Raw genomic sequence first — 107,500 nt, forward strand, 5'->3', positions numbered from 1 at the left:
GTTAATTGATGGGGTTATCCCTTTGGGGAGAAGCTCTTGATCGAAGCCCCGGTAAACGGCGGCCGTAACTATAACGGTCCTAAGGTAGCGAAATTCCTTGTCGGGTAAGTTCCGACCTGCACGAATGGCGTAACGATGGCCACACTGTCTCCACCCGAGACTCAGTGAAATTGAAATCGCTGTGAAGATGCAGTGTACCCGCGGCTAGACGGAAAGACCCCGTGAACCTTTACTACAGTTTTGCACTGGACTTTGATGATGACTGTGTAGGATAGGTGGGAGGCTAAGAAGTGGCAACGCCAGTTGCCATGGAGCCGACCTTGAAATACCACCCTGTTATCATTGAGGTTCTAACTTAAGCCAGTCATCCTGGCTGAGGACCGTGTATGATGGGTAGTTTGACTGGGGCGGTCTCCTCCCAAAGAGTAACGGAGGAGCACAAAGGTACCCTCGGTACGGTCGGACATCGTACCAAGAGTGTAAAGGCAAAAGGGTGCTTGACTGCGAGACCGACGGGTCGAGCAGGTACGAAAGTAGGTCTTAGTGATCCGGTGGTTCTGTATGGAAGGGCCATCGCTCAACGGATAAAAGGTACTCCGGGGATAACAGGCTGATACCGCCCAAGAGTTCATATCGACGGCGGTGTTTGGCACCTCGATGTCGGCTCATCACATCCTGGGGCTGAAGCAGGTCCCAAGGGTATGGCTGTTCGCCATTTAAAGTGGTACGCGAGCTGGGTTTAGAACGTCGTGAGACAGTTCGGTCCCTATCTGCCGTGGGCGTAGGAAAATTGAGAGGAGCTGCTCCTAGTACGAGAGGACCGGAGTGGACGAACCTCTGGTGTACCGGTTGTGACGCCAGTTGCATCGCCGGGTAGCTAAGTTCGGACGGGATAACCGCTGAAAGCATCTAAGCGGGAAGCCTCCCTCAAGATGAGTTTTCCCATGAAGCCCGTTGAAGACGACGACGTTGATAGGCAAGGTGTGGAAGCACAGTAATGTGTGAAGCTAACTTGTACTAATTGGCTGATTGTCTTGACCATATAACCTGAAGTGCTGTAAGTGCTTAAGGTGAGCGCTTGTAACCATTTAATCTTTACCCACCGGCTAACTTACATGTAAGTTAACCGGTACCCAGTTTTCCTGGCGACCATAGCCGTTTGGAACCACCTGATCCATCTCGAACTCAGAAGTGAAACAGACGTACGCCGATGATAGTGTGGGGCTTCCCCATGTGAAAGTAGGTCATCGCCAGGGCTTTAATTGTTGTAATTACAGAAATAACATATATAATGTTTGCTCTGTTTAGAGGAAAATTGCTGGCGTAGCTCAGTTGGTAGAGCAACTGACTTGTAATCAGTAGGTCCTGGGTTCGATTCCTAGTGCCAGCACCATATGATGAAAAGTAAGCGTGCATTAGTTTTAGCACGCTTTTTTTATGGCTGTTGCCTAAGTAGTATTTACTTCCAAAAGCAATAAGATCATGAAAATACTGTGGATTTTTAAAAGCAGTCAGTGATCAAACCACAACTGTTTTTTTAGTTTAAGCTAGTCCTCATATAATCGTACTTGACAATAGTCTTTTCGTGAAAGAAAATGGCGTTCATTTTGGAGGGGTTCCCGAGCGGTCAAAGGGATCAGACTGTAAATCTGACGGCTCAGCCTTCGAAGGTTCGAATCCTTCCCCCTCCACCAGTTACGAAGAAGTAATAGACAAGCGGGTGTAGTTCAATGGTAGAACTTCAGCCTTCCAAGCTGATAGCGTGGGTTCGATTCCCATCACCCGCTCCAAGCGTGTGTCAAAACTTCAAAACCGGTCTGTGCTTGAAGGCCCACATAGCTCAGGCGGTAGAGCACTTCCTTGGTAAGGAAGAGGTCACTGGTTCGAGTCCAGTTGTGGGCACCATAAATTATGAACTTTCTAGGGGGAGATTTTCCAATGGCGAAGGAAAAGTTTGAACGTAAAAAGCCACACGTGAATGTGGGAACAATTGGTCACGTTGACCATGGAAAAACTACGCTGACTGCAGCGATTACAACCATTATGGCAAAGAAATTTGGTGGGACAGCAAAAGCTTATGACCAAATTGATGCTGCACCTGAAGAACGTGAGCGTGGTATTACCATATCTACAGCGCATGTTGAATATGAATCATCGAACCGCCACTATGCGCATGTGGATTGCCCAGGCCATGCCGATTATGTGAAAAACATGATTACTGGGGCTGCGCAAATGGATGGTGCGATACTTGTGGTGTCAGCAGCAGATGGCCCAATGCCTCAAACGCGTGAGCACATTCTTTTATCTCGCCAAGTCGGTGTACCTTATATTGTCGTGTTCTTAAACAAAGCAGACATGGTCGATGACCCAGAGCTCTTAGAATTAGTAGAAATGGAAGTTCGTGACTTGTTAAGTAGTTATGAATTCCCTGGTGATGATATTCCAATCGTGGTTGGTTCTGCCTTAAAAGCACTTGAAGGCGAAACAAGTGACATCGGTGTTGCTGCGATTGAAAAACTGGTCGACACGATGGACTCTTACATTCCTGAGCCTGTTCGTAATATCGATAAAAGCTTCTTACTCCCTATCGAAGACGTATTCTCAATCTCTGGTCGTGGTACAGTGGTTACCGGTCGTATCGAGAGTGGTATTGTCAAAGTCGGTGAAGAAGTCGAAATCGTCGGTATTCGTGATACGCAGAAAACAACATGTACTGGCGTTGAAATGTTCCGTAAACTCCTTGATGAAGGGCGTGCCGGTGATAACGTGGGTATCTTATTGCGTGGTACAAAACGAGATGAAGTTGAGCGCGGTCAAGTATTAGCTAAACCAGGTACCATTAAACCTCATACCAAATTCGAAGCAGAAGTGTATGTGTTATCGAAAGATGAAGGCGGTCGCCATACACCTTTCTTCAATGGCTATCGTCCGCAGTTCTATTTCAGAACCACAGACGTAACCGGCTCTTGTGATTTACCAGAAGGCATCGAAATGGTTATGCCAGGTGATAACGTACAATTAACTGTACACCTCCATTCCCCAATCGCTATGGATGAAGGTTTACGCTTTGCGATACGTGAAGGTGGCCGCACCGTTGGTGCAGGCGTTGTTGCAAAAATAATCGAGTAATATAGATGGATGTGAGTTGGTACCATCTCACATCCAATTGTGTTGTTAAGTTAGGCCAGTAGCTCAATTGGCAGAGCGGCGGTCTCCAAAACCGCAGGTTGGGGGTTCGATTCCCTCCTGGCCTGCCAAAAACCATAAAAGTATGAAAAATTCAATAAACTCAAAAAGTAATTTTAAAGACATTGGTTTGTGGGCAGGCGTAGTGATAATTACTGTTGCTGCGTTTCTGTGTACTTATCATTTTAACTTTTCAGCACCTATTAAGGCTATTATCTGGATCGTTTGGTTTGTATTAGCTATCTTTTTAGCTTACTTTACTACCACAGGTCGCCAAGTTTTTGCCTTTGTTGGCGAGGCAAAGATTGAGCTACTAAAAGTAGTATGGCCTACACGCCAGGAGACTATTCAGACCACATCAATTGTTATGGTTATGGTGGCTGTAACAGGCTTTGTCCTTTGGGCCATTGATTCTGGAATGATGTGGGTCATTGCTAAAATAACTCATTTAGGTTGATAAACGTGGACGAGCAGAAAACAAAACAGTGGTATGTAGTTCATGCGTATTCAGGATACGAAAATTTCGTTATGCGTGAAATTAAATCACGCGCAGAGCAGTACGATATGCAAGATAAAATCGGCGAAGTTGTTGTTCCTGCGGAAGAAGTAGTTGAAATGCGTGCTGGACAAAAACGAAAGAGTACACGTAAATTTTATCCTGGCTATGTTTTAGTTAATATGGTTATGGATGATAAAACATGGCACATGATCCGCAAAATTCCTCGCGTCTTAGGTTTTATTGGTGGCACGGGGCAAACGCCTACACCCATTTCAGATAAAGAAGCACACGACATATTGCAACGTATAGAAGACGGTGTAACTAAGCCAAGACCTAAAATTCTATTTGAACCTGGTGAAGTCGTCCGCGTCAAAGAAGGTCCCTTTGTTGACTTTAATGGTGTGGTTGAAGAGGTTAACTATGAGAAGAGTAGGCTACGCGTTGCTGTTCTTATTTTTGGTCGCTCAACGCCAGTAGAATTAGAGTTCAGTCAAGTAGAAAAAACATAATTGTATTTTTCATTGTATTTAGGCCTATTTATTATAATCACCTATTTTCAGCAAATTATTTAAGCTATTCTAAATAGGCACAAATAAAAAATTATGATATAATATTTAGCTTTTGTAACTGGGGAGCTTGTTGATTTGCCTAGCATTCATCAATAAGCGTTATTGAACCCACTAAGGAGTCCTAAATGGCTAAAAAAGTAGACGCATACATTAAATTGCAAATCCCTGCAGGTAAAGCAAATCCGAGTCCACCAGTTGGTCCTGCCTTAGGGCAGCGCGGCGTGAACATTATGGAGTTTTGTAAAGCTTTTAATGCTACCACGCAAAATTTAGAACCAGGTTTGCCTACACCTGTTGTAATTACAGTCTATAATGATAAGAGCTTCACCTTTGTAACTAAAACTCCACCCGCTTCTGTTTTAATTAAGAAGGCTGCAGGCATTCAAAGTGGTAGTGGTAATCCCAATACTAAGAAGGTTGGCAAAATTACTCGCGCACAAGCTGAAGAAATTGCTAAAACTAAAGAACCAGACCTAACAGCAGCTTCACTAGAGGCCGCAGTTCAATGTGTTATTGGAACTGCAAGAAGCATGGGTGTTGAAGTTGAAGGCGTGGAGTAAGACGATCATGGCTAAATTAAGTAAAAAACAGCAAAAATTACGCGAAAAAATTAAACCAAACTATCTTTATCCAGCTACGGAAGCAATTGACATTCTAAAGGAGTTTACTAGTACTAAGTTTGAAGAAAGTGTAGATATTAGTGTTAATTTGGGTGTTGATCCTCGTAAATCGGATCAAGTTGTTCGTACTTCAACTAATTTACCTAAAGGAACAGGTAAAAAAGTTCGAGTTGCAGTATTTGCTCAAGGTGATAATGCTACTAAAGCTAAAAATGCTGGCGCAGATGTTGTCGGCTTTGACGATTTAGCAGAGCAAATTAAAGCTGGCGATCTTAATTTTGATGTTGTTATTGCAACACCAGATGCTATGCGATTAGTTGGTCAGTTAGGGCAAATTTTAGGTCCTAGAGGTTTAATGCCTAACCCGAAAGTTGGTACTGTAACGATGAATGTTGAAGCCGCAGTAGTAGATGCTAAAGCTGGACAAGTTCGTTATCGTACAGATAAAAATGGTATAATTCATTGTACAGTAGGTAAAGTTCATTTTTCCGCAGAAGATTTAATAGAAAATATTGCCGCCTTACTTGTTGACCTAAAAAAAGCAAAACCTTCATCATCTAAAGGTGTTTATCTTAAGAAAATTACACTTTCATCTACTATGGGGCCTGGGTTACCTATTGATCTTGCGTCAATACCTGTGTAATATACATCGCCCTTAAATCCGCTTTCACGGCATAGACATGGTTCGATGCCGTCGAAGACCGCAGGTGCCAATAGGCTTAATCTCCTGCGCAGACGGTGAACCGGCTTCGGTATTTACCTTAGACGGCCACCATAACTGTCAAATCTATCTGATTTGAACAACTAAGGAGGTCATTAACGTGACGATAACTTTAGCTACAAAAAAGGCCGTTGTAGAAGAGGTAACAAATGTTGCTTCTAAAGCTGTATCGGCTGTAGTTGCTGATTATCGCGGTTTGACTGTAAATCAAATGACTCAATTGCGAAGCGAAGCGCGAAAATCAGGTGTTTATTTACGGGTAGTTCGTAATACACTGACTCGTCGTGCTTTTGAGAATACTCAGTTTGCTTGCTTAAGCGAGAAATTAGTCGGTCCTTTATTTATAGCGCTTTCACTCGAAGCGCCTAGTGATGCGGCTCGCCTACTGAAAGACTTCGTAAAGACATTTGACAAGCTTGAAATCAAAGCATTATCTGTAGGTGGTCAAGTTTATGACTCTAGCCAGCTTGAAGCAGTTGCTAGCTTACCTACACGTGATGAAGCATTAGCTAAGCTAATGTATGTGATGAAAGCACCAGTGGAGAAATTTGTTCGTACACTTGCAGAACCTCATGCCAAATTGGTAAGAACGATTGCTGCAGTAAAAGAGCAAAAAGAGCAAACCGCATAATCTAATATAAATTTTTAATTAGGAGCTAGAAATGGCTGTTTCAAAAAATGAGATTCTCGAAACAATCTCTAACATGACTGTTATGGAAGTGGTAGAGCTTATCGAAGCAATGGAAGAAAAATTTAATGTTTCTGCAGCTGCTGCGGCGGTTGCTGTTGCAGGTCCTGCAGCTGCTAACACTGCTGCTGCTGAAGAAAAAACTGAGTTTAACGTAGTTATGACTAGCTTTGGTGCAAACAAAGTAGGCGTAATTAAGGTTATTCGTACTATTACAGGTCTTGGCTTAAAAGAAGCTAAAGATTTGGTTGAAGGTGCTCCATCCACTGTTAAGGAAGGGGTATCAAAAGACGAAGCGGCTGATATCAAAAAACAACTCGAAGAAGCTGGCGCTGCTGTCGAAATCAAGTAATATTGTTATAATTTTTGAAACCCGGCCATGTTTACATGGCTGGGTTTATGTGTTTGATATTATCGATAATTTACAGAGGAATCACCATGACCATGGCCACTGCAGAAGCTCAATCTCAACACTATTCCCATGCTGAGCAAAAACGATTTCGCAAAAGCTTTGGTAGGCAGGCTGATAAAATGGCTATTCCTAACCTGCTTGATATCCAGCTGAAATCTTATGCAGATTTTTTAAGAGCTGATTCGAATTCGAATTTATACCAAAATACAGGTCTTCATGCTGCCTTTTTGTCAGTTTTTCCTATACATAGTTTTTCTGGTAACGCAAGACTTGAATATGTTAGTTATAAATTAGGTGAGCCTGCATTTGATGTTCGTGAATGTAAATTGCGTGGCTTAACTTATTCTGCACCTTTACGTGTTAAAATTAGACTCGTCGTTTTAGATAAAGATGCTCCAGGCGAGCCAAAACCAATTAAAGATATCCGCGAGCAAGATGTATTTATGGGTGAAATCCCCTTAATGACAGATGTTGGTACTTTTGTGATTAATGGTACCGAACGCGTTGTTGTATCACAATTACATCGATCCCCTGGCGTTATATTTGAACATGATCGTGGTAAAACCCATTCATCAGGTAAATTATTATACTCAGCAAGAATAATTCCTTACCGTGGTTCATGGTTAGATTTTGAATTTGATCCTAAAGACTGCGTCTTTGTTAGAATTGATCGTCGACGCAAGTTACCCGTTACAATTTTACTACGGGCTTTAGGTTATGAAGTTGAAGATATACTTGGCGAGTTTTTCGAAACCACTGCATGTACCTTAAGAAATGGTGAGTTTCACATAAATTTAATTCCTTCGCGCTTGCGAGGAGAGATTGCTTCTTTCAATATCCAGGTTCCTGGCTCAAATGAATTAATTGTTGAGCAAGGTCGTCGTATTACAGCTCGACATATTAGATTGATGGAAAAAAGCAATATGCAAGACCTTGTGGTGCCGCGTGATTATCTAATCGGCAAAGTGCTTGCAAAACACGTTATTAATACAGAGACAGGTGAAGTACTAGCCCAAGCTAATGAAGAAGTATCGGCAGAGTTACTTGATCAATTAGCAGAGCAGGGCATTTTGAACTTTGACATGATTTATACAAATGATCTCGATCACGGCTCTTATATATCAGATACCCTTAAAATCGATCCTACCACTAGCCAGCTTGAAGCGCTTGTTGAAATTTATCGAATGATGCGCCCTGGTGAACCACCAACGAAAGAAGCTGCAGAGGCGCTATTTAAAAATTTATTTTTTGCTGAGGATCGTTACGATCTATCTGCCGTTGGTCGCATGAAATTTAATCGACGCGTAGGCCGTAAAGACGACACAGGCCCTGGTACATTAACCAAAGAGGATATTCTTGCCGTAATTAAAACACTTATCGATATTCGCAATGGTATTGGCTTAGTTGATGATATTGATCACTTAGGTAATCGCCGTGTACGAAGTGTTGGGGAAATGGCTGAAAATCAATTCAGAGTTGGTTTAGTGCGAGTAGAGCGTGCTGTTAAAGAACGCTTAAGCCTTGTTGAATCAGAAAATTTAATGCCGCAAGACCTAATTAATGCGAAGCCAGTTTCTGCTGCTATTAAAGAGTTTTTTGGCTCAAGCCAATTATCTCAATTTATGGATCAGGTTAATCCACTTTCTGGCGTGACTCATAAACGCCGTGTCTCAGCATTAGGCCCAGGCGGCTTAACTCGAGAGCGTGCTGGTTTTGAGGTTCGCGACGTTCATACTACCCATTATGGGCGTGTATGTCCTATTGAAACACCTGAAGGTCCAAACATCGGATTAATTAATTCACTGTCAGTTTATGCACGTACTAACGATTATGGTTTTATTGAAACACCCTGCCGTAAGGTAGTTGATGGCCGCGTTACTGATGAAATAGAGTATTTATCAGCTATTGAAGAGGTTGATCAATATATTGCCCAATCCAATGTTGCTGTTGATGAAAAAGGTAATATTATTGCTGATTTAGTGCCTTGCAGGCATCAGAATGAGTTTTCACTTACAACGCCTGATAAGATTAACTATATGGATGTTTCACCTAAGCAAATCGTATCAGTAGCTGCCTCATTAATTCCTTTCTTGGAGCATGATGATGCTAACCGCGCCTTAATGGGTTCAAACATGCAGCGTCAAGCGGTACCAACTTTGCGGTCCGAGAAGCCATTAGTTGGAACAGGCATGGAACGTACAGTCGCATCAGACTCAGGCGTATCGGTTGTAGCCAAACGCGGTGGGATTATTGATTTAGTAGATGCTTCAAGAATAGTGGTTCGAGTTAATGATGATGAGACCAGCGCTGGCGAAACTGGCGTAGACATCTATAATTTAACTAAGTACTTCCGTTCTAATCAAGACACATGTATTAATCAGCGACCAATTGTTGCGAAAGGAGACAGGATTCGTCGCGGTGATGTATTAGCGGATGGCCCTTGTACTGATATGGGTGAACTGGCTTTAGGGCAAAATTTGTTAGTAGCCTTTATGCCTTGGAATGGTTACAACTTTGAGGACTCTATATTAATTTCAGAAAGAATTGTTCAAGAAGAGCGGTTTACAACTATTCATATTGAAGAATTAACCTGTATAGCTCGTGATACAAAATTAGGAACTGAAGAAATTACAGCAGACATCCCTAATGTGGGTGAATCTGCATTAGCAAGCCTTGATGAGTCAGGTGTTGTCTATATTGGCGCAGAAGTTAGTGCTGGTGACATCTTAGTTGGTAAAGTAACACCAAAAGGTGAAACACAGTTAACACCTGAAGAAAAATTATTACGCGCTATCTTCGGTGAAAAAGCATCGGATGTGAAAGATTCTTCATTACGAGTTCCATCTGGTATGAATGGTACTGTCATTGATGTACAGGTATTTACACGTGATGGGCTTGAAAAAGATGAGCGAGCAAAAAGTATTGAGGAAGAGCATCTAGCACGGGTACGTAAGGATTTAATTGATGAGCGTCGTATTCGTGAAGAAGATATTTATCATCGTGTCTCTAATTTGCTATTAGATAAGCCAGCTACAGGTGGCCCAGGCAATATTAAAGCAGGTAAGGTTATTTCTGATGATTACCTAAGCTCAATTGACAGAGAAAAATGGTTTGACATTCGTGTTGACGATGAGGCCATTAGCCAGCAATTAGAGCAGCTTTCTAAGCAGCTTGAATTACTTAGTAAAGAAATGGAAAAACGCTTTAATGATAGCCGTAAAAAAATAGTTCAAGGTGATGATTTAGCACCAGGCGTATTGAAAATTGTTAAAGTGTATCTTGCTGTAAAACGTCGCGTTCAGCCTGGTGATAAGATGGCAGGTCGACATGGAAATAAAGGGGTCATTTCAATCGTTGTGCCTGTTGAAGATATGCCTTATATGGAAGATGGCACAGCAGTAGATATTGTTTTAAACCCATTAGGTGTACCTTCTCGTATGAATATTGGGCAGGTTTTAGAGACTCATTTAGGTTTAGCTGCGAAAGGACTAGGTAATAGGATTGCTAATTTAATTGATACAGAGCAACCCGTTGACGAAATACGCGCTTTTGTAAACAAGATTTATAACCATGATGACATGCAACGAGTTAATTTAGATTTATTAGATGACAATCAATTTAAACTATTGGCTGATAATCTCCGTAATGGAGTGCCTATGGCAACGCCAGTGTTTGATGGGGCATCAGAAGCTGAAATTAAATCAATGTTGGAGCTTGCTGGATTACCAGCTGATGGAAAAACAACATTAGTTGATGGAAGAACTGGCCGTAAATTTGATAATCCGGTCACAGTTGGTTATATGTACATGCTAAAACTCAACCATTTAGTTGATGATAAAATGCATGCTCGATCTACAGGTTCTTATAGCCTTGTAACTCAGCAGCCATTAGGTGGTAAAGCGCAGTTTGGTGGACAACGATTTGGAGAAATGGAAGTTTGGGCACTTGAAGCATATGGTGCTGCTTATACGCTGCAAGAAATGTTAACAGTTAAATCAGATGATGTCGGAGGACGAACTAAGATCTATAAAAATATAGTTGATGGTGATCATCGTATGGATCCTGGAATGCCTGAATCATTTAATGTATTGCTAAAAGAGATTCGTGCGCTAGGTATTGATATTGAATTAGACCATGACTAATTACTCAGTGATGTATTCTGACAACTAATTTTTGGAGGCATAGATTTGGCTACTCTAAGCGGTAATCCCATGAGAAAAGCGCCGGTAATGAGTGACTTACTAGGTATTCTTAAACAACAAGGTCAAAGTGAAGAATTTGATGCGATTAAAATCGCGCTGGCTTCTCCTGATTTAATACGTTCTTGGTCTTATGGCGAGGTAAAAAAACCAGAAACGATCAATTATCGGACCTTTAAACCTGAGCGTGACGGTTTATTTTGTGCAAAGACTTTTGGGCCTATTAAAGACTACGAATGCTTATGTGGTAAGTATAAACGCTTAAAGCATCGTGGCGTTATTTGTGAAAAATGCGGCGTTGAGCTTGCTTTAGCAAAAGTAAGACGTGAACGTATGGGGCATATTGAATTAGCTAGCCCCGTTGCCCATATTTGGTTCTTAAAATCATTACCTTCTCGAATCGGCTTACTGTTAGATATGACTTTAAGGGATATAGAAAGGGTACTTTACTTTGAAGCATTTGTTGTTGTTGATCCAGGCATGACAGAGCTTGAGCGTAGGCAATTATTAAATGATGAAGCCTATCTTGAAGCCATGGAAGAATATGGTGATGAATTTGACGCACGTATGGGGGCTGAAGCCATACGCGAATTACTACGCCAGATTGATTTAGAAGAAGAGATAAAAACGTTACGAGAAGAATTACCTTTAACTAATTCAGAAACAAAAATTAAAAAAATCACTAAGCGCTTAAAATTATTAGAAGCTTTTTATGAATCTGGTAATAAGCCTGAGTGGATGATTATGGACGTACTCCCTGTATTACCACCAGATTTACGACCATTAGTACCTCTTGATGGCGGCCGTTTCGCCACCTCTGACTTAAATGATTTATATCGCCGTGTGATTAATCGAAATAACCGTTTAAAACGCTTATTAGATCTTAATGCACCTGATATTATTGTTCGTAATGAAAAGCGTATGCTGCAAGAATCAGTTGACGCTTTATTAGATAATGGCCGCCGTGGCCGAGCCATTACTGGCACTAATAAGCGCCCATTAAAATCTTTAGCAGATATGATTAAAGGAAAGCAAGGTCGATTCCGTCAGAACCTATTAGGAAAACGAGTAGATTACTCTGGCCGTTCAGTGATCGTGGTTGGGCCTACTTTACGCTTACATCAATGCGGATTACCTAAGAAAATGGCATTGGAACTCTTTAAGCCATTTATTTTTAGTAAGTTAGAATTTAGAGGACTAGCAACTACCATTAAAGCAGCTAAGAAAATGGTAGAAAGAGAAGAGCCTGTGGTTTGGGACATCTTGGAAGATGTGATTCGCGAGCACCCGATTTTATTAAACCGTGCGCCTACATTACACCGTCTTGGGATACAAGCATTTGAACCTGTGTTAATTGAAGGTAAAGCCATTCAGCTGCATCCATTGGTGTGTACTGCTTATAATGCGGACTTCGATGGTGACCAAATGGCTGTTCATATTCCTCTTACTTTGGAAGCACAGCTTGAAGCTCGTTCACTGATGATGTCTACTAACAATATTTTGTCACCTGCAAGTGGTGAGCCAATTATTGTGCCAAGTCAGGACGTCGTCTTAGGTCTTTACTATCTAACGCGCGAGCGCCTTAATGCTAAGGGTGAAGGTAAATATTTTGCTAGCGCTCAAGAGGCACAAAATTTTTATGAAGCTGGCCTTCTTGATTTGCATGCCAAAGTTAAAATTCGTATGCCAATAGCGTTGGATAATGAAGAAGATGAGGGTGGTGAAACGGGAAGTGGTGAAGCAAGAGTAAAATATCAATTGGTAGAAACAACCGTAGGTCGAGGTATTTTATCTGATATCCTTCCTAAAGGTATGCCCTTTGAGCAAATTAATCGCCCAATGACTAAGAAAGCAATTTCTAAAGTAGTAGATAGTTGCTATCGAAAATTTGGTCTAAAAGAAACAGTTATTTTCGCTGACCAATTGATGTATATGGGCTTTAAATTTGCAACTCGTGCAGGTGCTTCTATTGGTATTGAGGATATGGAAATACCTGAAGATAAAGCCACAATTATTGAGCAGGCAGACAATGAAGTTCGTGAAATTGAATCGCAATATCGTTCAGGTCTAGTTACAAACGGTGAGCGCTACAATAAAGTAATCGATATATGGTCACGTACCAATGAAATGGTTGCCAAATCCATGATGACTCGGATTGCAACTGAAGAAGTAACTGATAAAGAAGGTAATGCCGTTAGGCAGGCCTCGTTTAACCCTATCTTCATGATGGCTGACTCAGGTGCGCGGGGTTCGGCAGCTCAGATAAGACAGCTAGCTGGTATGCGGGGTTTAATGGCTGCTCCAGACGGCTCCATTATTGAAACACCTATTACAGCGAATTTCCGCGAAGGGTTAAATGTATTCCAATACTTTATTTCTACTCACGGAGCTCGTAAAGGTTTGGCAGATACAGCTTTAAAAACAGCTAACTCAGGTTACCTAACGCGGCGATTAGTTGACGTGGCACAAGACGTTGTTATTACTGAGGACGATTGCGGTACTGAGCAAGGTATACTCATGCAGCCTTTAATCGAGGGTGGTGATATTGTTGAGCCATTGCATGAACGCGTTTTAGGCCGAGTTGTTGCGAAAGATGTTTATATTCCTAACCACAGTGAACCAATTGTGGCTGCTGGCACCTTACTAGATGAAGAGCTAGTTGAGAAATTAGAACGATATAGTGTCGATCAGGTGCTCGTCCGCTCACCTATAGAATGCCAAACTCGCTTTGGGTTGTGTGCTAAGTGCTATGGCCGAGATTTGGCAAGAGGCCATTTAGTTAACACGGGTGAAGCTGTAGGTATCATTGCTGCTCAATCAATCGGAGAGCCTGGTACACAGTTGACGATGAGAACATTCCATATTGGTGGAGCAGCCTCACGAGCAACTGCAGCAAATAATATTCAAATTAAAAATAAAGGGGTTATCCGTTTGCATAACATTAAAACTGTAACCCATGCAAATGGTAATCTTGTGGCGGTTTCTCGCTCAGGGGAAGTGTCCATCGTAGATGATTTTGGTAGAGAAAGAGAGCGTTATAAGCTACCTTATGGTGCTGTGCTCACTGTTCAAGATAATACAGCTGTTGAAGCAGGCCAAATCATTGCAAGCTGGGATCCTCATACTCATCCAGTTATTTCTGAAGTAAGTGGCCGATTAAAATTCATTGACCTTATTGAAGGGTTAACAATGAATCGGCAAACTGATGAAATTACAGGTTTAAGTAATATTGTAGTTACTGATGCTAAACAGCGTAGTGCTATAGGCCGCGACATGCGTCCTATGGTTAAATTAGTATCAGATGATGGGGAAGATATTTACTTAGCAGGCACTAATGTTGCTGCTCAATATTATTTACCTGTCGATGCAATTATTAACTTTGAAGATGGCAGTGAAGTGGGTATTGGGGATGTTATCGCTCGTATTCCTCAAGAACGGTCAAAAACGCGTGATATTACCGGTGGTCTACCACGTGTAGCTGATTTGTTTGAAGCACGTAAACCGAAAGACGCTGCTGTCATGGCTGAAGTTTCTGGGGTAGTGAATTTTGGTAAAGAAACCAAAGGTAAGCGTCGCTTAATTATTACAGAATCTGAGCATAAGGCACATGAAGAACTCATTCCTAAATGGCGTCATATTTCCGTGTTTGAGGGAGAGCATGTTGAGCGAGGTGAAATAATTGCTGAAGGCCCATTAAACCCACATGATATCTTGCGATTATTAGGCGTTGGTGCACTAGCAAATTACATCGTCAATGAAGTTCAAGACGTTTATCGTTTACAAGGCGTAAAAATCAATGATAAACACATTGAAACTATTGTACGGCAAATGCTGCGTAAACGAGTAATTACTTATGCTGGTGACTCTAAATTCTTAGCTGGAGAGCAAGTTGAGGAAAGTGTAATGTTGCAGGAAAATGATAAACTTGCTGCAGCAAACAAAGAATTGGCAAGAGGAACGCCAATTTTATTGGGTATTACTAAAGCTTCTTTAGCAACAGAGTCTTTTATATCTGCTGCGTCATTCCAAGAAACTACTCGCGTACTTACAGAAGCAGCGGTGAGTGGTAAAGTGGATGATTTGCGCGGATTGAAGGAGAACGTTATGGTTGGTCGTTTGATTCCAGCAGGAACAGGCTATACCTACCATCAAAAACGTAAATCAAAGCGTGCAAAAGCAGTAGGAAATGAACATACTACGCATACAGTGACTGCAAGTGATGTTGAACATGCACTAAGCGAAGCACTCAATGCGGACAATCATGATCATTAATTCGGATTAAACAATAGCAGATTTGCTTGACAAATCTGCTATCCCTATATAGAATCCGGCCTCCTTATGCATTCGAAATATGACAAAAAAGTTCGGAGTTAAGAATAAATATGGCTACTATTAACCAATTAGTAAGAAAGCCACGGGTACACGCGAAAAAGAAAAGTAATGTCCCTGCGCTAGAATCTTGCCCTCAACGTCGTGGTGTATGCACGCGTGTTTATACAACTACACCAAAAAAACCTAACTCAGCAATGCGTAAGGTAACTCGGGTTAGGCTCACAAATGGTTTTGAGGTAACTTCCTACATTGGTGGTGAAGGTCACAATCTACAAGAGCACTCTGTAGTATTAATCCGGGGTGGTCGTGTTAAAGACTTACCTGGTGTGCGTTATCATACTGTCCGTGGAAGTTTAGACACTTCGGGTGTAAATGATCGTAAGCAAGGACGTTCTAAATACGGAACCAAGAAACCTAAAGACAAGAAATAATTTGATGGTAGGAATGTGAAATGCCAAGAAGAAGAGAAGTACCCAAACGCGAAATTTTGCCTGATCCAAAATACCATAGCGAACTATTGGCAAAATTTATTAACGTACTAATGGTTAGCGGAAAAAAATCAACCGCTGAAAAAATCATATATGGTGCTTTAGCTGTGTTAGCTGATCGTGCTAAAAAAGCCAAAAAGCATGATGAGGAAGGTAGTGAAGGCAGCACAGGTTCAGGTGCTAACCTTGTATTACGTTACTTTGAGCAAGCGCTCGATAATGTACGTCCTACAGTAGAAGTTCGTTCAAGACGTGTAGGCGGTGCAACTTATCAGGTGCCCGTAGAAGTACGCACTGATCGTAGTATTGCATTAGGAATGCGCTGGATTGTGCAAGCTGCGCGCTCACGTGGTGAGAAAGGCATGATGCTACGTTTAGCGGGTGAGCTAATGGATGCTTATGAAAATAAAGGTTCAGCTGCGAAGAAACGTGAAGATACGCATAAAATGGCTAAAGCTAACCAGGCTTTTGCTCATTTTAGATGGAATTAAGAGAGGTAATCCGTGTCTACTCCATTAGAACTTTACAGAAATATCGGAATTGCGGCTCACGTTGACGCTGGGAAAACGACAACGACTGAGCGCGTCTTATTTTATACGGGCATGTCTCATAAAATAGGCGAAGTGCACGATGGGGCTGCAACCATGGATTGGATGGTTCAGGAGCAAGAGCGAGGTATTACAATCACGTCCGCAGCAACAACTTGTTACTGGGAAGGCATGGATAAGCAGTATGCTCGTCATCGTATCAACATTATTGATACCCCAGGGCACGTAGACTTTATGATTGAAGTTGAACGCTCCTTACGCGTTCTTGATGGTGCTATTGTTGTATTTGATGCTGTCTCTGGTGTTGAACCGCAGTCTGAAACAGTATGGCGCCAAGCTGATAAATATGGCGTGCCTAGACTTGTTTTTGTGAATAAGATGGACCGCATGGGTGCTAATTTTTTACGTGTGGTAAATCAAATTAAGCAAAGACTGGGTTCAAATCCTGTTGTTGTACAATTACCTATTGGATCAGAAGATGCCTTCATTGGTGTTATTGATCTCATAAAAATGAAAGCTATTCATTGGGATGAAGAAAGCAAAGGCATGTCGTTTGAATATAAAGACATTCCTTCAGAAATGTTACCTCACTGTGAAGAATATAGAGCTAAAATTATTGAGGCTGCTGCTGAAGCCACAGAAGAGCTCATGGAAAAATATTTGGAAGGTAACGAGTTTAGTGAAAAAGAAATTAAAGAGGCTTTGCGTCAACTCACTGTGACTAATAAAATTGTACCTGTATTTTGTGGTTCAGCGTTTAAGAATAAAGGTGTCCAAGCGGTACTTGATGGGGTAGTTGATTATCTACCTTCACCAATTGATATTCCAGCTATTAAAGGACATGATGAAGACGGTAATGAAATTAAGCGAAAAACATCCTATGATGAGCCGTTCGCAGCATTAGCCTTTAAAATAGCTACCGATCCCTTTGTTGGTACGTTAACTTATTTCCGCGTTTACTCAGGTATCCTTAAAAGTGGCGATACCGTTTATAACTCAGTAAAAGGGAAGAAAGAGCGTATCGGCCGACTGTTACAAATGCATGCTAATTCTCGTGAAGAAATTAAAGAGGTAAAAGCGGGAGACATTGCCGCAGCCGTAGGTCTTAAAACAGTTACTACTGGGGATACCCTTTGTGACATTAATGGGTCGCCAGTTATACTTGAGCGCATGGATTTTCCTGATCCGGTAATCGCCGTAGCTGTAGAGCCTAGAACAAAAGCTGATCAAGAGAAAATGTCTATTGCTTTAGGCAAGTTAGCCCAAGAAGACCCATCATTCCGTGTCCATACAGACGAGGAGTCCGGTCAAACCATTATCCAAGGCATGGGTGAGCTTCATCTAGAGATTATTGTTGACCGAATGAAGCGTGAATTTAGCGTTGAAGCAAACGTTGGTAAACCACAAGTGGCATATCGAGAAACAATAAAGCAGTCTGTTGAGCAAGAAGGAAAGTTCGTACGGCAGTCAGGTGGTCGTGGTCAATATGGTCATGTATGGCTTAAAATTGAGCCGCAAGAGCCTGGCAAAGGGTATGAATTTATTAATGCTATTGTGGGTGGGGTTATACCTAAAGAGTATATTCCAGCAGTAGATAAAGGTGTGCAAGAGCAGTTACTAAATGGCGTTATCGCTGGTTATCCTGTTGTAGATGTAAAAGTAACACTATTTGATGGTTCTTATCATGAAGTGGACTCAAGTGAAATGGCATTTAAAATTGCAGGCTCACAATGCTTCAAGCAAGGTGCTCTTAAGGCAAAACCTGTTCTTCTTGAACCTATAATGAGTGTTGAAGTTGTAACTCCTGAAGATTATATGGGCGACGTAATGGGAGACCTAAATCGCCGCAGGGGTATGGTACAAGGTATGGAAGATTCTCCGGCTGGAAAAGTAATTCGTGCAGAAGTGCCTTTAGCTGAAATGTTTGGCTATGCGACAGATGTTCGTTCTATCAGTCAAGGCCGTGGAACATTTTCTATGGAATTTGCACGATACGCTGAAGCACCTTCGAATATTGCTGAAGCGATAATTAAGAAACAATAAGTTAATGAGGTATTGAGAAATGGCGAAGGAAAAGTTTGAGCGTAAAAAGCCACACGTGAATGTGGGAACAATTGGTCACGTTGACCATGGAAAAACTACGCTGACTGCAGCGATTACAACCATTATGGCAAAGAAATTTGGTGGGACAGCAAAAGCTTATGACCAAATTGATGCTGCACCTGAAGAACGTGAGCGTGGTATTACCATATCTACAGCGCATGTTGAATATGAATCATCGAACCGCCACTATGCGCATGTGGATTGCCCAGGCCATGCCGATTATGTGAAAAACATGATTACTGGGGCTGCGCAAATGGATGGTGCGATACTTGTGGTGTCAGCAGCAGATGGCCCAATGCCTCAAACGCGTGAGCACATTCTTTTATCTCGCCAAGTCGGTGTACCTTATATTGTCGTGTTCTTAAACAAAGCAGACATGGTCGATGACCCAGAGCTCTTAGAATTAGTAGAAATGGAAGTTCGTGACTTGTTAAGTAGTTATGAATTCCCTGGTGATGATATTCCAATCGTGGTTGGTTCTGCCTTAAAAGCACTTGAAGGCGAAACAAGTGACATCGGTGTTGCTGCGATTGAAAAACTGGTCGACACGATGGACTCTTACATTCCTGAGCCTGTTCGTAATATCGATAAAAGCTTCTTACTCCCTATCGAAGACGTATTCTCAATCTCTGGTCGTGGTACAGTGGTTACCGGTCGTATCGAGAGTGGTATTGTCAAAGTCGGTGAAGAAGTCGAAATCGTCGGTATTCGTGATACGCAGAAAACAACATGTACTGGCGTTGAAATGTTCCGTAAACTCCTTGATGAAGGGCGTGCCGGTGATAACGTGGGTATCTTATTGCGTGGTACAAAACGAGATGAAGTTGAGCGCGGTCAAGTATTAGCTAAACCAGGTACCATTAAACCTCATACCAAATTCGAAGCAGAAGTGTATGTGTTATCGAAAGATGAAGGCGGTCGCCATACACCTTTCTTCAATGGCTATCGTCCGCAGTTCTATTTCAGAACCACAGACGTAACCGGCTCTTGTGATTTACCAGAAGGCATCGAAATGGTTATGCCAGGTGATAACGTACAATTAACTGTACACCTCCATTCCCCAATCGCTATGGATGAAGGTTTACGCTTTGCGATACGTGAAGGTGGCCGCACCGTTGGTGCAGGCGTTGTTGCAAAAATAATCGAGTGAGTGAGATGAGTAACAATCAAAATATTAAAATTCGCTTAAAGTCGTTTGATCATCGCTTAATCGATACATCGACTCGCGAAATCGTAGAAACAGCAAAGCGTACAGGGGCTCAAATAAGAGGCCCTATTCCACTTCCTGTTAAAAAGGAAAAATTTACAGTATTGATTTCGCCTCATGTTAATAAAGATGCGCGCGATCAATATGAATTACGAACCCACAAACGTCTAGTAGTAATCGTACATCCAACTGAAAAAACTGTGGATGCCTTAATGAAGCTAGACCTGGCTGCCGGGGTTGATGTTCAGATAAGCCTAGATGATGAATAATTCATTTAAGGCAATGGATACTAAAGAGGTATTACTATGACGACATTAGGGTTAATTGGCAGAAAGGTAGGTATGACACGCATCTTTACTGATGATGGTGTATCTATACCTGTATCTGTAGTAGAGGTATTGCCTAACCGAGTTTCACAAATAAAAACGTTAGAAAAGGATGGTTATATTGCTGTCCAGATAACTGCAGGCGAGAAAAAATCAAGCCGAGTAAGCAAGCCACTTGCCGGACATTTTGCTAAAGCACAAATTGAAGCAGGTGATATGATTGGTGAGTTCGTTATGGATTCAACCGATGCATATCAGGCAGGTCAAGAGATTAATGTAGCTGATGTGTTTACTAATGGCCAGTATGTTGATGTATGTGGAACATCTAAAGGAAAAGGTTTTGCAGGCACTGTAAAGCGTTATAATTTCCGCACACAAGATGCTACACATGGTAATTCTAGATCACATAGAGTACCAGGTTCAATTGGACAAAACCAAACACCTGGTAAGGTCTTTAAAGGTAAGAAAATGGCAGGCCATATGGGTAATGCGAGATGCACTACTCAAAATTTAGAGTTAGTGCGCATTGATGCTGAGCGCAATTTACTACTCATTAAAGGCGCCATTCCTGGCTGCCCAGGTGCTAAGGTGCGAGTAACACCAGCTGTTAAAAAGAAAGCAAGGGGAGAATAATGGAACTTAAAACTAAAGACACCAATACCTCCTTGAAGGTGAATGAACAAATTTTTGGTTACGATTATAACGAAGGCTTAATACATCAAGCTGTTGTAGCTTTTATGAATAATGCCCGTAGTGGTAATAGCGCTCAAAAAACACGCTCTGAAGTAAGAGGCGGTGGAAAAAAGCCTTGGAACCAAAAAGGAACTGGTAGAGCACGCGCTGGAACTATCCGAAGCCCACTCTGGCGTGGGGGCGGTATTACATTCGCTTCTAAAAAAAGAGATTATAGTCAAAAAATAAATAAAAAAATGTACAAAAGGGCTTTACGTAGTATAATCTCTGAACTTTATCGTAATGACAATCTTATTGTTGTTAGTGAATTTCAATGTAATTCACATAAAACAAAAGATTTTATAGCTAAAGTTAAAGAATTCGAACTTACAAATGCATTAATAGTTATGGATGAAATTAGTGAGCAAGAATATTTAGGCTCACGTAATTTAGTTGAGTTTGATGTTTGTGATGTTATGTCTGTAGATCCGGTAAATTTACTACAATTTGAAAAAGTAGTCATAACTAGTAGTGCTATTAAGCGACTTGAGGAGTTGTTACAATGAATGCTGAACACATAATTATGGTTCTGCGTGAGCCCCATACCTCTGAAAAGTCTACTGTTATGGCTGAAAAATTTAAGCAGTTTACATTTAAAGTATTGCCAACAGCTACTAAGCCAGAAATTAAAAAAGCAGTAGAACAGATGTTTAACGTCAAAGTAAAAAGTGTATCTGTAATAAATGTTCCTGGCAAACAAAAGCGTTTTAAACAATTGCAAGGTAAAAGAAGCGATTGGAAAAAAGCGTATGTGTCATTACAGGAAAATTATGATATTGACTTTAGCTTGGCAGAATAAGGCAGATTAAGATGGCTCTTTTAAAATCTAAACCCACCTCACCGGGTAAGCGTGGTGAGCTAAAGGTTGTACATCATAATATTCATAAGGGACAACCACATGCCGCTTTAGTTGAAAAATTAAATAAAACAGGCGGTCGTAATAATTATGGTCGTATCACTGTCCGTCATATTGGTGGCGGAGCAAGATGCAAATATAGAGTAATTGACTTTAAACGCAATAAAGATGGCATTGAAGGCAAAGTTGAGCGTTTAGAGTATGATCCTAATCGTTCAGCTCTCATTGCTCTTATTGCTTATAAAGATGGTGAGCGCCGTTATATCATTGCTCCAACTAATTTAGAAGTTGGTAGCATTATAGTTAGTGGTGAAGATTCTCCCATCAGTATAGGTAATTGCCTGCCACTAAGAAATATTCCTGTTGGAACAACTATTCATTGTGTAGAGCTAAAGCCTGGTAAGGGTGCTCAATTGCTACGCAGTGCAGGGTGCGGCGGCCAGATTGTCGCAAAAGAAGGTTCTTATGCAACATTGAAGCTTCGTTCTGGTGAAATGCGTAAAGTATTAACTTCATGTCGTGCCGTAATTGGCGAAGTTAGCAACAGTGAGCATAGCTTACGCAAATTAGGAAAAGCTGGTGCTAAGCGTTGGCGAGGCATTAGACCTACTGTACGTGGTGTTGCTATGAACCCAGTTGATCATCCACATGGAGGAGGTGAGGGAAGAACTTCAGGCGGTCGTCATCCTGTAACACCTTGGGGTGTGCCTACAAAAGGATATAAGACAAGGAGCAATAAACGTACTGATCGCTTTATTGTAAGACGACGCAAAAAGAAATAATTAGTTAAGAGGATATTAAGGTGCCACGTTCCATAAGAAAAGGTCCATTCATTGATCGACACTTATTAAAGAAGATAGAATTGGCGAATCAGACAAAGTCTAAAAAACCAATTAAAACTTGGTCCAGACGTTCGACAATAATTCCTGAAATGATTGAGCATACTATTGCCGTACATAACGGTAAGGTTCATGTTCCTGTCTACATTACTGATAATATGGTCGGTCACAAATTAGGCGAGTTTGCTACGACTCGAACATTTAAAGCGCATTCTGGTGACAGAAAGGCTAAAGGTAAATAAGAGGTCATGATGCAAGTTACAGCTAAATTAAGTAATGCACGTCTGTCCGCACAGAAAGCTAGATTAATCGCGAATTTGATTCGCGGTTTAAGCGTCTCAAAGGCACTTGACGTATTGCGCTTTACTCCCAAAAAAGGAGCAGCGCTCATGCTAAAATTATTAGAATCAGCCATTGCTAATGCTGAAAATAATAATGGTGCTGATATTGATGAGTTAAAAGTTGGAACTGTCTGCGTGGATGAAGCTGCTACTTTGAAAAGAATTAGTCCGCGTGCTAAAGGAAGGGCCAATCGCATTTGCAAGCGCAATTGCCATATTTTAATTAAAGTATCTGACGGGGTATAGCATAATGGGACAAAAAGTAAACCCAATAGGTATTCGTTTAGGTATAACAAAAGACTGGGATTCAAAATGGTATGCCAGTAAAACTTATGCCAAATTATTAAACGAAGACATTAACTTAAGAAAAGAACTTAAGAAAAAATACGCGAGTGCTGCCGTTAGCCGAATTAAAATTGAAAGGCCAGCAAGCAATGCAGTCGTGACTATCGAGTGTGCTAGACCAGGCGTCTTAATTGGTAAAAAAGGTGGCAGTATTGAAGGCATTCGCAGTGAAATTGCAGCTAAATTAAACGTGCCTGTTCATTTAAACATTGAAGAAGTTCGTAAACCAGAACTTGATTCTATCCTGGTTGCTGAAAGTATTGCTCAACAATTAGAGCAACGAGTAATGTTTAGAAGGGCTATGAAGCGAGCTGTGACTTCAGCTATGAAGGCTGGCGCGAAAGGAATTAAAATTTGCGTGAGTGGACGTCTTGGTGGAGCTGAGATTGCTCGTAGCGAATGGTATCGTGAAGGCCGTGTCCCATTGCATACATTCCGAGCAGATGTTGATTATGGTACTGCAGAAGCAAAAACAACATACGGTATTATTGGCGTTAAGGTATGGATCTTTAAAGGTGAAATACTGCCACAAAAAAATCGTGCTGTTGAAAGCAGTAAATGAATGAGGATTGGTGATCATGTTACAGCCTAAACGTACTAAATATAGAAAACAAATGAAAGGTCGTAACCGTGGCCTGGCATTGACAGGCAATAAGGTTAGTTTTGGTGAGTTTGGATTAAAGGCGCTAGAGCGAGGACGTTTAACTGCGCGCCAAATCGAAGCTGCTCGAAGAGCAATGACTCGTCACATTAAGCGGGGCGGAAAAATCTGGATTCGCGTTTTTCCTGATAAGCCAATTACCCAAAAGCCTTTGGAAGTTCGACAAGGTAAAGGTAAAGGTAGTGTTGAATACTGGGTTGCGCAAATTCAACCTGGCAAAGTATTATTTGAAATGGAAGGTGTGACTAGAGAACTTGCTATGGAAGCTTTTAATCTAGCAAAAGCAAAATTACCTTTCAAAGTGATCTTTGAAGAGCGGAAGGTGATGTAATGAAAAACATTAGTGAGTTAAGAGAGCTTTCTTTAGATCAATTAAACGAAGAGTTGATTGATATAAGAAAGTTACAATTTAAGTTAAGAATGAAAAAAGCAAATGGTTTGTTAGATAAAACTCATCCTATTAAGGAAGCAAGAAAAGCCATTGCTAGAGTAAAAACAATTATGACGGAAAAGGTTGGAAAGACTTATGTCGAAGAATAGTGAATCTAATGCCAGAACGCTGGTTGGAAAAATCGTTAGCGATAAGATGCAAAAAACTATTGTAGTCATGGTCGAACGCACGGTAAAGCATCCCAAGTACGGCAAAATTATGAAGAGAAGAACGAAGCTACATGCCCATGATGAAAATGAAGTAGGTAAGATTGGTAACACGGTTAAAATTCGTGAATCGCGCCCTCTCTCAAAAACAAAAAGTTGGGTTCTTGTTGAAGTTATTTCTTAATATGTAGTAATCGACTTTTAAAATATTAAAAGGGCTGATATAATCAGCCACCTTTTTCTGGTCGTATTAGGAACTGGAGTTTATTATGATACAAATGCAGACGGTGCTTGATGTTGCTGATAATAGCGGCGCACGCAAAGTGATGTGTATCAAAGTGTTAGGCGGCTCTCATCGACGCTACGCACGAGTTGGGGATGTCATCAAAGTAAGTATAAAAGATGCTATTCCTAGAAGTAAGGTAAAAAAGGGTGCAGTTATGAAGGCTGTAGTGGTTAGAACTAGCCAGGGCGTACGCCGTGATGATGGCTCGCTAATTCGTTTTGATGGAAACGCTGCTGTTCTTTTAAATAACCAAAATGAGCCTATTGGTACCCGTATATTTGGTCCGGTAGTACGCGAGTTAAGAGAAAAATTTATGAAGATTATCTCTTTAGCAGCAGAAGTATTGTAAAAGGATAAAATTATGAAACGTATCCGTTCTGGCGATACAGTCATTGTTATCACTGGTAAAAGCAAAGGGCATATTGGCAAAGTAACCCGTGTATTTGGTGATTCCGTGGTTGTTGAAGGCGCCAATTTATTAAAAAAGCATGTTAAGCCTAATCCTCAAATTAATGATAAAGGCGGCATTCGCTCTATTGAAGCACCGTTACATATTTCTAATGTTGCGTTGTACAACCCTGCTTCTAAGAAAGCAGATAAAGTAGGTTTTAAAATCTTAGAAAAAGATGGTAAAACACACAAGGTTAGATACTTCAAATCTAATAATGAAGTAGTTGACTTAATCTAGTTAGGTGACGGGAAATGGCAAGAGCAAGACTTAAAGAATATTATAGAAGCGAAGTAGTGGACTTGATGATGAAGAAGTTCGGCTACAAAAGCATAATGCAAGTCCCTAAAATTGTTAAAATTACTTTAAATATGGGCGTTGGTGAAGCCGTAGGCGATAAAAAAGTTATGAATCATGCTGTTGAAGACATGACTTTAATTGCTGGTCAAAAACCAGTCGTGACTAAAGCGCGTAAATCTTTAGCTGGATTTAAAATTCGTGAAGGTTGGCCAATTGGGTGTAAAGTCACTTTGAGAAAGGACAACATGTATGAGTTTCTGGATAGGTTAATCAGTATTGCTCTACCACGAGTTCGTGACTTTAGAGGTTTGAGCCCTAAGTCATTTGATGGTACTGGAAACTATAGTATGGGATTAAGCGAACAGATCGTTTTCCCAGAAATTGACTTTGATAAAACCGATGGCATTAGAGGTTTAGATATCTGTATAACTACTAGTGCTAAAACTAACGAAGAGGCAAAAGCTTTATTAGAAGCATTTAACCTGCCTTTAAAAGACAGAGACAAACATTAAAGAAGGGTATTACCGTGGCTAAAAAATCAATGCTTGAACGAGAAAAAAAGCGTGCAAAGCTAGTTGAAAAGTATAGAAAAAGACGAACTGAATTAAAAGTCTTAATCAAATCTTCCAAAGATTTTGATGCAGTGATGGATGCGCAAGCACAGTTAGCAAAGCTACCTGTTAATTCTAATCCCGTCCGTCATAGCACTCGATGCCAACAATGTGGCCGACCTCACGCCGTATATAGAAAGTTTGGGCTTTGTAGAATTTGCTTACGGCAACAATTAATGAATGGCAATGTTACTGGTGGTCGTAAATCGAGCTGGTAATGTTTAGACTATTGGAGAAAAAGTGTGAGTATGCATGACCCCGTAGCTGATATGCTGACCCGAATTAGAAACGGCCAGCAAGCGAAACATCGAAGCGTTTCTCTTCATTCATCAAAACTGAAAGAGGAAATTGCTCGCGTATTAAAAGAGGAAGGCTACATACTAGATTATAGTGTTGAGTCTACTAAGAATAATATTAAAAGCATGACTATCGATTTAAAATATTATCACGGTAGGCCTGTTATTGAGCGGATTGATCGCATAAGTCGACCTGGCTTAAGAGTTTATAAACCATTTAACGAATTATCAGCTATACCTGGATTTGGAATTGCCATTTTATCTACCTCAAAAGGGGTCATGACTCATATTATGGCGAAATCTAAGCGTGTTGGTGGTGAAATACTTTGTGAAGTAGCTTAAAAGTTGCGAGGAATGATATGTCAAGAGTAGCAAAGGCCCCAATATCCCTACCCGCAAATGTAGGGTTAACTGTAACAAAAAGTACTATGACCGTTAAAGGGCCAAAAGGAGAGTTATCCCAGTCTTTTAATAAATTGGTTGACATCTCCACTGACGGTTCAAATGTAGTAACATTCAAGCCTGCGTCAAAAGACCCGAATGCATGGGCACATGCAGGCACAGCTCGAGCGTTGCTCAATAATATGGTTAGAGGTGTAACTGAAGGATTTACAATTACACTGGAGCTAGTTGGAGTAGGATATCGGGCGCAAGCGAGTGGGAAAAATCTAAATTTATCTTTAGGTTTCTCTCATCCTGTTGAATATAAGTTGCCAGAAGGTGTAACAGCCGAAACCCCCAATAATACCACTATAAATTTACGTGGTATTGACAGGCAATTATTAGGCCAAGTTGCTGCTGAAATTCGCGCAATAAGAAAGCCAGAGCCTTATAAAGGTAAAGGGGTCAAATATGCTGGCGAACATATAGCTCGTAAAGAAGCTAAGAAGAAATAGGGTTTAAAAATGAGTATACGAACTTCACGCATTCGACGCGGCATGAAAGCTAAAGCTATTCAGAGAAATTCTGACAGGCCCCGTCTTGTTGTTTATCGTAGTGCATGCAACATCTATTCTCAGATAGTTGTTGGGGGAGAGAATGGAGACATCGTTTTAGTTTCTTGTTCAACCCTTGATACTGAATTAAAGTCTTCTTTAAGCGGCACTAAAGTTGAGCAATCACATCAAGTTGGAAAATTACTTGGTGAAAGGGCTAAGGCTAAGAAAATTAGTGATGTGGCATTTGACCGCTCTGGCTATAAGTATCATGGTCGCGTTAAAGCATTAGCTGATGGCGCGCGTGCAGCTGGTTTGAATTTTTAAAGGAAAAGTGATGGTATTTGATGATTCTAAAGTAAACGAAGGCTACCAAGAAAAATTAGTTGCCGTTACTCGTACAGCAAAAGTTGTAAAAGGCGGTCGTGTTTTTGGTTTTGCTGTTTTAGTTGTAATTGGTGATGGCAAAGGCAAAGTTGGCTTTGGCCGTGGTAAAGCACGTGAAGTTCCTATAGCTATTCAAAAGGCAATGGAGCAAGCGAGAAAGAACATGACTTATATTTCTCTAGCCGGAAATACTATTCATCATGAAATTACTTGGAATTATGGTGCTTCAAAAGTATTCATGAAGCCAGCTAGCGAAGGAACAGGTATTATTGCCGGTGGTGCTATGCGGGCAGTATTAGAAGTTCTAGGCGTGCAAAATATATTAGCTAAAAGCATTGGTTCTACAAACCCTAGTAATATTGTAAGAGCTACAATTGGCGCTTTAACTAATATTGGCACACCTGATTACGTTGCAGCGAAGCGCGGTAAAACTATTGAACAAATAACGGCAGATCAGCATGAGTAAAAATATTAAAATTACTTTGATTAAAAGCACTATTGGTCGTAAGCCAAAGCATGTTCACATTGTTAAACAGCTTGGTTTAGGTAAATTGAACAGCTCTGTTATTCATGCAGACAATCCTGCAATTCGTGGTTTAGTGAATGCAGTTGATTACTTATTAAAAGTCGAGGAGTGTGCTTAAATGAACTTAAATTCACTTTCCCCAGAATTTGGCTCACGCACTGCTAAGCGCCGTGTTGGTCGTGGCATTGGTTCCGGCCTAGGTAAGACCTGTGGAAAAGGCCATAAAGGACAAAAAGCACGTGCTGGTGGGTTTCATAAAATTAACTTTGAAGGCGGTCAAATGCCCATTCAGAGACGTTTACCAAAAATGGGCTTTAAATCAAAGGCTGCAAAGCTAGTTGATGAAATTACATTATCTGAATTAGCAAAATTAGCTACTGATACTGTAGATATTAATGTATTAAAACAACATGGCCTAATCAATAAATCAATTAAAGAGGTAAAAGTTATTCTTTCTGGTGAGATAACAACCGCTCTTAAAATTAAAGGTCTTCGTGTAACAAAAGGAGCCCGCTCTGCGATCGAACAAGCAGGTGGAAGTATAGAAGATTAATATGAATAGCAAAAAACAATTAACTAGCCAATCTAAAGGTGGATTGGCAGAATTAAAAGCTCGGCTTTTGTTCGTAGTTCTCGGTATTCTGGTGTATCGATTAGGTGCCCATATTCCTGTGCCTGGCCTTGATCCCCAAAAATTAGCTAATTTCTTTGGCGAGCAACAGAATACAATATTTGGCTTGTTTAATATGTTTTCTGGTGGTGCGCTATCGCGTGTCACAGTGTTTGCTATTGGTATAATGCCTTATATTTCTGCGTCAATTATTATTCAGCTTTTTTCAGTTGTTTCGCCAAAACTAGAACAATTAAAGAAAGAGGGTGAATCAGGGCGCCGGAAAATTAATCAATATACACGCTATTTGACCTTAATTTTATCTGTTTTTCAGTCGTTAGGTATGGCACGCTGGTTAGCAGGTCAGAATATCGCTTTGCATGCAGATATATTTTTCTATTTTACTGCAGTGATTACCTTAGTAACCGGCACAATGTTTTTAATGTGGTTAGGTGAGCAAATTACCGAGAAAGGTGTTGGCAATGGTATATCTCTCATTATATTTTCAGGGATTGTTTCTAGTATGCCGCATGCTCTCGCATCTGTTTTTCAACAGGTTAGAGAAGGACAAATGCAAGCCTTAACATTAATTATTATTGCTGTTGTTGTAGTTGTTGTAACAGGATTTGTTGTCTTTATGGAGCGGGCACAGCGACGTATTCGAGTTAATTATGCCCAACGTACTCATGGTCGTAAGGTTTATGCAGCTCAAACAAGTCATTTGCCTTTAAAAATAAATATGTCTGGAGTAATCCCGCCTATTTTTGCTTCAAGCATTATTTTATTACCGGCTACTTTGGCTCAGTTTTTTGCTAAAGGTAAAGGCATGGATTGGCTAGCAGATATTGGTATGGCTCTTTCCCCGGGTCAACCCCTTTATTTAATCGTATATGCTGCGGCTATTTTATTCTTTGCATTTTTTTATGCGGCTTTAGTTTTTAACCCTAAAGATACCGCTGATAATTTAAAGAAGTCTGGCGCTTATATTCCTGGTATTCGTCCCGGTGAGCAAACTACTCGATACATTGATTCAGTTATGACACGATTAACATTAATAGGTGCTATCTATTTAGTATTAGTCTGTTTGTTACCACAAATTTTGATGTATACCTGGCATGTTCCTTTTTATTTTGGCGGGACTTCACTTTTAATCATTGTCGTCGTAATCATGGACTTTGTAGCTCAAGTACAAGCCCATTTAATGACTCAGCAATATGATTCTTTGATGAAAAAGGCCAATTTTAGAGGCACCAAGCTGCCTGGTCTTTTATAATATTTATTTGGAGTTATGAATGAAAGTTAGAGCATCAGTCAAGCGCCTATGCCGAAATTGTAAAATTATTAAAAGAAATGGAACAATTCGTGTTATTTGTAAGGATGCAAGGCATAAGCAAAAGCAGGGCTAATTATTGCTTGATTTTGTATCAATATAATAGTATTCTTCTGTCCCTTTCTGGCAGAGCAAAATAACGTACGGAGAGATTAATGGCTCGTATTGCAGGTGTAAATATACCGGATAACAAACATATTGTAATTGCGTTAACGTCAATATATGGCATTGGTAAAACAACTTCTCAAGAATTATGTAAAACTGTAGGAGTTGATCCCGCCACTAAAGTTTCACAAGTTTCTGAAGAGTTACTTGAGGCGTTACGGACTGAAATTGCAAAAATGACAGTCGAAGGAGATTTGCGCCGCGTTGTTACGATGAATATTAAGCGTCTAATGGACCTAGGTTGTTATCGTGGCTTACGCCATCGTCGTGGTTTACCCTTACGTGGACAACGCACTAAAACGAATGCCCGTACCCGTAAAGGTCGTCGCAAAGGCGTAAGTAAATAATTATTTTAGGAAATTAAGATGGCTACACCAAAAGCTAAACAACAAAAGACCAGAAAAAAAGTTAAACGCGTGGTTTCAGACGGCATCGTGCATGTGCATGCGTCATTTAACAACACAATTGTTACTTTCACAGACAGGCAAGGTAACGCACTTTGTTGGGCTACTTCAGGCGGCTCTGGTTTCCGCGGCTCTAGAAAAAGTACGCCATATGCTGCCCAAGTTGCTACTGAACGTGCTTCTACAGTTGCTAAAGAATATGGTATGAAATCTGTGGCTGTATTTGTCCATGGCCCTGGACCAGGACGCGAATCGACAATTCGTGAGTTAATATCACAAGATTTCAAAATTGTTGAAATTACCGATGTTACGGGCATACCACATAATGGTTGCAAGCCACCTAAAAAACGTCGCGTTTAAGACTCAGGAGTAATAATGGCTAGATATCTAGGTCCCAAATGTAAACTATCGCGTAGAGAAGGCGTGGATCTTCTTACTAAAAGTGCGGTGCGTGATTTAAAGTCAAAATGTAAATTAGATAAATTACCAGGCCAGCATGGTGGCGTGAAGCCTCGCTTAAGTGATTATGGTCTTCAATTACGTGAAAAACAAAAATTACGCCGTTACTACGGGGTATTGGAAAAACAATTCCGTAATTATTATAAAGCAGCTGCACGTAAAAAAGGATCTACGGGTGAAAACCTAATGATTTTGCTAGAAAGCCGTCTAGATAACATTGTTTATCGGATGGGTTTTGCAAGTACCCGTGCTGAAGCAAGACAACTTGTTAGTCATAAAGCGATTTTAGTAAATGATAAAGTAGTGAATATTCCAGCGTATATCGTTAATCCTGGGGATGTTATTGCTGTCCGTCAGAGAGCTAAAGAGCAAGGCCGTATTAAAGCAGCTATTGCTTTATCCGAGCAAAGAGCACCATGTGATTGGTTGACAGTAGACTCTAACTTGTTAAAAGGTACATTTGTTTCTGCTCCTAGTATCAATGACTTGTCATCTGATTTTAACGTCAATTTAGTTGTAGAACTTTACTCTAAGTAAGATCTGGAGACATTGTCTAATGTATGAAATTAATGAAATGCTGACACCTACTGTACTTAAGGTACAGGCGAATTCAAAATATCATTCTCGTATTGTACTTGAGCCTTTAGAGCGTGGGTATGGTCATACTTTAGGAAATGCAATACGCAGAATTCTTTTATCTTCTATGCCTGGTTGGGCAATTACTGAAGTATCGATTGCAGGTGTTTTGCATGAATATAGTACGATTGAAGGTGTTCGCGAAGATGTCGTTGATATTCTTTTAAATTTAAAGGAAGTTGCTATTAAGATTGGTTCTGGTAGAGAAGCAACGTTAACTTTAAATAAAGTTGGGCCCTGTGTAGTTACTGCCGGGGATATCGAGTTGTCGACTGATCAAGAAATTATTAATCCTGAGCTTGTGATTGCTACCTTAAATGAAAATGGCACGTTAAATATGACCATGAAAGTTGAGCGTGGAATTGGCTTTCATTCTGCTGAAAATTTTAATACTGTTTTTGAAGAAGAAGTTGCTCAGAAATCTGTTGGCAAATTGAAGTTAGACAATAGTTTTTCTCCTGTTATAAAAGTTGCTTACTTTGTAGACAGTGCTCGTGTTGAGAATCGTACTGACTTAGATAAATTGACTATCGATCTATACACTAATGGTACGCTAGATCCCGAAGAAGCTATTCGGATTTCTGCTTCCATATTACAACGTCAGCTACATGCTTTTGTTGATATGAAGTTTGAAGAATCCCGTGCTGATCAAAAAGAACGTAATGATTTTGATCCTATTCTATTAAGACCTGTGGATGATTTGGAACTTACTGTACGTTCTGCCAATTGCTTAAAAGCTGAGAACATTTACTATATTGGTGATTTAGTACAGAAAACTGAAAATGAATTGTTAAAGACGCCTAACTTAGGTAAAAAGTCACTTACTGAAATTAAAGACGTGCTTGCTTCACGATCACTGTCTTTAGGAATGAAACTTGAAAATTGGCCTCCAGCTAATCTAGGCGATTAATATTAGGAGTTTAAGATGCGTCACCGTAATGCCGGCCGAAATTTTAGCCGAACTAGCAGCCATCGTAAGGCAATGTTTTCAAACATGTGCTGCTCTTTAATTGAACATGAATTAATCAAAACCACGCTTCCTAAAGCGAAAGAGTTACGCCGTTATATAGAGCCTCTGATTACTGTCAGTAAAAAGGACTCTGTGGCTTCTAGAAGGCATGTATTTGATAAGCTACGCTCAAAAAGTGCTGTTGGTAAGCTTTTTGCTACTTTAGGACCTCGTTTCGCTGAGCGCCCAGGCGGTTATATACGTATTTTAAAATGCGGTTTCCGTCCTGGTGATAATGCGCCTATGGCTGTAGTTGAACTTGTTGACCGTCCTATTCAAACGGATGATGAGTCTGAAAACGAATAAAGCATATTGAGAAAACCCACCGCTGGTGGGTTTTTTTATGCCTTCAAATTCTCTAATAATCTATTTAGATATATTTTATTCAAAAAGTATTAAACTGTTAATCTCCTAAAATCAGATCAAATTATATAGATAACTACGATGCTTCTATCCTATTAAGAAGTTTTAATCGTAATACTTTCTTCATCCAATTTAGGTGCTTTCTTTTATTAAAAAAATTATACTGAGTGCTCGTTTATTTTATCTAATGAGGGTGGAGTAACATGCAACCTAGCTTTAGATGGGCCTTAGTAGATATTGAAACAACAGGCTTGCATATTATTCGAGATAAAATTACAGAAATTGCTGTCATTATATTAACTGAAAAAGGTATAGAAGCAACTTGGCATAGCTTAATTAAGCCTGAGCGTACTATTCCTGAGCCAATCAGTCAATTAACAGGAATTAGTAATGGCCTAGTTAATAATGCCCCAAAATTTAATATAATTGCAGAAGAATTAATTTTGCTACTACAAGGATGTGTTTTAGTCGCCCATAATGCTCGCTTTGATTTCGGATTTCTAAAAAACGCCTTTAAGCGAATAGGCATAAATTTTCACCCTCCTATATTATGTACGATTAAATTATTTCGGGCGCTATATCCAGGTCTTAAGCATTATAACTTAGCCTCTTTAGCCCAGGCCTTTGGCCTGCAATCTGGCACGCTACATCGCGCGCAAAGCGACGTTAATTTATTACAGAAATTAGTAAGCCAGATTTTTAATAATTTTTCCATGTTAGACGTATTAGACCAAGCTAAAAAAATTTATCAACAACCAAGTGTGCCGGCTACCCTTATAACCAACCTTAATACGTTTCCGGAATCACCTGGAGTTTACATTTTTTATGGTGATGAAAGGTTATTACCTTTATATATTGGTAAGAGTATTTCATTGCGACAGCGAATATTATCTCATTTTCAATCTGATCATACGCATGCAAAAGAGTTTGCTTTATCGCAACAAGTTAAGCATATTGAAATTATTCCTACTGCAGGCGAATTAAGCGCCTTACTATTAGAGTCTGCTCTAATTAAAGAAAAAATGCCTTTGTATAATCGAAGGTTGCGAAAAAAGAAAAATATAGTCGCTATAAAAGTTACCCAAACACAAGGTTATTTACATTTAACTGCTACGCAGGCAACAGTTGATGAGGAATGCGAACTTGCAGTAAGCGAGTTATTTGGTGCGTTTAGAAGTATGAGTGCTGCTAAGAAAAAGCTTTTGCAATGGGTGAAGGAGTTTGGACTTTGTCCGAAATTATGTGGTTTAGAGCAAGCAAATCAGGCTTGTTTTTCTTATCAATTAAAAAGATGCCAAGGTGCTTGTATACAAAGCGAAGTGCATGAGGCTTATAATCAGCGTGTTTCGGCTGCATTACAACAGTTTAAGCGAGAAGATTGGCCATTTAATGGGGCAATTGCTATAAAGGAAGAAAATAAAATTAATAAGATGACTCAGTATTCAGTTTTTCAACATTGGCGTCACATAGGCACTGTGAACAATAAACATGAGCTGCCCTTATTAATGCATAAAGCTACCCAAACTCCTGAAAACTATGACACCTATAAAATATTAACTACCTTCCTTAAAAAGGAGAAAGGCTTAAATATAGTTGAGCTAGATAAGCAGTTGCTCAATAGTTCAGGCTGATTGCAAGCATGTTGAAAAAATGAGTAGTGTTACTACATGAGCAGGTTAAAGGATTGTCTTCGCTTAAAATGAACGAATAGGTAGCACTTAGAGCAATCCATTAACGAGGTCGTAACGTTATTTATGCTAACTTTTAAAACGGAATGTCATCATCTAATTCAGCGAATGCATCTTCCGATGGATTTTTACGATTGGTTGGCTGATAAGATGGTTGCTGCTGATTTTGAGGGGGCGCTAGCTGGCTATCGTCATAATTAACAGAGCTTCCTCCTTTAGTATCAAGCATTTGTACATCTGTTGCGATAATCTCAGTGGTATACCGATCTTGGCCTTGTTGATCCTGCCATTTACGCGTACGTAAGCTGCCTTCAATATATAATTTAGAGCCTTTACGTACATATTCGCCAGCAATTTCTCCTAAGCGATTAAAGCAGACGACACGATGCCATTCGGTACGCTCTTGCTTATCGCCACTTTGCTTATCTTTCCACGTTTCACTGGTTGCTATTGATAAAGTAGTAACAGCATTTCCGTTAGGCATGTATCTGACTTCCGGATCGCTACCAACATTACCTATGAGAATGACTTTATTAATTCCACGAGCCATTAAATTCTCCTAAATGCGAGATAGTTAGAACAAATATTATAGCCAATCTTAGCTCATTTTCGAAGTTTTATCAGTGATAATCTACTCAGTGTATTAATCAATAGGAAAGTTGTAGATTATCACTTGAAAATTCTAAAAACTGTTGTAGATTTTTTTCAGCACTTCCAGGTACATAAGATGCTTTATCTACTTTTAAATAAATAGTATTTTCTTTTTCCAGAACACTTACATTAATTACACCCGATAAAGTTTGGAGGATTTTGATTAATTCTATTTCTTTTGCTTGATTGATCTTAGGTTTTGTAAGAATAACAGTCACTTGGTATAAATAGGCATTCATAGGTAAAGCGATAATCAGCCATGCTAATCCTAGCAAAGCATTCGTAATAAAAATAGCCTTAACGGTTAAATACTGATATAAAATGCCTGCCATAAAACCACCAATAAAGATACCTAAAAACTGGCAGCTTGAATAAACTCCCATGGCAGTACCTTTACTGTTTGCACTCGCTTGTTTGGATATCAGTGAAGGCAAGCTCGCTTCAAGGATATTAAAAGCGGTAAAATATAAAAGCATTAATAAACATAAGCTCAGGAAGTGATTATAGGTAAAGGCTAAGAAAAATTGAGCGCTTAGTGTTAGAAAAACAGCTAATAAGAAAATAGGCTTAATTAATCTTTTTTTCTCAGCAAAATAAATAAGCGGTACCATCAAGATAAAGGAGAGCACCATTAAAGGTAGATAAAAATGCCATTGGTGAGTTAAATGACCTACGTTAAGTTGCTGCTGTAGCAATAATGGTAAGGCAAAAAACGTGGCAGTAAGAATAAAATGCTGCAAGAAGATGCCTAAGTTTAAGCGTAGCAAGTGGCGATTGGTGATTGTGGTTTTTAATAAGGAAACATTTGCTTCACTGTCTGTATGAAAACGCTGCTGCTCAGGATTAGGAATAACGCCATAAAGCATTACTAAGCCTGCAAGGGCTAACGCCGCTGTTAAATAAAAAATACCTGCTAAGCCATAATAATGTGCAACAGCAGGACTTAATACCATAGCCACGCTAAAGGAAATACCAATGGTCATGCCAATAACCGCCATTGCTTTAGTTCGCTCTTCATCAGCAGTTAAATCGGCAACTAATGCAATCAATACACTGCCTATAGCGCCCATGCCTTGCAATATGCGAGCTACAATCATGCCATAAATAGAATCTGTTAATGCGCCTACTAAACTACCTATCGCGAATAAAATTAAGCCAGTAGCAATAACTCTCTTTCTACCATAGTAATCTGACAACATACCAAAAGGCATTTGTAACAGCCCTTGACTTAAACCATAGCTACCTAAAGCTATACCAATTAAAGTAGGCGTTGCATGATGTAGTCCTGTAGCAAACACTGTAAATACTGGAATGAGCATGAACAGGCCTAACATGCGAAATGAAAAAATAGCGGCAATGGGAAAGACACTTTTTGACCAGGAATATTTCATGTAAATTAAAAATACTAGACCGATCGTGAAATAGTACAAAGTTGAGCTTCTCTGTACAAGCTGTTTTTCCGTATGCGAGAAATTTAAGCCTATTTTGAGAGCTTCGGCATGACTTCTGAAATTAATTAAACACTTTTCTTTTGTACCAAGATGGGGATGAAATTTGCAAATTAACCCGGATCACCTATCCAACATTCAATAGCCTAAATAAATGATTTAGAAGAAATATGTTTCAGAAATTCCTCTGTTGTTTAATTAAAGTTGTATTAGCTCGTTATATAAAATGTTTGATCCCTATTTGATCAAATGTTATATTTCAAGCCCTAAAAAGTAGCTTAAATTTTGTGAGTAATAAAAATATGTGGGGAAGAACACGAAATCTCGATCTAATCAGAGCGCGCTTGTATGACGTTGTAGGCCCAGAAAACATATGGGAAGCTGATGAAAATAAAGCTAAATATGGCCAATTATATGTTGATTTGCGAGTTGATAGTGCTTGGCGAGCTGAGGATGAGGAGCGGGCTTTAGAACGGTCTGATTTTTGGCAAGCGCGCAAACTACGACATAAAGAAGAATATAAACTTCGCATTGATCAGTCGCACCAATATTGGGCCTCTCGTAAAGAGGAGCATGCTCAGGAAGATAAGACGAGAATCGAAGAGCGGCAGAAATTCTGGGAAAACCGAGCAACGAGACACCATCAAGAAGATGCTGCGCGCCCCGAAGAGCGTGCTAAGTTTTGGCAACAACGTCAAACACAGCATGAAAGAGAAGATGCAGAGAGAAAACGCGAGCGCGAACAATATTGGGCTAATCGTAAAGAGCAACATAGTCAGGAAGATAAGACAAGAAGCCAAGAGCAGAAAGACTTCTGGCAAGCACGCACGGAAAGGCATGAGAAAGAAGATGCTGCGCGCCCCGAAGAGCGCGCTAAGTTTTGGCAACAACGTCAAGCACAGCATGAAAGAGAAGATGCAGAGAGAGAACGCAAGCGCGAACAATATTGGGTTGATCGTAAAGAGCAACATAGTCAGGAAGATAAGACAAGAAGCCAAGAGCGGAAAGACTTTTGGCAAGCACGCACGGAAAGGCATGAGAAAGAAGATGCTGCGCGCCCCGAAGAGCGTGCTAAGTTTTGGCAACAACGTCAAACACAGCATGAAAGAGAAGATGCAGAGAGAGAACGCGAGCGCGAACAATATTGGGCTAATCGTAAAGAGCAACATAGTCAGGAAGATAAGACAAGAAACCAAGAGCGGAAAGACTTTTGGCAAGCACGCACGGAAAGGCATGAGAAAGAAGATGCTGCGCGCCCCGAAGAGCGTGCTAAGTTTTGGCAACAACGTCAAACACAGCATGAAAGAGAAGATGCAGAGAGAGAACGCGAGCGCGAACAATATTGGGCTAATCGTAAAGAGCAACATAGTCAGGAAGATAAGACAAGAAGCCAAGAGCGGAAAGACTTCTGGCAAGCACGCACAGAAAGGCATGAGAAAGAAGATGCTGCGCGCCCCGAAGAGCGTGCTAAGTTTTGGCAACAACGTCAAGCACAGCATGAAAGAGAAGATGCAGAGAGAGAACGCGAGCGCGAACAATATTGGGCTAATCGTAAAGAGCAACATAGTCAGGAAGATAAGACAAGAAGCCAAGAGCGGAAAGACTTTTGGCAAGCACGCACGAAAAGGCATGAGAAAGAAGATGCTGCGCGCCCCGAAGAGCGTGCTAAGTTTTGGCAACAACGTCAAACACAGCATGAAAGAGAAGATGCAGAGAGAGAACGCGAGCGCGAACAATATTGGGCTAATCGTAAAGAGCAACATAGTCAGGAAGATAAGACAAGAAGCCAAGAGCGGAAAGACTTTTGGCAAGCACGCACGGAAAGGCATGAGAAAGAAGATGCTGCGCGCCCCGAAGAGCGTGCTAAGTTTTGGCAACAACGTCAAGCACAGCATGAAAAAGAAGATGCAGAGAGAAAACGCGAGCGTGAACAATATTGGCAAAAGCGAGAAGAACGTCATGCTGATGAGGATAAAATTAGATTAGAAACATGGGCACAATTTTGGCATGATCTACAAACTGAAAGAAACGCTGAAGATAGACAGTTTGATTTAAGACAGGCAAGAATCAGGTCTAATGTTGCAAAATTTATAGCAAACACGATATACGGTTCTACAGCTTACGTTTACCGTCCTTTTCAAACACTGTGGTATGGTTTAGAAGAGGGTATGCAAGCAGCTACTCGCAAAATATATCGTGCTAGTACCTGGGTAGGAATACATGCTTTAGAAAGCTTAACTACCATTGGGCGCACGCTTTATCGGGCCGCCGGGTGGTTAAAACATCACGTTAGGGAAAGCCTAGACACCTTAAGCAGACCAATTATCAATATATTAAGCTTTACCGGCCATCATCTTAAAGAAGGTTTGCAGACAACAGGCCGCAGTATTTATCGAGTAGCCACTTGGGCAGGTAAGCATACTTTAGAAACTATTGAGACTCTTGGACGCACACTTTATCGAGCTGTCGGTTGGTTAAAGCATCAAGCGAGAGAATGTTTAGAAACCGCACTAACACCACCAGCACGAGCCTTAGGCTTCATGGGTCATCATTTTAAAGAAGGTTTGCAGACCGCAGGACGTAGTATTCATCGAGCAGCTACTTGGGTCGGTAGGCACATATTCGAAACTATTGAGTCCCTAGGGCGCACACTTTATCGGGCGGCTAGTTGGTTAAAACACCAAGCTAGAGAATGCTTAGAAACCATCGCCAGGCCAATAGCAAGAGCATTAAGCTTTATTGGTCATCATCTAAAAGAAGGCTTACAGACAGCAGGCCGCAGCATTCGTCGAGCAGCTACTTGGGCCTGCAAGCACACTTTAGAAGGTGTTGAAACTATAGGCCGCACATTTTATCGGGCGGCTGGTTGGTTAAAACACCAAGCTAAGGAATGCTTAGAAACTATCGTCAGGCCAATAGCTAGGGGATTAAGCTTTATTGGTCATCATCTTAAAGAAAGCTTCCAAACCATAGGGCGCAGCATTTACCGAGCAGTCACTTGGACTGGTAGGCACACTTTGGAAGTTATGGAGACCATAGGACGCGCACTTTATCGGTCAGCCGGTTGGTTCAAGCACCAAGCTAGAGAATGTTTAGAAACCATCGCCAGGCCAATAGCCAGGGGATTAAGTTTTATTGGTCATCACCTTAAAGAAAGCTTCCAAACCACAGGACGCAGTATTTATCGAGCAGCAACCTGGGTTGGCACACACAGTTTAGAAAGCTTAGCTAACCTAGGGCGTACACTTCATCGGGCTGCCGGTTGGTTAAAACATCAAGCGAGAGAATGTTTAGAGACTGTCATAACACCGCCAGCAAGAGCCTTGAGCTTTATTGGCCATCATCTTAAAGAAGTGTTGCAGACGACAGGCCGTAGTATTTATCGAGCAGCAACCTGGGTTGGCAGACACAGCTTAGAAAGCTTAGCAACTGTAGGACGTGCATTACATCGGGCAGTCGGTTGGTTTGCGCACCAAGCGAGGGAATGTTTAGAAACTTTAATAACACCACCAGCAAGAGCCTTGAGCTTTATTGGTCATCATCTTAAAGAAAGTTTGCAGACCGCAGGACGTAGTATTTATCGAGCAACCACTTGGGCTGGTAAGCACGCTTTAGAAAGCTTAACAGTAGTAGGCCGCTCAATCTCACATAAGACATCTTGGGTTGGGCATCACATACGAGAGGTTTCAGAGGATTGCACGCGTTCTGCTAGTCGTTTTATTGAAGGGCTAAATCCTATTCATGCTTTTTGGCGCTCGCAAGAAGAGACTGCGTTATTTGATGATAATTCCAGCGATTTTGCAGCGATACCTGTTGTTACAACAAATCCAGGCCGTTATCGCCAAGGATTTTTTGCTGATCACAAAAAGCTAGAAGAAGTTTGTCAAGAGCTTAATTACAGTCCATATCCTGCTACAACGTAGTAATTATTATGAGTTTTGATAGGGGTAAACGATGAATAGTAGTTATAAAGATAAAATGTTTGATGGTATTTCAAAATATATTGAAGAAACAGGAAGTCATGATGAGCATTATACGAATGAAGCCAAAGCACGGGATATTTTAGAAGTGCTTGAAGCGTTACTAGCTTATACGATTTACACAACGTGTGTATCTAAAGAGACGGTTAGAGATTCTTGCGAGGAGTCATATTTTAATATAAAAAGACAGGCATTAGCATTAATGGAAAAAGAGCTGCAAGAAACAAAAAATAACGGATAGCCCTATTTAAATCATCAATAACTAAGCGTGGTTGTGCACATACATAAGATTTTAAAGAAATAGAGCTATTAGGCAAAGTTGGGCTCAAAGCCTAAAAATAACATAACATTGACAGCTGGGAACATTCCCTGTAGTTTTCCCTTATTTAAATTAGGGCAAGTGTATGAGTCTGGTTTTTACCAATAAAGTTGCATTAATTACTGGCGGGGCTCGCGGCATAGGTCGTGCTACAGCAATCAAACTAGCTAAGGCAGGTTGTGATGTTGCTGTTGTTTACTACAATAGCTCTGATGAAGCACAACAATTGCTTGCTGATATTAAAAATCTTGGCCGTAAAGCCATAGCAATTCAAGCAAATGTTGCTGATCAGCAATCAGTTAAAGACTTGTTTGCCCAGTTTCGTAACACCTTTAATGAACTCCATTTTTTGGTCAGTAATGCTGCTAGTGGCGTTCTTAAGCCGGCATTAAAAATGTCAACTAAGCACTGGCGTTGGTGTTTAGAAACCAATGCCTTAGCGTTAAATCATTTAGTGCAAGAAGGCAAAGATTTAATGCCTAAAGGCAGTTCAGTCATTGCTCTATCTAGTCTAGGTGCTCATCGAGCTATTCCTAATTATGCGTTTATTGGTGCGTCCAAAGCAGCATTAGAAGCATTGGTTCGTGCACTAAGCCTTGAATTAGCGCCTTTTGATATTCGGGTTAATACTGTTTCTGCAGGCGTTGTCGATACAGATGCGTTAAAGCATTTTCCAAATCGTGAACAATTGCTTGATGAAGCACAATCTCGTTCATTATCATCTCGGCCATTAACGCCAGACGATGTGGCTGATGCTATCTATCTTTTATGCTTGCCAGAAGCTAAAATGATTAATGCACATACGCTGGTTGTTGATGCAGGTTATAGTCAAGTAGGTTGAATGATTTAGCCAGGCGTTTCTGCTATAAATCTTCTATTCTAACTGCGCTATAACGCATAGCTCGGCGTTATATCTTTATGATATACTCCTGAAATTTACCATCTAGCAGAATTCTGAGGATATAAAATGAATGTTGAAAGCGTTTACCCGAAGGTAAGGGAAATTATCGCTGATGTACTTGTTATTGATGAAGATGAGATAAATCTTAATAGTCGTTTAATTACCGATTTAGGTGCTGAATCAATCGATTTTCTTGACCTTGTGTTTCAGTTAGAAAAAGAATTTGGCATTAAAATTCCACGTGGGCAGCTTGAAAAAAATGCACGTGGCACGCTTGCTGAAGATGAGTTTGAAAAGGGTGGCGTATTAACTGCACAAGGAATGGATGCGCTTAAAAAATACCTCACTGAAGTACCAGAGCAACATTTCAAACCGAATTTAAAAGTAAATGAAATACCCATGCTTTTTACAGTAGAAACATTTTGTAAGTTGGTAGTTAATGCTGTAAGTACACAAAAGTCTTGTGAATCTATTGCCTGATGCGTTTTTTATTTGTTGATCGAATAGTACAATTAGTTCCTGGTAGCATGATACGCGGTATTAAACATATTACTCAGGATGATGGCTACTTATATAAAGATGAGCAGGGGCATGGTTATTTTGCTTCTTCTCTGATTGGTGAGACATTAGGGCAGCTTGCTGCCTGGAATGTGATGTTTACTAATGAGTTTACCAAGCGTCCTGTGGCAGGCATTGTTAGTTCTGCGCGTCTATATCGTCAAGCCTATGTAGGCGAAACGCTATTACTTGAATCGATAATCGATTCCCTCGATGAGCATGCGGTAGAGTACCATAGTGTTGCTCGTGTTGGCGATGACGTTGTTTTTACAGTAGAAGGCGCGCTAGGGCCCTTATTGCCCATGGAAAATTTTATTAATAAAGAAGAGGTTCGCCAACAATTTAATGAAATTCATCGTCCAGGTGAGTGGTCTGACTACTTAGAGTTATCTTTTGTGGATGGCAAGGCGCTTACTAACCAGGTTGCGTTAAAGCCTCTTACTATGGCATTTGATAAATTGATTCAGTGTGAGCCTGACGTATCGATGACTGCTGTGAAGCACATTAGTCGCAGCGCTCCTTATTTCCCTGATCATTTTCCTGATAATCCTGTTTTGCCTATGACAGTATTATTAGAATGTAAATTACATTTAGCTCAAGTATTTTTGCAACAATCAAGTTTTAAAGGTCAGTATCAAGTCTCGGAACTCCGTAAGATCAAAATGAATGAGTTTGTTTATCCTGGTGATGTACTGTATTGTTATGTATCTGTTTTGCAGAAAAGCGAACAACAGTTAATTCTAAGATTTCGTAGTGAAGTTGACAAAAAACGCGTGTGTATTGTAGATGTTGTGATGACTCAAAGGTAATTAAATGAGTAAAAGAAGAGTTGCTATAACGGGTTTAGGCGTTGTCTCGCCGTTAGGCCATAATGTGGAATCTACTTGGAAAGGTTTATTATCGGGCCAATCAGGTATTGCACCGATTAAGCAATTTGATGCGTCGGCTTTTCCCACGTATATTGCTGCGGAGGTTAAATCATTTCAAGCTACTTATCAAAAAACCAAGCATAATCGTTTTGCAATGCATTTTACCCATTTTGCTTTAGAAGCAGCTGAACAAGCGTTTCTTGATTCTGGTATTAAGCCTATGGATGCTAATGCTGAGCGTTGGGGTATCGTAACTGGTAGTGGGATGATGACAGCTGAGTTTAACTATTTACAGCGTTTTCAAAAAACTTGTGCAGTTGCTGGTGAAACCGATTGGGAGTTGTTAAACCAAAAAGCAGCCGATTTTTATAGCTTGGCCGATTTTGGTAAAACAACGTCTAATTCAGGCTTATCTTTACTGATTCAACAATTTAATATTCGTGGTTACGCTGCTTCAGTACACACAGCCTGTGCTTCGGGCGGGCAAGCGTTAGGATTAGCGATGCAAGTCATTAAGCGCGGCGATGCAGATTTTATGCTAGCGGGTGGCTTTGATTCAATGATTAACCCTTTAGGGCTATCAAGCTTTTGCTTATTAGGCGCCTTATCAACCTATAATGATACCCCTGCCTCAGCAAGCCGGCCTTTTGATAAAACGCGTAATGGTTTTGTTTTAGGTGAAGGCGCTGCTTTTTTAATTTTAGAAGAATGGGAAAAGGCAAAAGCACGTGGTGCAAAAATTTATGCGGAATTGGCTGGAGAGGGTAACTCTTTAAGCTCCTATAGAATTACTGATTCTCACCCCAATGGTGATGGTGCTATTCAAGCGATAGAGCGTGCTTTATATGATGCTGGCGTTGATGCAAGTGACGTGGATTATATTAATGCGCATGGTACATCAACTAAAATGAATGATTTGAGTGAAACAAATGCGATTAAATCTGTTTTTGGTGAGCGAGCTTATCAGTTACCCGTCAGCTCAACAAAAAGTCAAACAGGTCATTTAATTGCTGCTGCGGGTGCTTTAGAAGCGGTGTTATCCGTCTTGTCTATCGAGCATCATCAAATTCCAGCGACAGCTAATCTTAAAACACCTGACTCAGAGTGCAATCTAGATTATGTGGTTGATGGGCCTAGGGAAAAATCCTTAGGTGTAGTCTTGTCCAACTCGTTTGGCTTTGGTGGCTCTAATAGCTGTTTACTATTTAAGCACCCTGAATTAAGAGGATGACTTAAGATGAGCAATGAGTATGGCAATCGAGTTTTTATTACAGGTTTAAGCGCTTTAACGGCTTGTGGCGATACAGCGCAGTCTACCTGGCAAGCTGTTTTAGCAGGCCAAAGTGGATTAGGCAAAATTAAGAATTGGGATGTATCTTCTTGGCCTACTAGTATAGGCGGTGAGTTAAAGGATTTTAACCCAGGGCGGCTCTTGCCTGATCGAAAGTTAATTAAAGTGATATCACGCCACGATGCGATGGGTATCCATGCAGCAGTACAAGCTGTTGAAGATAGTCAAATTTTAACTTATAGGGATAGCTTACCTAGCGCAGATGTATTTAATGAAAATACCGCTGTTTATGTTGGCTCGCCGGGTAATAAATATTTCCAACAATATGATTTTTTGCCTCTGTTAGCTAAAACAGACAATATGCAGCAATTTGCAAAGCAATTATTTGATGAAGTACATCCAATGTGGCTATTGCGCATCTTACCTAATAATGTTTTAGCTTATACGGGTATTACTTATGGTTTTAAAGGACCTAATCATAACTTAACTAACCATGCGGTCGGAGGAACTCAAGCTATTCTTGAGGCGTATCATGCCATTAAAAGTGGGCAGGCCGAACGAGCAGTTGTTGTTGCTTATGATATGGGTATTGAGCCACAGGCACTTTTTTATTATGCTAAACTAGGGGTGGTCAGCGCACAGCATTTAAAGCCATTTGATAAAGAGCATGATGGTACCATTTTAGCAGAAGGTGCGGCAGCCATCGTTTTAGAAAGCCAGGCAAGCGTACAGGCACGTAATGCCACGTGCTATGGTGAAGTCTTAGGTGGTAAGGCGACCACTGAAGCAGCAGGCTTATTTTCAATAGCCAATGATGGCAAACCATTGGCTGATTTACTGCATAACACCCTAGAAGAATTGCACCTAACGCCTAATGATGTAGATTTGTTAGTAGCGCATGGTAATGGCAATAAGAAATCGGATGAGACAGAAGCGTTAGCGATTGAGTCAGTTTTTAATAAAAAATCAGTACCGGTCACGGCGTTTAAATGGGCTATGGGTCATACATTATGCGCCTCTGGCTTAATTGATGCTGTCTTAACGACGTATGCTTTAAGTAACCGCTGTATACCTGGTATAGCGACATTTTCGCAGCCGGCAGCAAGTTGTAGCAACTTAAATCTCAGTGCAACTAAGCGTTTAATGTCAAATAAAAACCAGATTGCAATGATGATCAACCGTGGATTTGCTAGTATGAATGCTTGTTTGGTGATTAAGTCCAGTGCATGACATAGCTGAAAAAATTAGTAAACTACCTGTTTCGCTGAGCGGCCGTTTATTTTATAACTTATTCCCTTATCGCCGTAGGGTGATTATGAATAATATTAATCAAGTATTTGGTGATAAATTAACGGAGCCGCAGAAAAAACACTTAGCACGAGCATTTTATTCTCACCTTGCTACGTCTATCAAAGAAACTGTTCTGTTACGTTTTATGAGCGAGAAAACCTTAAAAGAGCAAGTTGAAGTACGAGGCCATGAGCGACTATTAAATACTATTGCAAAAGGTCGGGGCGTTTTAATTCTAACCGGACATTTTGGTAATTGGGAGTTTGCCCCTATTGGGGGTGTTTTGAATTTTAAAGAATTCCAAGGTCAATTTCATTTTATAAGGCGTACTCTGGGAAGTAAAACACTCGAGAAGATTCTATTTCGTCGCTATTACCAGGCCGGCTTAAATGTTATTCCTAAGAAAAATTCCCTCCAACAAGTCTGTGATGCCTTAGAGCAAAATCATGCGGTAATTTTCGTGTTAGATCAGCATGCTTCATTAAAAAATCGCGATGGTATTGCTGTTGAATTTTTTGGCAAAAAAGCAGGAACTTATCGCAGTCTGGCAAGTCTTGCGCGCCATACTGGTGTGCCTGTGGTACCTGCTGCAGGTTATCGTCTTCCTAATGGGCGCCATCGATTAGAATTTTATGAACCAATTTTCTGGCAAGATTATCCTAGCACCCAAGAAGCCCTGTATTACAATACATTGGCTTACAATCAAGCCTTAGAGCGTATTATTTTAGCTCATCCAGAACAATGGATGTGGTTGCATAAACGTTGGAAATTAAAAGATAAATGAGGCTATATCCTTTACAAATAGGAACTTAGATTACCTATTAAAGTCAGATTAATTTTTTAACAATAAAATCAAAAGAAATTATAGGCAAGCTCATGTTTTCAAAAATGAATATCGACTCAACCGTAAAAAATATACACCAACAAATCAAGGATTATAATAAGCAATCTGATCCGTCCAATGCAATCAAGTTTGTCCACGGTAGTAGTTCGGCTATCTTTGCTTTCATTGGAAAAGAAGTAACCGTGCAGCAAAAAAATAGAGAAAGCGTTAATAAAGTCATTCCCAATGCCTTAATCCCAACAGGGTTCTTGCGGAAGAGTTACGGTGTTTATCCTGTCAGTGGTGAATTGGAAATTGGTGCTTTTAGTTATGGATCTAGAAAATGTGCGCTTAATTATCATTATCTATCTGGCGTTAAACCAACATATCAAGGGTTACTTGCGGCCTATAATTCTGCGAAGCTCTCAAACCGTGTACCTTCAGAAGAAACCATACATGAAACCATTGCTACAACGATTAAATGCATAGATAAGTATCTTTACTTAAGATCATTAAAAATGCTACTTATGCATATGACAAATTTAATGTTAATCAGTAAAAATAAACAAGAAGCTGAGTTATTTGCTAATCGTTGTATTCACTTACTTAAAAATAAGTACCAGCAATTAAAACTAGAAAATCCCGATAATCAGGCCATGGATAAATCGTTTAATAAATATATTTTAAAGTTAGAAGATATTATCTTCGGGGGAGCACTTTCGTTTGCTGGAGATGATACTTTTATCAATCATATAAAAAATCAGTATCCATTATTGCTTTGTTCCCATGTTACGCCACTTGATTTTACAGATGGCGTGCCTGATGAACAAATATATTATGGTGAGTTAAATTTGAATAATATAGACCTAATATTTACTCCTGCTAAGCATATTGATGACCTTAAAGGTAAACTAGAAAAAGCTGGATTAAACGCCATTAAAGTGATGAGTTTTGAAAGTAGCTCTACTTTAGAAAAGGCTAGTGAAAACTCGTCTGCTTTCTGTATTGCTTAACTTTTCTAGCAACTAGAATGAATAGCGTAATTTTTATATTTTGCTCACGATTGCTTATTTATGAGCAAATAAATCAGGCTTAAATTGGCTTTATTAATAAACATATTGTATACCTTAATATAAGCTTGATTTAAAATGTAAAAAATTATGGCAAAGGTTGGCCTCCCTAATTCTATTTATGAACTAGGTAATCTTGTTACCACGCCTCCCTATCTTAAAAGTGAATTATTCCAATCAATTATTCATCCTAAGAACTTCATGCGTTTAATTAAGTCAGCAGATGATATAGGTCATTTAGTAGTCAATTTTCCTGAACAGAGAAAGGAACTGTACCAAATGATCATGCAACCAGAGAATTTTTTACATGTTGTTAAATCAGTAAAGCATGTGACCTATTTAACCATTATCTTGCTTGATAAAAGAGATGAATTATTTCAATTATTTATTAAATCGAAGCTTTTTACCCTGTTAGTCAAAACAACTAAGGATGTCGATTATTTAAGCAAGCGCTTTCCTGAATATAAAAATCAATTGCTATCAGTGATGATGAAACCCGATAATTTTCAACGTCTAATTGTAAAAAATACTGATTTACATATTTTGCGGAAATGTTTTCCAGAAAACTCCGTTTTTAAAAAATCAACCCCTTTAGAGGCATTAAACGAATTAAGAAAAATAGAAAATTCAACCCAAAAGACCTATACGCAAAAAGCCGCAATCGGCATGCTCGTAGATATATTTCCTCCTGAAACAGCGAAAGATAAGCAAGAACAAATGCAAGCTCCTGATAGGCCTAATAAGTCCCCATAACTTAACTAAATGAATGAGAATAAACTTTAATGAGCTACTCTTAACCTCCGTTTGGAGTATTTAGCCCATAGCGGTCAAGCTAAGCAAATAGTTCTCTTAGCACCATAGAAAATACTATGTTTAGAGTACTTACAGTCTCGCAGCAGAGGTAAGTTTGGTCTCTTTTTGGAACGTGGTTGTGCATGGATGCACAACATCGAGCCGCATGGATGGTTTCGGCGCTTCCAAAAAGGGACCAAATTTATCTCTGCCTGCCTCAATCTTGACTCTTGGACGCTTAGCCTTACGGCCATGAGTACTAGCCCGTGTTTACTTGTCTTTAAGGCCTTTTCCAAACATGTTATACCCATCCATGTTGCTCGATGAAGGGTATCCATGCCCTTCATCGGTTTGGAAAGGCTTTAAAGACAAGTAAACACGAGTTCCGTTAAATTGGCTAAAATCTGTTTACCAACACAGGAATTATTTTTCCCAAAAATTGCGTGAAAAAAGGACAAGGAGAGAAAAAATTTCTAATCGGCCTGCAAGCATTGCAAAAATTAATACCCACTTACTTGGTAAATTCAATGCTGCAAAGTTTGAACTAATCGCCCCAATACCTGCTCCAGCATTAGCTAGCGTTGCAATAATCGCTGAAAAAGAAGTCGTGAAATCATTACCTAGAGCCATAAAAACGATGACTAAGGCCCAGAATAAAGCAATGAAAACAGAGATAAACCCCCACATGGATTGTAAAATGGATTCTGATAATGCATGTTTGCCAAATTTAATGGTAAAGACTGCATTAGGATGTACTAATCGTGCCATTTCGCGTTTACTTTGTTTAAAAAGCAGTAAGGCACGAATGACTTTAATCCCTCCACTGGTTGACGCAGCACAACCGCCTATTAAGGCCAATAAAATAATTAATAAGGGCACAAATGTAGGCCAATAGCCAAAAGGCTCAGAAAGAAAGCCGGTAGTCGTTGCAAGTGAGATGACATTAAAGAGGCTTTTGATCAATGTATGATGACTTGCTCTAAAGAAACCATACATCACTAAGCTTAAAGTAATAATTAAGGTAGCGGCGATAAGGAACGCAATGTAATAACGAAATTCCTCATCTTGCCAATAATGACATAATGTTTTTTTTCTAAAAGCAATAAAGTGTAGCGCAAAATTAGTGCCACCTAGCAGCATAAAAAAGCAAGCAATGAGCTCAATTCCTTCGCTATGGTAGTAAGCAAAGCTTGCATCATGCATTGAAAAGCCACCGGTTGAAACAGTCGCAAAACTTTCTCCTAAAGCATCAAACCAGTCCATTCCTGTTGCCCAATAACAAAGCATGCATAATAAGGTTAACAATACATAAATGGACCACAGTGCTTTTGCAGTTTGGGCAATACGCGGCGTAAGCTTACTTTCTTTCAGAGGCCCTGGCGTTTCTGCTTTATAAAGTTGCATGCCACCAACGCCTAACATAGGTAAAATAGCAACTGCTAAAACCACGATACCCATGCCGCCTAAAAATTGTAATTGTTGTCTGTAAAATAAAAGGGCATTAGGTAAGCCATCTAAGTGAGTAATAATACTGGCGCCTGTCGTTGTAAATCCTGAGACGGCTTCAAAAATGGAGTCGGTAATTGGATGGCCTTTTAGAGCAAAAACAAAGGGTAATGATGCAAAGAAGCAGACCACAAACCAAAATAAGACCACAATCAAAAAGCCATCCCTTATTTTTAACTCATGATTCTCATGCCTAAATAAAAAAGAAAAAAAAGCACCTATGCCAAAGGTACAAGTAAATGCTGCAAGGAAAGGAATCCAGAACTGTTCATGGAATATAAAATTAAAAAGAAGGGGGGTTAGCATACTGAAGCTAAACATCATAAGAAGTAAGCCCAGTAGGCGAAAAATGGTCTTAAGCTGCATGATTAATTATGAAAATTTAATAGTCATTAAGTCGGGCTTATCATATCTTACTTCCGATGAAGATAAATCAATTATCTTGGGTTAACTCATAAAAGTTAGAGTCACTTGGAATAATGTTTCAAGTTGGCGCACATAACGCCTTTTTAGCATCAGTAAAATCACATGGTCATTTGATTCAATCACTAATTCTTGAGTTGCTAAGATAGGTTTACCGTCACGAATGATAGCGGCAATAGAACAGCTAGGTGGTAGTTCTATTTCGGCTAATTTACGGCCCACGACATGTGACGTGTAGTGATCGCCATGGGTAACAAGCTCAATTGCTTCTGCCTCACCATCTTGTAGACGATGTACTTTAACCATATGGCCGCCTCGAAGTTTCGCTAAGATACAGCCTATAGTGATTAGTTGCGGTGAAATCGCTTGATCAATGGCACTGTCTTTGATTAATTCAACATACGCATGGCGATTAACCAAGGCCATTGCTTGGCGCACGCCCAAACGTTTAGCTTGCAGACAAGACATAATATTAGCTTCATCATCGTCAGTGACTGCACAAAAAACATCTGTAAATTCAATATTTTCGTTAATTAATAAATCGCAATCAGCTATGTCGCCCTGCAAGACAGTGCCTTTATTTAATTGTGATGCTAAATCCATGGTACGGTTTATATTGTGGTCAATGACTTTAATGCGGTAATTTGTTTCCAGCGTTTGTGCAAGCTGCGAGCCAATATGGCCACCGCCAGCAATGATAATTCGTCGATTAGGTGGAGCATAACAGCCTAAAACGACCATCAGATGCTGAATAGCTTGTGGTGGTGCAATAAATAAAACTAAATCATCATCCAATAATATAGTTTCAGGAGTTGGTTCAATGGTTGAGTTATCACGGAAGATAGTCAGGATACGAAAATCAATGTGGTTTAACTTTTGTTGTAACTCAGCCAATGTTTTGCCAGTTACGTGACCCTGCGGCGTCAGCTTAATCGTTATCATTAATAACTGGCCTTCATCAAAATCAAAAACTTGGGTAGCGCCTGGGTAATCGATGAGGCTTTGAATATGCTCGGTAATCAGCTTTTCTGGGCTGATACAAACATCGACTGGAACATGATCTTTATGAAAAAGCTCTGGGTATTTGTAGTAATGTTGGGAGCGAATACGGGCTATTTTCATTGGAGTTCGAAATAAACTGTAAGCGATTTGACAGCCCATCATGTTAATTTCATCGCTATTTGTTACAGCAATTAACATGTCTGCTTGTTCTATACCTGCTTCAATTAAGACACTAGGATGGGCGCCAGAGCCATGCACTGTTTGAATATCTATACGGTGGCCTAAATCCCGTAATCTATTTTCATTTAAGTCAACTAAAGTAATGTCGTTTTCTTCGCGCGCGAGATTACGTGCTAACGTGCCACCTACCTGTCCTGCACCAAGGATAACTATGCGCATAATATTCCCTCATAGACAAAGGTAGCAGGCCCGGTTAAAGACACAGACTGGGTGGCATCTGACCACTCAACGCGCAAAGCGCCACCAGGTAAGAGGACGTCAATACAAGACGCTAAATTATGATAGAAGCGCGCGGCGATAGCTGCAGCGACAGCACCACTGCCGCAAGCTCGGGTTTCGCCACAACCCCGTTCATAAACTCGCAGCGCAATACGATTATTATCAATAATTTCCATAAAGCCTGCATTGGTTTGTTCAGGAAAAAGAGAATGTTCGCTAATTTCTTTGCCTAATTCTGCGACAGGTGTATTAGCTAAATCCTCAACTAAAGTGATGGCATGTGGATTTCCTACACTTAACGCATGTATTTGATGCTGCTGGCCGTTTTTTAAAGGGAGAAAATAAAATGGCCTTTGAACTGCAGCTCGTAGCGGAATAAGCTTAGGCTCAAAAACAGGCTTGCCAAAATCGACTGTAACACTATTATCTTTATTAATCTGTAAAGACATACGTGTAGTCTTGGTTGCTACAGTAATTTTCTTTTTTTTAGTCAAACCATAATGCGTGACAAAGCGAGCAAGACAGCGAGCACCATTGCCACATTGGCCAACTTCTTGACCATCAGCATTAAAAATTCGATAAAAAAAATCGATTGTTTTATCAATGCTCATTTCTATAAGTAGGCATTGATCAAAACCAATACCAATGTCGCGTCTAGCTAGAGTACGTATATCAAGGTTTTGCGGCTTAATAGACTGCCTTATTGCATCTATCACAATAAAATCATTACCTAAGCCATGCATTTTAGTAAAAGAAAGTGGCATTTTATTCTCAAACTACGAAGCTACGGGCGCTTGGGTAGGCGGTGGCGGTAGATATAACGGTCCTTTTTGACCGCAAGCGGTTAAGCCTATTAATGTAAGCAACAATAAAGTTATTATTTTCATGAGATAACGATTAGTTATGTTTTAATCGATTATATAAGAAATAGGCTTATAAATCGCTCACATTTTTAATGAAGACCCACTTAATTCTGTTTTTTCTTCAGATTCTTCAGTGCAATTCTCACTAAGCTCATCACTTAGGCTGTCAGAAGCAGCTTCAGTGCTTATTTTCATTTCTCTTAACGTGTGAATGGCTGTTCGGGCACCTGTTGTAAGCTGTTGATAAGAGCGGGGACTTATAAAGACTAATTCTGATTGTTGAGTCAATTCTTGCTTATTATCTATTTCTTCCCAATCTAATTCAAATTGGATAACCTCAGGTATAATCGCTTCAGAGTCAGAGCTATAAACAGGCGTTACTTTGACACGAATGTGGTCAATAGAATGCGCTCTCTTTTCAGTAAGTTTATCAATAATGAAATTTTCAATGAGGTTTAAGGTGTCATAATTTGAAGCAGCTGTAGCTGGCATTAAATGCGCCGCTGTGTGCTGACCGCCGATACAAAGACCTCTAATATGACTCCAGTGATAATCGCTACCTTTAACTTTAATAATCGTATCTACTTCATGCGCTGCAAACACTTTACGGCATGATGCACCAGTTAAGCCATTTTGACCAAAGCGTCTTTTATGACCGCCCGCTTTATGAATGTCTTGTAATGACACTTCAAACTCTTGTGGTTTTAGCTTAGTAGCCATAAGGCCGGGTAATTGCTCTTTAACTTCTTTAAATTTAACTTTTTGGCTCACCTTTATTCGCCCTTCTTGTTTTACAGGAGTGCATGGTTTAAAAAGTGAGACAGTTGATACGCTAGTTCCTTGTACCACTTTCTGCCTATAAACCTCACGCACTTTTGTATTTTTAGGCGTCTGCATAGTAGGGACTCCTTCATAACCTTTAGCAGGTGAAGAAGGTGTCAGGGTGGTTATTCTGACATGCTTTTCTAATTTACTTTTTTTAGCAGGTGTTAGACTGCTAGTATCTGTAATGAGTTTTCTTTGGGGGTCTTGGTTTTCTTTCTCTTGGTCATGCTCTTTTTCAACCCTTCTTTTTTTGCGAGTTAGGGGTTTCTCCGTTGGTTCTACTTGATTTTGCTTAACTTCTCTGTCTGAATTTTTTCTTTGCAGTTGTGAATTAACAGCATCAAAATCAGTATCAAGCACGACACTTAATAGATGAATTAAGCGTGATGAAGTTAATTTCTTTTTTTGATGCTCGCTAAATAAATCATATAATTGCTGCCAATGGTGATCATTAAGCGGTTCATTTTGCCAAGTGAAATTTTCCATAGTAGGCAGTATACGCATGCAACGTGCTTTAAATTTTTTAACTTCAGAGGGCATGGGCTAATCCTAAATCAAGGTTTTTCAAAAAATAAACAATATAATTATAAATCATTCATGTTGATTATAAAAGATCCTTTATAAAATATTTAAGATAAAGCTAGGATATAACCTGTAAAGGTAAGTAATTAAATTAAGCGTTAGAGATGATTTAATAAGCAAGATAGCTTAAACTAGTCAGTTTCAGTAAATATTAGAAAATAGATAGATTGAGTCCAGTAGCTCAAAACTTGATTTCGGCGTTTTTGATGGAAAAACCGCTCTAGCTTAACTTTATAGGTGAGGCGAATTAACCTTCTATCAATAACGTATCTTTCTGGATTGCTTCGCTTTGCTCGCAAGGCATTGTTGCGAATAAACTAAAACCTAGCTTAGGCGCAGGTCCATAGGGCCGAAACCCGGGTTTCACTTCGTTTCACCCAGGCTACTTGCTTGCTTCGTTTTGCTCGCAAAGACAGGAAAATTGCGGAATTAAGTTAACAGAGTAAAATTATAAAGATTAATTTTGGAGTATGAGTGACAACGTTTAATTCTAAAGATGTGTTATTAACAAATTGCTGTGTCATTTGGATGCATGGCCTTGGGGCAGATGGTTCTGATATGGCAAGTTTAGCAGCCATGCAACCGATAGCTAATTTAGCCTTAGAGCATATTTGTCTTGATGCACCCGTTCGGGCAGTGACCTTAAATGCCGGTATGCACATGCGAGCTTGGTATGATATCGTTGGTCTAGCTTTAACAGATAGAGAAGATAGAGAAGGTATTTTACAATCATCTAACCAAATTATGGACGTTATTAACGAGCAGGTGCGCGCAGGTTTTGCGCCTGAGAACATTGTCCTTGCAGGTTTTTCTCAGGGTGGGGCAATGGCGCTATATACAGCCCTACATTGCCATTTACCTTTAGCTGGTGTGATTGCTTTGTCTGCTTACTTGCCACTCGCTTTAGAATGTAAGCCTGTTATGGCAAAAGATACCCCGATTTTTTTGGGATCAGGTCTCTATGATCCCCTTGTATTACCGGTTTGGACAGCGCAAAGCAAGGATTGGCTCATGGCTAATGGTTTTAATAACATCACCTGGAAACAATACCCGATGGAACACGCCATTTGTCCTACAGAAATTCAAGATATTGCCAATTGGTTAGCTAGTCAGATTAAAGGAGCTCAGAGGGTATGACAGTTGTTAAGAAGTCGCGGGTTGTTTCTTTTACCTGTGAGCAAATGTTTAATTTAGTCCATGATGTAGCACGCTATCAAGAATTTTTACCTTATTGTTCAGAGAGCTTAGTGCAGCATCGCGATGAAGATGAGATCCAAGCGACGTTAGTGATTTCTGCAGCAGGTATGAGTAAATCATTTACTACTAAAAATCGTCACCAATTAAATAAAATGATTGAAATTCGCTTAGTCGATGGGCCTTTTAAACATTTAGAAGGATTTTGGCGTTTTGATGAGGTACCCGAAGGCTGTCAAATTTGTTTTGATTTAGAATTTGAGTTTGCTGGCAGGATGTTTTCGCTGTTGTTAGGGCCTATTTTTGAGCAGGTAACTGACAAAATGGTTGATGCTTTTTGTGAGCGAGCTGAGTCTTTGTATGGTCAACGTTGAAATAGTCTATGTTGCCAGCGATCAAACATTGACGCATTTGCATTGTACTTTACCCAATGGCGCCACAGTAAATGATGCGCTGTTGCAATCAGGACTGTATAGCCGTTGTCCAGAAACACAAGGGTTACCTGTTGGGATTTTTTCAAAACGTGTCGAAGGAACAACGACGTTAAAATCGGGCGATCGCATTGAAATTTATCGCCCGCTTAGCAATGACCCTAAGGAAAAACGTCGCGCGCGGGCTAAAAAAGACAGTTAAGGGCGATGTTCAATTGTTACTAGGGTATTATGTTTAAAATACAATACCACATTGCGTACTTCAGTAGCGCTGTTACCGCGACGCCAAGTGTAAGCATAATCCCAGCGATCATTATTAAAGGTGGGGCTTAAAAGGCTCGTTCCCATCAAAATCGCGACGTCTTCTTTACTCATGCCAGCTCGTAGCCGTTCAATTTTTTCTTGCGGTAATAAGTTACCTTGTTGTACAACACGTCTAGCAAAATCATAGGACATACATTGAGTTAATGAGAGTGAGGCAGTAATCAGTAAAATAATGGGTGAGAATCTCATTTTTTTGCTCATTATTAAAAATTTCGCCATAATATCATGCTATCTTTAGAAAAAACACCTGCTTTAGGTCACGATATCTAGGAGTTTGCCTGTGGAAGAAAGTCAGCAATTAAAAGACGCTGGATTAAAAATTACCATGCCACGCTTAAAAGTACTACAGATTTTAGAGCAATCGGCCAACCATCATTTAAGTGCTGAAGCTGTTTATAAAAAGCTGTTAGACACAGGTGAGGATGTAGGATTAGCAACTATTTATCGGGTATTAACGCAATTTGAAACAGCCGGTCTAGTCTCTCGTCATAATTTTGAAGGAGGGCACTCGGTATTTGAGTTATCTCAGGGTGAGCATCATGATCATCTGGTCTGTGTAAAGTGCGGTAAAGTAGAAGAGTTTATCGACGAAATGATCGAACAGCGGCAGCAATTAATTGCCAAGCAAGCGAATTTTAAAATGACGGATCACGCATTAAATATTTATGGTCTTTGCCCAGACTGCCAATAAATTACTACTAATGTGTAAATTAATAAAATCCACTGCTTTATAAGTAAACCTTTTGTTTAATTATTATGATATAGTATAATATCATTTTTTATAAAATTACTTAGGTCGTTTATGCAGTTAGGTCCTTATTGGTGTGAAGAGCAGCGCTTATGGGTGCGCTTTAGTGTGCAGGACGATAAATCGTGCGTGGCTGAAGTGGCGAATTCAAAAAAAGATGATTTATCTACTACCACGCCCTGGACAAGGGCAGAAACTGATTTTTGGGCAGTAAGTGCTGAGTTGCTACCGCCTGGGCAGGATGTAAAAGATTATTCTATCATTGACGTTAATTATGGCTTTTGCTTAAGAGACGGCACTCTATATAGAACAGACTGGCATCGCTCACCTTATATAAGGGAAAACCAATTTGAGATGGGCTACCTAGATGGAGATCAATTTAAGCGTATTAATCCTAATCAATTAGGTGCAGCGGATCCATTTGCTAATCAAGCGGCTCCTGAATCCGTGAAACATACATTAAGTGAGTTGCCATGTACGCCAGAAATGCAAGTAGCCCAACAAGCGGCCCAACAAGAGCGGTGGCAAAGCTGGAAGCAGTCAGCAGCAAGAAGCAGCTTAATAAATCAGGTTATTTTAACCAGTGATTTACCCGAACTAGAAGAAAAACTAACAACACTCGCAGATGCAAGAGGTGTGTTATATAGTTATTGTGGTTCAGAGATTGCGGGATTGCTAGACCCTAATTTATATGATGATTTTTCTAGGTATTTAGCTAAATTAGAAGAAATAAGTGATGAGAGAAGTGACTTATATCAAGGACTTATTCATATAGCCTCGCAAACAGCATTCGATCGGGAAACAGCGCTCAATCCTGGTAATCAAAATGCTAATTTAAAGCAGCACTTATACCTAAGTAAGTTAAACTATTTTCTGGATTTAATCGCCGCAGAAAGAGAAAATTTATTAGCATGTCTCCATTTGCCAATTACCCCCCTAGATTATGTTATGCCAGAAATTCGTAGCCCCCGAATCGCATTAGCTACTGATAGAAAAGAGAATGGAGAGGATGAGCATGATTGGGTTAGTGATTTAAGTGAAGAAGAGCAATTAGAGCTAGTTATTGCTCAATCTTTGCAAGCAGAAACAATCACGAGAGAGCAATGGCTTGCACGAAAAGAGTATGGTGAGCCATTCATTGAAGAGAATTATGATAGAGACTCTTTTTTAGCAAATACAGATGATTTATCTGAAGACCAGTTCATCAGTTCGCCGTTGTCTACACGTCATGAGCCTGATAGCTCCCTATTGCATGATTTAGACGAAGAAGAGCAGGTAAGAATAGCTAAAGCTAGATCTTTACGAGATCAAGAATATGAAAGGGATGAAAAAACATCTACGGGGCAATCTTTCTACTCTCAAAGCTCTAGTGAAGATGAAGAGTCTTTCTCATCAAGTGATGATGATTTACCAAGTCATTCATCTATTGCTAGGATTAGAGAAGAAGAGCCACGTGTGCGAGATAATCTTCACTCATCTCAAGAGTGGCAAAATAGGATTTATACCGAGCAGCGTTTAACAAGTGCGTATACTATGGCGAGTAACTTCCCTAAACCAGAAAATCACGAATCCTCACGTCCTTTTTTCTTCCCAGAGGCGGTAACGCCAGAGAAGGAAGATGAAGAATCTCTTTCATCGAGTGATGATGATTTGTCAGGTAATTCCTCTGAAGAAGAGGATATAGAGTCGCGCGTGTTTTCTCATTTAGGCGAGGAAAGCGAGTATGATGCTGCTTTGGGGGCCGAGCTACATCACGAGCGCAATGAGTCAGTGCCACAAGCCGTAATTGATGAATCTACTCTTTTGGCGATAAAGAATGCAGTTAACATGGCTGTAACTAATTATCAGGATTGGTATAATGCAGACTCATCGGCGCATCATGACAATAAATATTTTCGTGGCCCGCATGGCTTTTTTAGCAAGCTCTTTTTTCATGGAATGACAGGGCAGAAAAGGGCAGATGATCTAAATAAGCAAATCCAGGAAGTAGAAAATAAAGATGAGATTATTGGTATGATCAATACATTCCTATGTGATCCTAATCGCCGCTATCGTGGCCATTCTTTTAGCTCGTTTTTATTAGATCAATTAAGTCAACTGCCGGAAGAGTTACCATGGCATGGATTAGAACCTAGTCCTGGAACTAATCATTATAGTCAGGCAGAAGTTATAGAAAGGCTTGCAGAAAAAAACATCTATTCTTCAACCTAATAAAGGACGTCGATTTTGTTAGGCATTGTTACATAGATAAACTAAAATGTGGCCTGGGTGCAGGTCCAAAGGACCGTAACCCAGGTTTTACTTCGTTTCATCCAGACTTATATCTTTAAAAAGTATAAAATAAATTACAACCCAATTACCGCGGTGTGTCTGCGGTATCCAGAGAAGTGGCACTGGCGGGTTGGATACCGTAGACACGCCACGGTATTTCGGACTTGGGTAGATAAGTTAGTTGATGCTATCTTAAAAACCTTTTAATGAAATTTAGCTTGTTTTTAAAGACAGTATCTACCGGCTAACCTGGCTTCACGCAACAATGCTATTTTATTAACGCTATAGAACAATAGTAGGATGTCATATATTATTAGATTTAAACGGCTTTAAACCTAATAATAATTATGCAGTCCCCTATTAATGCCTTAGCAGTTTCTTATCAGCCTGGTCAACAGGCCTACTTTACCCTCGGCAATATTATTTTTGATAATCAAGTAAGTGCTGAAGCATCCGTTAATCTTCTTTTAAAAAATATTAATCGCCATGGACTAATTACGGGCGCAACAGGGACTGGCAAAACTAAAACAATACAGGTTTTATGTGAGCAATTGTCTCTAGCAGGCATTCCTTCTTTCGTGATGGATATAAAAGGTGATATATCGGGACTCGCGATGCCTGCTAAAATAAATGATTTTTTAAAAAGCCGCAGTCAACAATCAAATCTACCTTATACCCCACGAGCTTATCCGGTGGAGTTATTTACTTTAAATAATAAGATGCAGGGTGTGCCACTGCGTACGACGTTGATGGATTTTGGTGCGTCTTTATTTGCTCGTCTCTTAGAACTCAATGAAACTCAAGCCAGTGTTATTACAGTTATGTTTGAATTTGCAAAAGCGAAAAAACGGCCACTGATTACGCTCGCTGATTTTAAGGCGCTTTTACAGTTTATCCAAACAGATGCTGGCAAAGCAGAATTTAAAGCGCAATTTGGTGCAATTGCTAGTACGTCAACTAGCATTATTTTGCGTAAAATTATTGATTTAGAGGCACAAGGCTTAGAAAATTTTTTTGCAAAGCCCGCATTTAAGATAGAGGATTTATTGCGTGTAAATGCCGAGCAAGAAGGAATTATATCTATTTTACGCTTAATGGATATGCAAGAAAAGCCAAAGCTATTTTCTACCTTTATGATTAAATTGCTTACCGATGTTTACAAAACATTGTCCGAAGTTGGCGATACGATTAAACCTAAATTAGTTTTATTTATTGATGAGGCGCATCTAATTTTTAGTCAAGCTAATCAATCATTATTGCAGCTGTTAGAAACAATGGTTAAATTAATTCGTTCCAAAGGGGTTGGTATTATTTTTTGTACGCAAACACCTAATGATATTCCTGCTAATATATTGAGCCAGCTTGGCTTAAAAATTCAGCATGCTTTACGTGCTTTTACCGCAAAAGATAGGCAAGCAATTAAATTGGTGGCGCAAAATTTCCCACCGTCAGATGATTACAATATTGAACAGCTACTTACTTCCCTTAGTATAGGTGAAGCATTAGTTACGGCTTTGGATGAGCGAGGTCAACCCACACCTGTTGCTCAATGTTTAATGCGCCCGCCCGAATCCCGAATGGGGCCCTTAACAACCTCAGAGATAAACACGATTATGGCCAATTCAGTATTATTAGAACGCTATAGCAAAATAGAAACAGCACCACAGGTTGCCACTAGTTTATCCCGTAAGAAAAACTCATTACCGAAAAAAACACCAAAAGCGAAGGGGAAGAAAGAAGCGCCGTCAGTTATGACGACCTTAAGTAAAAATACCTTAGTTCGTCAGCTCGTTAGACAAGTTTTTCGAGAAATAACTAACGCTATTTTGCGTGCCGTTAAATTAAAGAAATAATTTAGAGGCTTTTTTCTGTAGTATATAATTGCTCTAGTAGCAGTAATGTCGCAACTAAGGCACTATTTAGTTGCGCCAGCGCACTCGCTTGCTCGGTCAAACTTTGTTTGCATTCTAATTCTAAGCCCACATAATCTTCAGCCGCGTATTTTTTTCTTAAGCTTGTAGTAAAGCCATCACTAATTCCGCGATAGGGATAATTTAGGCGTACTTGTAATTGATCGTCATGCTGTTTTAATAAATATTGCCAGTGCCGAGCAATACGTTGTTCAGCCGCGCGTTTAGGGTCATAGAGAAAACCAATGTCTGTATTGCGGCTAATTCCATTCAATATGGGCGTAAAGCTATGAATAGATAAATGCCAAACTTGGTAACCTTTCGCGATACTTGTTTGAATTAATTGCTCTATTGCTTGTCTAAAAGGCAAATAATAAGATTGGATTAATTGATTTTTTTCTTCAAGTGAGCAGGCTTTTGAAATTTCAGAAAAACAGGTTTTGTGCTTAAGGCTTCGATTACAATCAATTAATAAACGACTAACGGTGGCGCAAATTAAAGGAGAGTGTAAAGCATTACTGAGGTAGCTTGCGATATCTAATGCGCCAATATCAAATCCTCTATGAGAATTGAGTAAAGGCTCATGATGCGCAAAATAATGATTATAAGCTGGAGGTATCGTATTGACTGCATGCTCGCAGCTTAAAATAACGTTTATCTCTCTCACGATGGATTAAATTGTTGATTAGTTAATAAACAATGGCTAAGCTGGCGATAAATACTCATTAAGGCACTCTGGCTTAATTTCGGGCCACTCGCTTTTAACAATCGTTCACTTAAATTACCTTGGCTTAAAATATATTCTAAGGCGCGTTGACTGCCCTCATCTAATTGGTGACTAATTTGTTCAATAAGTTGACACCATACGTCACGACATGTGCTTACCGCTTGCTTTAATTGCCATTGCGATAACAATTCTCTATTGTCAATAATCGTCGTTAACCCATTAACCTTGGTTTGATCATAAAGCGCTTTTAAATTCTTAGTCGGATAGGGATTGTCTAAAAAGTAATGCGACTGGTTAATCCACTGTTTAAGGATATAAAACACCGCTTTTGCAATGGCAATATCAGCAGTGACGCATTCTTGCGTATCTAATATCCGAATTTCAATGGCTTTATGCTTAAATTTAGGAATAGCTGCCCGCGAGTTTAGCCACTCATGTTGCAATATTTTTTGTTCATCATAGAGGCTAATAGCATCATACATAGGCTGTAGAATTTTTTGCTGATATTCAGCTTCTGAGCTTATAAATTCTGGAATAATATCGCCACTTATAGCAGGAATTTTACGTTGATTGCTGCCATAAAAATCTAGACGCGTATCTTTTATCCCGGTAACCGCGCCTTCAAGAAAGGGAGTACTTGCTGCTAGTGCAGGTAAAAGAGGTAATAATAAACGAATAGCATTATGTAATTGATTAAATTCAGTGTCATTGGCAAAGGGTAAGTTAATATGCATGCTTTGCAGATTTGACCAGCCATGCCCCTTGCAATTAAAAATCTTATCAAATTGCTGATAAATATCGTTATTACCATGTGGCCAGCGTTTTGTTTCTTGTAGCGGATTCATCCAGGGGTGGGCACCTGTCGGTAATAATTGTAAATGGTGTTCAGCTAAAATAGGATTAATTGTCGTAATAGCCTTTTGGAAATGCTCTGCTAATGGCTCCGTTAAGGGGCGTGGGCCATTGTTTTTTAGCTCAAGTACATGCAGTACTAATTCATTGCTGACAGCAATATCATCTAAATTAGTTTCATTTACTAATTCACCAGCCAATTGTTTTAAAATAATATCGCTTTTGGGCTGTACATTTAAAGATGTTTTATCAACCAGCATATATTCAATTTCAATACCAATTACCGAGAAAATAGAATAATTAGACATACCCATGCTTCCTACGAATTCGTTGTAAAAAGACATTCATCACTTGATGATAAAGCGATTCACCAAGTAGTTTGTCTTCCAATCCATTATCAATATTAGGATTATCATTTACTTCAATGACATAATGTTTATCGTTATGGCTTTTCATATCAACACCATATAAGCCGTCGCCAATTAAGCGAGTGACTTTTAGTGCTGTTTTAATCACGGCTTCTGGTACTTCATGAATCGGCACTGTTTCAACTTTACCCTCACGTGTATCTTTTGTGGCATCCCAATTATAAATTTGCCAATGGTCTTTAGCCATATAATAGCGACAAGCAAAAATAGGTCGATTGTCTAAAATACCAATGCGCCAATCAAATTCTGTTGGAATGAAGGGCTGAATCAGAACCAGATCGGAGGTTTTAAAAAATTGTGATAATGATTTTTGCAGCGCTTTACTGTCTTCAATTTTAATGACTCCATGCGAAAAAGCACCATCTGGTTTTTTTAATACACATGGAAAATCAATTTGCGGCGCTTCTTTATCATATTTACTTAAAAAGAGCGTTTCTGGTGTTAAAATTTGATGATTGCGCATTAATTCAGCCAAATAGACCTTATTACTGCATTTAACAATCGATTGCGGATCATCAATTACTACCATATTTTGTTGATGAGCATACCTTGCCATACGATAGGTATAATGGTTTACGGCCGTTGTTGCCCGAATAAATAAGGCATCGTATTCAGCAATAGATTTACTGTCACTTTTTTCTATAAAATCAACATTAAGCCCCATTTCTTCACCGGTGTGGGCAAAGAACTCTAAGGCTTTCTTATTGGAAGGTGCGTTCGTTTCGCTAGGATCAACTAAAATAGCTAAATCATGATAGCGTTGTTTTTTACGCCATTGATGGAAGCGCTTTTTAGATAAATAGCTTTCCGCCGCTTCCTTCATGAATTCAAGATGATTTGCTGGTATATCTGCTAGCGATAAGGCTTGTAAATGTTTGATACGCCATTGCTTTTTACGCTCTAAGGTAAAGCGTAAGAGTGGTAATGGGAAAAGGCCATGTAATTTCTTAGCAAGTAAGGCATGACGTTTTGCCATGTTTTGACCAAAGTAAAGACTAAAAACGAACTCATCTGTTTTAATGTCATGTAAGCTATGTTCTATTTCTTCATCAATTTCTTGCGAAATGAGTTTAGATAGACTCGTACTTAATACGTCTTGAATACTATCAACCGAAGGTATTGCTTTGTGATCGCGTGCATGAGCAAGTAATGAAACGTAGTAGCCAATGCTTTGATGGTTATAGGATTGGCAGAGATTAATCACACGCATGGCTTTATTTTGAGTATATTCTTCATGAGATAGGTAGTTTCTTGCATGAACAATAGTGGCAAGGTGGCTTAAAAACTCCCAACTGGGAGGTTCATCAGTAACGATTATAGTTTGCATTTCATAGCTCCCTTAGGTTGAATGATTAATAAATTTGCGTCATAGGTTAGTACACCTAGCATAATTGCATTAATAAGTCGATTACTACTTACTTTATAATAATTATCATGAGACAGGGGATTTTCGCGATGTGGATCAGCAACAATGATTAATCTTTTTGGTTTATCGTAACCGCACAGTACAACGAAATGGCCACAAGGCGTGCCGCGAATATCATCATAGAGGCCTTGCCCGTGTTTATTATAAATTTCTCGGGCACTGCGATATAAATATGTGGCACTTAGGCCAGTTAAAATGGGGACTTGCTGATTAAAATATTGACTTAATAGTTTAACACTTAAAGTTCTAAAGCGTATTTGGCCGCCTAATTCGATATAATCTAAATAGGAATGACTGGCCTGTACAAAACGTCTCGTTCGTTTATATTTCATCTGCGTTCTAAGCTTTCTTTTTAATAACGCAGGGCAGGCAATGCCATCGTTTTCAAACCAAGTTGGATCAAAAACTGCAAGATTATTAACGTATAAGGTTGTGTCAAATCCTTGTAAGAGTGCATGCTTACCAAGCATCGATGCTAAGGTACCGCCTGAAAGAGAGCGTTCAACCGTATTAACAATCTCTTCTAAAGATAAATCTAGATTATAGTAGCGATAAATTGCATGCAAGCTAGTCGGACCACAGGATTCGTCATCAGGTTGAGTATGGATTGTTAAATCAATCATAATAGCAGCTTCGACAATTCCCTTATTCAATTTATTAACGTTAAAATCAAAGGCCTCTCATGTCAAATAATCTTTATTTATAAAGACTTAACTATTTTTTAGCCTTCTATCTTCTTATTAAGAAAGCATACTTAAAGTAAGTGTGCAACAAAAATTACAAGTGGAACCAGTAATCCAAATGATAAGATAAGCATAGCAGGAAATAGTAAATAATTCTTTCTTGTAGTTGAGAAGGCTGCCATGGTTGACTTGTTCGCTAGCGGTTTATGTAAGAGATAGACTAAAATCAGTAAACCATAAAAGTAAATTGATAAGACGGTTAACTTAAAGAAAATAAAAGGCATATCACGTTCGGGTACGTAGCCTAGCGGGAAATTAAGGAGGAGTAGGCTGATTAACCCTAAATTAGCATAGTGTATATTTAAAGTCGGTTGCCTGCATAAGGTTTCATAGAGATAGGCAAAAGGCATGATTAATAGTGGAAAATAATACAGCCACCCCAAAGGGCTCATAAAAAGCATCATGACTAACGTTAAGCAAAAAGAACGATGATCATTTGTTTGAATCCTATCAATTTTTTTTACATACCAAATTAAAAGGATTAAAAAAATAACCGCATAAATCGCATGCACAAACCATAGACTTTGATGATTATCCGCAGAATCAATTAAAAGACGAAATAAGAAGCCATAAAAAGACGCATTCCATAGATCACCATACCAAAGAACACGATGTACCATATCAAAATAGAGCGTATAAATATGAATACCATGGGTAATAATAGGAATTAAATGCGTAATGATACAAGTTATAATGGTTACCATTAATACGCGATAGCGCCTTTGCTTTAAGGCAAAGAAAAATAATAATGCGGGAAAGATTTTAAGGGTAATAATAAACCCCCAAAGAAATCCAGCTAAGTAATCATTTTTTCTTAGATAAAAATAATAACCGCCGATAATAAAAAATAATAATAAGCTACCTACTTGGACAATTGTTGTGCTTATTACTGTTGAATAAAAACCTAAATAAATGATAAATAAATAAAACCAATTTTTTTTAAAAGTTTGTGGTGATACGCATATTTTGAAAGAAAAATAGGCACCTATTAAACCTGAGATAAATAATATGAAGAACCAAATAACGGTGGCTAGGCGATAACTAAGTTTTGTAAGTGGCTCAATTAATTCAAGAAAAAAAGGTGGATTTAAATTAATCGGAAGTTTGACTAGGTTAGTAGGTAGGAAATTACTGACTAATACTTTATAAGGGTTAGAATGCTTCAAATAAGCGGTGGCTGACGCATAAAATGAAATAAAATCTAGGCGTAAGTCTAGCCTAATTAAAAAATAAAAAAGTAATATATAAGTTAGGATAACAAAAAAGGGGAACCCTCGCTTGAATGCATTATAATACATGGCAGTCCTTAGCTGACCAGTATTTATATTGTTCATCCTATTTTCCAATGACCTTTATCGATAACTCAAGGTTAAAACTTGCTACCAATTCTGGTTTATGCGGGTAATGAGTCAAGGCTTCGATAGGAATAATTCGGTTAACTCGTTCTTTGGTTTGTTTAGATTCTATAATCATTTCTTTAACCGAGTCGCCTGCTTTACAAACAAAATAAACTTCTGATTCGGGGCGTTTAATGAACTGTGCTTCAAACGATTTAAAAGCTAAGGATATTTTTTCATTAATTTGTCTTGCATGATAGAAACCGTGTAAACCACCTGCTAAATCAGCGCCAACAGCTAAAGCGCCAAAGTACATCGAATTTAGATGATTTTTACTGCGGCGAGTTAAAGGTAATTTAATAATAATGTTTTGCTCATTTAGCTCGATTATCTTAGGCTTCAAATAACCAATCAAGGCAACTTTAAAGTGTCCAAAATACCAAAGAAAAAATTTAAAACGTGTTAAAATCGGCATGAGGCTAAATCCTTTTAATCAATTAAAACTTAAGAAGACGCTTTATTTATCTTTAAATGAGTAATTACTTTTTTTACACCGCGAATGGCTGCAACGCGCTTAATAATCGCGGCAATTGACTTGTTACTTTTAACTTGCCCACTTAGAGTCACGATACCATTAATGGTGGTCGCGTTAATGCCTACTAAAGGAATAGATTCATCATCGAGTACTTTCGCTTTAAGAACAGCCGCTTCCACTTTAGCCGTGATGTAGGTGTCTGTTAATGCGGTATTGACCTGTTTAATTTCTAAATCTTCTACATCGATAGAGACAACACCCTTTGTTGAGTTAGCCAGGCGTAATGCTTTAACAAACGCTTCATTATTTTTCACATAACCTGATAATTTTACCACGCCATTTTCTGTCGAAACAGAGATTTTAAGTGGATTAAGATCGCTATCCTTTGTAAACTTGGCTGTAATTTTAGTGGTTATTAATGAATCACTAATAGTCTGCTCAATTTCCTTAAGGTTGGGTTCTGTATAGCCGGTATTTACCGCGCCTACTACCAACAGTACAAGGATTAAATTTTTCAAAAATTGCATGGTATTGGCCAAAAGTAAAAGAGATGAGAATTATAACAGTTTTAAAAAGCTACCAATAGCTTTCCAGCGGTGTCAGTACACAGATTTACCCACAAAAATTGTGGGTAAGTTGCTAGGATCGCGAAATATAGTTTATTACGCTACTAATTAGGCGCTGCCGAGATAATAATCCTTTAGACCATACTGGCGTGCTTCATCATTAACTTAAACTTAATCCCATGCTGTTATCTTGATTTACTTTTTGTTTATTTTCATTTTCGTAAGCTAAGTGCTCAATAAAGCGAATGCGTCTGGCTAAAGAGCCCGTTGGATTACCTAATTTAATATTATGTAGAGCATCTAGCAAACCGGGTAAGTTAGTGCTTTTACTGATGATCTCATCTACTGCATCAATATGATGCCTATTCCAGTGGCCACTAAAGAATCGAGTAGCCCCAGGAAGATAACTATCTGATTTAGTATAGTCTTTTAATATAGCTAAAGCCTGATCGAAAGTAGCGTTATCATTATCTTGTAATTTTTCTGTGATTTCCTTATAAGATTTAGGAAAAAATAACTCATGCATGTTTATATATCTTCCCGCGGAGCTTCCTACCCATGCTAGATGCGGTACTAACACCCTCTCTACAGAAACAGGCAAATGAATTAATAAATTTTTCAACCTTTCATCCTCAATACTTTCCTCAAAAGGATCGAGGTTTCCCATATTTAATCCTTTCAATTTCTTATGAAAAGCTCCAAAAATAGATGCTAAGTCTTTATCAGCATATACCTCAAATAAATTAGGTAAGCTAATGTGGGTAATATGGGCAGGAATAGTTTGAATAAGGGCTTTAATTGTTGCGATATCTGTCCTGTCAACAGTAGACTTATCAAATAATTTAGATAAGCTAAGGTGAGTAATATGGTCAGGAAGATGTTGAATAATCTTTAGTACAGATGAGATATCTGTTTTACTAGTAAACTCAACGCTCGTTATTTGCTCAGGAATCGCTTTTAATACCTCTGGAGACTGCAATTGCTTTAAGTCAAAAGAAATTGCAGTAGCATCATTCGGAATTGACTTCAAAGCAGTGTTAATTGCCATCGCCGTCGCGGTTATAGGGTTATCGTGATCCTCTGATTGTTTAATAACGATAATTCTATTAAACCGCCCACCAATTAGATTAGGTTTATCTTCTATAGCAAAACCAGGATGGGTAATTTCTTTTTTATCCTGGTTATTTGTGCGCGAAGTATAAAAAAATACAAACATAATAGTTCCAAATTCGAATCTAAATGTAATAAATTTTACCAATTATTTTTTTTTTTTGTAAAGATTGTTCTCTAAGTTATATGGTGCAATGGCAGCCGTTTTTCTTCTATTATTGTAGGATATGACTAAGTTTTAGCCGGTTACTAAGCAAATCTATCAAGCCTAATTAATGGACTCTTTGGTGACTGTTAAGCTTTGTATTAAATAAGATGGTTTATTGGATTTAACCACAACGGCAGAAAAGTAGAGGTTTAAGTTTAGCTCAGGCACCTTAATGCCCTGATTGACCCGCCAATAAATGATATTCTCAAAACCTTGCTGTACAATTAATTGTCTTGTTTTAATCGCCGTTGGATGTAACACAAGTTGGTTGTCTCTAATTGCAACAAATTTATCGCCAAGAAAACTTCTTAAATCCTCCCAGGCTTCAGGCGTGTAATTAGGCTTGACTGACTCTAATTGGTTGTCTAGATTTTTATAATTAAGTGTTAGGGTTTTCAATAAGGTTTGTTGTGTCCAGTTAAGAACTTGTTCATTACTTGCATTACAGAAAGTAGGTAAAAGGAAGCAAACTAAAAGTAATTTCTGTAAGTAATTTATCATTCCTATACCTTTGAGCCGCCGTTATGCTATCAGTATAGCAATTAATGGTTCCTTAAGATTAAGTCGGATATAAATTCGCAAAGTCACCAATAACAGGTATATAATCTGTAGTTTTTTATAGCAGGATGGCCATTCGTATGCAATCAATTCATATTCGAGGTGCAAGAACGCATAATCTGAAGAATATTGATGTTAATATCCCGCGTAATCAATTAACCGTCATTACCGGGTTATCAGGTTCAGGTAAATCCTCACTCGCTTTTGATACCCTATATGCTGAAGGACAACGTCGTTACGTTGAATCCCTCTCAGCTTATGCTCGCCAATTTCTGTCGGTTATGGAAAAACCTGATGTAGATGCAATTGAAGGGTTATCACCAGCTATTTCAATAGAACAAAAAGCAACATCGCATAATCCACGCTCAACGGTAGGTACAATTACAGAAGTTTATGATTATTTACGTTTGCTTTTTGCGCGCGTCGGTGAGCCTCGTTGCCCTATTCACAAGCTAAGCTTACATGCGCAAACAATAAGTCAAATGGTTGATCATGTCTTAACTTTACCTGCAGATAGTAAGGCCATGATTTTAGCACCTGTCATTCGCGAGCGGAAGGGTGAGCATCTGCAATTACTACAGCAATTACAAGCACAAGGTTATATTCGGGCAAGAATTGATGGTGAAGTTTATGAGCTAGATGATCCACCTAAATTATCCTTACGCCAAAAGCATACGATTGAAGTAGTCGTAGATAGATTTAAAATACGTGAAGACATGAAGCAGCGTCTCAGTGAATCCTTTGAGAATGCTTTGAATTTAGCAGATGGGTTGGCAGTGGTTGTTTCTTTAGATGACAGTTTTGCGGATCTTGTTTTTTCTTCTAAATTTGCTTGTTCTGAGTGTGGTTATAGTTTAAGCGAATTAGAGCCTAGGTTGTTTTCATTTAATAACCCAATGGGTGCTTGTTCAGCTTGTGATGGTCTTGGCGTGAATCAATTTTTTGATCCAAAACGCGTGGTACATGATGAAACGGCGAGTTTAGCAGCGGGTGCAATACGGGGTTGGGATAAAAAAACAACCTATTATTATTCGCTACTTGAGTCGTTAGCGCGTCATTATCAATTCGATCTTGAAACGGCGTTTTGCGATTTGCCTGAAAAAATACAAACGATCATATTACATGGCGGTGGTAAAGAAGAAATAGAATTTCGCTATTATCGTTCGCGCGGGGACTATTTTACTAAGCGGCATAAGTTTGAGGGAATTATTCCTAATATGCAGCGACGCTATCATGAATCAGAGTCAATAACCGCGCGGGAAGAATTAGCAAAATACCTTGCTTCGCGCCCATGCCAGGCGTGTTTAGGAACGCGTTTGCGTGAAGAAGCACGGAATGTCTTTATCGAAGATAAGAATCTCCCTGAGATTTGTGCTTATTCAATTGATAAAGCGTATCATTTTTTTAAAACACTCCATCTAACAGGTTATCGAGGCGAAATCGCTGACAAAATTAATAAAGAAATTGTGGAACGGCTGGGCTTTTTAGTTAATGTAGGGCTAGATTATCTCTCTTTAACACGTAGTGCTGAAACCTTATCAGGCGGTGAAGCGCAGCGCATTCGTCTAGCTAGTCAAATTGGCTCAGGTTTAGTTGGTGTGATGTATATTTTAGATGAGCCTTCTATTGGCCTGCACCAACGAGATAATGATCGTTTATTAAAAACCCTAATGCATTTACGTAATTTAGGAAATACCATTATTGTCGTAGAACACGATGAAGATGCTATTAGAGCCGCTGACTATGTACTTGACATAGGCCCTGGGGCTGGCGTTCATGGTGGTGAAGTGGTCGCTTGCGGTAGTCCTGCAGAAATTACTAAAAATCAAGCGTCATTAACTGGGCAATATTTAGCAGGTACACAACGTATTGCTATCCCTAAACAGAGGAAAGCCGTTGATGAATCGCGTATGCTGCATTTAGTCAATGTAAATTGTAATAACTTGCATAACGTCAAAGTGAGTATTCCATTAGGATTGGTAACTTGTATTACTGGCGTTTCTGGTTCAGGAAAATCAAGCTTAATTAATGATACCTTATACCCAATTGCCGCGAATAAGCTTAACCGGGCTAATTTAATGTGCGTAGGTGCAATTGATAAAATTGAAGGACTGGAGCTTTGTGATAAAGTAATTGACATTGATCAAAGTCCAATTGGCCGTACGCCACGCTCTAATCCGGCCACTTATACAGGCTTATTTACACCAATTCGTGAGCTCTTTTCTAATACACCTGAATCGCGTGCTCGTGGTTATCAACCAGGTCGTTTTAGCTTTAATGTACGTGGCGGCCGCTGTGAAGCCTGCCAAGGGGATGGGTTAATTAAAGTTGAGATGCACTTTCTACCTGATATTTATGTAGCTTGTGATGTGTGCAAAGGCAAGCGCTATAATCGTGAAACCTTAGAAATTCAGTATAAAGGTAAAAATATCCACGAAGTGTTAGACATGACAGTTGAAGAAGCTTATGAGTTTTTTGCAGCAATTCCAGTACTTGCACGTAAATGCCAAACGTTAATGGATGTCGGTCTTTCCTATATTCACATTGGGCAAAGTGCAACGACCTTATCAGGCGGTGAGGCACAGCGTATCAAATTAGCACGTGAATTGTCCAAGCGAGGCACCGGCAAAACGCTTTATATTCTTGATGAGCCAACAACAGGGTTGCATTTTCATGATACCAAGCAGCTACTAGAAGTGCTGTTTAGATTGCAAGAACAAGGCAATACCATCGTCATTATTGAGCATAACCTAGATGTTATTAAAACAGCCGATTGGATTATTGACTTAGGCCCTGAAGGTGGAAGTAAAGGCGGCCAAATTATTGCTACAGGAACACCTGAAATGGTCGCTCAATGCAAAGCTTCTTATACGGGGCAATTTCTAAAACCATTATTAGCAAATAATAAAGTAATACCCGCAGAGGCTTAAGCTGTGGTTATCATTAACTGGAAATATTGTTGCTTAGAAAGCCAAGCTAGAGTTAAGTCGTTGCGAACCTTTACGAAGTAAAGGTGAAGCAATCCAGTAAAGTGCATTTGTAAAGCCCGCACTGGATTGCTTCGCTTCGCTCGCAAAGACGAACGAATGGATTAAAGCAAATAGTGGTTTAAGGCAAGCGGGCTATGTTGATTAACGTTTGGTAAAATATTGAACACTTGGACCGATTGGCTTATCCACGCAACAATGCCTTAGATGGAAGTCGCAGGATTACTAAGCTAAAGTGAAAGGATGAGGTGTTTTACTTACAATGATAAACAGCAAAGGATAAGGATGCCGTGATGAGTTTAAAAACCTATCATAAAAAAAGGAATTTTAGTAAAACGCCTGAGCCAAAGGGTAGAGTTCAATCTAGTCATAAAAATCTTTTTATTATTCAAAAGCATGCAGCTAGCCACCTTCATTATGATTTTCGTTTAGAGTTAGAGGGTGTACTTAAAAGCTGGGCTGTCCCTAAAGGGCCTTGTTTAGATCCTAAGGTGAAACGCTTAGCAATGCAGGTAGAAGATCACCCCGTCGAATATGGCTCTTTTGAGGGCATTATTTCTGAAGGCGAATATGGCGGTGGCACAGTCATGCTTTGGGATAAGGGTAAGTGGCAGCCACTGGATGATCCTATAGAGGCTTATCAAAAAGGACATTTACGTTTTGAGTTAAAGGCACAAAAATTAACCGGGCGTTGGGATTTAATTCGATCTAATCGCGATGGTAAGGCCTGGTTTTTAGTAAAATTTAAAGATAAAGCAGCCAAGTCTTTAGATGATTATGATATTACTCAAGCCAAACCCAATAGCGTATTAACAGAGCAAACACTCGATGAAATTAAAGAACATCATACTCACCCTAAGGATAAAAAGGACTTAAAGAAAAAAACGAAGCCCAAAAAATCAATCATTGCTGAAGGTTTAGCTACTGAGTTAGCAAAACATTCAGCAAAGTCATCATTGCCAGAAAGTATTTCACCTGAACTGGCAACGTTAGTCGATGAAATCCCTAATGGCCCTGAGTGGCTACATGAACTTAAATTTGATGGCTATCGGATTGTAGCGTTTAAGAATGGCAATAGCATAAGATTAATGTCACGTAACAATAAAGATTGGACTGAAAATTTTCCAAATGTAGTAGCTCAATTAAAAAAATTACCTGTAAAACAAGCTATTTTTGATGGTGAAATTGTAGTGCTTGATGAGCATCATAAGTCTAATTTTCAACTCTTACAAAACTCTGTAAAAGCAAACAAAGAAACGCCATTTATTTATTATCTATTTGATTTACTCTATGTTGATCAATTTGATTTAAGAGAGCGTCCGCTGTTAGAGAGGAAAAATACCTTAGCTACTATTTTAGCAGCAACAAATCAACAAGATTTGCGCTTCAGTGATCACATCATTGATCAAGGTGAGGAGGTCTTAAAGCAGTCTTGTGCGTTAGCGCTTGAAGGCATTGTTTCTAAAAAAGTTAATGCCCCATACTTAGAAAAAAGGACAGAAGATTGGGTTAAGGTTAAATGCATTAAGCGGCAGGAATTTGTTATTGGTGGTTATACGCTACCTAAAGGTGCTCGTCATTATTTTGGCTCGTTATTGGTTGGATTTTATGACAAAAATGGACAATTACATTACTGTGGCAATGTAGGTACAGGTTTTACCCAAGCATCCTTAAAATCTGTGTTTACTGAATTAGAAAAAAATCGCACGACTAAAAATCCGTTTATTTCGCGCCCACCGGATGCGTCTAAGGCGCTATGGGTAAATCCAGTACTCGTTGCAGAAGTAGAATTTACTGAATGGACGAATGATGAGCGCTTACGTCATCCAAGCTTTCAGGGGCTGCGTTATGATAAAGAGGCTCATGCGGTTAGAAAAGAGGTAGAAAAACCAATTGCAAAAGTAACTCAAACTACATCTACAAAATCCAAACGCACAAAAAAGGCGAAAAAAGAGCCCGCTGTTTTAACCCATGCAGATAAAATTATTTACCCAGAAGATAATATTACTAAAGAAGAGCTTTTTAATTATTATGAAGCAATAAGCGACTCTATCTTACCGTTTATAAAAGATCGTTTACTAACTTTAGTCCGATGCCCAGAAAATTACGCTAAGTGTTTCTATCAAAAGCACCTATATGCTGGTAGCTCGCCATCTTTGTATACCATGCCGGTAGAAGGGAAGGCAGAAATTGAGCATTATCTCTATCTTAAAGATAGGCAAGGTTTACTGAGTTTAATTCAAATGGGTGTATTAGAAATCCACCCGTGGGGAAGCCGTATAGATACGCTTGAATGCCCTGACCTAATTACAATTGATTTAGATCCAGCACCAGGACTTCCTTGGCAGGAGGTCGTAGAGGCAGCTTTTGAAATAAAGAAACATTTAGAAGGATTTAAGTTAACGTCTTTTGTTAAAACGACGGGCGGTAAAGGCTTGCATGTCGTTATTCCTATTTTGCCTGAGTATGACTGGGAAGAAGTTAAGCAATTTACGGAAGTTTTTGTACAATTTTTAGAAAAGCTAAAGCCAGATGCTTATGTAAGTAAAATGGCTAAAACAAAGCGTAAGGGAAAAATTTTTATTGATTATCTACGCAATCAACGCGGCGCCACAGCAATTAGTGCTTATTCAACGCGTGCTCGCGCTCATGCCCCAGTAGCCACACCGCTGCATTGGGATGAATTAACGGATGAGTTTAGTGATACTTTTTTTACGCTGCGTACTTTGCCTAAGCGCTTAGAAGCATTAAAAGCTGATCCCTGGCATGATTATCATAAAATTAAACAATCATTACGGTTAGATGCGTTAAGAAGCTAAGTGTAATCATGCTCCAAACTCGCTAATAATTTATTTTTAATTTCTTTCGTCTACGCTTAATTTAAGAGCGGCCTAAAAGTTAATAAACTATTAATAATAGGATTTAGGATGGAAACTAAACAAAGGGATTGCTTAATTGTTGGTGCTGGTCCTGCTGGTTTAACAGCAGCTATTTATCTGGCTCGCTTCCGACGTGATATTGCTGTTTATGATTTTAGCTACAGTAGGGCATCATTGATTCCTACCTCTCATAATTACCCAGGTTTTGTTAAAGGTATTTCTGGAAATGACTTATTAGAGCGCTTAAGAAAGCAAGTAGCAAGTTATGATGTGCCCATAATTAGGGAAAAGATTGAAGTGATAGAGCGCCTGGAGGGCGGAGGATTTTTAGCGCAAACTGCTAGTGGTCAAATTAAAAGTCAATATGTTGTGTTAGCAACCGGTGTTAAAGACATTGAGCCACAATTACCCTTTATTAATAACGCCATACAGCAAGGGCTAATTAGACATTGCCCTATTTGTGACGCTTACGAGATTATTGATCAAAAAATTGCTGTTATTGGCGAAGGAAAAGAAGGCTTAGCAGAAGCCATATTTTTACGTCATTATACGCCTAATATTACCTTATTGACGCTAGGACGTTCACCAGAGTGGAGTAAAAAAGAGGTAAATGATATTAAACAAGCTAACTTAATTGTTAATCCTTTACCACTTGTTAAAATCGAGCTCACCGTCAATGAGGGGGCTACACTTTGTTTTGCGGATGGTAAACAAGAGCATTATAATTGCCTTTATTCAGCGCTTGGATGCATTAAGCATGATGATTTAGCCTGTATGTTAGGCGCTAAGAAAAAATCGGGCACCTTAGTTGTAAATCGTTACTATGAGACCTCTGTAAAAGGCATGTTTGCCATAGGTGATTTAGTATCAAGTCTATATCAAATTTGTGTGGCTGAGAGCCAAGCAGCTATAGCTGCTACCGCAATTCATAGGGAATTAGCGAAACTTACTTAAGCGTTTGTTAAAGCCAAAGTTAACCTCTCATAGCTCTATTACTTAGGATAATGTAATGAAGACAGTAAAACGTGTGGTTTCTTTTCTTAAAGAAAATGACCTTACTTTAGTGACCGCTGAATCATGCACTGCAGGACAGATACTTGCTTTATTGGGGAAGGTTGAAGGTTGCGGTAAGTGTTTAGAAGCTGGTTTTGTTGTTTATTCAAGCAAAGCTAAGAAAAGTCTTTTAGGGGTTAAACAAGAAACGATTGATAAATACACGTTAACAAGTGAGGAAATAGCACGCGAAATGGCAAGTGGAGCCTTAAAAAACAGCAGTGCTAATGCTGTCATTGCTACCACAGGCATCATTGGTGATGAGCCTATGGATGGCATTCCACCGGGTACGGTTTGCTTTGCTTGGGGTTTTAAGAAAAAAGGTAAATTACAATTAGTCAGTGAAACGAAGCGCTTTGACGGAACTCGTTCGGAAGTTCAAATTAAAGCGGCTAAGTATGCTTTATTTGCTTTCCCAACACTATATGAGGAGTGTTAAATCTAATTAAATGACTTATCTTTAAGTTGCGATATCATGATTGGTAATATTGATTTTTATAGGGTTAGAGCCATAATTATTAATAATTAAATAACTAGGAAAAGCGAATGACCACGTTTTTGATTGTTGTGCTAATTATCTTAGTGTTATTATTTTTCTGGGCTATCGGTATTTTTAATACCTTAATTGGTTTAATCGAAGCCATCAATAATAATAAACGCCAGATTGATATTCAATTAGATCGGCGCTTTAAAGTGTTTCAATCCTTAATTGAAACAGTAAAAAAATACATGGATTATGAGCAAACCACGTTAAAAGATGTCGTTGCTCTACGTAATCAAGCACAGGCCGCACGGGCTGCTGGTGATGAAAAAGCAAGAATTGCTGCTGAAAATGGTATTTCACAAATTACCTCTGGTTTAAACTTAGTTTTTGAGCAATATCCTGACTTAAAAGCCAATCAAAATGCGCTGCAGCTACAAGAGGAAATCGTAAATACTGAGAATAAGCTTTCTTATGCAAAGCAAGCGTATAATGATAGTGTTGAACGTTATTACGCTAAAAAGAAATCTTTTTTTGAATCCATGATTGTTTCTATGTTCTCTGCAAAATTAGATAAAGAATTTGAATATTGGTCATTGCCTGAAGAGCAAATTAAAGCCAATGAAAATTACACGGTCAAATTTTAATTGAGTAGCAAGATGCCACTTAATGATTATGAAGCAAGCGTAGGTAACTGGCGAGCACAATTACAGCGTAATGAACGTAAAACTCGCCTGGTTATTTTTACATTTATTCTTATTTACCTCATTGTTGGTATCATTGCTGACAGCGTCATTAATCTATCAACTTACCCTAATGCAAGTTTGTCGCAAATACTAATGGCGCTAGTTACGTTTAAAATTATACCCTGGGCCACAATTATTATGGCGGGTGTTGCCGCAATCTCCTTGCTTATTACTTATTCACTCTATGATCGTATCATGTTATTAGGTACAGAATATCGTGAAATTACCCCAGAGAATGCGCAGTCTCTACAAGAAAAGCAACTTTATAATGTGGTTGAAGAAATGAAGGTCGCAGCAGGCTTAAAATATATGCCAAAAGTTTACCTTATTGAAGCGAATTACATGAATGCTTTTGCCAGTGGTTATAGTGAAAAATCCGCCATGGTTGCTATTACTCGAGGTCTAATTGAAAAATTAGACAGAGCTGAATTGCAAGCTGTGATGGCCCATGAGCTAAGTCATATTCGTCATCAGGATATTAAGCTCACCTTAACTGTGGCTGTTTTAAGTAATATTCTACTGATTGTAATTGATATATTATTTTATTCACTGATATATCGTAGAGATAACCGCCGCCAGAATAACAGCGGTGGTAATGCAGCCGCGGCTTTGGTGCTAGTTGTTATCTTATTACGTTATTTATTACCGTTAGTAACGGTTCTATTAACCCTCTTTTTAAGTCGTACACGCGAATATATGGCTGATTCTGGTTCGGTTGAACTCATGCGTGACAATGAGCCTATGGCAAGAGCATTACTAAAAATAAGCCAAGATCATGCAAGCCATGCTGATGAATATACGCAAGAATATGGCAAAACCCCACATGAGCAAATCAGACAAGCATCTTACTTATTTGACCCCTCCAGTATTGATCCTATCAAATCACTAGCAAGTGCATTTTCCACTCACCCTCAAATAGATAAGCGCTTAGAAGCGATTGGATTTAAACGTAAAAATAAAGCGGAATAGTAAACTTCTTCTTTTACAAAATGAAAGGAGCAGCCTTGCGAAAAATTTGTTATGTTTTGGTTGCAACGCAGCGACTTGATTATATATCATTTAACTTTTGGATAATTTCGCTAAGGCGAAGAGTTAAATACAAGGATGAATTGTGCGCTTTAAAAAAATTTTCATAATGGCTCATGTTTTATTTGCCCAGGCTGTATTTGCAGAAGATTTTACCGATTTTACGCCAGATTGGACCAAAGTAATTACCTTAAGTGGTGGACCTGCCTGGACAAGCCCAGGTCAAAGCCAAACCTATTATATTCCGCCAGCGCTATCGCCTTTTCATAGCTATGTTGAGTATTTTGCGCGTGAAACGACAGAAACAATTACTGCAGGTGAGATTTTTTTCGCCTTACAAAGTCCCATAACCCCTTGGTTAACACAGCGTGTAGGTATAGCGTTTGCAGGTACTACAGAGGCGGATCTGCAAGGTACGTTTGCTCTAGACCACATACCGAGAGCAGATTATAGATATAAAATAAGCCATGCGCGAGCAGCCTTGAAAGGCTTATTTGCAGCTTGTCCTAATTTATGGGCCCATCCTTATATCAGTGGCAGTGTTGGCTATAGTTTTAATTCCTCTGATCGATTTAAAACTAACCCACCCCTAAATATTTATAACGTTTATCAGGGTACAACCACCTTTTTAAAATATAGTTCATCCACAAAGGGTTCATTTGCCTATACTGTAGGCTTAGGATTTAACGTAAACTTGGCTAAAAATTGGGAGTTTGGACTTGGTTATGAGTTAGCTGATTGGGGCAGAAGCCAGCTTAAAAGGCCTGAAAGGATTTCTCGTGCCTTTCCACCACCCAAATTATCCAATGTCTACACTCATCAACTGCAGTTTAGTATTAGTTATTTGTATTGCTTATAAACATTAGTATTAATAAGGACTAATAAGTATATCTAACGTATGAATGATTAGTGGGGAAGCATGGGCCGGATTCGCAGTGGCAACGACAGCGGTAAATTCAAGCTTTCTGTGTATTTGTGGTACGATAAATGATTGATGAACTCGCCAACAGCTCGCTTCACCACACTCTTCAGGAGCCACAATCTCTGCAGGCAATATAGACTCTGGCTGAAAGACAATCTGTTGTCCACGTAAGTTATTTTCTACCTGATTACCAAGATAGCGATTTAAAAAAGTGGACATAGAACGCCACGCTTGATGTTTATAATGTCTATGAACATTGGCTGCTTCAGAAATTTTTTCATGATGGCCAGCAGTTAAGGTGGTCATTAACGTTTGCTCAGTCCATTCACTGATTTGCTGGGGGGTATAAGCATATAGGCCATGAGGTAGAAGGAGACAGATAGTGAGAAAAAAGCCAGGTAAGTGAAATCTTTTCATCATCGAAGCTCCTTTATTCATTAAATTTGAATTAGTATTTACCTCTTGTCAAACCCACATTCCTTCATAACTATATTAGTTTCATTGTTGGTTATAAATTTGAATAAATCAATGTGTAGCGCTGTTTTTTATACTTACCCGTAAAATAGGTAGCCATTAATTATCTTTATTCTCTTAAGCCCACGCCTTTTTTTAGCAGAATTAAGTTAAGAATAATGAGTGCAATAATTATTACGCAAATAATGCTCATAGCAAGTGTCACATTAACTTCTTCTTGGCCAATCATAGCATGTCGTATCGCATTAACCATGTATAAAATAGGATTAAAATGTGATATTTTTTGCCAAAATAGCGGTAGCATATTTGTTGAATAAAACACGCCGCCAAGATAGGTTAAAGGGGTTAATACAAAGGTTGGAATAAGCATAACATCATCAAAATTACGAGCAATCATAGCATTAGTAAAGCCAGCTAATGAAAAGAGGGCTGAGACTAAGATAATAACTAAAATGGAAAGTAGCATATTATCAATCTGCATGGGCATAAAAAAGCTAGCTACCAGCATCACTAAGATGGCTACAATAAATCCTCGAATTATTCCGCCTATTATATAGCCAAGTAATAACAGACCATTATGCACAGGACTTACTAAGATTTCTTCAATACTTTTTTGAAAGCGTACACTAAATAATGATGTTGAAACATTACCATAAGCATTAGTAATGACAGACATCATGACTAAGCCTGGCGCAATAAAGGAAATATAATCTACCCCTTGTATAGGGCCAATACGACTACCAATCAAACGGCCAAATATTAAAAAGTAAAGTGTAGTGGTAATAACAGGAGGTAGAAAAACCTGACTTGCTATGCGAAACATGCGTACCACTTCGCGCCTTACAATAGTATAAAGTGCGATTAATTGCTGATTAATGGTCATGATTAATTAAATCCAAAAAAAGTTCCTCTAAGCGATTCGTTTTATTTCTTAAACTATGAATAAGGACACCTCGTTGGCTTAGCTCTGTAAAAACATCATTTAAGCTTACATGATTGTCAATACGGAGCTCAAATGTATGCGCATCAATTATTTCCGGTTCAAAGGGGAGTAGTGGTGGTAATTTATCGAACGGGGTTTGCGTTGTGAATACTAAGGTTTGATGGTGCAAGCTGGTGAGTAGTTTTTTCATTGAGGTGTTTTTAATAATCTCACCTTTATCTATAATAGCAATATTTTTGCATAATTGTTCTGCCTCTTCTAGATAATGAGTTGTTAAGATTATTGTCGTTCCCAGGGCGTTGGTTTGCTTGAAAAAATCCCACATGCTGCGTCTTATTTCAATATCAACCCCCGCCGTGGGTTCATCAAGAATTAAAACTTGGGGTTTATGAATGAGAGCTCGCGCTATCATCAAGCGTCGTTTCATGCCGCCCGATAAATGGCGTGCAATCGTTTGCCGTTTTTTCCATAGTCCTAACTGCTGTAAAAGCTCATCGACTCGTGGTTTGGCTAGGTGTCTTGCAATACCATAAAATCCTGCTTCATTAAGTAAAATTTGCTCACACGTCTCAAAAATATTTAAGTTAAACTCTTGTGGAACGAGCCCTATGCACGATTTGGCTTGGGCGGGCTGTTGATCAAGATCATAGCCACATATTTTAACCGTGCCTGATGTTTTAGTTAAAAGGGTAGTAATAACGCCAATGGTTGTTGATTTACCAGCACCATTTACACCTAAAAGAGCAAAAAAGTCGCCGGCCTTTACTGTTAAATCAATACCTTTTAGTGCCTGCACACCACTTTTATAAGTTTTGCACAATTGTTTAATTTCAAGAGCGTACATAAATTCTCATAGCTAATGTCTATTATCGCATTATCAATACAGTATTTTGCAAAATAACATAATTTGTTGCTATTAAATAGAAATAACCTCGTTGTGCGCTAAATTGAAACATCACTAAATTCATTGCTTTCGTCTTCTGATTCGTAAGGCTTAACAGCGTCTCGTATCCTAGCTAACTTTGCAGCAATCTCGGGATTATTAAATAAGCCTATAGGGCTAAGTTTTTTTTTTCTAAATCCATGGGTACGGATGGTATTTGCGCTTCGCGCTCGGCTACTTTCCTTTTTAATTCACTCAGAAAATCATTTGAACCAAATAAACCTGGGCTAGGTTTTGATTTTGACCCATTTCCTAAATTTACTTTATTAATAATTGGTGGTTTTGGAGGTGTTGGAGGCTTTGGACTAGGTGGTAAATTGGTGATTATCTTGGTAACACTGCTAAGAGGTAATTGCTCAGTTTTATTGGTTGCTGGCAATGGCTGTTCAGATAAGTTTTTTACAGGTGTAACTAGCTCTTTTGATGCTACAAGCCCAGAATTCATTAGAGTATCTAGGGTGGCAATATTATCTTTTAATTTTTCAAGAATAGGTCCTGCGGCTGATAATTTTTCCCATTGATTTTTAGACGCTTCGAGCGCTGCAACTTGCTCTCTAAGAAGCGTATTTTGCTCTTTTAATAAATTCCTTTCTTTTTCTAGGCAACTAATTTGATCATTAAAGATAGCTTTTTCAATCTGGTGTGCTTTTTGTAAATTTCCTACGGCACGTTGTAAGTCATTTAACATATTCATGTTATGTTTAGCTTCTGGATTTATTTCAATAAATACGCCCTCAGTGAGGTAAATATAACTGCCGTTATCAGGATAATACTCACTAAGAAAGGTAGTAAATAAGGTAAAAAAACAGGGATCGGGGGTTGCGTAACGTACGGCAGTAATAGCTAAGATAGAAATTAGAGTTTTCTCATCTAATAAACTTTCATTGTCTTTGATACAAGTTAATATAATTTCTAAATTGTTTTGAAGATCTTCAAAGTGAGCATCTTTTTTACGAAAATAGGTTCCTATACCTTTTTGAGAATAATCCTCAACTAATTTCGTGGTTAACTCAATAAAGTGTGGCGAAAGCGGCATTCCTAGCTCCTTAAGAACGTTCCCTTCTTGCATTTAATACTAACCTGAAGTGCGCGTCAATTAGACATTGCTAAGATTTATAAAAACTAATGACTAATACGCGCTCACCAATCAAAATTTTTGCTTAAATTAATGACGGTTTTAGCAAAAATTATAGAAAGGTAGTACTAAGTCAGGCACAATGGGTTGTATCACTTCTTAAGTAGTCTTTTAAGAAGCTAAAGATAATTTTAGTCTAAAATTTAGGAGAAAATTTGGAACTGGATGTTATTCACTATAATGAATTATTAAATTCCTCGTTGTCTATTGCTAACCTAGAAGAACCCTTATTAAAGAAAGGAATTATAGGTATCAGTCATGTTCCTGGGTTTGAGCAAAAATATAACGAATATATTAAAGTAGCGCGGCAATTTTCTCTGCTTGCAGAATCAATTAAACAGCAATATGCGCCTAATCGCGATGCTGGCATAACTGAAGGCTATGAAATTGGTGTTGAATGGTTTAAAAATTTAAAGGATGAGTGGCAAATTGATACCCAGAAAGCATCCTATTATGCTTGTGTGCCTGATCAACCATTAAATAAATGGCCAACGGAAGTAAATCTCAAAACAGCTTACCTTGCGCTGGGTGAATTGATATTTACTGTAGGCAAACAATTACTAAACAAAATGGGATTAAACGATTCCGTTCAGCTTAATCATGAACTACTTACAGGATATGGAAGAATGCTGCATTATCATGGGAGCCAAAATGGGCCTGATAGTCATGAGGATTGGTGCGGAGCACATCACGATCATGGTCTATTTACTGGCCTAATTCCAGCTGCTTATTTTCACCAAGGATCAGAAATTGAAGAACCTGAGAACACAGGCTTATACATCATGTCTAATAATAGCAAGGCATTTGAAAAGGTTAAACTACCTAACAAATCAACATTATTATTCCAAGTTGGAGAATTTGGCCAACTCCTATCTAATGATCGTTTTATTGCTACCAAACATATGGTTAAAAAAGCACCAGTAGGTGTTGAGCGATTTACTTATGCCTTATTTTATTCTCCAGATGAAAACATGTTGATCAAGCCAAATTCAATATTAACTAACGATTTAAGATACCTTGAAAATCAAGATATTAAAGGGTTTATCAATTATAAACGTTGGTCTAAGGCTTCCCTTGCAAGATATCGCGCTAAATAACTTACTATGTATTGTTGTTGAAAAAATCTCCATTTTATTGATAATGAGCATTCCTTAACCATTTTTAGAAGATTTATGAGAGCAAAAGAAGAGGAAATATGCCGGTTACTCGATGGGCTTGCTATAACCATGTTTGGTAAGCGAATTCATAACCCTAATGGTGAAAGAAGAAAATTTTACGACATTCATCCCTACACCAAACAAGGAACAGGCGTTTCCTGTACTATTTCTTATACAGATGCTGAAACGGGTGTTATTTATATTCTGGGTGGGAAAAAAAGAAATAAAATCCAATATGACCAGATAGGTGGCTATACACGTGGCCAGGGTCCAGAAAACAGTGAATTACAATTTGATAAGCGCAGTGATGATGAAAGAGATAGGGATGAAGAAGCTATCATTGGAAATTTAAATGCTGTTACTATTTCCGAGCAAGAAAAGCCCTCATCTTCTAGTCAGGCAACTCAAGCTTATACTTTAAAGCAATTAAAAGATGCGTCTAACGAGGGTTTTTTGCAACAGCAAGCTAATAAATTAGGTAAAAAGATTAATCCCTTGTTAATGAAGTCATTCCTTTTTAGCTCAGGCATTAATTATTCTAATGATTATAATGCTTGGGATACGGCTTTAAGAGAAACAAAAGAAGAAACTGGTCTAAATTTAGAACATTGTAAACCCCATGAACTCTATACTTCAGATGATTTTGGCATTACCAATGAAGAACGTTTACATACCAAGGTGACTCATTATTTATTTCACCTTGGGCGCTTAAAAGAGCCTCCTGCCGTACAAGCTGGCAGTGATTTAGAAATTGTTCATTGGCTACCGTTGCATCAGGTTAATTTAGAAGCAAATACACTAAATGAAAGGCCAATAAGGCAAAGTTATCTATTGCAAACGCTACCACGAGCAGTAAAAAAAATTAGAGAGCTAGAGTTAGCTGAAGTGACAGGTAATGTGTTTACTAAGTATAAAAATATTAAGGAAGCTACTCTGGCTAATCCCTATACGTGGGAAGCGCATCTTAATCATCAACGCATTCTAAAAAAAGCGAAAGATTTAAGTGCAAAGATGCAGTCTTTCTTAGAAAACGAAGCTAATGCTAATGACTCACAACCTGGGCTTTCGCTATAGATTAGGCCCCTATAAGCAAGCTAGGTAAGCAAAAATATATATTTATTGCTTGCCTAACGTCGTATAGGCTTGCGTACCCGCCTATACGTTTAAATTTCCTCATGCTAATTCATAAGATGAAAGCAATGACTATTATTTTCTTTATATAAATCATATTCTAAGAAAATTAATAATTACTTATAAGTTAATATGATTTGGCCTAATAAATTGCTTAAAAAAATTGGTATAACATATCCGATAATTCAAGCACCAATGGCTGGTGGCGCTACAACGCCAGAGTTAGTTGCTGCTGTGTCTAATGCTGGAGGATTGGGTTCCTTAGGCGCAGGTTATATGTCACCAAATGATATTAGACAGGCCATAAAAAAAATTAGAGCGTTAACTACTAAGCCCTTTGCTGTCAATCTTTTTATTCCTGGGCCCTATCAAGTATCAGCTTCTAAAATTGAGAAAGCGCTTAAGGATATTAATCAATGTTGTCCTGAATTAGAACTAGAAATAAGTGCTATCGTTGAACCTTATGCACAACCTTTTGATAAGCAAATGAAGGTGCTTATTGAAGAAAAAATTCCGATTTTTAGCTATACCTTCGGGACATTAAGCCCTGAATGGATAGCACAGTTAAGAAAAAATAATACAATTTTAATTGGCACAGCAACAACATTAACTGAGGCACAATTACTGGAAGAAAGTGGGATTGATGTAATTGTTGCACAAGGCGCTGAAGCGGGCGGGCATCGTGGAACTTTTATAGGTAGAGCAGAAGATGCATTAATTGGACTACTTAGCTTGCTACCGCAATTAGTAGATCATATTACAATCCCTATTATTGCAGCAGGAGCCATCATGGATGGCAGAGGGATCATGGCAGCAATTGATTTAGGTGCTTGCGGCGTTCAAATGGGAACTGCTTTTTTAACCTGTCCTGAATCCGGTATTCCAGAGGCCTATAAAAAAATTCTATTAGAGCAACAAAAAGATAATACGGTATTGACCCACGTTTTTTCTGGAAAAATGGCACGTGGTATACGTAATAAATTCATTGAATGCATGAGTGAAAAATATATTCTTGACTATCCCGTACAAAACGCCCTAACAACCATGATGAGGAAAAAAGCAAAAGAAAAAAATAACAGCGAATTTATGTCTTTATGGGCAGGACAGTCAGCCAATTTATGTAGAAAAATGACTGCAGAAGAATTAATCAGGATTTTAATTGCTGAAACAGAAAATGTTGCTAAGCAATATAAATCGTTAAATTCGTAGATTAGATAAGCAATTTCATGTGCTTACTTGCGCAAATCAAATTAAACAGTATGGCTTAGTTGGATAATATTCATTAATTCAATGGAGATTATATTAAGCTGGGTGGTAACTAGTTCTATGTCTTTAGGATATGCACATTGTGCTTCATCAAGCTTCTCGAGTGATCTTACAGCCCAGTACAGTTTTCCACTTGCAGCCCAAGGATCGTTTTGTAAGATTTTATCTCTGGTAAAGCGGGTATCGTCTGCTGCAATTTTTAATGTGAGGGCACAATGTGTGTTTTCATTGATGGTTAGATTATCTAGCCGTTTAATTAATGTATTACAACGTTTTGCTAAATGTTTTATCTGCGCATCAGGCATACTAAAGGCTGTTATGGTGAATAAGAAAAGTAAAATAGTAAGAGCTTTATTAATCATTTAATCCTCCATGAATTATTTATTATAACTATACAACTTTTAAGCGTTTTGATTAAAGTTAAATAATTGTATTAGAAAAATCTTTTGTTTTCATCCAGCCTGTAATGCTAAGTCTATTTTTAGTGGTTTTATGGACTTCATGAGGTAAGGTACTTAAGAAGCAAATAAAGCGATTCCATTTAGGAGAAATCGAAATCATGATTTCATTTTGCTGATTATAAAGGGTTAGGTGGCCGCCGAAGTTATCTTGCCAATTAGGATTAAGATAATAGACAAAAGAAACTTGTCTAGTGTGTTTACTACGAAACTGATCAATATGTTTACGGTAAAAGGAGCCAGCTTGATATAAGGCAAAATGAGTTTCAAATTCTTCTAAACCTAAATAAAGTTGCTGATTTAAAAGCGTTTTAATTTGCGTGATCACTTGCCAAAATGGCGTTATATTAGGAGACTGTTCGTCTAGCCAAAAAATCTTATCCGATCGTATCGTGTTATTAGCCGCAGCATGAGCCTGATTACCTATCTTAGCGGCTTGAAATTGATGATTGGCTGCCAGCTCTAGTGCAGTGTTTCTTAATATTAAAGCAGTTTGCTCATCTAAAAAGTGATCGCTAATATGAAAGCCTTGCTCGCAGAGCTGATCTAATAAAAGATTAGGGTTTATCACAAGAAGAACGTATTAAATAGGAAGCATTTTAAGCAAAATTTGCTTTTTTACAAGAGCTAGCAGGATAGAATTAACGGCGCACCGGAATGCAAGGCGCATCAACAAATTCATCATTTATTTTGAGTACCATATTAATACTGCGTCGATGATACCTGGAAAGAATGTCAAAATTAGCTGGTGTCACATAACCATAGCTACTGCCACAATAAACAAGTGATGTCGCCCACCTAGTCGGTTTTGCAGAAATTGGAATATCGCACTCCCAACGGAAGCGAGTTAAGTCACAGTTAGCAAAGGCTAGCTGTAAAGGAATAAAACATAGCAATATAGTAATTTTTATTTTATGCATCATCTTTCCTTGCTTTGCATATATATCGACTTTTTATAGAGACTCTTTAATTTAAATTTATTTATAAATTTAAATGCCATACTGTTCTTAATGGTCAATTATTGTTTTAATGACTAATAAACATATCAATATTGGGTTAGGCTTTATTCTTCGTATAACAAGGATTCAAGGAGGAGTAACTTGTCTACAGAACAATTTTTAAGCTTACTTCGACAAGGCGAATATGTCAGTGTATTAAATTGGCCTAATTTTTTAATTTCTAAATATCAAGGAGAATCAGAGCGCTCAATAAGTGGTGATGATTTATTAGTACTCGCTATTTACGAGCTAATTAATTCTGATTTTTCTAAAGCAGATTTAGAATTCATACAAATTTTGTATGCTTTTTTAACTACCTTCATCTTGCCTCCTGAGAAAGCCTATGCAGGCACAGTGATCATTAGTGCAGCTATGCAATATTATGTTTATCTAGAAAAAGGTTTAATTGAATTTTATAAAAATAAAAACTTAGCTGATGTAAAAAGTATTGAACAATGGATGAGTAGGGATAATTTAATATTAAATACCCAAGAAAATGGCGTTTATTTAGCAGAACAAGTGGCTCTGTTTGAAAAAGACTTGCCTAAATACAAGGAGGTGGTGGAGGGGATAGGAAAAAAAATCCTTGCAATAGCAAGTTATCAAGCATTGTGTTTAGAGTACATTAATTTACTAAGTAATTTTTCTCCTGAGCAAACTACGGTAAAAACTGGATTACGACTTGGAATTGCACAATCCCTTCATGAGTATTTATGCCATCAAGTCATGCTAACGCCAGAAATAAAGCAGGAGATAATGGCTTATCTTAATAAAATTAATGCAGAATTAGAACCAGGGTTAGCTTTTAAGTGGGAAGAGGCTTACCTTAAAAAATTGGAAGATAAAACTATTTTTCAACGCCTTTATGATGATTCAGTCTATTGCTTAGGATTTTTTACTAAAAACATTATTAATACTATTTTTGCCTTAAATACGGATGAAAAATCAGAATCAATAGAAGAAAAAAATAATTTTCCACATTAGCTTTGAGCTAGGTTAAGCTGGTAATCTTCATGATCTAACAGGCGTATTTTGTAGTCAAGCGCTTCAATTTGTCCCATATAACCACCATAGGTCATTTTACCTACTACCCGATGGCAGGGTATAAATAGTGCCAGTGGGTTGCTTTTACATGCTTGGCCTATAGCTCTCGGGCTAGTTTGCAATGATTTTGCTAGATCACCATAGGTAATAGTGCGGCCAACAGGAATGACTAAAAGTGCATTCCAAACTCGCTGTTGATAGAGGGTGCCTTGAGGTTTTAGTGGCAGCTGAAAACGATGGTGGCAATCATGGAAATAAGCATTAAGCTCAGAGGCAATGAACGAAGATAATTTATTAGTTTCTGAGCTTATAATAGGATGCTTAGTAAATCTAGAATGATAAATATAATGCTCATCGAACTCTAAATGAAGCCAGCCTGCTGGTGTCTCAAAAGAGGTAGCAATGAGCATAAGATTTAACTGTCTTTTTTAGTAGCTAGTTTTTCTTTAATACGAGCCGCACGTCCCGCTAAGTCACGTAGGTAGTATAATTTAGCACGACGGACATCACCACGACGTTTAACAGTAATACTATCAACAACAGGACTGTACGTTTGAAAAACACGCTCAACACCAACGTTATGAGAAATTTTTCTCACTGTAAAGGCAGAATTTAAGCCGCGGTTACGCTTAGCAATAACAATACCCTCAAACGCCTGTAAACGCTCGCGAGTACCTTCCTTTACTTTTACCTGAACTAAAACGGTATCGCCTGGATTAAAATCAGGAATAGTTTTGCCTTGCATTTGCTCAGCATTTAACTGGTCAATAATATTGGTCATGAAGTCACTCCTCAAAATGGCGTTCTAACGAGAATCGCCGTGTTCGCGTTTAAACTCAACAAGTAGCTGCTTGTCGAGATTACTTAATTCAATTGCTTCGAGTAACTCGGGTCGTTTCAGCCAAGTTCTCCCTAGCGCTTGTTTTCGGCGCCAGCGTTCAATGTCATAATGATTACCACTTAGTAAGACCGCCGGAACATCCATTCCTTCTACTGTAGCAGGCCTCGTATAGTGGGGATAATCAAGTAATCCATTCATAAATGAATCTTGCGCGGCCGATTCTGGATGACCAAGACTTCCTGGAAGAAGACGCAAGATAGCATCAATAAATACCATGGCTGCTAATTCGCCGCCACTTAATACAAAATCACCAATAGACCATTCTTCATCGACATGATGCTGAATGATACGTTCATCTATGCCTTCATACCGTCCTGCAATAAACAGTAACGGTTGTTTACGCTCAGCAACAACGTTTAAGTCCTGCTGCTTTATTATCTTTCCTTGCGGACTTAAATAAATAGTTTTACAGTGGGCTGGCATATGCTGCTTGGCATGCAAAATAGCAGCATTGAGAGGTTCATACATCATGACCATCCCCGGGCCCCCGCCGTAAGGCTTATCATCAACTTGTTGGTAAGGTCGTAAAGACCAATCGCGTGGGTTCCAATAGTCAATTTGTGCTAGGCCTTGTGTCACTGTACGGCCAGGTATACCGTAATTTAATCCGGCAAATATATCTGGCATTAAAGTAATGATACCTAAATGCAATGTGTCAACCATTGTGCCTACGCTTTATGCCTCTTTACTTACCAACTAAAATAGGTGAAGCAAAATTTAATTCTCATTTTAATATGATTTAAGAAGAAAACTGACTACCTAAATCATGACTTAAGTCATATAGTGATTTTCACTATTAAAAATCGATATCCCAATCAACAATAATGCGTTGTTGTTTAAGATCTATTTCTATTATAAATTGGCCTTGTACATAGGGAATCAAATGCTGCTTACTTTCCCCATCTTTCTGCACCAATAAAACATCATTAGAGCCTGTAGGGAGTATGTCAGCCACCCTACCAAAATGCTCACCTTGTTTGTTAATTACCTCTAAGCCTAATAGCTCATGCCAGTAGAATTCATCTGGACTGAGTTTTGGTAATTGGTCTTTATGGACTCTAATATCACAATTTGTGAGCGTCATTGCCAATTCACGTTCACTAAATCCTTCTACTCTAACCAAAACGTGCTTATCTGTAATGTCTACGTTAAGTAGATTCACTGGCTGCCATGCTCTATTAATATAAGCATGCCAACCTTGATAATTAAGAATATTAGTACGTGGTTCGGTAAAGGAATTAACTGAGATAAACCCTTTAATTCCATGAACCCGACCAAAACGTCCTACAATAATCCAGTCATCAACCACGTTATTCAGTTGTGCCAGTCTTTTTGTATTCTTTAATTAAAGCGCGTACTCGATCAGAGAGTTGTGCACCTGTGTTTTGCCAATGAGTGACTTTATCCATGTCTAAGTGCAGGCGTACTTCTTGACCGCGTGCTACTGGATTGAAATAGCCTATGCGCTCAATATAGTTGCCATCCCTACGTTTACGGCTATCGGTAACAACCATGTGATAAAAAGGGCGCTTTTTTGCACCTGCTCTTGATAAACGTATAACGACCATTATTTTCCTCTTTAAGAGTGTTACGGTAAAAATGCCGTGTATTGTACGAAAATTAACTCAGTAAGGGAAGCCTTCTAGATTAATTATTTAAAATCATCTGGTAGAATTCCTTTTAATCCCGGTAGCCCCTTGATGCCACGCATCATTTGTTTAAGTCCGCCTGGTTTAGTAAATTTTTTCATCATTTTTTGCATTTGCTCGTATTGTTTTAACAAACGATTAACATCTTGAATCTGTGTCCCTGAGCCTAACGCTATTCTTTTTTTCCTAGACCCAACAATAATTTTAGGCATGCGACGCTCTTTTAGGGTCATGGAATTAATAATAGCAATGGTTTGATTCATGGCTTTATCATTAATTTGACTCATCGCTTGTTGTGGTAGTTGGCTAATACCAGGTAATTTGCTCATCATACCCGCAATACCGCCCATATTATTCATTTGCAAGAGTTGCTCTTTAAAATCTTCTAAGTCAAACCCTTTGCCTTTCTTTATTTTTTTGGCTAATTTTTCACTTGCTTTTTTATCAGCTTTGCGTTCAACCTCTTCTATTAAGGATAGAATATCACCCATACCAAGAATTCGAGAAGCGATTCTATCTGGATGAAAAGGTTCTAGCGCATCAATTTTTTCACCGCTACCTAAGAATTTAATAGGCTGGCCGGTGATGTGTTTAACGGATAATGCAGCCCCACCACGAGCATCGCCATCGGTTTTAGTTAAAATAACACCTGTTAGTGGTAAAGCCTCATGAAATGCTTTAGCAGTATTAGCAGCGTCTTGGCCAGTCATACTATCAACTACAAACAGTGTTTCAACAGGGCTTATCACTTGATGAATGGATTTAATTTCTGCCATCATTTCATCATCAATATGTAACCGTCCTGCGGTATCAACAATCAGTACATCCACGTATTGTTTTTTAGCACTATCTAGTGCTTTTCGGGCGATATCAACTGGTTTTTCATGCGGCTCGGCATGATAGAAAGGTACATTAAGTTGATTAGCTAATAATTGTAATTGTTCAATTGCAGCTGGGCGGTAAACGTCTAAGCTTACTAGCATTACTTTTTTATCTTCTTGTTCTTTAAGATATCGCGCTAATTTCGCCGCACTGGTGGTTTTACCAGAACCTTGTAAACCGGCCATTAAGAAAATAGCAGGTGGTTGGGTTTTAAAGTTAAGTTGAGCTCGCTCATCGCCTAATAGATGAACTAATTCATCATGAACAATTTTAACCAGTGCTTGTTCAGGCTTTAAATTAAGGTCTACTTCTTGGCCTAGCACTTTAGTTTTTGCCTGTTCAATAAATTGCTTAACTACCGGCAGGGCTACGTCCGCCTCAAGTAAAGATAGGCGTATTTCGCGTAAAGCTTGTTGGGTATTTTCTTCAGTAAAACGACTCTGGCCACTGAGTGTTTTAAAAGCTCGCGTTAGACGTTCAGTTAAGTTTTCAAACATGATGTCATCCAATCGAAAAAAGAGTAATTGTAGCACGCTAAAGTGTGGCTGCAATGATTGTATGTAAACAATTAATAGTGATTAGTACTATACGTTTAATATGCTATTTTAGCTTGGTCATGGCTTTCTGTAAAAAAAACTGTATTATAATCTAGCTTAGACTAAGTCTGCCGCTAATAGGCAATTAATTTAAATTCTATTTAAAGGTAGTAAGTGGAATTCTCCTTAATTATTTTATTTTTAATATTAATTATCTTAATTGGTATTTCTGCTTTTTTTTCAGGCTCTGAAATAGGGATGATGTCGTTAAATCGTTATCGATTGCGTCATTTAGCTAAGGGAAAAAATAAACAGGCAATGCGGGTGAGTAGTTTGTTACTGAGGCCCGATAAGTTATTGGGTGTTATTTTAATAGGTAGTACATTAGCAAATATCGTCGCTTCAACAGTAGCAACTTTAATTGGTCAGCGATTATATGGTAATGCAGGTGTTGCGATTGCAACTATTTTATTAACGCTAGTTATCTTAGTTATTTCTGAGATGATTCCTAAAACGCTAGCCGCTCTATACCCGCAGCAAGTTGCTTTTGCAGCGTCCGTTCCTCTTAATATTTTACACATTGTCATGGCGCCGCTCGTGCAAACAGTCAGTTGGGCTACTAATGGTATTTTACGGTTATTTGGCGTATCACTTGATCAAGCCCAGCGTGAAGCATTAACTGCCGATGAGTTACGCTCGGTTGTGAATGAAGCAGGAGGTTTGTTGCCTTTAGAGCATAAAAGCATGCTGATTGGTTTGCTGGATTTAGAGAAGGCGACGGTTGAAGACATTATGGTTCCTAAAGCAGATATCGTAGGAATTGATTTAAATAAGTCTTGGCATGAAATACTTGATCAATTAGAAACAGCACAACACACACGCTTACCACTTTATCAAGAGACGATTGATCAATTAATCGGTATTGTTCATGTGCGCAGTATTTTAAATTTAAGCTTAGAAGAGCGTTTAAGCAAAGAAACATTAATTAAAATTGCAGATGCGCCTTATTTTATTCCTGAGGAAACACCTCTAAGTACGCAAATCTTAAATTTTCAAAAAGTAAAAAAACGCAGCTCTTTTGTAGTGGACGAATATGGTGATTTGCAAGGCTTGGTAACACTCGAAGATATTCTTGAAGAGGTAGTCGGTGAATTTACTACCGATATAGCTACCTTAGGTAAGGATATCATTCAACAAGATAAGGAAACGGTATTAGTTGATGCAAGTATCACGCTTAGGCATCTAAAGCGCCTGCTAGGGTGGCAATTACCTGCACTTGGCCCACGAACTTTAAGTGGCTTAATTATAGAGTACCTTGGTTATATTCCTCCTGCTGATTGTTGCTTAAAAATAGAAAATTATCAGATAGAAATTTTAAAAGTCAGTGACAATATGGTTAAGACTGTTCGGATGAAAAAGGTTAATGCGAAGAGGCAGTAAGGGTAATTCTATTTGCTTTCTTTTTATATTTAAATTTAATCAAATAGGTAGCCTGGGTGTAACGAAGTAAAACCCGGGTTACGGCCCTGCACCCAGGCTACATGCCATTTTAGAAAAAATATTATTGGCTTTCTTTAGGATTGTTTTTATAAACTACTTCATTGGCTGTTTTAATCCTTGCTTTAACAAAATAATAAATTCCTGGCAGCACAAAAAGAGTAAAGAAGGTTCCAAATAACAAGCCGCCAATTAGTATTATGCCAATAGCATGACGGGACTCCGCTCCAGCAGCATGCGATAAAACTAATGGAATTGCGCCAAAAGTCATGGCGCCTGTGGTCATTAAAATAGGCCTAAAGCGTAATTGGCAAGCTTGTCGAATCGCGTCTCGCAATGCTAATCCCTGTAGACGTAATTGATTAGCAAATTCGACAATTAAAATACCGTGTTTACTAATTAAACCAATTAAAGTGATTAATCCTACTTGCGAGTATATATTAAGAGACTGTCCAAATAGCCAGGCAAATAATAAGGCGCCTGAACTAGCTAGGGGTACGGTAAATAAGATGATTAATGGATCAATAAAATTTTCAAATTGAATGGCTAAAATGGCATAGATAAATACTAAGGCTAACAGCAGCAAATAGAGCATCATGTGTGATGCTTCAGTATAAGTTTTAGCCATGCCTGTCCACGTTAATTTATAGTGCTCAGGTAATTCATTTTTAGCCATTTCCCATAGCTTGGCCATGGCTTGCGGTGTTGATTGATTTGGCTGTAAGCCTACATGTAAGGTCGTTGAGCGCATTTGTTTAAAATGCTCAAGTGTTGCCGGCTGCGCCTTCGTCGTCATTTTAGTTACAGCACCTAAAGAGATATGTTTGCCTGCTGGTGTCGTAAGGTATAGCTCATCTAAATTCCATGGGGAGTGGTTGCCTTGAATTGTTAAATTATAAGTAATACTGTCTTTCTGAAATTTAATTGACTGATCGCCACTAAAAAAAACTTCAATTGTTTTGGCAATTTGGGCAGCAGTTAGGCCAAGTTTAGCGATAGCATTATTATCAACATCAATCTGATAACCCATGGAATCAAGGCGTAAATCATAATTAGTTGATTCAAATAATTTTAAATTATCTAAGCGTTTTTTAAATTTCTCTAAGTTATTAAAGAGTTCACGATAACTATCAGGCGTTGAAATAACTAAAGCCAACTCAGAGACACTACCAGCATTGTCATTGCCAGGTAAGCCTGTATCCCAGCTCCATACAGCAGGATCAATAGAGGGGTATTGGGTAAATTTAGGTTTTAATTCTGCAGTAATGTTTGCAGCAGAGCGTTTGCGCTCATTATGAGGCTTTAAAGGCAGAATAATACTAGCTCCCCAATCACCAATAAAGGTCAGTTTATTATTGGCCTCGTTTAAGGTATTGGTTGATTTTTCGATGCCACTTACTTTTTTGTCTAAATCATCAATCGCTTCTCCGGCAACAGGAGGTATATAGACGCCAACTAAACTTCTATCCTCTTTTGGTGCAGTTTCACTAGGAAGTAGATTGTAGAAAATAATAGAAATACTGATAAATAAGAAGGCGGCAACTAAAGAAATGGTGTTACGACTGAGCACCCAATCTAGACGTTTGGCATATTTTTGGCTTACTGCAGTTAAGAAACTATCAATTTGTGGCCACCAGTTTTTATTATTTCTATTAATTAATTTGGCACACATTAAAGGCGTTAGTGTTAAGGCAACAATCCCTGAAACAATAACGCTTCCTGCTAAAGCAACAGCAAATTCAATAAAAAGTTGACCTAATAAACCTTCAATAAAGGCAATGGGCATGTAAACGCTTGCTAAAGTAAATGTCATTGCAACAATTGCAAAGCCTATTTCCTGCGCGCCTTTTAACGCAGCGTCAGTAGGGCTTAACCCTTTTTCTATATGGCGCCAGATATTTTCTAAAGCAATAATGGCATCATCAACAACTAACCCAATGGCTAGTACCATCGCTAATAAGGTCATTAAATTAATAGAAAATCCGACTAATTTTAAAAAAATTAACGAACCTAATAATGAAATAGGGATGGTAATTAAGGGAATAATTGTGGCGCGTAAATTTCTTAAGAAAAGAAAAACAATGATTAAAACTAAAAGAATCGCTTCAATAATAGATGACTTGATATTATGGAGAGATGCTTTAATAAAATCTGATTGATCAATAATTATTTTTGTTTGCATCCCTGCTGGCAAGCTAGCCTGTATCGATTTTAATTCTTGGCGAACCAGCCGAGAGACTTCAATGGGATTCGCATCATTAGTGCGGTTAAGCGAAAGAACCAGACCACTATGACCGTTAACCCGAACACGCATCCTACGCGTGTCTGTTGTTAATTTTATTTGGGCAATAGATTTTAATAAAATAGGATGCCCTTTATGCGTTTTAATAAGTAGATTTTCATAATCTTTAATAGACTTTAATTCTGAATTTAACGTACTTGGCGTGCGATTTTGAAAATTACCCGCAGGCAAGGATATGCGACTCTTGTTTATCGCACTTAAAACTTCATCCACATTAATGCCAAATAAAAATAATTTTTTTGGATCAAGAGTAATTTCATAAGTATAGGGTTGCCCCCAGACATCAACGGAAGCAATGCCTGGTATACTGCGAAAAGCATTTTTTAAACGCAAATGAGCAAAGTGCGTAAGTTGGCCAAAATCTAGAGAGGTTGATTCTAGTGAAATACCTATAAAGGGCAGGCCATTTGCTTTTACTTTTTTTTCAACTAAAGGTGTTTTAACTTCAGGCGGCAGCAAGGCTCTAGCTAAACTAATTGCATCTTGGGTACTATTGTATGCCTTATCCATTGACGTGTTACTGCGAAAAGTTAGAGTAATTAGAGCATAGCCTGCGTTAGATTCAGACGTAATCATCTCTAACCCTTCAATACCAGCAAGCCTGTCTTCTAAAATATTAGTGACTGCGTTTTCTACTAAATCGGGGCTAGCGTTAGGGTAGTTTGCAGTAACGGTAATAACGGGAAAACTAATATTAGGGTATTCCCTAATCGGTAAGTTTTGAAAACAAAGTAATCCAATAACAATAATCAAACAATTAAAGATAATGGCTGTAACGGGATGTTTAATAAAATAATTGGTTATTTTCATGATTACTCAAGCGTGATAAATCGCTACTTTTAAACCCGGATATAGACGTTCTTGGCCTTTAATAACAAGCTGCTGCCCAACCTGTAACCCAGACGTTACTTCAATGCGGGATTTATTTCTTATACCGGTAGTGATAGGAACTAATTCAATAATGTTGTTTTTAACTAGATAAACGTGAGGTTTACTGTTGCGTAGGAAAATGGCTTGTTGCGGAATGACAATGGTATCTTTCTTCTTTTGCGTGATGAACTCAACGTCAGCACTTTCTCCAATTAAGCAATTACTACACGATATAGAAACATCCGCAGGACACATGTGCGTTTCCTCATCAATCATTTTCTGTAAATGGGAAAGTTTATAAGTCGTATTAAAAACTCGAACTGCTTGGCCTTCATGAAAGGCGGATATATTTGTACAAGGTATATCAAAATCTATGACTAAGATAGCAGGGTCATAAATTGTTACTATAGGATCACCAGCACTGACTTGTGTACCTTCTTTCTTTTTGTAAGCGCCAATAATACCCTCAAAAGGCGCATAAAAACGTAAGGTATCTAATTCAATTTTCGCTTTAGAAAGTTCTTTTTGTGCATCTAGCCAGAGTTGCTTTTTATCTTCTACTTCTTTTGAACTAACAATACCGCCCTTAACCAGGCTCTGCAAACGCTCAAATTGAGTTTTGGCAATATTTTCTGTACCTTGTGATAATTGTAAATTGTTCTCTATATCAGGGTTATCAATTTTAGCAATAAGCTCACCTTTGTGAACTTTCTGCCCCGTAGGAAGTAGGGCATCGAGTGTGCCATTATTTTTAGCGACTAACACTGTCACATGTTTAGGATGAATCGTACCTAGAAGATGTATGGTTTCTTCTATATCTGCTGTTTTTAAGGATTCAATTTCAACAAGCTTTGGCTTATCAGCAATGATATTGCTCGATTTTTTAAAGAAAAGAAAGTAAAGAGCAAGCGTGAAGGCTATTAACAAGGTAATAACTATTAGCCATTTTTTTCGGTAAGATATCATTTTTTTACTCTATCTTTAAATTAGCACTGCACCCTTCTTTCATGGTAAAAACCTGTGCTGTAAATAAATAGCCGCCATTTCTGATGGTTTTTATTAATGCGGGCTTCTTGGCATCTGTTTCAATTTTTTGCCTTAAACGGCTTACTTGTACATCAATACGACGATCGAAAGGATTTAAATCGCTGCTTTTAGTAATCTGTAATAGAAACTCACGGCCTAAGATTTGTTGTGGTTGACGAACAAAGGCAAGCAATAAATCATATTCACCAGCACTTAATTGCAATTCTTGCTGATTACTATCAAAAATTTGCCGAGAAGCAGGATACAGCTTCCAATCATCAAATAGTAAAACATCTCTATCTTGGTCACTTTCTTTTAAAGAACGTTGAACTCTACGGCTGAGCGCACCAATTCTAGCATGAAGTTCACGCACGAGTATTGGTTTTACTAAGAAATCATCAGCGCCTTCTTCAAGTATCTTAACGCACATTTCCTCATCTTTCTTATCATTAAGGACAATTAGAGGAACCGCGCGTTGATAAAAAACATTAATGGTTGAGAGTTTTAGCTGAGATAGCATCGTGCTATGAATTAAAAAGGCCGCCGGTGTTTCTGCAAGTGCATTTAATTTTGGGACTTGATTATAGTGCAAAACTTGATAATCATACTTACTAAAATACTCCTCGATTTGAACATTCTTAGGGGCATCGTCAATAATTATGATGTATTTTCGATGCGATAACATTAAACTTCTCCATTAATTAAATACAAATCAGATAAAATAAATTTAAATTGTAATAGAAACACACTCATTGAGTTAATTTTTTAATTTAAATTACCATTAAATAAGACTGGCTACAAATATTTAGTCGCTAATTATAAGTTTAATTCTGCCTAAAAAGAAAATATCCTTAGATTTTGTCATACTAATTTTTGGCTAGTAAGCTGCTTTAGGGGCGAGGTGTAGGTCGTAATCTATTAGCCTGTGTTTGGTTGGCTATGTCTAGTTGTTCTTCTTTTTCAGCCACTTGCGCCTTTAGATCGGGAATAGCGCCTAAGGTTTCATGCAATTGGCCATGCAAAACTGGGATATGTCCTGTACCTAATGCAGGAGCACCTAATTCGTTGTCTGAATTGTCGAGCACTCGATTTGCAGCTTTTCGACCTGCTATTTCTGTTAAGAGTTCAAAAGATAATTTTTTTTTCTTCAACAAGGACAATAAAAATTGCTTAAAAGGTCGGTGTTTTTTGATCATTAAATAATCCCCTTGATCTTATTTTGATTATAACTAAGTTTTTACTGTATTTAAAGTAGATTACCCGACTATAATTTATATACACTTAATATTAAGTATCCCATATAAATTATCTTAGCAAAGAGTAATTGGCTGTAGAACTCTTCTATGCATATTCATTTGATATAGCTTTTAAAGTACACCGCAAGTCCGACTTCCAAATATTAAATGCTTGGAGGATGAAGGATGAAAAATGATAAACAGGCATTGTTTCCTTGGCTAATTGATGAAATTTATCAAGCTAAAGCATTTATTAAATATGATATTAAGCAAACGGAGATCCGCTTCCACAGAGAAATAATGACAAGCTGGCAAGCCAGTTCATCTCAGAAACAAACGGCAGTAGAATTCTGTACTGCGTTAATTAGACTATATAGTGAATTATTAATTGTCCTTACTTCAGGTGAGCCTGCAACCCCTGAGCTACATTGTTTACATGAAAATGATTTAACCCGTTGTTACTTAAAGATTCAGCACTTAAAATTAAAAGCAGCTGGCATGTTATTGTTGGAAGAAGAAGTAATTCTCGCTAAGGAATTATTATTTTTTTATAAAAATTTAAACGCTCTATTATTAAATGAATCGGCTCAAACTGAAATTGTAGATTGCCAGACTAAAAATAAATTTTTAAAAAAAATGGTTCAAGCAGCAACTCCGGAAGAATGGTTATTAGCATTAGTTCATTTTGCCAATGAAATTGGTAAGGACTCCACTAGTTACCAAATTCAACTTAACTATCTAAACAATAACGAGTTACAAACGCTTAATAAGATGCTGATGTATCCTGATTTTATTGCTTTAAATAATAGTATTTTCTTTTTTAAAATGAACCCTAATTATTTATATTCAGAGACTATTCATCTTGAAAAGTTAATTTCGGTGAAAACTAGGCTAAAGCTTTTGTACAATTTTATTGAATTATTACAACGCTTTTCTAGCCAATTACTCAGGCAGCGAGGACTGCAAGCGGAACATGATTATTTATTCCATGGCGAAGAAATTCCTCCAGGAATTAACATAGAAGTAAACAGCGGCTATCAACCCTTAATTATTAAGGCACTGAAGGAATGGCGATTACATTATCTGCATCTTCCTAATGAGTCTACTCGTGTATCAGGCTACTTAGGCGAGTTATTTCGGGCTTATAAATTCTGGTTTAATCCAGTTAGTCTTATCGATTCTGTCATGAATTTTTATACGCAAGTTATGCATCATGAAGGTGATGATGAGCCATTTTTAACGCAATTAAGCTTGCTTTATCAACAATTAACCACTACAGAGTGCCTAGATTTATATGGTTATTTTTCTAATAAAGATACCAATTACCTAATGCGTACCTTGTTAGCAAGTTATCAAGGTTTTAATCTGCTATCTACGTCGACTTTATCAGATCTTGAGGCCCGGGCCGTTTATAAAGTTTATACCACGTTAAATCTGGTAATGAATGCTTTACGTGAGGAGCTTAAAAATAGGCATGTTGTTACGGCTGCTTATGATCATCGTCTTGAAGATAAAATTTTAAAACCCGGCCGCCGTAATTTACAAGCATTACAACGTATTCTTGACATTTACTGCGAGCGGCCATTGCAGGAAAATAAGGCCCTTGAACAGCTTTTTTCTCTGTTAGAAGATTAAAACATGACTGCTAAAAATAGCCGAAATAGCTAAGGTTTTCCTGGCGACGCTTTTAGCACGTAAGGATAATGACTTAAATCTTCTGTATAAAACTGCTGTAATTCTTTAAGCATTGGTAAAACAGGCGTTGATTTAGCAAAGGGACTATTTAGATTATCAGTCCAATAACCATTATCTAGCTGTAAAATGACCGTGATATAGCGGCCATCATCAGGGTATAGGGCTAAGAGCCAATTATCTTTAATTAAGCCATAAAGTTTCATGCTATTTATCGTAGCAAATTTATCTTGACGAATTTCTAGATGGGTGTTTGAGGGGTTAATCTGAAATAGTTCTTTTGCATACTGAATTACTTTAGCTGGCGTTGGCGCTAAGTTAGGTAACATCCCACTTTCAAGCATAATTCCTCGGTTTGGAGGAGGTAATTGATTACCTAGAATCGAATTTAATAAGGAAATACCGTCTGGTTTTAATCTTAAATTAAAATTAAAAAAAGCAGCAATTGTTGGGGCAATATCAATTAAGGCAATGCGAGTAGTGATAGTCTTAGGTTGTGTTATTAATTTGCCATGCTCAAAGATTTTAAATCCAAGTACGCATTGATTTTGAGCAGGACTTAATAAATCTGAGCCATGGCCTGCGCTTCTTTGTAATTTGGTATCGGTTTTTTTCTTTAAGTAATTAATAAATTGGTTATAACCTTGGCTTTGGTATAGCCGTGGATCGGTATGGCGCGAGCCTTTTTTATATAAGACTTCGCCATGATCACTTAACACGATAACGAAACTATTAGTTAATGCGCCATGTTGAGTAAGAAATTTTAGTATCGTACCTACCTGCTGATCAACTTGCTGAATAGCTTGGTTATACAAAATTTCACGATTATTTAGCTCAAACACATCATCAACTTGCACTGGTGATGAAGTTGCCCAAGCATAAGGCCAATGAGGTAGGGTAAAGTGCACCGCGAAAAAAAGAGGGCGTTTATTATCTGCTTTAGCTAAGGCATTTTGCAATTCTAAATCAAATGTGCTCGTGTAATAAGAAAAGTGGCCCGCCCGGTTAGCGTAATTATATGGGAATAACCATTTAGTTAGGCGCAAATTAATTAGTAAATTACTAAGCGGTGTGTCATAAAGCGAACCCATTAAAATTTCATTAACCCCAATACGAGGGCCAATGATCTCATTAAAGCCAAATTCCTGACCTAAATTATTAAAACGTCGATCATCGCTAGCAAATACGGTGTAGTAACCCTTTTGCCTTAGCATCCAAGCAAGGCTGTCCATATAATTGACGCTAGCAAGGGGGTATAAATTTTCTCTTGCCTGATGATGAAGAGGATAAAGACCAGTTAAAATAGTAATCCACGCAGGATAGGTGCGAGCCAGTGGACTAATCACTTCAGTAAAGTGAACGCTTTCTTGCAAATATTTATATAAGTTTGGTGTAAATGCACTATTTACCTGATCAGGACTGAATGAATCAACACCAATAATAATAAGATTTGGCTGATTATTCGTTAAATTAGTGGCAGTTGGTTTTAATTGTAAAAATAAAACCAACGAGATAGCTAAGGCTAATGGGATGGTCCACCATGGTTTTTTATACAAAAACTGGCTTAAGGTAATTAGAGTAAGAAGCAGTAGGATAGCTAAGCTAATGATCATTAACCCATTAATAAAAATACTAGGCGCTTCAGGTAAGAAAATACCGCTAAATTTACTTAAAGGAAAAAAATAACAATTTAAGGTAACTAAGGCGGTAAGTGATAGACTATAAATAATGACTTGCCAACGTTCAATAACTGTTTTGTTGGTAGCAAAACGTGCAACTCCCCATAATAAGCCAGTTTGAAGCCAGGATAAGATGCCATAAAGAATTAACTGGATAAATAATGCTGCTAAGAGTTCCAGATAAACTCTAATTGGGTACGCCATAGCTTGAATAAAGCTATGCCCTTGTCCAAAAATAAAGAGAAACTGTAAAAAGACAAAAACTAAATTATAGATGAAAAATTCACCTAAATGCTGCTTAAATTGAAATGCCTTTTTCACGGCTGCGGGCTACAATGGTTGAGTTTAGGTGCCAATTATAAATATAACTATCAACACTATTAACGTGATTTAATTGACTCGTTAAAGGCTCTTTAGCAAACTGCTGTAAGTGCTTAATTATATTTTGTTTGGTACCGCCGAAGTCTTCAGCATACCATTCATAAAGTTTAGAGACAATCAATGCACCTTCAATAACTTGCACACCTCTTAATGAATTAATATATTTAAATGCGGCATGATTAAGTTGTTTATCAATTGTACTGCCTTGATAGGCCTGTTTACTTAAGTTGGCTGCGCCAATTGAGCCATTGTTTAATGCATATAGGGTTCGAGGATCGTTCCATATAGGCCGTATAATTCGATTTTGAATGTCATCCAGTGATAATGCCATATTATTAATAGTAATTAATTTAGCTCCCCAAGGCCCTACACTAAATAAGCCCGGAGAAATGTTAATTTCTTCAATACTGCCAATGGGGTAATAATTTACGATAGTTTGTATGGTTAGTGCGTTGTATAAATTTATCCAATAAGCTAATTGCTCTTGGCGATTATAATTACTGATATTTATGTGGCTCATAGAGCCAATATATCGTTTAAGTAAGTTTAAATCATCTTCGGTTAAGCGTGGGTAATCAACTAAATTAATACCTTCTTCATTTGTAATGACTCGTTTATTAAGAAAGTCTTGCCAATCTTGATGAGAGATAGTTTTAGTTGATAAAGGGTTATAAACTTGCCAGATTCCCCATAAATTTTTGGTAGACGAAGCAATAGCGATATTTGATATTAACAATAAAGCGACTAAGAAAGTAAAGTGATATCGGTAAAATCTACTCATTAATCTCGGCTCGATTACGAAGAGCGCTACTAATAGTTATTCCATCTAAAAACTCTAGTTCGCCTCCAGAAGGAATTCCATGCGCTAGTTGACTAATTTTTATAGAATGAGGGCTGAGCAGCTCACGAATGAAGTGAGTTGTTGTTTGTCCTTCAATAGAGGGGCTTAAAGCCAAAATGACTTCGGTAATACCCTCAGCAAGAATTAAGCGCTGTAAGCGAGGTAAACCGATTTCATCAGGGCCAATACCATCTAGAGGAGATATTTTGCCCATGAGTACAAAATAGCTGCCTCTATAAGCATTGCTTTGCTCAATTGCCACAACATCGGCGGGATTTTCAACGATACAAAGTATTGAAAAATCACGCGCTGTATCTTGACACAGAGCACACAGATCATGCTCTGTATAATTATTACAGCGTTGACAATGCTTGATCGCTTCCATGGCGTGCTGTAGACAAGTAGCTAGATGTAGCCCTCGTTGACGTTGGCGTTGCAACAAATGATAAGCCATTCGTTGCGCTGAACGAGGCCCTATACCGGGTAAGCAACGCAATGCAGTAATGAGCTGATTTAAAGCATCCATTCCAACAATTATTCCTTGTCCTGATCTTGTATGAAATCAGTAGGAATATTTAAGCCGGCTGTTAGCTTTTTAATTTCATCTTGTGATAATTTTTCGATTTTACGGACAGCATCATTAACAGCAGCTGCAACTAAATCTTCAATCATTTCGGCGTCTTCTTCTAACAATGAAGGGCTGATACGAACTTTTAAAACATCATGTCGGCCATTCATTTCAACAGCAACCATTCCGCTACCGGCTTCGCCACGTACGGTCAATTCACTAAGCTGCTTTTGAGCTTCTTGCATGCGTTGCTGCATCTTTTGCGCTTCTTTCATTAGATTTGCTAAATTTTGATTCATGTCCATCTAAAAAACCTCATAGTTACGGTAGTTAATTAATTATAATTGATCTTAGCGTGGTTCAATAGAATTTTTGACCAATTCTGCTGAAAATTCTTGCTTTAAGTCCTGCAAAAAGGGATCTTGTTGTAAAATTAGCTCTGCTTCTTGTAAATTTTGTGCGTAAGCTGCACTTTTTTGTTGCGCTGGTGATGCCTGAACTTCACTAAAATCGAAGTGAAGTTTCACTTTCTGCTGATAATAATTAGTTAATGCTTGCTCAATACGCTCAATAATACCAGGTGTAAACAGAGAACGATGACCCTTATCAACACGTAATTTAACCTCTCCCCCGGATTTACCAATCATTTCTGCGTTTTCAGCCGCTGTTTGTGCTAAACCAGTTAATTTAATTTGCCTAAGTATTTTATCCCAATCGTCTATTACGGTTGGCAAGACGTTTTCTTTAGTAGGCTCTGCTGGTTTAGAGAGTGTTGGTGGGTTATCAGAAAGGTTTTGTTTAATCTCTTTTACTACTGGCACCTGTATAGCTTCAGGCGGATTATTAGTAACTGGTGATACCACTGTGTTTGGTGAGTTATCTTTTTTAAATTCATAAGCAAGTGCTGGTGTAGTTGCTGGATCACCTGGCCTAAATGTATGCATCCGTAGCATAGTCATTTCAAAGCCAATAGCTAACGTAGGCGCTAGATGAATTTCTTCAGTACTCTTAAGGCCAATTTGATAAAATAATTGAATATCTTCAGGCTTAAATTGCTTGGCTAATGCTTTAAGTTCAGGTGAATAAGTACATAAGGGACTTTCAACTGGCAAATGTTGGATAATTGTAAGTTCATGTAAATAAGCAAGAAGCTCATCTAATACAAAACTAAATTGCCCGCCTTCCTGACCAATTTGTCTGCTTAATTGAATTAGTTGCGGAGCATCTAAGTTAGACAGAGCATATAAAATTTGTAGAGCATAGTCTTGCTGCGTATAACCTAAAATGGCTTTAACTTCCGCTGCCGTTAAGTTGGATGTAGCGCTGGCTAAGGCCTGATCAAGCAAGCTTAAAGCGTCACGCATACTACCTTGAGCAGCTTTTGCCAGAAGCTGAAGTGCTTCCTCTTCAAAGGAATAATTTTCAGCCTCAAGAATCGTTTTGAGTTGCAACGCTATGGTTTCAAGCGATAAATGCTTAAGGTTAAACTGGAGGCAGCGTGATAAGACAGTAATCGGTAGTTTTTGCGGATCAGTTGTTGCTAATAGAAATTTAACATGGTCAGGCGGCTCTTCTAATGTTTTAAGTAATGCGTTAAAACTATGCTGCGATAACATGTGAACTTCATCAATGAGATAAATTTTATATCGACCAGCAGTAGGTGCATACTGAACATTTTCTAAAAGCTCACGCGTATCCTCTACACGAGTTTTGGAGGCAGCATCGATTTCTATTAAATCGATAAAGCGTCCTTGTTCAACAGCAATACAGGATTCACATTGCAAGCAAGGATTAGCACTTATCCCTTGCTCACAATTAAGTGCTTTTGCCATAAGGCGGGCGATACTCGTTTTACCAACACCGCGAGTGCCTGTGAAAAGATAAGCATGATGTAAGCGTTGTTGATTGAGAGAATTAATTAACGCTTTGTTAATATGCTCTTGGCCAACCAGTTGCAAAAAAGTACGCGGTCGCCATTTACGTGCTAGCGCAAGATAGCTCATAGGGCTTCACAATTTGGGCGGCAGCTCTAAGAGCCACACCTCGGCGCCCGCAT

General features: G+C 38.6%; 110 protein-coding genes, 5 tRNA genes, 2 rRNA genes and 1 other RNA gene (2 of these 118 running past the window's edge). 78 read left to right on the forward strand and 40 right to left on the reverse strand.

What is annotated here, in order from left to right:
- The 49 genes from DYE47_RS01220 to DYE47_RS01460 form a co-directional block, all read left to right on the forward strand.
- Positions 1–1,042 (forward strand): 23S ribosomal RNA (locus DYE47_RS01220) (it extends 1,856 nt beyond the left edge of the window).
- 99 nt (positions 1,043–1,141) lie between these two features.
- Positions 1,142–1,256 (forward strand): 5S ribosomal RNA (gene rrf, locus DYE47_RS01225).
- 61 nt (positions 1,257–1,317) lie between these two features.
- Positions 1,318–1,393 (forward strand) — tRNA-Thr (locus DYE47_RS01230).
- Between the two features lie 216 nt (positions 1,394–1,609).
- Positions 1,610–1,694, forward strand: a tRNA-Tyr gene (locus DYE47_RS01235).
- Between the two features lie 22 nt (positions 1,695–1,716).
- Positions 1,717–1,790, forward strand: a tRNA-Gly gene (locus DYE47_RS01240).
- A gap of 39 nt (positions 1,791–1,829) precedes the next feature.
- Positions 1,830–1,905: transfer RNA gene (locus tag DYE47_RS01245), tRNA-Thr, on the forward strand.
- Positions 1,906–1,938: 33 nt separating this feature from the next.
- A complete protein-coding gene (gene tuf, locus DYE47_RS01250; protein ID WP_115301529.1) occupies positions 1,939–3,129 on the forward strand; it encodes an elongation factor Tu in 1,191 nt (396 codons plus the stop codon).
- 52 nt (positions 3,130–3,181) lie between these two features.
- Positions 3,182–3,257, forward strand: a tRNA-Trp gene (locus DYE47_RS01255).
- Between the two features lie 14 nt (positions 3,258–3,271).
- The gene (secE, locus tag DYE47_RS01260; protein WP_115301530.1) at positions 3,272–3,643 is read left to right on the forward strand and encodes a preprotein translocase subunit SecE; all 372 of its coding nucleotides are present in this window, start codon (positions 3,272–3,274) and stop codon (positions 3,641–3,643) included.
- A gap of 5 nt (positions 3,644–3,648) precedes the next feature.
- Positions 3,649–4,194 (forward strand): transcription termination/antitermination protein NusG, encoded by a 546-nt coding sequence (gene nusG, locus DYE47_RS01265; RefSeq protein WP_165482098.1) that lies wholly within the window; start codon positions 3,649–3,651, stop codon positions 4,192–4,194.
- Between the two features lie 185 nt (positions 4,195–4,379).
- Positions 4,380–4,814, forward strand: a complete 435-nt coding sequence (gene rplK, locus DYE47_RS01270; protein WP_115301532.1) for a 50S ribosomal protein L11 — start codon at positions 4,380–4,382, stop codon at positions 4,812–4,814.
- A gap of 7 nt (positions 4,815–4,821) precedes the next feature.
- Positions 4,822–5,517, forward strand: a complete 696-nt coding sequence (gene rplA, locus DYE47_RS01275) for a 50S ribosomal protein L1 (RefSeq protein WP_115301533.1) — start codon at positions 4,822–4,824, stop codon at positions 5,515–5,517.
- Between the two features lie 178 nt (positions 5,518–5,695).
- Positions 5,696–6,226: a 50S ribosomal protein L10 gene (rplJ, locus tag DYE47_RS01280; protein WP_115301534.1), complete on the forward strand. Its 531-nt coding sequence runs from the start codon at positions 5,696–5,698 to the stop codon at positions 6,224–6,226.
- A 31-nt stretch (positions 6,227–6,257) separates the two neighbouring features.
- A complete protein-coding gene (rplL, locus tag DYE47_RS01285; protein WP_115301535.1) occupies positions 6,258–6,635 on the forward strand; it encodes a 50S ribosomal protein L7/L12 in 378 nt (125 codons plus the stop codon).
- A gap of 92 nt (positions 6,636–6,727) precedes the next feature.
- On the forward strand, positions 6,728–10,837 hold the full coding sequence (rpoB, locus tag DYE47_RS01290; protein WP_115303977.1) for a DNA-directed RNA polymerase subunit beta: 4,110 nt from the start codon (positions 6,728–6,730) through the stop codon (positions 10,835–10,837).
- An 87-nt stretch (positions 10,838–10,924) separates the two neighbouring features.
- Positions 10,925–15,166 (forward strand): DNA-directed RNA polymerase subunit beta', encoded by a 4,242-nt coding sequence (gene rpoC, locus DYE47_RS01295; RefSeq protein ID WP_165482096.1) that lies wholly within the window; start codon positions 10,925–10,927, stop codon positions 15,164–15,166.
- Positions 15,167–15,276: 110 nt separating this feature from the next.
- Positions 15,277–15,657 (forward strand): 30S ribosomal protein S12, encoded by a 381-nt coding sequence (gene rpsL, locus DYE47_RS01300; protein WP_115301537.1) that lies wholly within the window; start codon positions 15,277–15,279, stop codon positions 15,655–15,657.
- Positions 15,658–15,677: 20 nt separating this feature from the next.
- Positions 15,678–16,205 (forward strand): 30S ribosomal protein S7, encoded by a 528-nt coding sequence (gene rpsG / locus DYE47_RS01305; protein ID WP_115301538.1) that lies wholly within the window; start codon positions 15,678–15,680, stop codon positions 16,203–16,205.
- 12 nt (positions 16,206–16,217) lie between these two features.
- Positions 16,218–18,305, forward strand: a complete 2,088-nt coding sequence (fusA, locus tag DYE47_RS01310; RefSeq protein ID WP_115301539.1) for an elongation factor G — start codon at positions 16,218–16,220, stop codon at positions 18,303–18,305.
- Between the two features lie 19 nt (positions 18,306–18,324).
- On the forward strand, positions 18,325–19,515 hold the full coding sequence (gene tuf / locus DYE47_RS01315) for an elongation factor Tu (RefSeq protein WP_115301529.1): 1,191 nt from the start codon (positions 18,325–18,327) through the stop codon (positions 19,513–19,515).
- 5 nt (positions 19,516–19,520) lie between these two features.
- Positions 19,521–19,841, forward strand: a complete 321-nt coding sequence (gene rpsJ / locus DYE47_RS01320) for a 30S ribosomal protein S10 (protein WP_115301540.1) — start codon at positions 19,521–19,523, stop codon at positions 19,839–19,841.
- A gap of 36 nt (positions 19,842–19,877) precedes the next feature.
- Positions 19,878–20,531: a 50S ribosomal protein L3 gene (gene rplC, locus DYE47_RS01325; protein WP_115301541.1), complete on the forward strand. Its 654-nt coding sequence runs from the start codon at positions 19,878–19,880 to the stop codon at positions 20,529–20,531.
- On the forward strand, positions 20,531–21,136 hold the full coding sequence (gene rplD / locus DYE47_RS01330) for a 50S ribosomal protein L4 (RefSeq protein ID WP_115301542.1): 606 nt from the start codon (positions 20,531–20,533) through the stop codon (positions 21,134–21,136). The genes rplC and rplD overlap by 1 nt, the downstream gene beginning before the upstream one ends.
- Complete coding sequence (rplW, locus tag DYE47_RS01335; RefSeq protein WP_115301543.1) at positions 21,133–21,429, forward strand: 50S ribosomal protein L23; 297 nt, start codon at positions 21,133–21,135, stop codon at positions 21,427–21,429. Before rplD ends, rplW begins: the two co-directional genes overlap by 4 nt.
- An 11-nt stretch (positions 21,430–21,440) precedes the next feature.
- Entirely contained in the window at positions 21,441–22,268 is an 828-nt protein-coding gene (gene rplB / locus DYE47_RS01340) for a 50S ribosomal protein L2 (protein ID WP_115301544.1), read from the forward strand.
- A 20-nt stretch (positions 22,269–22,288) separates the two neighbouring features.
- Complete coding sequence (rpsS, locus tag DYE47_RS01345) at positions 22,289–22,567, forward strand: 30S ribosomal protein S19 (protein ID WP_115301545.1); 279 nt, start codon at positions 22,289–22,291, stop codon at positions 22,565–22,567.
- A gap of 9 nt (positions 22,568–22,576) precedes the next feature.
- A complete protein-coding gene (gene rplV, locus DYE47_RS01350; protein WP_115301546.1) occupies positions 22,577–22,912 on the forward strand; it encodes a 50S ribosomal protein L22 in 336 nt (111 codons plus the stop codon).
- A 4-nt stretch (positions 22,913–22,916) separates the two neighbouring features.
- Positions 22,917–23,573 (forward strand): 30S ribosomal protein S3, encoded by a 657-nt coding sequence (gene rpsC, locus DYE47_RS01355; RefSeq protein ID WP_115301547.1) that lies wholly within the window; start codon positions 22,917–22,919, stop codon positions 23,571–23,573.
- Positions 23,574–23,589: 16 nt separating this feature from the next.
- Complete coding sequence (gene rplP / locus DYE47_RS01360) at positions 23,590–24,003, forward strand: 50S ribosomal protein L16 (RefSeq protein WP_115301548.1); 414 nt, start codon at positions 23,590–23,592, stop codon at positions 24,001–24,003.
- Complete coding sequence (gene rpmC / locus DYE47_RS01365) at positions 24,003–24,212, forward strand: 50S ribosomal protein L29 (protein WP_115301549.1); 210 nt, start codon at positions 24,003–24,005, stop codon at positions 24,210–24,212. The genes rplP and rpmC overlap by 1 nt, the downstream gene beginning before the upstream one ends.
- On the forward strand, positions 24,199–24,453 hold the full coding sequence (rpsQ, locus tag DYE47_RS01370) for a 30S ribosomal protein S17 (RefSeq protein ID WP_115301550.1): 255 nt from the start codon (positions 24,199–24,201) through the stop codon (positions 24,451–24,453). Before rpmC ends, rpsQ begins: the two co-directional genes overlap by 14 nt.
- A gap of 85 nt (positions 24,454–24,538) precedes the next feature.
- Positions 24,539–24,904 carry a 50S ribosomal protein L14 gene (rplN, locus tag DYE47_RS01375; protein WP_115301551.1) on the forward strand — a complete coding sequence of 122 codons (366 nt, stop codon included), beginning with the start codon at positions 24,539–24,541 and terminating at the stop codon, positions 24,902–24,904.
- 12 nt (positions 24,905–24,916) lie between these two features.
- Positions 24,917–25,243: a 50S ribosomal protein L24 gene (rplX, locus tag DYE47_RS01380; protein ID WP_115301552.1), complete on the forward strand. Its 327-nt coding sequence runs from the start codon at positions 24,917–24,919 to the stop codon at positions 25,241–25,243.
- Positions 25,244–25,257: 14 nt separating this feature from the next.
- Positions 25,258–25,815, forward strand: coding sequence for a 50S ribosomal protein L5 (rplE, locus tag DYE47_RS01385; RefSeq protein WP_115301553.1), 558 nt, complete (start codon positions 25,258–25,260; stop codon positions 25,813–25,815).
- 14 nt (positions 25,816–25,829) lie between these two features.
- On the forward strand, positions 25,830–26,132 hold the full coding sequence (gene rpsN / locus DYE47_RS01390; protein ID WP_115301554.1) for a 30S ribosomal protein S14: 303 nt from the start codon (positions 25,830–25,832) through the stop codon (positions 26,130–26,132).
- 30 nt (positions 26,133–26,162) lie between these two features.
- Positions 26,163–26,552, forward strand: a complete 390-nt coding sequence (gene rpsH, locus DYE47_RS01395; protein ID WP_425324454.1) for a 30S ribosomal protein S8 — start codon at positions 26,163–26,165, stop codon at positions 26,550–26,552.
- Between the two features lie 17 nt (positions 26,553–26,569).
- Complete coding sequence (rplF, locus tag DYE47_RS01400; RefSeq protein ID WP_115301556.1) at positions 26,570–27,106, forward strand: 50S ribosomal protein L6; 537 nt, start codon at positions 26,570–26,572, stop codon at positions 27,104–27,106.
- A gap of 9 nt (positions 27,107–27,115) precedes the next feature.
- A complete protein-coding gene (rplR, locus tag DYE47_RS01405; protein ID WP_115301557.1) occupies positions 27,116–27,472 on the forward strand; it encodes a 50S ribosomal protein L18 in 357 nt (118 codons plus the stop codon).
- Between the two features lie 10 nt (positions 27,473–27,482).
- Complete coding sequence (rpsE, locus tag DYE47_RS01410) at positions 27,483–27,998, forward strand: 30S ribosomal protein S5 (RefSeq protein ID WP_115301558.1); 516 nt, start codon at positions 27,483–27,485, stop codon at positions 27,996–27,998.
- A complete protein-coding gene (gene rpmD / locus DYE47_RS01415) occupies positions 27,991–28,176 on the forward strand; it encodes a 50S ribosomal protein L30 (protein ID WP_115301559.1) in 186 nt (61 codons plus the stop codon). The genes rpsE and rpmD overlap by 8 nt, the downstream gene beginning before the upstream one ends.
- Positions 28,177–28,611, forward strand: a complete 435-nt coding sequence (rplO, locus tag DYE47_RS01420; protein ID WP_115301560.1) for a 50S ribosomal protein L15 — start codon at positions 28,177–28,179, stop codon at positions 28,609–28,611.
- A gap of 1 nt (position 28,612) precedes the next feature.
- Complete coding sequence (gene secY / locus DYE47_RS01425; RefSeq protein ID WP_115301561.1) at positions 28,613–29,941, forward strand: preprotein translocase subunit SecY; 1,329 nt, start codon at positions 28,613–28,615, stop codon at positions 29,939–29,941.
- Between the two features lie 19 nt (positions 29,942–29,960).
- Positions 29,961–30,074 carry a 50S ribosomal protein L36 gene (gene rpmJ / locus DYE47_RS01430; RefSeq protein ID WP_081778074.1) on the forward strand — a complete coding sequence of 38 codons (114 nt, stop codon included), beginning with the start codon at positions 29,961–29,963 and terminating at the stop codon, positions 30,072–30,074.
- 79 nt (positions 30,075–30,153) lie between these two features.
- A complete protein-coding gene (gene rpsM / locus DYE47_RS01435) occupies positions 30,154–30,510 on the forward strand; it encodes a 30S ribosomal protein S13 (protein ID WP_115301562.1) in 357 nt (118 codons plus the stop codon).
- 18 nt (positions 30,511–30,528) lie between these two features.
- A complete protein-coding gene (gene rpsK, locus DYE47_RS01440; protein WP_115301563.1) occupies positions 30,529–30,927 on the forward strand; it encodes a 30S ribosomal protein S11 in 399 nt (132 codons plus the stop codon).
- 15 nt (positions 30,928–30,942) lie between these two features.
- Positions 30,943–31,563, forward strand: a complete 621-nt coding sequence (rpsD, locus tag DYE47_RS01445) for a 30S ribosomal protein S4 (RefSeq protein ID WP_115301564.1) — start codon at positions 30,943–30,945, stop codon at positions 31,561–31,563.
- A 19-nt stretch (positions 31,564–31,582) separates the two neighbouring features.
- Entirely contained in the window at positions 31,583–32,572 is a 990-nt protein-coding gene (locus DYE47_RS01450; RefSeq protein WP_115301565.1) for a DNA-directed RNA polymerase subunit alpha, read from the forward strand.
- Between the two features lie 15 nt (positions 32,573–32,587).
- A complete protein-coding gene (gene rplQ / locus DYE47_RS01455; protein ID WP_115301566.1) occupies positions 32,588–32,977 on the forward strand; it encodes a 50S ribosomal protein L17 in 390 nt (129 codons plus the stop codon).
- 260 nt (positions 32,978–33,237) lie between these two features.
- Positions 33,238–34,665, forward strand: a complete 1,428-nt coding sequence (locus DYE47_RS01460) for a 3'-5' exonuclease family protein (protein ID WP_115301567.1) — start codon at positions 33,238–33,240, stop codon at positions 34,663–34,665.
- 133 nt (positions 34,666–34,798) lie between these two features.
- On the opposite strand, the gene ssb is transcribed toward DYE47_RS01460, so the two are convergent.
- Both ssb and DYE47_RS01470 read right to left on the reverse strand, forming a co-directional pair.
- Positions 34,799–35,272 (reverse strand): single-stranded DNA-binding protein, encoded by a 474-nt coding sequence (ssb, locus tag DYE47_RS01465; RefSeq protein ID WP_115301568.1) that lies wholly within the window; start codon positions 35,270–35,272, stop codon positions 34,799–34,801.
- A 97-nt stretch (positions 35,273–35,369) separates the two neighbouring features.
- A complete protein-coding gene (locus DYE47_RS01470) occupies positions 35,370–36,764 on the reverse strand; it encodes an MFS transporter (RefSeq protein WP_115301569.1) in 1,395 nt (464 codons plus the stop codon).
- Between the two features lie 344 nt (positions 36,765–37,108).
- Here DYE47_RS01470 and DYE47_RS01475 point away from each other — a divergent pair, with 344 nt between their 5' ends.
- The 10 genes from DYE47_RS01475 to DYE47_RS01520 all read left to right on the forward strand — a co-directional run bounded on the left by DYE47_RS01475 (position 37,109) and on the right by DYE47_RS01520 (position 48,675).
- Positions 37,109–40,744, forward strand: coding sequence for a hypothetical protein (locus DYE47_RS01475; protein WP_147285921.1), 3,636 nt, complete (start codon positions 37,109–37,111; stop codon positions 40,742–40,744).
- Between the two features lie 31 nt (positions 40,745–40,775).
- Complete coding sequence (locus DYE47_RS01480; protein ID WP_115301571.1) at positions 40,776–41,042, forward strand: hypothetical protein; 267 nt, start codon at positions 40,776–40,778, stop codon at positions 41,040–41,042.
- 163 nt (positions 41,043–41,205) lie between these two features.
- The gene (gene fabL / locus DYE47_RS01485) at positions 41,206–41,961 is read left to right on the forward strand and encodes an enoyl-[acyl-carrier-protein] reductase FabL (protein WP_115301572.1); all 756 of its coding nucleotides are present in this window, start codon (positions 41,206–41,208) and stop codon (positions 41,959–41,961) included.
- A gap of 126 nt (positions 41,962–42,087) precedes the next feature.
- Complete coding sequence (locus tag DYE47_RS01490; protein ID WP_115301573.1) at positions 42,088–42,501, forward strand: acyl carrier protein; 414 nt, start codon at positions 42,088–42,090, stop codon at positions 42,499–42,501.
- Positions 42,501–43,388, forward strand: coding sequence for an ApeI family dehydratase (locus tag DYE47_RS01495; protein WP_115301574.1), 888 nt, complete (start codon positions 42,501–42,503; stop codon positions 43,386–43,388). The genes DYE47_RS01490 and DYE47_RS01495 overlap by 1 nt, the downstream gene beginning before the upstream one ends.
- Before the next feature lie 4 nt (positions 43,389–43,392).
- On the forward strand, positions 43,393–44,679 hold the full coding sequence (locus DYE47_RS01500; protein ID WP_115301575.1) for a beta-ketoacyl-[acyl-carrier-protein] synthase family protein: 1,287 nt from the start codon (positions 43,393–43,395) through the stop codon (positions 44,677–44,679).
- 6 nt (positions 44,680–44,685) lie between these two features.
- Positions 44,686–45,969 carry a beta-ketoacyl-[acyl-carrier-protein] synthase family protein gene (locus DYE47_RS01505; RefSeq protein WP_115301576.1) on the forward strand — a complete coding sequence of 428 codons (1,284 nt, stop codon included), beginning with the start codon at positions 44,686–44,688 and terminating at the stop codon, positions 45,967–45,969.
- Positions 45,962–46,813: a lysophospholipid acyltransferase family protein gene (locus tag DYE47_RS01510; RefSeq protein WP_115301577.1), complete on the forward strand. Its 852-nt coding sequence runs from the start codon at positions 45,962–45,964 to the stop codon at positions 46,811–46,813. The genes DYE47_RS01505 and DYE47_RS01510 overlap by 8 nt, the downstream gene beginning before the upstream one ends.
- A 92-nt stretch (positions 46,814–46,905) precedes the next feature.
- Positions 46,906–47,865, forward strand: a complete 960-nt coding sequence (locus DYE47_RS01515; RefSeq protein ID WP_115301578.1) for a hypothetical protein — start codon at positions 46,906–46,908, stop codon at positions 47,863–47,865.
- Positions 47,866–48,012: 147 nt separating this feature from the next.
- Positions 48,013–48,675, forward strand: a complete 663-nt coding sequence (locus DYE47_RS01520; RefSeq protein WP_115301579.1) for a hypothetical protein — start codon at positions 48,013–48,015, stop codon at positions 48,673–48,675.
- Positions 48,676–49,137: 462 nt separating this feature from the next.
- Here the strand turns inward: DYE47_RS01520 and DYE47_RS01525 are convergent, their stop codons facing one another.
- From DYE47_RS01525 to DYE47_RS01545, 5 genes are all read right to left on the reverse strand, one after another.
- Positions 49,138–50,544, reverse strand: a complete 1,407-nt coding sequence (locus DYE47_RS01525; RefSeq protein ID WP_242604264.1) for a TrkH family potassium uptake protein — start codon at positions 50,542–50,544, stop codon at positions 49,138–49,140.
- Positions 50,545–50,667: 123 nt separating this feature from the next.
- The gene (gene trkA, locus DYE47_RS01530) at positions 50,668–52,044 is read right to left on the reverse strand and encodes a Trk system potassium transporter TrkA (RefSeq protein ID WP_115301581.1); all 1,377 of its coding nucleotides are present in this window, start codon (positions 52,042–52,044) and stop codon (positions 50,668–50,670) included.
- Positions 52,035–52,868 (reverse strand): diaminopimelate epimerase, encoded by an 834-nt coding sequence (gene dapF / locus DYE47_RS01535; protein ID WP_115301582.1) that lies wholly within the window; start codon positions 52,866–52,868, stop codon positions 52,035–52,037. Before dapF ends, trkA begins: the two co-directional genes overlap by 10 nt.
- 12 nt (positions 52,869–52,880) lie before the next feature.
- On the reverse strand, positions 52,881–52,991 hold the full coding sequence (lptM, locus tag DYE47_RS16570) for an LPS translocon maturation chaperone LptM (protein WP_115301583.1): 111 nt from the start codon (positions 52,989–52,991) through the stop codon (positions 52,881–52,883).
- Between the two features lie 57 nt (positions 52,992–53,048).
- Positions 53,049–54,332, reverse strand: a complete 1,284-nt coding sequence (locus DYE47_RS01545; RefSeq protein WP_115301584.1) for a hypothetical protein — start codon at positions 54,330–54,332, stop codon at positions 53,049–53,051.
- Between the two features lie 570 nt (positions 54,333–54,902).
- On the opposite strand from DYE47_RS01545, the gene DYE47_RS01550 reads away from it, so the two are divergent.
- Genes DYE47_RS01550 through DYE47_RS01560 form a run of 3 tightly spaced genes read left to right on the forward strand, consistent with a single transcriptional unit; the run spans position 54,903 to position 56,201 of the window.
- Positions 54,903–55,511, forward strand: coding sequence for an alpha/beta hydrolase (locus DYE47_RS01550; protein WP_115303978.1), 609 nt, complete (start codon positions 54,903–54,905; stop codon positions 55,509–55,511).
- Positions 55,508–55,942, forward strand: coding sequence for a type II toxin-antitoxin system RatA family toxin (locus DYE47_RS01555; RefSeq protein WP_115301585.1), 435 nt, complete (start codon positions 55,508–55,510; stop codon positions 55,940–55,942). Before DYE47_RS01550 ends, DYE47_RS01555 begins: the two co-directional genes overlap by 4 nt.
- Entirely contained in the window at positions 55,929–56,201 is a 273-nt protein-coding gene (locus DYE47_RS01560) for an RnfH family protein (RefSeq protein WP_115301586.1), read from the forward strand. Before DYE47_RS01555 ends, DYE47_RS01560 begins: the two co-directional genes overlap by 14 nt.
- Here the strand turns inward: DYE47_RS01560 and DYE47_RS01565 are convergent.
- On the reverse strand, positions 56,198–56,542 hold the full coding sequence (locus tag DYE47_RS01565) for an outer membrane protein assembly factor BamE (RefSeq protein ID WP_115301587.1): 345 nt from the start codon (positions 56,540–56,542) through the stop codon (positions 56,198–56,200). The two genes, DYE47_RS01560 and DYE47_RS01565, sit on opposite strands and share 4 nt — an antisense overlap.
- Positions 56,543–56,603: 61 nt before the next feature.
- Between DYE47_RS01565 and fur the strand changes: the two genes are divergently transcribed.
- From fur to DYE47_RS01580, 3 genes are all read left to right on the forward strand, one after another.
- Positions 56,604–57,014 carry a ferric iron uptake transcriptional regulator gene (fur, locus tag DYE47_RS01570; protein WP_115301588.1) on the forward strand — a complete coding sequence of 137 codons (411 nt, stop codon included), beginning with the start codon at positions 56,604–56,606 and terminating at the stop codon, positions 57,012–57,014.
- Positions 57,015–57,125: 111 nt separating this feature from the next.
- Positions 57,126–59,282 carry a hypothetical protein gene (locus DYE47_RS01575; protein WP_115301589.1) on the forward strand — a complete coding sequence of 719 codons (2,157 nt, stop codon included), beginning with the start codon at positions 57,126–57,128 and terminating at the stop codon, positions 59,280–59,282.
- Between the two features lie 407 nt (positions 59,283–59,689).
- Positions 59,690–61,195, forward strand: a complete 1,506-nt coding sequence (locus DYE47_RS01580) for a helicase HerA-like domain-containing protein (protein WP_115301590.1) — start codon at positions 59,690–59,692, stop codon at positions 61,193–61,195.
- Position 61,196: 1 nt separating this feature from the next.
- On the opposite strand, the gene DYE47_RS01585 is transcribed toward DYE47_RS01580, so the two are convergent.
- From DYE47_RS01585 to DYE47_RS01625, 9 genes are all read right to left on the reverse strand, one after another.
- Complete coding sequence (locus DYE47_RS01585; RefSeq protein WP_115301591.1) at positions 61,197–61,919, reverse strand: N-formylglutamate amidohydrolase; 723 nt, start codon at positions 61,917–61,919, stop codon at positions 61,197–61,199.
- On the reverse strand, positions 61,916–63,139 hold the full coding sequence (locus DYE47_RS01590; RefSeq protein ID WP_165482083.1) for a carboxylate-amine ligase: 1,224 nt from the start codon (positions 63,137–63,139) through the stop codon (positions 61,916–61,918). The genes DYE47_RS01585 and DYE47_RS01590 overlap by 4 nt, the downstream gene beginning before the upstream one ends.
- Positions 63,132–64,586, reverse strand: coding sequence for a RimK family protein (locus DYE47_RS01595; protein ID WP_115301593.1), 1,455 nt, complete (start codon positions 64,584–64,586; stop codon positions 63,132–63,134). Before DYE47_RS01595 ends, DYE47_RS01590 begins: the two co-directional genes overlap by 8 nt.
- The gene (locus DYE47_RS01600; RefSeq protein WP_115301594.1) at positions 64,574–65,308 is read right to left on the reverse strand and encodes a cysteine peptidase family C39 domain-containing protein; all 735 of its coding nucleotides are present in this window, start codon (positions 65,306–65,308) and stop codon (positions 64,574–64,576) included. The genes DYE47_RS01595 and DYE47_RS01600 overlap by 13 nt, the downstream gene beginning before the upstream one ends.
- A gap of 131 nt (positions 65,309–65,439) precedes the next feature.
- Positions 65,440–66,762: a glycosyltransferase family 87 protein gene (locus DYE47_RS01605; RefSeq protein WP_115301595.1), complete on the reverse strand. Its 1,323-nt coding sequence runs from the start codon at positions 66,760–66,762 to the stop codon at positions 65,440–65,442.
- Between the two features lies 1 nt (position 66,763).
- Positions 66,764–67,240: a hypothetical protein gene (locus DYE47_RS01610; protein WP_115301596.1), complete on the reverse strand. Its 477-nt coding sequence runs from the start codon at positions 67,238–67,240 to the stop codon at positions 66,764–66,766.
- A 29-nt stretch (positions 67,241–67,269) separates the two neighbouring features.
- Complete coding sequence (locus tag DYE47_RS01615; RefSeq protein ID WP_115301597.1) at positions 67,270–67,827, reverse strand: BON domain-containing protein; 558 nt, start codon at positions 67,825–67,827, stop codon at positions 67,270–67,272.
- 199 nt (positions 67,828–68,026) lie between these two features.
- Entirely contained in the window at positions 68,027–69,082 is a 1,056-nt protein-coding gene (locus tag DYE47_RS01620) for a DUF5617 domain-containing protein (RefSeq protein WP_115301598.1), read from the reverse strand.
- 162 nt (positions 69,083–69,244) lie between these two features.
- Positions 69,245–69,685, reverse strand: coding sequence for a DotI/IcmL family type IV secretion protein (locus tag DYE47_RS01625; RefSeq protein WP_115301599.1), 441 nt, complete (start codon positions 69,683–69,685; stop codon positions 69,245–69,247).
- A 137-nt stretch (positions 69,686–69,822) separates the two neighbouring features.
- On the opposite strand from DYE47_RS01625, the gene uvrA reads away from it, so the two are divergent.
- The 7 genes from uvrA to DYE47_RS01660 all read left to right on the forward strand — a co-directional run bounded on the left by uvrA (position 69,823) and on the right by DYE47_RS01660 (position 79,773).
- On the forward strand, positions 69,823–72,672 hold the full coding sequence (gene uvrA, locus DYE47_RS01630) for an excinuclease ABC subunit UvrA (RefSeq protein ID WP_115303979.1): 2,850 nt from the start codon (positions 69,823–69,825) through the stop codon (positions 72,670–72,672).
- Positions 72,673–73,022: 350 nt separating this feature from the next.
- Entirely contained in the window at positions 73,023–75,548 is a 2,526-nt protein-coding gene (gene ligD, locus DYE47_RS01635) for a DNA ligase D (RefSeq protein ID WP_115301600.1), read from the forward strand.
- Between the two features lie 108 nt (positions 75,549–75,656).
- Positions 75,657–76,562 (forward strand): NAD(P)/FAD-dependent oxidoreductase, encoded by a 906-nt coding sequence (locus DYE47_RS01640; protein WP_115301601.1) that lies wholly within the window; start codon positions 75,657–75,659, stop codon positions 76,560–76,562.
- 55 nt (positions 76,563–76,617) lie between these two features.
- On the forward strand, positions 76,618–77,100 hold the full coding sequence (locus DYE47_RS01645; protein ID WP_115301602.1) for a CinA family protein: 483 nt from the start codon (positions 76,618–76,620) through the stop codon (positions 77,098–77,100).
- A gap of 107 nt (positions 77,101–77,207) precedes the next feature.
- Complete coding sequence (locus tag DYE47_RS01650; RefSeq protein ID WP_115301603.1) at positions 77,208–77,789, forward strand: LemA family protein; 582 nt, start codon at positions 77,208–77,210, stop codon at positions 77,787–77,789.
- Positions 77,790–77,801: 12 nt separating this feature from the next.
- The gene (gene htpX / locus DYE47_RS01655) at positions 77,802–78,857 is read left to right on the forward strand and encodes a zinc metalloprotease HtpX (RefSeq protein WP_115301604.1); all 1,056 of its coding nucleotides are present in this window, start codon (positions 77,802–77,804) and stop codon (positions 78,855–78,857) included.
- A gap of 142 nt (positions 78,858–78,999) precedes the next feature.
- On the forward strand, positions 79,000–79,773 hold the full coding sequence (locus DYE47_RS01660; protein ID WP_115301605.1) for an outer membrane protein: 774 nt from the start codon (positions 79,000–79,002) through the stop codon (positions 79,771–79,773).
- 9 nt (positions 79,774–79,782) lie between these two features.
- Here DYE47_RS01660 and DYE47_RS01665 read toward each other — a convergent pair whose 3' ends face one another.
- From DYE47_RS01665 to DYE47_RS01680, 4 genes are all read right to left on the reverse strand, one after another.
- Positions 79,783–80,256: a hypothetical protein gene (locus tag DYE47_RS01665; RefSeq protein ID WP_115301606.1), complete on the reverse strand. Its 474-nt coding sequence runs from the start codon at positions 80,254–80,256 to the stop codon at positions 79,783–79,785.
- Between the two features lie 163 nt (positions 80,257–80,419).
- Positions 80,420–81,193 carry an ABC transporter permease gene (locus DYE47_RS01670; RefSeq protein WP_115301607.1) on the reverse strand — a complete coding sequence of 258 codons (774 nt, stop codon included), beginning with the start codon at positions 81,191–81,193 and terminating at the stop codon, positions 80,420–80,422.
- Positions 81,183–82,097, reverse strand: a complete 915-nt coding sequence (locus tag DYE47_RS01675; RefSeq protein WP_115301608.1) for an ABC transporter ATP-binding protein — start codon at positions 82,095–82,097, stop codon at positions 81,183–81,185. Before DYE47_RS01675 ends, DYE47_RS01670 begins: the two co-directional genes overlap by 11 nt.
- 208 nt (positions 82,098–82,305) lie before the next feature.
- Complete coding sequence (locus tag DYE47_RS01680; RefSeq protein ID WP_131750109.1) at positions 82,306–83,232, reverse strand: hypothetical protein; 927 nt, start codon at positions 83,230–83,232, stop codon at positions 82,306–82,308.
- 254 nt (positions 83,233–83,486) lie between these two features.
- Here DYE47_RS01680 and DYE47_RS01685 point away from each other — a divergent pair, with 254 nt between their 5' ends.
- The 3 genes from DYE47_RS01685 (at position 83,487) to DYE47_RS01695 (ending at position 86,828) form a co-directional block, all read left to right on the forward strand.
- On the forward strand, positions 83,487–84,428 hold the full coding sequence (locus DYE47_RS01685; protein WP_115301610.1) for a 2OG-Fe(II) oxygenase family protein: 942 nt from the start codon (positions 83,487–83,489) through the stop codon (positions 84,426–84,428).
- Positions 84,429–84,503: 75 nt separating this feature from the next.
- The gene (locus DYE47_RS01690; RefSeq protein WP_115301611.1) at positions 84,504–85,562 is read left to right on the forward strand and encodes an NUDIX hydrolase; all 1,059 of its coding nucleotides are present in this window, start codon (positions 84,504–84,506) and stop codon (positions 85,560–85,562) included.
- Positions 85,563–85,751: 189 nt separating this feature from the next.
- Positions 85,752–86,828 carry an NAD(P)H-dependent flavin oxidoreductase gene (locus DYE47_RS01695; protein WP_423202412.1) on the forward strand — a complete coding sequence of 359 codons (1,077 nt, stop codon included), beginning with the start codon at positions 85,752–85,754 and terminating at the stop codon, positions 86,826–86,828.
- Between the two features lie 41 nt (positions 86,829–86,869).
- On the opposite strand, the gene DYE47_RS01700 is transcribed toward DYE47_RS01695, so the two are convergent.
- From DYE47_RS01700 to DYE47_RS01710, 3 genes are all read right to left on the reverse strand, one after another.
- The gene (locus DYE47_RS01700) at positions 86,870–87,247 is read right to left on the reverse strand and encodes a hypothetical protein (RefSeq protein ID WP_115301612.1); all 378 of its coding nucleotides are present in this window, start codon (positions 87,245–87,247) and stop codon (positions 86,870–86,872) included.
- Positions 87,248–87,305: 58 nt separating this feature from the next.
- Positions 87,306–87,914 (reverse strand): 2OG-Fe(II) oxygenase, encoded by a 609-nt coding sequence (locus DYE47_RS01705; RefSeq protein ID WP_115301613.1) that lies wholly within the window; start codon positions 87,912–87,914, stop codon positions 87,306–87,308.
- A 70-nt stretch (positions 87,915–87,984) separates the two neighbouring features.
- Complete coding sequence (locus tag DYE47_RS01710) at positions 87,985–88,266, reverse strand: hypothetical protein (RefSeq protein WP_115301614.1); 282 nt, start codon at positions 88,264–88,266, stop codon at positions 87,985–87,987.
- Positions 88,267–88,443: 177 nt separating this feature from the next.
- Between DYE47_RS01710 and DYE47_RS01715 the strand changes: the two genes are divergently transcribed.
- Positions 88,444–89,325 carry a helical bundle domain-containing protein gene (locus tag DYE47_RS01715; protein WP_115301615.1) on the forward strand — a complete coding sequence of 294 codons (882 nt, stop codon included), beginning with the start codon at positions 88,444–88,446 and terminating at the stop codon, positions 89,323–89,325.
- On the opposite strand, the gene DYE47_RS01720 is transcribed toward DYE47_RS01715, so the two are convergent.
- The 6 genes from DYE47_RS01720 to ffh all read right to left on the reverse strand — a co-directional run bounded on the left by DYE47_RS01720 (position 89,322) and on the right by ffh (position 93,314).
- Positions 89,322–89,795, reverse strand: a complete 474-nt coding sequence (locus DYE47_RS01720) for a methylated-DNA--[protein]-cysteine S-methyltransferase (protein ID WP_115301616.1) — start codon at positions 89,793–89,795, stop codon at positions 89,322–89,324. The two genes, DYE47_RS01715 and DYE47_RS01720, sit on opposite strands and share 4 nt — an antisense overlap.
- A gap of 5 nt (positions 89,796–89,800) precedes the next feature.
- Positions 89,801–90,166: a 50S ribosomal protein L19 gene (gene rplS, locus DYE47_RS01725; protein ID WP_115301617.1), complete on the reverse strand. Its 366-nt coding sequence runs from the start codon at positions 90,164–90,166 to the stop codon at positions 89,801–89,803.
- Between the two features lie 24 nt (positions 90,167–90,190).
- A complete protein-coding gene (gene trmD / locus DYE47_RS01730; protein WP_115301618.1) occupies positions 90,191–90,949 on the reverse strand; it encodes a tRNA (guanosine(37)-N1)-methyltransferase TrmD in 759 nt (252 codons plus the stop codon).
- Positions 90,950–91,082: 133 nt separating this feature from the next.
- Positions 91,083–91,604: a ribosome maturation factor RimM gene (rimM, locus tag DYE47_RS01735; RefSeq protein WP_115301619.1), complete on the reverse strand. Its 522-nt coding sequence runs from the start codon at positions 91,602–91,604 to the stop codon at positions 91,083–91,085.
- Positions 91,597–91,854 carry a 30S ribosomal protein S16 gene (gene rpsP / locus DYE47_RS01740; protein WP_115301620.1) on the reverse strand — a complete coding sequence of 86 codons (258 nt, stop codon included), beginning with the start codon at positions 91,852–91,854 and terminating at the stop codon, positions 91,597–91,599. The genes rimM and rpsP overlap by 8 nt, the downstream gene beginning before the upstream one ends.
- Positions 91,855–91,937: 83 nt before the next feature.
- A complete protein-coding gene (gene ffh, locus DYE47_RS01745; protein ID WP_115301621.1) occupies positions 91,938–93,314 on the reverse strand; it encodes a signal recognition particle protein in 1,377 nt (458 codons plus the stop codon).
- A 213-nt stretch (positions 93,315–93,527) separates the two neighbouring features.
- Between ffh and DYE47_RS01750 the strand changes: the two genes are divergently transcribed.
- Positions 93,528–94,793 (forward strand): HlyC/CorC family transporter, encoded by a 1,266-nt coding sequence (locus DYE47_RS01750; protein WP_147285922.1) that lies wholly within the window; start codon positions 93,528–93,530, stop codon positions 94,791–94,793.
- Between the two features lie 121 nt (positions 94,794–94,914).
- Here DYE47_RS01750 and DYE47_RS01755 read toward each other — a convergent pair whose 3' ends face one another.
- From DYE47_RS01755 to DYE47_RS01770, 4 genes are all read right to left on the reverse strand, one after another.
- Positions 94,915–97,962, reverse strand: coding sequence for an efflux RND transporter permease subunit (locus DYE47_RS01755; RefSeq protein WP_115301622.1), 3,048 nt, complete (start codon positions 97,960–97,962; stop codon positions 94,915–94,917).
- A gap of 6 nt (positions 97,963–97,968) precedes the next feature.
- The gene (locus DYE47_RS01760; RefSeq protein ID WP_115301623.1) at positions 97,969–98,988 is read right to left on the reverse strand and encodes an efflux RND transporter periplasmic adaptor subunit; all 1,020 of its coding nucleotides are present in this window, start codon (positions 98,986–98,988) and stop codon (positions 97,969–97,971) included.
- A 4-nt stretch (positions 98,989–98,992) separates the two neighbouring features.
- Entirely contained in the window at positions 98,993–99,733 is a 741-nt protein-coding gene (locus tag DYE47_RS01765; RefSeq protein ID WP_115301624.1) for a response regulator transcription factor, read from the reverse strand.
- A gap of 205 nt (positions 99,734–99,938) precedes the next feature.
- Positions 99,939–100,244 (reverse strand): hypothetical protein, encoded by a 306-nt coding sequence (locus DYE47_RS01770; protein ID WP_115301625.1) that lies wholly within the window; start codon positions 100,242–100,244, stop codon positions 99,939–99,941.
- Positions 100,245–100,469: 225 nt separating this feature from the next.
- Between DYE47_RS01770 and DYE47_RS01775 the strand changes: the two genes are divergently transcribed.
- Complete coding sequence (locus tag DYE47_RS01775) at positions 100,470–101,918, forward strand: hypothetical protein (protein WP_115301626.1); 1,449 nt, start codon at positions 100,470–100,472, stop codon at positions 101,916–101,918.
- A gap of 29 nt (positions 101,919–101,947) precedes the next feature.
- Here the strand turns inward: DYE47_RS01775 and DYE47_RS01780 are convergent, their stop codons facing one another.
- From DYE47_RS01780 to ffs, 6 genes are all read right to left on the reverse strand, one after another.
- Positions 101,948–103,975 carry a sulfatase-like hydrolase/transferase gene (locus DYE47_RS01780; RefSeq protein ID WP_115301627.1) on the reverse strand — a complete coding sequence of 676 codons (2,028 nt, stop codon included), beginning with the start codon at positions 103,973–103,975 and terminating at the stop codon, positions 101,948–101,950.
- Positions 103,953–104,816 (reverse strand): DUF547 domain-containing protein, encoded by an 864-nt coding sequence (locus tag DYE47_RS01785; RefSeq protein WP_115301628.1) that lies wholly within the window; start codon positions 104,814–104,816, stop codon positions 103,953–103,955. Before DYE47_RS01785 ends, DYE47_RS01780 begins: the two co-directional genes overlap by 23 nt.
- The gene (gene recR / locus DYE47_RS01790) at positions 104,809–105,402 is read right to left on the reverse strand and encodes a recombination mediator RecR (RefSeq protein WP_115301629.1); all 594 of its coding nucleotides are present in this window, start codon (positions 105,400–105,402) and stop codon (positions 104,809–104,811) included. Before recR ends, DYE47_RS01785 begins: the two co-directional genes overlap by 8 nt.
- An 8-nt stretch (positions 105,403–105,410) precedes the next feature.
- Positions 105,411–105,749 (reverse strand): YbaB/EbfC family nucleoid-associated protein, encoded by a 339-nt coding sequence (locus DYE47_RS01795; protein ID WP_115301630.1) that lies wholly within the window; start codon positions 105,747–105,749, stop codon positions 105,411–105,413.
- A 45-nt stretch (positions 105,750–105,794) separates the two neighbouring features.
- Positions 105,795–107,447: a DNA polymerase III subunit gamma/tau gene (gene dnaX / locus DYE47_RS01800; protein ID WP_115301631.1), complete on the reverse strand. Its 1,653-nt coding sequence runs from the start codon at positions 107,445–107,447 to the stop codon at positions 105,795–105,797.
- Positions 107,448–107,471: 24 nt separating this feature from the next.
- Positions 107,472–107,500: signal recognition particle sRNA small type (gene ffs / locus DYE47_RS01805), an RNA gene on the reverse strand; it runs 68 nt beyond the window's last position.

This window comes from Legionella beliardensis, assembly GCF_900452395.1.
Lineage (GTDB): Bacteria > Pseudomonadota > Gammaproteobacteria > Legionellales > Legionellaceae > Legionella_C > Legionella_C beliardensis.

Bases quoted from the DNA above. Each gene is read 5' to 3' on its own strand.
- tuf (WP_115301529.1), top strand. From the start codon at position 1,939: ATGGCGAAGGAAAAGTTTGAACGTAAAAAGCCACACGTGAATGTGGGA.
- secE (WP_115301530.1), top strand. From the start codon at position 3,272: ATGAAAAATTCAATAAACTCAAAAAGTAATTTTAAAGACATTGGTTTG.
- rplK (WP_115301532.1), top strand. From the start codon at position 4,380: ATGGCTAAAAAAGTAGACGCATACATTAAATTGCAAATCCCTGCAGGT.
- rplA (WP_115301533.1), top strand. From the start codon at position 4,822: ATGGCTAAATTAAGTAAAAAACAGCAAAAATTACGCGAAAAAATTAAA.
- rplL (WP_115301535.1), top strand. From the start codon at position 6,258: ATGGCTGTTTCAAAAAATGAGATTCTCGAAACAATCTCTAACATGACT.
- rpoB (WP_115303977.1), top strand. From the start codon at position 6,728: ATGGCCACTGCAGAAGCTCAATCTCAACACTATTCCCATGCTGAGCAA.
- rpoC (WP_165482096.1), top strand. From the start codon at position 10,925: ATGAGTGACTTACTAGGTATTCTTAAACAACAAGGTCAAAGTGAAGAA.
- rpsL (WP_115301537.1), top strand. From the start codon at position 15,277: ATGGCTACTATTAACCAATTAGTAAGAAAGCCACGGGTACACGCGAAA.
- rpsG (WP_115301538.1), top strand. From the start codon at position 15,678: ATGCCAAGAAGAAGAGAAGTACCCAAACGCGAAATTTTGCCTGATCCA.
- tuf (WP_115301529.1), top strand. From the start codon at position 18,325: ATGGCGAAGGAAAAGTTTGAGCGTAAAAAGCCACACGTGAATGTGGGA.
- rpsJ (WP_115301540.1), top strand. From the start codon at position 19,521: ATGAGTAACAATCAAAATATTAAAATTCGCTTAAAGTCGTTTGATCAT.
- rplC (WP_115301541.1), top strand. From the start codon at position 19,878: ATGACGACATTAGGGTTAATTGGCAGAAAGGTAGGTATGACACGCATC.
- rplD (WP_115301542.1), top strand. From the start codon at position 20,531: ATGGAACTTAAAACTAAAGACACCAATACCTCCTTGAAGGTGAATGAA.
- rplW (WP_115301543.1), top strand. From the start codon at position 21,133: ATGAATGCTGAACACATAATTATGGTTCTGCGTGAGCCCCATACCTCT.
- rplB (WP_115301544.1), top strand. From the start codon at position 21,441: ATGGCTCTTTTAAAATCTAAACCCACCTCACCGGGTAAGCGTGGTGAG.
- rplV (WP_115301546.1), top strand. From the start codon at position 22,577: ATGCAAGTTACAGCTAAATTAAGTAATGCACGTCTGTCCGCACAGAAA.
- rpsC (WP_115301547.1), top strand. From the start codon at position 22,917: ATGGGACAAAAAGTAAACCCAATAGGTATTCGTTTAGGTATAACAAAA.
- rplP (WP_115301548.1), top strand. From the start codon at position 23,590: ATGTTACAGCCTAAACGTACTAAATATAGAAAACAAATGAAAGGTCGT.
- rpmC (WP_115301549.1), top strand. From the start codon at position 24,003: ATGAAAAACATTAGTGAGTTAAGAGAGCTTTCTTTAGATCAATTAAAC.
- rpsQ (WP_115301550.1), top strand. From the start codon at position 24,199: ATGTCGAAGAATAGTGAATCTAATGCCAGAACGCTGGTTGGAAAAATC.
- rplN (WP_115301551.1), top strand. From the start codon at position 24,539: ATGATACAAATGCAGACGGTGCTTGATGTTGCTGATAATAGCGGCGCA.
- rplX (WP_115301552.1), top strand. From the start codon at position 24,917: ATGAAACGTATCCGTTCTGGCGATACAGTCATTGTTATCACTGGTAAA.
- rplE (WP_115301553.1), top strand. From the start codon at position 25,258: ATGGCAAGAGCAAGACTTAAAGAATATTATAGAAGCGAAGTAGTGGAC.
- rpsH (WP_425324454.1), top strand. From the start codon at position 26,163: ATGCATGACCCCGTAGCTGATATGCTGACCCGAATTAGAAACGGCCAG.
- rplF (WP_115301556.1), top strand. From the start codon at position 26,570: ATGTCAAGAGTAGCAAAGGCCCCAATATCCCTACCCGCAAATGTAGGG.
- rplR (WP_115301557.1), top strand. From the start codon at position 27,116: ATGAGTATACGAACTTCACGCATTCGACGCGGCATGAAAGCTAAAGCT.
- rpsE (WP_115301558.1), top strand. From the start codon at position 27,483: ATGGTATTTGATGATTCTAAAGTAAACGAAGGCTACCAAGAAAAATTA.
- rpmD (WP_115301559.1), top strand. From the start codon at position 27,991: ATGAGTAAAAATATTAAAATTACTTTGATTAAAAGCACTATTGGTCGT.
- rplO (WP_115301560.1), top strand. From the start codon at position 28,177: ATGAACTTAAATTCACTTTCCCCAGAATTTGGCTCACGCACTGCTAAG.
- secY (WP_115301561.1), top strand. From the start codon at position 28,613: ATGAATAGCAAAAAACAATTAACTAGCCAATCTAAAGGTGGATTGGCA.
- rpmJ (WP_081778074.1), top strand. From the start codon at position 29,961: ATGAAAGTTAGAGCATCAGTCAAGCGCCTATGCCGAAATTGTAAAATT.
- rpsM (WP_115301562.1), top strand. From the start codon at position 30,154: ATGGCTCGTATTGCAGGTGTAAATATACCGGATAACAAACATATTGTA.
- rpsK (WP_115301563.1), top strand. From the start codon at position 30,529: ATGGCTACACCAAAAGCTAAACAACAAAAGACCAGAAAAAAAGTTAAA.
- rpsD (WP_115301564.1), top strand. From the start codon at position 30,943: ATGGCTAGATATCTAGGTCCCAAATGTAAACTATCGCGTAGAGAAGGC.
- DYE47_RS01450 (WP_115301565.1), top strand. From the start codon at position 31,583: ATGTATGAAATTAATGAAATGCTGACACCTACTGTACTTAAGGTACAG.
- rplQ (WP_115301566.1), top strand. From the start codon at position 32,588: ATGCGTCACCGTAATGCCGGCCGAAATTTTAGCCGAACTAGCAGCCAT.
- DYE47_RS01460 (WP_115301567.1), top strand. From the start codon at position 33,238: ATGCAACCTAGCTTTAGATGGGCCTTAGTAGATATTGAAACAACAGGC.
- ssb (WP_115301568.1), bottom strand. From the start codon at position 35,272: ATGGCTCGTGGAATTAATAAAGTCATTCTCATAGGTAATGTTGGTAGC.
- DYE47_RS01470 (WP_115301569.1), bottom strand. From the start codon at position 36,764: ATGAAATATTCCTGGTCAAAAAGTGTCTTTCCCATTGCCGCTATTTTT.
- DYE47_RS01480 (WP_115301571.1), top strand. From the start codon at position 40,776: ATGAATAGTAGTTATAAAGATAAAATGTTTGATGGTATTTCAAAATAT.
- fabL (WP_115301572.1), top strand. From the start codon at position 41,206: ATGAGTCTGGTTTTTACCAATAAAGTTGCATTAATTACTGGCGGGGCT.
- DYE47_RS01490 (WP_115301573.1), top strand. From the start codon at position 42,088: ATGAATGTTGAAAGCGTTTACCCGAAGGTAAGGGAAATTATCGCTGAT.
- DYE47_RS01495 (WP_115301574.1), top strand. From the start codon at position 42,501: ATGCGTTTTTTATTTGTTGATCGAATAGTACAATTAGTTCCTGGTAGC.
- DYE47_RS01500 (WP_115301575.1), top strand. From the start codon at position 43,393: ATGAGTAAAAGAAGAGTTGCTATAACGGGTTTAGGCGTTGTCTCGCCG.
- DYE47_RS01505 (WP_115301576.1), top strand. From the start codon at position 44,686: ATGAGCAATGAGTATGGCAATCGAGTTTTTATTACAGGTTTAAGCGCT.
- DYE47_RS01515 (WP_115301578.1), top strand. From the start codon at position 46,906: ATGTTTTCAAAAATGAATATCGACTCAACCGTAAAAAATATACACCAA.
- DYE47_RS01520 (WP_115301579.1), top strand. From the start codon at position 48,013: ATGGCAAAGGTTGGCCTCCCTAATTCTATTTATGAACTAGGTAATCTT.
- DYE47_RS01525 (WP_242604264.1), bottom strand. From the start codon at position 50,544: ATGATGTTTAGCTTCAGTATGCTAACCCCCCTTCTTTTTAATTTTATA.
- trkA (WP_115301581.1), bottom strand. From the start codon at position 52,044: ATGCGCATAGTTATCCTTGGTGCAGGACAGGTAGGTGGCACGTTAGCA.
- dapF (WP_115301582.1), bottom strand. From the start codon at position 52,868: ATGCCACTTTCTTTTACTAAAATGCATGGCTTAGGTAATGATTTTATT.
- lptM (WP_115301583.1), bottom strand. From the start codon at position 52,991: ATGAAAATAATAACTTTATTGTTGCTTACATTAATAGGCTTAACCGCT.
- DYE47_RS01545 (WP_115301584.1), bottom strand. From the start codon at position 54,332: ATGCCCTCTGAAGTTAAAAAATTTAAAGCACGTTGCATGCGTATACTG.
- DYE47_RS01550 (WP_115303978.1), top strand. From the start codon at position 54,903: ATGCATGGCCTTGGGGCAGATGGTTCTGATATGGCAAGTTTAGCAGCC.
- DYE47_RS01555 (WP_115301585.1), top strand. From the start codon at position 55,508: ATGACAGTTGTTAAGAAGTCGCGGGTTGTTTCTTTTACCTGTGAGCAA.
- DYE47_RS01560 (WP_115301586.1), top strand. From the start codon at position 55,929: ATGGTCAACGTTGAAATAGTCTATGTTGCCAGCGATCAAACATTGACG.
- DYE47_RS01565 (WP_115301587.1), bottom strand. From the start codon at position 56,542: ATGGCGAAATTTTTAATAATGAGCAAAAAAATGAGATTCTCACCCATT.
- DYE47_RS01575 (WP_115301589.1), top strand. From the start codon at position 57,126: ATGCAGTTAGGTCCTTATTGGTGTGAAGAGCAGCGCTTATGGGTGCGC.
- DYE47_RS01580 (WP_115301590.1), top strand. From the start codon at position 59,690: ATGCAGTCCCCTATTAATGCCTTAGCAGTTTCTTATCAGCCTGGTCAA.
- DYE47_RS01590 (WP_165482083.1), bottom strand. From the start codon at position 63,139: ATGTCTAATTATTCTATTTTCTCGGTAATTGGTATTGAAATTGAATAT.
- DYE47_RS01595 (WP_115301593.1), bottom strand. From the start codon at position 64,586: ATGCAAACTATAATCGTTACTGATGAACCTCCCAGTTGGGAGTTTTTA.
- DYE47_RS01600 (WP_115301594.1), bottom strand. From the start codon at position 65,308: ATGATTGATTTAACAATCCATACTCAACCTGATGACGAATCCTGTGGT.
- DYE47_RS01605 (WP_115301595.1), bottom strand. From the start codon at position 66,762: ATGAACAATATAAATACTGGTCAGCTAAGGACTGCCATGTATTATAAT.
- DYE47_RS01610 (WP_115301596.1), bottom strand. From the start codon at position 67,240: ATGCCGATTTTAACACGTTTTAAATTTTTTCTTTGGTATTTTGGACAC.
- DYE47_RS01615 (WP_115301597.1), bottom strand. From the start codon at position 67,827: ATGCAATTTTTGAAAAATTTAATCCTTGTACTGTTGGTAGTAGGCGCG.
- DYE47_RS01620 (WP_115301598.1), bottom strand. From the start codon at position 69,082: ATGTTTGTATTTTTTTATACTTCGCGCACAAATAACCAGGATAAAAAA.
- DYE47_RS01625 (WP_115301599.1), bottom strand. From the start codon at position 69,685: ATGATAAATTACTTACAGAAATTACTTTTAGTTTGCTTCCTTTTACCT.
- uvrA (WP_115303979.1), top strand. From the start codon at position 69,823: ATGCAATCAATTCATATTCGAGGTGCAAGAACGCATAATCTGAAGAAT.
- ligD (WP_115301600.1), top strand. From the start codon at position 73,023: ATGAGTTTAAAAACCTATCATAAAAAAAGGAATTTTAGTAAAACGCCT.
- DYE47_RS01640 (WP_115301601.1), top strand. From the start codon at position 75,657: ATGGAAACTAAACAAAGGGATTGCTTAATTGTTGGTGCTGGTCCTGCT.
- DYE47_RS01645 (WP_115301602.1), top strand. From the start codon at position 76,618: ATGAAGACAGTAAAACGTGTGGTTTCTTTTCTTAAAGAAAATGACCTT.
- DYE47_RS01650 (WP_115301603.1), top strand. From the start codon at position 77,208: ATGACCACGTTTTTGATTGTTGTGCTAATTATCTTAGTGTTATTATTT.
- htpX (WP_115301604.1), top strand. From the start codon at position 77,802: ATGCCACTTAATGATTATGAAGCAAGCGTAGGTAACTGGCGAGCACAA.
- DYE47_RS01665 (WP_115301606.1), bottom strand. From the start codon at position 80,256: ATGATGAAAAGATTTCACTTACCTGGCTTTTTTCTCACTATCTGTCTC.
- DYE47_RS01670 (WP_115301607.1), bottom strand. From the start codon at position 81,193: ATGACCATTAATCAGCAATTAATCGCACTTTATACTATTGTAAGGCGC.
- DYE47_RS01675 (WP_115301608.1), bottom strand. From the start codon at position 82,097: ATGTACGCTCTTGAAATTAAACAATTGTGCAAAACTTATAAAAGTGGT.
- DYE47_RS01680 (WP_131750109.1), bottom strand. From the start codon at position 83,232: ATGCCGCTTTCGCCACACTTTATTGAGTTAACCACGAAATTAGTTGAG.
- DYE47_RS01690 (WP_115301611.1), top strand. From the start codon at position 84,504: ATGAGAGCAAAAGAAGAGGAAATATGCCGGTTACTCGATGGGCTTGCT.
- DYE47_RS01695 (WP_423202412.1), top strand. From the start codon at position 85,752: ATGATTTGGCCTAATAAATTGCTTAAAAAAATTGGTATAACATATCCG.
- DYE47_RS01700 (WP_115301612.1), bottom strand. From the start codon at position 87,247: ATGATTAATAAAGCTCTTACTATTTTACTTTTCTTATTCACCATAACA.
- DYE47_RS01710 (WP_115301614.1), bottom strand. From the start codon at position 88,266: ATGATGCATAAAATAAAAATTACTATATTGCTATGTTTTATTCCTTTA.
- DYE47_RS01720 (WP_115301616.1), bottom strand. From the start codon at position 89,795: ATGCTCATTGCTACCTCTTTTGAGACACCAGCAGGCTGGCTTCATTTA.
- rplS (WP_115301617.1), bottom strand. From the start codon at position 90,166: ATGACCAATATTATTGACCAGTTAAATGCTGAGCAAATGCAAGGCAAA.
- trmD (WP_115301618.1), bottom strand. From the start codon at position 90,949: ATGGTTGACACATTGCATTTAGGTATCATTACTTTAATGCCAGATATA.
- rpsP (WP_115301620.1), bottom strand. From the start codon at position 91,854: ATGGTCGTTATACGTTTATCAAGAGCAGGTGCAAAAAAGCGCCCTTTT.
- ffh (WP_115301621.1), bottom strand. From the start codon at position 93,314: ATGTTTGAAAACTTAACTGAACGTCTAACGCGAGCTTTTAAAACACTC.
- DYE47_RS01755 (WP_115301622.1), bottom strand. From the start codon at position 97,962: ATGAAAATAACCAATTATTTTATTAAACATCCCGTTACAGCCATTATC.
- DYE47_RS01760 (WP_115301623.1), bottom strand. From the start codon at position 98,988: ATGATATCTTACCGAAAAAAATGGCTAATAGTTATTACCTTGTTAATA.
- DYE47_RS01765 (WP_115301624.1), bottom strand. From the start codon at position 99,733: ATGTTATCGCATCGAAAATACATCATAATTATTGACGATGCCCCTAAG.
- DYE47_RS01770 (WP_115301625.1), bottom strand. From the start codon at position 100,244: ATGATCAAAAAACACCGACCTTTTAAGCAATTTTTATTGTCCTTGTTG.
- DYE47_RS01775 (WP_115301626.1), top strand. From the start codon at position 100,470: ATGAAAAATGATAAACAGGCATTGTTTCCTTGGCTAATTGATGAAATT.
- DYE47_RS01785 (WP_115301628.1), bottom strand. From the start codon at position 104,816: ATGAGTAGATTTTACCGATATCACTTTACTTTCTTAGTCGCTTTATTG.
- recR (WP_115301629.1), bottom strand. From the start codon at position 105,402: ATGGATGCTTTAAATCAGCTCATTACTGCATTGCGTTGCTTACCCGGT.
- DYE47_RS01795 (WP_115301630.1), bottom strand. From the start codon at position 105,749: ATGGACATGAATCAAAATTTAGCAAATCTAATGAAAGAAGCGCAAAAG.
- dnaX (WP_115301631.1), bottom strand. From the start codon at position 107,447: ATGAGCTATCTTGCGCTAGCACGTAAATGGCGACCGCGTACTTTTTTG.